This window comes from Rathayibacter sp. AY1B8 (assembly GCF_002932775.1).
Lineage (GTDB): Bacteria > Actinomycetota > Actinomycetes > Actinomycetales > Microbacteriaceae > Rathayibacter.
Genome location: NZ_PSWJ01000009.1, coordinates 1 through 112591, shown reverse-complemented (window position 1 = coordinate 112591; position 112591 = coordinate 1). Strand labels below are relative to the sequence as shown.

Here is a 112591-nt window from a genome sequence, read left to right as displayed (position 1 = left end):
GCGTGGTGTTCATCGGCAACCAGTCCGGTGCGCTGGGCTCGCTCGATCTCGGGGTGCTGATGCGCAAGCGCGGGGCGGTGCACGCCACGACCCTCCGCGCCCGGCCCCTGGAGGAGCGGCGCGCGATCGTCGCGCGGGTGCGCGCAGAGGTCTGGCCGCTGGTCGCCGCCGGGACGGTGCGACCGGTGGTGGACGAGGTGGTCCCGCTCGCCGAGGCCGAGCGGGCGCACGACGTGATGCGCTCCTCCGGCCACATCGGCAAGCTGCTGCTCACCCTGTGACGCCCCGCACCGGAGGAGGCCCCCGCCGCCCGCGGTGAGCGGGAGCGGGGCCTCCTCCGGTGATGCCCTCCGGCGGGGCGTCAGACCGCGGAGCGCAGGAGTCCGAGCGAGCGGTTGATGCCGTCGACGTCGACCGCGGCCGGATCGAACGAGGCTCCGGCGGCGAGGCCGAGAGCCTCGAGCGCCTCCGCGTGGTCGGCCGAGGACGGGTCCGTCGCCGCCCGCACCGTGTCGGCCCAGGCCGCGGGGCCTCCCGGCATGTCGAGCGGAGCCGCGCCGCGCGCGCCCGTGCAGCGCGGCAGAGCCGACGACAGCGGCGCGATCGACTCCAGACGGATGACGTGGCGCCACTCGTCCTCGAGGTCGTAGACGTAGAAGAGCTCGTCCTGCTCCTGCTCGAGCACCTCGGCGAGCGCGATGCCCGCCTCGTCCACGAGGTCGGCGCCGAACTCCTCCGCGTCGGACGGCGAGCCGATCGGAGCCTGCTCCTCGTCGGGCACGCCGACGCTGAAGTAGTGCGGCTGCGCGTCGGTCCAGCCCAGCGAGAGCTGGAGCGCGAGGTGCAGATCGCGCAGCGACGACTCGGAGGAGAGCTCGAGGCGCCGCCAGACGACGGGCTTGGTCCCGAGCAGGGCGACGTGGAGCGCGTAGGCCGTCGCCGTGTCCTGGGTCGCCTCGTCGAGGATCTCGAGGCGGGTGGCCTCGCGCTCTCCGAGGAGGACGACCGTCGCGCGGACGACGGAGGCGAGGACGGGCGCCAGGCCCTCCGGCACCGCGTAGCCGAACTCGGGCGAGTGCAGCAGCAGCCCGAGCTCGGCGGTGTCGTCGAGCATCCGCTCGGCCGTGCCGACCATGCGCTCGCGCTCGTCGAGGGCCTCGTCGAGCGAGACTCCGGAGTCGGCTGCCAGCTCGTCGACCAGCTCGCCGACGACCAGGCCCGGGTGGATCTCGGCCTGGCAGGCTACCGCGATGCGGACCAGTACGGCATCGGTGGTGGTGACCGCGCGCTCCTCCGGGGAGAAGGCGCCGTCCTCGGTGTCGGCGGCCGCCAGCGCGGTCTGGGCGCTGAGGATCCACTGCTCGAGGAAGCGGGCGACGTAGGCGATGCGCTCGGCGGCGGCCTCGTGGGCATCGGAGCTGCGCCAGAGCACGGCGGCCTCGCCGAGACCTGCGGCGGATCCCTCCTGCTCGAGCACAGCGGAGCCGACCAGCGCGTCCCACCAGGCCGAGACCGGGATGCGGACGGAGTCGTCGCTCGGGGTGGATCCCGCGGAGGAGATGCCCGCCTCGACCGCGATCTCGCGGGCGGCGCGCTCTGTGAGGGTCGCGCCGTCGTCGGCGGCGAGGTGCTCGACCACGACGTCGGCGGCGTGCACGAGAGCGGTGGCGCGCACGGCGGAGAGCTGCTCCTCGGCCGGGACCTCGTCGAGCTCGGCGAGGTCGTCGAGCACGGCCTCCACGAAGGAGCCGGCGAGGTCGAGGACCTCGTCGAGGACGGCCTGGCACTCGTCCAGCTCCTCGTCGGTGCCGGTCCAGAGGTCCTCGTCGGTGAGGAAGTCGAGGAAGTGCTCGACGACCTCGGCGACGGTGAAGAGGGTGTCGTCGAGGTCGGCCTCGCTCTCCTCCCCCGACAGGTCGGCCTCGATCTGGTCGAAGACGGCCTCGAGCAGCTCGGCGTCGGGCTGGGCGAAGGAGCCGCGCGGGCGCAGGTCGCGGGTCATCGCGAAGAGGTCGGTCAGCACCTCGACGGCCTCGTCGGCCTCGAGGTGCTCGTGCTGCATTCCCACCTCGGCGAGGTGCGAGCGGTACCAGCTGCGGAACCGCACCATCAGCGCGGTCTCGGCCGTGCGGCCGCCGCCCTGACCGCCGGACCCGCCCTGACCGCCTCCGGATCGTCCCTGGTTGCGCTTCTTGCCCATGATTCCTCCGCGACCGCTCCACTCACGACGAAGCGCTCCAGCCTACCCAGTGCGGGCGCGCGGCGGCACGCGCGGTCGCCCCCTGTTCACCCTGTGCGCACCGGGTCCGCTCCCTCTGATGCGGCCGATCGCCCGAGTCCTGGGATCAGCGCGCTGTGGGAGTCCTCGCCGCCCGGGCCCCTGCCACACGGGTCGCGATGATGAGAAATCTCGCAGCGATCGGGCGGCGAGGCTTGCGCTCGGACCCTCCGCTTCGGTGGAGTGTCCGGATGACCGACACGACGGACACCGCCGAGACCGCTCCCGGGAAGGCGTCGCTCAAGCGGGTGATCACCGGGCCGCTGCTGTTCGCCTTCATCGTGGGCGACACGCTCGGCGCCGGCATCTACACCCTGGTCGGCACGATGGCCGAGGACGTGGGCGGCGTGATCTGGCTGCCGCTGCTGATCGCGCTGGTCGTCGCCCTGCTCACCGCGGGCACGTACGCCGAGCTGATCACCAAGTACCCGCACGCCGGAGGGGCGGCGCGCTACGTGGACCGCGCGTTCGGGAAGCCGTACCTCTCGTTCCTGATCGGCTTCCTGATGATGGCCTCCGGCATCACGACGGCCGCCTCCCTGGCGAACGCGTTCGCGGGCGACTACCTCGGGGCTCTGCTGGACGTGCCGCCGATCCCCACCGCGATCGTCTTCATCGCGATCCTCACCCTGGTGAACCTGCGCGGGGTGAAGGAGTCGCTGACGGCGAACCTGGTCGCCTCGGTGATCGAGGTGAGCGGACTGGTCATCGTCATCGTCTGCGCCGCGGTCTTCTTCGGCTCCGGCGACGGCGACGCCTCCCGCGTGCTCGAGTTCAACCCCGACGTCGCTCCGCTGCAGGGGGCGTTCGCCGCCTCGATCGTCGCCTTCTTCTCGTTCCTCGGATTCGAGGCCGCGGCGAACATGGCCGAGGAGGTGCGGAACCCCTCGAAGGTCTACCCGCGGGCCCTCTTCGGTGCGCTGATCACCGCCGCCGTGGTCTATCTCCTGATCGCGCTCGGCGCCGTGATCGTGCTGCCGAACGACGAGCTCGCGGCCTCCAGCGGCCCCCTGCTGGACGTGGTCGCGGCGAGCGGAGTGGCGGTGCCGCCGTGGCTGTTCGGCCTGATCGCGCTGGTCGCCATCGCGAACGGCGCTCTGCTGTTCATGGTGATGGCGTCGCGGGTCGGCTTCGGGCTCGCCACCTCCGGGCTGCTGCCGAGCGCTTTCGGGAAGGTGCTGCCGGGCCGCCGCACGCCGTGGGTGTCGATCGTGGTCGTCGGCGGAGTGACGATGCTGCTCAGCCTGATCGGCGACGTCGGCACGCTCGCCGAGACGACGGTGCTGCTGCTCCTGCTGGTGTTCATCGCGGCGAACGTGTCGGTGCTGGTGCTGAAGAAGGACCGCGTCGACCACGCCCACTACTCCGTGCCGCGGGTGGTGCCGGTGCTCGCGACCATCGCGAGCGTGGTGCTGCTGACGCAGCAGACGGGCGTGGTCTGGCTGGCGACAGCGGGCTACGTGGTCGTGGGGACGCTGCTGTTCCTCGCCACCCGCCTGGGGAAGCGGAAGCACGCGGAGCGGACCCCGGACTGATCCGGGCCGGCGGCGATCCGTCGCGAGCGGCCCGTCCGCGGATCCCCTGCGGGCCGTCCGCGGCGGATCGATCGCGGGGGGCGGTGAGGAGTGGGATCGTGAGGCTATGACCGTCACGCTCGAGCCGATGCCCGCCGCCGCTCTCGCCGCCTGGATGCGGGTCCAGCGCTCGGCGTACATCGAGGACCGGATGCGCGCGGGCGACGACGAGGCGGCCGCGACGCGCAACGCCGACGCCTCGTACGAGAAGTACTTCCCGGGCGGCTCCCCCGCCGCCGGGCACGACGTGCTCCTCGTCTCCGAGGACGGCCGCGCGGTCGGGTCGCTCTGGCTCGGCCCGCACCCGAGCGGACTCGAGGCGTCGGGTACGTCTGGGACGTGCAGATCGACGCCGCCGAGCGCGGCAGCGGCCTCGGCCGGGCGGCGATGCTGCTCGCGGAGTCGCACGTCCGCTCCCGCGGCGGCTCCGCCCTCGCGCTGAACGTGTTCGGCTTCAACACCGCCGCGCGGGCGCTGTACGAGTCGCTCGGCTACGAGACGACCTCCCTGCAGATGCGCAAGCCGCTGGCCTGAGCGGGGGCTGCTCGACTCCGGGAAGGGGCACGACCCGGTCGCGCAGAACGCCGCACGCCGTGCTCGAGGGCGGACGCCGACGGGCGCCCACCGACGAGCACGGCGGCGGTGGTGGAACCGCCGGAAATCAGCGGGACCCTGCGGTCAGCTCGTGGAGGCGACGGCGGTCGGGTCGCCGGCGCCGGACGGACGCGGGGTGTCACCCGGTCCGGTCGCCACCGACGCGCCGGTCGGAACGACGGTGCCGCCGGTCGCCATCCCCCGGCCGAAGGCCTGGCCCTGGAGGATCGCGCCGAGGTCGACGCCGGTCGCCGACCTGACGCTGTCGAACGTCGCGGCGAGACCCGCCGCCTGCTCGCGCGCGATGTGGGTGCCGGCCGTGTCGCCGCCGATCAGCGTCACCGAGCCGACGTTCTGGTAGCCCTTCGCGAACTCGGCCATGAGCGAGGGCAGCTGCCCGATGAGCTCGCGACCCAGGATCGCCTCCTGGTTCTCGCGGAGCGCCTCCGCCTCGGCCGCGATGGCCGCCGCGCTCGCCTCGCCCTTCGCGCGGATGGCCTCCGCCTCGGCGGTCGCGTTCGCGCGCAGCGCCTCGGCCTCTGCGCCCGCCTTGGCCCGCAGTGCGTGGGCCTCGGCCTCGGCGCGGGCGCTCACGGCGGCGGCCTCGGCGGCGGCGGACGCCTGGCGCGCCTCCGCCTGGCGCTGGACGGCGTACGCCTCGGCGTCCGAGACCTGCTGCGCGACCTGGCGGTCCGTCTCGGCCTTCTTCTCGCGTCCGTAGGCGTCGGCGTCGGCCTCGGTCTGACGGCGGTACTTCTCGGCGTCCGCGACGCGCTTGACGTCGGCGTCGAGCTCGGCCTGCCGGTTCTCGGCGCGCTGCACGAGGACGGCCTGCTCGCGCTCGGCGCGGGCCAGGTTCTCGGCCTGCTCGGCCTCGGCGTTGGCGCGGCCGACCTCGGACTTGGCGGCGGCGGTGTTCTTGTCGTAGGCGGTCTGCTCGATCAGGTTCGCCTCGTCCGTGGCGAGCTGGCGGGCCTTGACCTCGCGGGCGGCGTTGATCCGCGCGACGTCGGCCTCGCGGCGGACACGCTCGATCTCCTGCGCTCCGAGCGCCTCGATGTAGCCGTTGCGGTCGGTGACGCCCTGGATCGCGAAGGAGTCGAGGACGAGGCCCTGGGCGAGCAGGTCGCCCTTGATGCCCTCGGCGATCTCGTCTCCCAGCTTCTGCCGGTCCTGCATGACCTCCTCGACGCTGAGCTTGGCGACGACGCCGCGGAGGGCGCCCTCGAGCTGCTCGGTCGTGAAGACGTCGATGGACTGGTCCTGCGACGCGAAGCGCTCGGCGGCGGCGCGGACCTGGTCGGCCGTGGACCCGATCTTGACCAGGGCGACGCCCGCGAGGTGGATGGTCACGCCGTTCTTGGTCTGCGCGACCGGCTCCATCTTGATCTGGCGGGAGCGCAGCGAGATGCGGTCTGACCGCTGGGTCAGCTTGTTCACGAACGCGCCGCCGCCGGTGATGACGGTCATGTTCGAGGTGAGGCCGTCCTCGCCCTTCTGCTTCTTCCCGACGATCACGATCGCCTCGTCGGCCTGCGGCACCTGGTACCAGGCGCGGAAGAGGAAGAAGCCGATGAGGGCGATCAGCAGGAGTGCGCCGACGGCGACTCCGGCGAGGACGATCCAGAGGAGATCCGGTTCCATGGGCGGGCGACCTTTCGTCCGACCCGCGCGACGCGGGTACCTGAGAGACGTACAGGTTCCATCGTGTCACAGCGCCTCGGACGGCCGCGTCGGCCGGAGGGGGGATACTGCGGTCGCCGCCGAGAGCGGTTCGCGGGAGGCGGGCCCGGAGGAGGACGCCACGAACGAGGGCGTCGCGCGGAGTGCCGCGGAGGAGATCAGTGCTGGGGTACCTGGACTCGAACCAAGAACAACTGAACCAGAATCAGCCGTGTTGCCAATTACACCATACCCCAATGGTCATCCGGAGGTGATCCCGGGACCAGGCGGCGACCGGATCGGGACCCGAGCGCCGAGAGACGACAGTACCCTACGCGGGCATCCCGCTCAAATCGAGCCGCGGACGACGCTGCCCTCGGACTCCGGGGCGGCCTCGCCGAGGCGGGCGCGGACGAGGTCGCGGTTGATCGCGGAGGCGACCTGGGCGCCCGATCCGGCGGCGACGATCAGCTGCTGCGGGCCGGGAGGGGTGACCTCGCCGGCGGCGTAGAGGCCGGGGACGGACGTGCGGCCACCGGCGTCGACGCGGAGGAAGCCGTCGGCGTCGCGGTCGGGGCCGGCCGCGTCCAGGTAGTCCAGCGCGGGCGTCCAGACGGGGCGGACGAACGCGCCGGTGCGCGGCACGACGTCGCCGTCGACGAGGCGGACGCCGGTCATCTCGGCGCGCTCCCCGGCGAGGTCGGCGACCGGGCGCCGGTCGACCCGGATGCCGATGGAGGCGAGCAGCGACTCGTCGGCGTCGCTCACCGTCCCGACGCCGTTGGTGAAGACGATCAGGTCGGTCGACCACTGCGAGAGGAGCATGGCCCGCTCCGCGAGGTCGTCGGTCTCGCCGATCAGGGCGAGCGCCTCCCCCGCCTTCTCGTAGCCGTCGCACTCCATGCAGCTGTGCACGGCGGTGCCGTAGTAGGCGCGCAGGCTCGGGAGCGCGGGCGGCGTCTCGAGGAGCCCCGCGGCGACCACGACGGCGGTGGCGACGACCGAGCGGTCCGCGCTGCCGCGCACGCCGCGCGCGCCGACCACGAATTCGCCGCCGGAGCGCTCGACCGACGTGACGAGGGCGTTGTGCACCTCGGCGGCCTCGTAGCGCTCGAACTCCTCGCGGCCGAGGCGGCGCAGCTCGAGCGGCGAGATGCCGTCGCGGGTGAGGAACCCGTGCGAGTGCAGGGTCGCAGCGTTCCGCGGGCGGTTGCTGTCGAGCAGCAGCACGCTGCGGCGCGCCCGGACGAGGTTGAGCGCGGTCGAGAGCCCGGCGGGGCCCCCGCCGATCACGACGACGTCGTAGCGTCCGCCGACCGTCTCCGCCACGGTCAGGCCTGCCGGGAGGTGCCGAGGTGAGCGCCCAGGCGGTCGAGGCGGGCGATCGACTCCTGCTTGCCGAGGATCTCCATCGACTCGAACAGCGGCGGCGAGACGCGGCGTCCGGAGACCGCCGTGCGCAGCGGCCCGTAGGCGATGCGGGGCTTGAGGCCGAGACCCTCGATCAGCGCGGAGGCGAGCGCCTCCTGGATCGAGGCCGTCAGCCACTCGGACGCGGGGACGAGCTCGAGGGCGCCGATCGAGGCGGCGAGCACCTCGCCGGCGTTCGCGGGCAGGCCCTTCAGCGCGTCCTCGTCGTACTCGAGCGCGTCGGACGCGGTGAAGAGGAACCCGAGCATGCCGGGGGCCTCCCCGAGCAGGCCGATCCGCTCCTGCACGAGGGGTGCGGCGGCGTCGAGCACGGCGCGCTGCTCGGCGGTCGGCTCGCCCGCGAGCACTCCGGCCGCCACGAGGTACGGGATCGTCCGCTCGGTGAAGTCGTCGACGGCCAGGAGGCGGATGTGATCGCCGTTGATCGACTCGGCCTTCTTGAGGTCGAAGCGGGCCGGATTGGGGTTCACGTCGGCGACGTCGAAGGCGGCGACCATCTCGTCGATCGAGAAGACGTCGCGGTCGTGCGTGAGCGACCAGCCGAGCAGGGCGAGGTAGTTGACCAGGCCCTCCGGGATGAAGCCGCGGTCGCGGTGGTGGAAGAGGTTCGAGGACGGATCGCGCTTGGAGAGCTTCTTGCTGCCGTCGCCCATCACATACGGGAGGTGCCCGAAGCGCGGGACGAAGGTCGTCACCCCGATGTCGATCAGCGCGTGGTACAGCGCGATCTGCCGGGCGGTCGAGGGGAGGATGTCCTCGCCGCGCAGCACGTGGGTGATCTGCATGATCGCGTCGTCGACCGGGTTCACCAGCGTGTAGAGCGGCTGGCCGTTGGGGCGCACCACGACGAAGTCGCTGAAGGAGCCGGCGGGGAACGTGATCGGGCCGCGGACCAGGTCGTCGAAGGACAGGTCGGCGTCCGGCACGCGCAGGCGCAGCGCCGGGGCGCGGCCCTCGGCGCGGAAGGCGGCGCGCTCCTCCTCGGTGAGATCGCGGTCGTGGTTGTCGTACCCGTGCTGCTTCGCGCGGCCGGCCGCCTCGTTGCGCGCGTCGATCTCCTCGGCCGTGGAGTAGCTCTCGTAGAGGTGCCCCGAGGCCGTCAGGCGCGCGATCACGTCGAGGTAGACATCGGTGCGCTCGGACTGCCGGTACGGGCCGTGCGGGCCGCCGACTCCGACGCCCTCGTCCCAGTCGAGCTTCAGCCAGCGCAGCGCGTCGAGGATCTGCTCCACGCTCTCCTCGCTGTCGCGGGCGGCGTCCGTGTCCTCGATGCGGAAGACGAACGTGCCGCCGGTGTGGCGCGCGTACGCCCAGTTGAACAGGGCGGTGCGGATGAGGCCGACGTGCGGGGTCCCGGTCGGCGAGGGGCAGAAGCGGACGCGGACGTCGCTCCCGGTCGCGGTCGTGAACGGGTGCGCGTCCGGCGCGCTTTCCAGGGGCGGGGTGAGCTCAGACATACGAGGCCGATCCTACCGGCGGGAGCCGGTGCGGCGCCCGGGATCGCGGGGGCCGTGGCGCCTCCGCCCCGGGCACGGTGCGCGCCTCGCGGCGACTGCTTCTACCGGACAGCACTGCTCCGAGTCAACGGACTCCCCGAGCGAGCAGGAGCAGTGGTGCGCTGACCCCGGGCCTCTCGTCGAGAGGGCCCGAGCGCCGCACCGCAGGCCGCGCCGGGCCTCCGCGCGAGCGTGCCCGGAAGGAGCACTGATGAGCACGATCGATCTCGACCCCCGCACCGACCGCCCGAGCGCCCTCACCGAGGCGGCGCGGGAGGAGAAGGACGCCCGCACGCTCTCGCTCTTCCAGGCGGCTGTGAGCGCGGAGGCCGCCGAGGGCGCGCGCATCCGCGAGCGCATCGTGCTCGACCACCTGGGCCTGGCCGAGGCCATGGCCCGCCGGGTCTCCCGGAGCGGAGGCGACTGGGCGGATCTGCGCCAGGTCGCCTACGTGGGCCTCGTGAAGGCCGCCCGCCGCTTCACTCCCGAGCGCGGCGACAGCTTCGCCGCGTTCGCCGTCCCCACGATCACCGGCGAGCTCAAGCGCCACCTCCGCGACCTCGGCTGGATGATCCGGCCGCCGCGCGGCGTGCAGGAGCTGCACCGCCGCTCCGCCGTCGTCGCCGACGAGCTCGCGCAGGAGCTCGGCCGTCACCCCACCGACCAGGAGATCGCCCGCCGCCTCGGAGTGGACGCGGCGGAGGTGGCCGACGCGCGCCTCGCGGGGCATCCGCTCTCCCTCGACGAGACCGTGGGCGAGGGCGGCGTCGGCCTGGGCGACACCCTCGGCGGCGAGGACGACCGGCTGCTCGAGATCGACCGGCGGCACGGGCTCGCCGACGCCCTCGCCGAGCTCGAGGAGGGCCAGCGCGAGCTCCTGCGGATGCGCTTCGTCGAGGAGCGCACCCAGCAGCAGATCGCCGACGCCCTGGGGACGACGCAGATGCAGGTCTCGCGCCTGCAGCGGCGGATCCTCGCGCAGCTCGCCGACCGGCTCGGCGCCCCCTCGCGCAGCCATCAGCCGCGCGCTCCCCGGGCCCGCGTGGCCACGGTCACTCCGGTCCGACCGGCGACGCGGCTGAAGTCCGCCTGAGGTGGGCCTCGGCACGCGACGGGAGCGACGAGAGGGCGGCGAGGACGTCGTCGACCTGGACCGCGAGCAGCGCCGGGTCCGGCTCGGCGGAGAACACGTCGCCGCGGCGGAGGGAGGCGTCGGTCAGCACGACGTGCGGACCCGAGGCCGGAGGACCCCAGGCCTCGGGAGGTGCCGGACCGAAGATCACGACCGAGGGGACGCCGTACGCGGAGGCGAGGTGCGCGGCCCCGGTGTCGACGGTCACCACGACCTCGGCGGCCGCGACGACCGCGGCGAACCCGCTGAGCGCGAGCTCCCCCGCCAGCACCTCGCCCGTGCCGGCGAGCTCGGCGACGCGGCGGGCGCGGTCGGCCTCGTTCGCGCCCCCGGTGTAGACGACGCGGTGCCCCTCGGCGGTGAGGGAGCGGGCCACCGCGGCGAAGCGCTCCTCCGGCCACTCGCGCGAGCCGTAGAAGGCCCCGATGTGCACGACGGCGGCTCCGGGGGCCGAGGCGGGCTCCTCCGGGACGGCGATCGCGACGTCCTCGGGGTCGGCGTCGAGACCGATCGAGTTCACCAGGCGGGCCCAGCGGGCGCGCTCGAGCTCGCCGTCGATCCAGAGCGGCCGCGGGTCCTCCGGGCCCGCGCCCGGGTCCAGCGCCGGGACGCGGAACTCGAGCGTGCGCTCGGGCGCGATCTCGCGCAGCCGCAGCCGCGACTCCGGGCCGTTGCCGTGGAGGTTCACGCCGAGCTCGACCCGGCCGGCGGCCATCGGCAGCGGGTCGTCGAGTCCGCGGAGGGTGGGCACGAGCGCGTCCAGTCCCTCGACCAGGTCGACGATCGGCTCGAGCCAGGGCGTGGTCGCCATGATCAGCCGGTGGTCCGGGAAGCCGCGGCGCAGGGCCTTGAGCGCCGGGACGGCGACGAGCAGGTCGCCGAGCTTGAGGGCGCGCAGCGCGAGGATCTCCGGAGTCCCGTCCGGGGCGGTGAGAGCGCGCACGGCGCCTCCTTCCTGTCGGAGTCCCCGTACCCCGCTGCGCGCACCTCAGACGCGCCGCCCGCAGATGCGAGCGACGCGCCCGGAGGGACCGACTTCTCCGGAAGGGGGTTTACATCCCCGGTCGAGGGGTACGAGGAGAAGGTGAACGACTCCTCCTCCCGGAGCGCCGACGAGCGCGCGAGGGCCCCGCGCCTGCGGGGGATCCTCTTCGACCGCGATGCGACGCTCGTGGTCGACGTGCCCTACAACGGCGACCCGGCGCAGGTCTCCCCGATGCCCACCGCCCTCGCCGCGGTCGAGCGGGCGCGCGAGGCGGGGCTGGCCGTGGGCGTGGTCACCAACCAGTCCGGGATCGCCCGCGGGATCATCGACCGCGGCCAGGCCGACGCGGTGAACCGGCGCGTGGACGAGCTCTTCGGCGGCTTCGACGTGTGGATGCTCTGCCCCCACGGCCCGGAGGACGGCTGCTCCTGCCGGAAGCCCCGGCCCGGCATGGTGCTCGGCGCCGCCGAGCAGCTGGGACTGCCGGCACGGTCCCTCGCCGTGATCGGCGACATCGGGGCCGACGTCGGCGCCGCCGCCGCGGCCGGCGCCCGTGGAGTGCTGGTGCCGACTCCGATCACCCGCGCCGAGGAGGTGGACGCCGCTCCGCTGCACGCGGCGACGCTCCTCGAGGCGGTCGAGCTGCTGCTCGCGATGCAGCCCGACGAGGACGCCGAGTGAAGCGCCGCGTGCTCGTCGCCCGCCTGGACAGCGCGGGAGACGTCCTGCTGTGCGGACCCGCCGTCCGCGCGATCGCGGCCGACGCCGAGGTGCTGCTGCTGAGCGGTCCGCAGGGAGCGCCCGCGGCCGCGCTGCTGCCGGGTCCCTCCTCCGTCCGCACCTGGTGGTGCCCGTGGATCGGCGACGCCTCCCGCCCCGTCGACTCCGAGCTCGTCGACGAGCTGCGCGCGATCGTCGAGGAGTTCGCGCCGGACGAGGCCGTGATCCTCACCTCCTTCCACCAGTCGCCGCTTCCGCTGGCCCTGCTGCTCCGCCTCGCCGGTGTCGCCCGCATCACGGGCGCCTCGGTCGACTTCGCGGGCGCCCTGCTCGATGTGCGCCTCGTCCCGGGCGAGACCCTCGAGGAGGACCAGCCGGAGCCGGAGCGCGCGCTCGCGATCGCGGCGGCGGCCGGCTTCGCGCTGCCCGCCGGCGACGACGGACGGCTCCGCGTGCGCCGCGAGGGCGTGCTGCCCGCCGCTCTCGAGGGGATCGGCCCCTACGCGGTCGTGCACCCCGGGGCAGCCGTCCCCGCCCGCGCCTGGCCCGCGGCGAACGCGGCCCGCGCCGTCGAGCTGCTGGCGGACGCGGGCCTCGCCGTCGTCGTCACCGGCGGCCCGGGCGAGCGCTCCCTCACGGCCGAGGTCGCGGGCTCCCGCGGCATCGACCTCGGCGGGGCGACGGACTTCCCCGGCGCCGCCGAGGTGCTGGCCGGCGCCGACGTCGTGATCTGCGGCAACACCGGCCCCGCGCACCTCGCCGCCGCGGTCGGCACCCCCGTGGTCAGCCTCTTCGCGCCGGTCGTCCCGGCCGTGCGCTGGGCGCCCTACGGCGTCCCGGTCGCGCTGCTCGGCGACCAGGAGGCGCCCTGCGCCGGCTCGCGCGCCCGCGTGTGCCCCGTCCCCGGCCATCCCTGCCTCGCGGGGGTGAGCGCCGAGGAGGCGGTCGCCGCCGCCCTCCGACTCCGACCCACGACTTCCCCGAGAGAGGCCATCGCATGAGGATCCTGCTCTGGCACGTGCACGGCGGCTGGGCGGACGCCTTCGTCCGCGGCGCCCACACCTACCTGCTCCCCACGACTCCGGCCCGCGACGGCTGGGGCCTGGGCACCGGCGGCCGCGACTGGCCGAGCGCCGTCGAGATCGCGCCCGAGGAGCTGCACGACGCCGACGTCGACGCGGTCCTCCTCCAGAGGCCCGAGGAGCTCGCCGAGGCCGAGCGCCTGCTCGGGCGACGCCTCGGCCGCGACGTGCCCGCCGTCTACGTGGAGCACAACACCCCCCGCGGGGATGTGCCGGACAACCGCCACCCGCTCGCCGACCGCGACGACCTGCTGATCGTCCACGTCACCCACTTCAACGCCCTGATGTGGGACACCGGATCGACGCGGACGACGGTGATCGAGCACGGGATCCACGACCCGGGTCCCCTCTACACCGGCGAGCTGCCGCACTTCGGCGTGGTCGTCAACGAGCCCGTCCGCCGGGGCCGGGTCGCCGGGACCGACCTGCTCCCCCGCTTCGGCGCCGTCGCTCCGCTGGACGTCTTCGGGATGAAGACCGACCGGCTCGCCGAGCTGCCGGGCCTGGAGGACGTGACGGTCCTCGGCGACGTCCGCACGCAGGCGATGCACGCGGCCCTGGCCCGCCGCCGGGTCTACCTGCACCCGTTCCGCTGGACCTCCCTCGGCCTCGCGCTGCTGGAGGCGATGCATCTCGGGATGCCCGTCGTCGCGCTCGACGTGACGGAGGCGGGGCGCGCCGTCCCGCCCGAGGCCGGAGCGGTCTCGAACGACCTCGACGCCCTCGTCGCCTCGGCCCGGGCGCTCGTCGAGGACCCGGACCGCGCCGCCCGCGCCGGCGCCGTCGCCCGCGAGGCCGCGCTCGCGCGCTACGGCCTCGCCCGGTTCCACCGCGACTGGGACGAGGTCCTCGCCGACCTCCCGGGACGCCGGTCGCCGGAGCCCGCTCTGGAAGGGAGCACCCGATGAAGCAGCACCTCTCCTCCGCGCCCGCGCTCACGATCGCCATGGTCTCGGAGCACGCGAGCCCGCTGGCGACCCTCGGCGGCGTCGACGCCGGCGGCCAGAACGTCCACGTGGCGGCGCTCGCCGACGCCCTCGCGCGCCGCGGCCACCGCGTGGTCGTCTACACCCGCCGCGACGACCCCTCCCTGCCCCGGCGCGTGCCCTTCACCTCGGGAGTCGAGGTCGTGCACATCGACGCCGGGCCGCCGCGCCGGGTGTCCAAGGACGAGCTGCTGCCCTTCATGGGCGACTTCGCCGTCGACCTCGCCGAGGAGTGGCTGCAGGAGCGGCCGGACCTCGTGCACAGCCACTTCTGGATGTCCGGGGTCGCCGCGCTCGACGCCTCCGAGCGGGTGGAGCGAGCCACGGGTCGGCGCGTGCCCGTCCTCCACACCTTCCACGCGCTGGGCGTGGTCAAGCGCCGCCAGCAGGGCGCGCTCGACACCAGCCCCGAGGAGCGCGCCTGGCTCGAGCCCGGAGTGGGCCAGAAGGCCGACGGCGTCGTCGCCACCTGCTCGGACGAGGCCTTCGAGCTCAAGGGGCTCGGCGTGCCGACCTCGCGCATCTCGGTGGTGCCCTGCGGAGTCGACATCGACCGGTTCTCGGTCGAGGGCCCGGTCGCGCCCCGCAGCGAGCGCTCGCGGCTGATGACCATCGGACGCCTGGTGCCGCGCAAGGGCATGGGCATCGCGATCGAGGCGCTCGCGCACCTGGTCGCGGCCGGCCACGACGCCGAGCTCGTCGTGGTCGGGGGCTCCGGCTCCGGCGACGCGCTGACGGCGGACCCCGAGTACCAGCGGCTGCACGGCGTGGCCGAGAGCCTCGGCGTCGCGGACCGTGTCGACTTCGTCGGCCAGCTCTCGCAGACCGAGATGCCCGCGATGCTCCGCTCGGCCGACGTCGTGGTCTGCGCGCCCTGGTACGAGCCGTTCGGCATCACTCCGCTCGAGGCGATGGCCTGCGGCGTGCCGGTCGTCGCCTCCTCCGTGGGCGGCCTGATCGACACCGTGGTCGAGGACGTCACCGGGGTCCACGTGCCTCCGCGCGATCCGGTCGCCCTGGCCGCCGCCCTCGGCTCGCTGCTGGAGGACCCCGACCGCGCCCGCGCCTACGGGGCCGCCGGCCGCGAGCGCGTCGAGTCCCGCTACTCCTGGGACCGCGTCGCCGCCGACACCGAGCGCGCCTACGTCACGACCCTCGCCGGCCTCGGCGACGAGTCGCTCCTCACCGGCGCCACGAGCGCACCCTCATCCCCCACCACCCGGAAGGCGGCTCCGCGACGATGACCATCGACACCGCGACCATCGACACCGTTCTGGACACCCCGGCCGACGCCGCCCGGCGCCTCGTCGACGACCACGTGGCGCGCGCGCTCGACGCGGTCGCGCAGCTGGAGCGCCACTCCGACAGGATCGCCGCCTGGGGCGTCGAGCTCGCCGACCGCCTGCACTCCGGCGCGCGCCTGCTCGCCGCGGGCAACGGCGGCTCCGCGGCGGAGGCGCAGCACCTCACCGCCGAGCTCGTCGGCCGCTTCGACGGCGACCGCGTCCCCTTCTCCGCCATCTCGCTGCACGCCGAGACGTCGAGCCTGACCGCGATCGGCAACGACTACGGCTTCGACCACGTGTTCTCGCGCCAGGTCACCGCGCACGCCCGGGCGGGCGACGTCGTGGTCCTGCTCTCCACCAGCGGACGCAGCGCGAACCTCCTCCACGCCGCGGAGGCCGCCCGTGCGGCGGGCGCCCGGTCGTGGGCGCTGACCGGCGAGGGGCCGAACCCGCTCACCGAGCTCTGCGACGAGGCGATCGCCCTCGAGGGCCACGGCTCCAACGTGCAGGAGGCGCAGCTGGTGCTCGTGCACGCGCTCTGCCGGGCCTTCGAGCACCGGATCCGCGCGCGGACGGCGGCCGCCTCGTGAGCCGCCTGCGCCTCGTCGTCGTCGGCGACGTGATGCTCGACGTCGACCTCTCCGGACCCGCCGAGCGGCTCAGCCCGGACGCCCCCGTCCCCGTGGTCGACGTGTCGGCCCGCAGCGCCCGCGCCGGCGGTGCCGGGCTGGTCGCCCGGATGCTCGCCCGCGACGGGCACGAGGTGACGCTGGTGACCGCGCTCGCCGAGGACTCGGATCCGGACGTGGCGGAGCTGCGCGCCGAGCTGTCCGGCGTCCGCCTGGTCGCCGGGCCCTCGGGAGCGCCGACGCCGGTGAAGACCCGCGTCGCCGCCTCCGGCCAGGCCGTCGTGCGGATCGACCGCGGCTGCGAGACGCCGCCCGTCCCCGGCGTCACCGACGCGATGCTCGCCGCCCTCGCCGACGCCGACGCCGTGATCGTCGCCGACTACGGCCGCCGCCTGACCGAGGAGCCGTCGCTCCGCACGGCGCTCGACGCGCTCACCGTGCCGCTGGTGTGGGATCCGCACCCGCGGGGCTCGCAGCCGGTCGCCGCCACCTCCCTCGCCACCCCGAACCTGGCCGAGGCCACCGCCTTCTCGGGAGCCGTCGGCCGCGGAGTGACGCGCGCCGAGTCCGCCGCGACCACCCTCCTCGAGCGCTGGGGCTGCGGTGCGGTCACCGTGACGATGGGATCCTCCGGCGCCCTGCTGCGCTCCCGCGGCGCCGGCGTCCCGGTCGTCGCACCGGCCGTCGCCGTGCCGCCCACCGACCCGTGCGGCGCGGGCGACCGGTTCGCCGCCTCCGCCGCGGTCGCCCTCGCCGAGGGCGCGAGCACCTCGGAGGCGGTGCAGGCGGCGGTCGCCGCGGCCGGCGCCTACCTCCTCGCGGGAGGGGTCGCCTCACTGTCCGCTCCCGCCGACCCCGCACCCCTCCACGGCGGCGGGGTGGACGCCCTGCGCGTCGCCGAGTCCGTCCGCGCGGCAGGAGGAACGGTGGTCGCGACGGGCGGCTGCTTCGACCTGCTCCACGCCGGCCACGCCCGCACCCTCTCCGCAGCACGCGCTCTCGGCGACTGCCTGATCGTCTGCCTCAACTCGGACGACTCCGTCCGGCGCCTCAAGGGCGCGGCACGGCCGATAATCCCCGAGGACGACCGCGTCGACCTGCTGCTCGCGCTCGAGTGCGTCGACGCCGTGCTGGTCTTCGGCGAGGACACGCCGGACGAGGCGCTGCGCCGCATCCGCCCCGACGTCTGGGTGAAGGGCGGCGACTACTCCGCCGAGTCCCTCCCCGAGACGGCGACGGTGGCGGAGTGGGGCGGCCGGGTCCTGACCGTGCCGTACCACCCGGGCCGCTCGACCACCCATCTCGCCGCCGCGCTCGCGCGCGTCGGCTGACCCGCGGCCCACGAGGCCCGCAGACCACCCCCGGAAGGAAACCATGAGCACCACTCCCACCCCCATCGGCCGCGTCCTGATCACCGGAGGAGCCTCCGGGCTCGGTGCGGCCGTCGCCGCCGCGGTCGCCGCCGCCGGCGGCACCCCGATCGTGCTCGACCGCGACGTCTCGTCGGTGAAGGAGGGCGTCGCCGCCTACCAGGTCGACGTCGCGAAGACCCGCGAGGCCGAGAAGGCGGTCGTCGAGATCGCCCGCGAGCACGGCGGGCTCGACGCCGTCGTGACCGCGGCCGGCATCGACCGCTGCGGCCGCCTCGTGGACGTGGAGCCGGAGGAGTGGGAGCGCGTCATCTCCGTCAACCTCCTCGGCACCGCGGCCGTCGTCCGGGCGGCCCTGCCCTTCCTCACCGAGACCCACGGCCGCGTCGTCACCGTCGCCTCCTCGCTCGCGATCAAGGCCGTCTCGGACGCGACCGCGTACTGCGCCTCGAAGTTCGGCGTGCTCGGCTTCACCCGCGCGCTCGCGGCCGAGACCAAGGGCGAGATCGGCGTGACCACGCTGATCCCGTCGGGCATGAAGACGCGCTTCTTCGACGACCGCGACGAGCAGTACAAGCCGGGTCCGGACGCGCTGCTGAACGATCCGGAGAACGTGGCGAACGCCGTCATGTTCGTCCTCGGCCAGCCGCGCGGCTGCGAGGTCCGCGAGCTCGTCATCACGCACGAGGAGGAGCCGTCCTGGCCGTGATCCGCTGATCCGGGCGCGCCCCGGATCCCCCTCCGCGAGACGCCGCCTCGGTCCGCACGCCCCGGCGCGTCGCGTACCGAGGTGGCGTCTCGCGGTTCAGCGGGTGGAGGCGAGCACCCCGCGGACGTCCTCGAGCACCGCCTCGACGCGCACATCGCCGACGAACGTGACGTCGTGCTCGCAGCGCGGAGCGGTCCAGCCGACCTGCGTGGCGTCGCGCCCGCAGACCGGGCAGTGCGTGGTCCAGCTCAGCTGCACCCGATGGCGCTGCCGCCCGAGGGCCGCGGCGTTGATCGCGTTGCCCACCCAGAAGACCCCGACCGTCGGAGCGCCGACCGCGGCGGCGAGATGGCGTGGTCCGGAGTCGTTGCCGAGCACGAGGTCGGCGAGCGAGAGCAGCGGAGCGAGGTCCGGGAGGTCCACGACGCCCGCCCAGGAGACCGCTCCCGGCGCTCCGGCGACGATCTCGTCGGCGGCGGGCACGTCCGAGGCGTCGCCCACCACCAGCACGCGCGCGCCGTCCGCCAGCAGCTCCGTCGCCACGGCGGCGAAGGAGGCGGCGGGCCAGCGGCGGCGGGGATCGGTCGCGCCGGGGTGGATCAGCACCAGCGGGCCGCCCGCGGGCAGCGCGGCGGCGAGGCGGTCCCGCCGCTCCGGATCCACGGCGAGCGCCGGCTCGAGGCGGGTCGCGGGCGCTCCGGCCAGCCCGACGATCTCGAGCGCCCGCAGCATCTCGTGCTGGTAGTAGACGTAGGGGATCGTGCGCTCGAGCTCCGCGGCGTCGTCGGTGCGCGACCCGATCGTGTGGCGCGCGCCGAGGCGCTGGAGGAACGGGTTGGAGTAGCGCCCGCCGCCGTGCAGCTGCACGGCCAGGTCGAAGCGGCGCGCGCGCATCCGCTCGGTGAAGTCCTCGACGACCCGGGGGTCCTCCCCCTCTCCGTCGCGGACGCCCTGCGCCACCGGCAGGATCTCGACGTCGGCGATCGGCGACTCGACGCCCGTCAGCAGGACCCGGTGCGCGGGCGTCCCGAGCAGGGTGATCTCGGCTCCCGGGTAGGCGGCCGCGAGGGCGTCGACGGCGGGCAGCGCGAACAGCAGGTCGCCGAGTCCGCCGCCGCGCAGGACGGCGATCCTCTCGACTCCGGCGAAGGGCTCTCGGAGGGGGGCGATGGCGACCACGACGGGTTCCTCTCAGGTGCGGAGGGCGCGCGGGCGCCGCTCCGGGGACGGTGCACTCCTCCACTTCCCCGCCGGGGCCGATCCGAAACCGGATCGGGGGCGAGCCCGTCGCCGATCCGGGGGCGGATTCCGGAGGCAGCGTGTCTAGGCGCGCACCACCCGGGTACCGGACGGATGCGTCCGCCACTCCGCGGGCGCCCCCGACCGAGAGGTGACCGTGACCATCGACATCACGACCCCCGCCACGACCGCCGCCGACACCGTCCGCCGCGCGCGGACCGCGTTCCCCGCGTGGGCCGCCACCGCGCCCGCCGAGCGCGGCGCCCTGCTCCGTGCCGCCGCCCACCGCGTGGCCGAGCGCGAGCAGGAGCTCGCCGACCTCAACACGCAGGAGACGGGCAAGCCCGCCGGCGACGCGCTGGGCGGCGTCCGCGCCGGTGTCGACACGCTGCTCCAGTACGCCGAGCTCGGCCCGCTGCACCGCGGGAGGAGCCTGCGCGGAGGGGCCCTCAACGTCGATCTCGCCCTGCCGCACCCGCGCGGTGTCGTGCTCGCCCTCACTCCGTGGAACGACCCGGTCGCCGTCGCCGCGGGCCTCCTGGGCGCCGCGATCGTCTCCGGGGACGTCGTCGTGCACAAGCCGAGCGAGCGCAGCCCGGGCACGGGCGCCCTCTTCACGAGCATGCTCGCCGAGGCGCTGCCCGAGGGCGTGCTGACCCTGGTCGAGGGCGACGGGGCGGTCGGCGACGAGCTGGCGCGCACCGAGGGCGTCGACGTCCTCGCCCACGTCGGCTCGACCGCCACCGGCCGCGCGCTCGCCCGGGTCGCCGCCGTCACCGGCGCGCACGTGATCCTCGAGAACGGCGGCAACGACGCGCTCGTCGTCGACCGCGACGTCGACCCGGTCTGGGCCGCCGAGCAGGCCGCGCTGGGCGCCTTCGCCAACGCCGGCCAGATCTGCACCTCCGTCGAGCGGATCTACGTGCACCGCGACATCGCCGAGGCGTTCACGGCGGCGCTGGTCGCCGAGGCCGACCGCTGGAGCGCGGGCCCGCTCCCCCGCCTCGTCGACGCCCGCATGCGCGACGCCGTCCACGAGCACGTCACGGAGGCGCTCGGCAGCGGCGCGCGCGCCCTCACCGGCGGCACTCCCGGGGACGGCACCTTCTACCCCGCGACCGTCCTGGCCGACTGCACCGAGTCGATGCTGGTGATGACGGAGGAGACCTTCGGGCCCGTCGCGCCGATCCGCGTCGTCGACTCCTTCGACGAGGGCCTGGACCTGGCCGCCGCGAGCCCCTACGGTCTGGCCGCCTCGATCCTCACCGCCGACATGGAGCACGCCCATCGGGCCGCGGCGACGCTGCCGGTGGGCACCGTCAAGGTCAACGGCGTCTTCGGAGGAGCCCCGGGCGGCAGCGCCCAGCCCCGCGGAGCGTCCGGCTCCGGCTTCGGCTACGGCCCGGAGCTGCTCGACGAGATGACCACGACCACGGTCGTGCACTTCGGCCTGCCCGTTCTGCCGGGAGGCGCGCGATGAGCCTCGAGGGCTCGGCGCTCCAGCGGGCGAGCGCCCTCCTGGCGCACGTCCACGAGCGCCCGCCGGTCGTCGCCGTGATCGGGGACCTCATCCTCGACTCCTGGTGGCTCGGCGAGGCGGAGCGCGTCACGCGGGAGGCGCCCGCGCCGGTCCTGCGGCTCGAGGACGTCGTCGACGTCGCGGGCGGGGCCGCCAACACCGCCGCCAACCTGCGCGCGCTGGGCGCCGTCGTCCGCACGGTCGGCGTGGCCGGACGCGACTCCGAGGGCGACCGGCTCGTGCGCGCCCTCGAGCGGGCCGGCCTGGACACCTTCCGGGTCGTCCGCACCGGCGCTGCGACGACGATCAAGACCCGCGTGGTCGGCGGCGACAGCGTGATGCTGCGCGTCGACTCCGGCCCGCACCACCCGGCCGACGACGAGCTGGCCCTGCTCGCCGGTGCCGCCGCCGAGGCCGCCGCGGGCGCCGACGCCGTCCTGGTCTGCGACTACGGCTCGGGGATCCTCCGCGAGGCCGTCGAGCGCCTGCTCGCCGTCGGGCGCCCCGGCCTCCTCGTGATCGACGCGCACGAGCTCGCCGACTGGGCCTTCGCCCGGCCGGACCTCGTCACCCCGAACGCCAAGGAGGCGGAGCGGCTGCTCGGCGGCTCCCTCGGCCGCGGGACGGAGCGGGCCGCCGCCGTGCGCGACGCGGCGGACGACCTGCGCGCCCGCTCGGGCGCCCGGCACGTCGTGGTCACCCTCGACCGGGACGGCTCCACCGCCCTCGACGCCGACGGCACGGTCAGCCGCACCTTCGCTCAGCCTGCGGAGGAGAAGCAGGCGTCCGGCGCCGGCGACACCTTCGCCGCGACCGCCACCCTCGCCCTCGCCGCCGGCCGCTCCCTGGCCACCGCCGTCGATCTGGCGCAGGCCGCCGCCGACGTGGTCGTGCAGCGCCCCGGCACCTCCGTCTGCTCGGGCGACGACCTGCTCGCCTCCCTCGCCGCTCCCGGCGCCGTCGTGCTCGGCGAGGACGCCCTCGTCGAGGTCCTCGCGGAGCAGTCGCACCGCGGTCGCCGCGTGGTGTTCACCAACGGCTGCTTCGACGTCCTGCACCGCGGCCACACCGCCTACCTCCGCCAGGCCCGCGAGCTCGGCGACGTGCTCGTGGTCGCGGTGAACGACGACGACTCCGTCCGGCGGCTGAAGGGCGAGGGACGGCCGATCAACCCGGAGGGCGACCGCGCGGGCGTGATCGCCGAGCTGGGCTGCGTCGACTACGTGACGCTCTTCGGCGGAGACACCCCCATCCCGCTGCTCGAGCGCGTGCAGCCCGACGTCTACGTGAAGGGCGGGGACTACAACCCCGACATGCTCGCGGAGGCGGCCGTCGTCCGCTCCTACGGGGGCGTCGTCACCACGGTCGGCTACGTCTCGGAGCACTCCACGACCGAGATGGTCCAGCGCATCCGATCGACCGCGCCGTGACCAGCCGCCGGTGGTCCGGGCGCTGGGGGGTCCCGGAGGCTCCCCGGCAGACGCTGATCGACGTACTGGTGCCGACGGTCGGCCGCCGTGCCGAGCTCGCCGCCACGCTCGCCGGACTCGCCGCCCAGGACGACCCGCCCTTCCGCGTGATCGTGAGCGACCAGTCCGACAACGCGGTCGCCGAGAGCGACCCGACGATCCTCGCGATGCTGCGCGTGCTGGAGGCGCAGGGCCGGGCTCCGGTGGTGCGCCGGCACCTGCCCCGGCGCGGGCTCGCGGAGCAGAGGCACTACCTCCTCTCCCTCGCCACCGCCCCGGCCGTCCTCTTCCTCGACGACGACGTGTGGCTCGAGCCGGGCACGCTCTCGCGGCTGCACGAGGCCCTCGAGCGCCTCGACTGCGGCTTCGTCGGCTCCGCGGTGCAGGGCCTGTCCTACCTCGAGGACGTGCGCCCGCACGAGACCGAGTCGTTCGAGACCTGGGAGGAGCGCGTGGAGCCCGAGCGGGTGCGGCGCGGAACCCCGGAGTTCGAGCGCTGGCCGCTGCACAACGCGGCCAATCTCACGCACGTCGCCGCCCGCCTCGACGTCCCGGAGGGCGCCTGGCGCGCGTACCGGGTCGCCTGGCTGGGCGCGTGCGTCCTCTACCGCCGCGACGCCCTCCTGGCCGTCGGCGGCTTCGACTTCTGGGAGCAGCTGCCCCCGGAGCACAGCGGTGAGGACGTCGCCGCGCAGTGGCGCGTCATGGAGCGCTTCGGCGGCGCGGGCCTCGTGCCCAGCGGCGCCGTGCACCTCGAGACGCCCACGACGGTCACCGACCGGCGCGTCGACGCCTTCGACCGGCTCTTCGCCGAAGAGCACTCGTAACACTCAGCAAGGCGACGAAAGGACAGCACGATGGACGCACCCAACCCGATCCAGATCCAGAAGTACCTCTCGGGCATCGACTACCCCGCCTCGAAGGACACGATCGTCGAGACCGCGGAGAAGGAGGGCGCGGACGGCGACGTCCTCGAGGCCCTCCGTGCGATCCCGGACGGCGACTACGAGAAGCCCACCGACGTGAGCTCGGCCGTCTCGAAGGTCTGACCCCCTCCGCGGGACGCCGCTCCGGTGCACGGCACGCCGTGCCTGTCGTACCGGAGCGGCGTCCCGCGAGCGGCGATCGGCCGGCGCGGAGAGCCGGGGTCAGGCGGAGGCGTGCTCGCGCTCGCGCAGGACGCCGGACTCGAGCGCCTGGAACGACAGCACCTTGTAGCCCTCGGACTCGAAGAAGATCGTCGCCCGGTCGGCCTCCACGCTCATCACGGTGCCGGCGCCCCACTCGCGGTGCTCCACCGACTCGTCGACGCTCAGAGGGGCGTCCACGGGCGCCTCGACGGTCTCGCCGCTCGCCTCGTGCCGCTCGCAGCCGTCGCAGTTGCCGCACCACTCGGCCGACTCCACGCCGAAGTAGTCCAGCAGAACTCGGCGGCGGCACTGGCTGGTCTCCGCGTAGGCGCGCATCATCGACAGGCGCGACTCCGCGATCCGCTCGCGGGAGGCCAGAGCCTCCTTCACCGCGTGCACGGCCTCGTCGCCCGAGGCCTCGCGCGTGGCGCGCAGACCGGACCCGGTCTCCACCAGCCCCGCGTCCGCGAGATCGTTGACGATCCGGGCGACCGTGCGGGCCGGCTTCCCCAGCTCCTTCGCGAGAGCCGCGGAGTCGAGCCCCGGCTGCTCCGAGACGGCCGCCCAGATCACGCGCAGCGCGGCCTTGTCGACCGAGCGCTTGGCGAAGAAGCGGCGGAGACCCAGATCCTCGGCGCGGTAGTGCAGCGCGCCCGTGGCCGGCTCGCCGTCGCGGCCCGCGCGGCCGATCTCCTGGTAGTACGCGTCGAGCGACTCGGTGGTCGTCGCGTGCAGCACGAAGCGGACGTCGGCCCGGTCGATGCCCATCCCGAAGGCCGAGGTCGCGACGACGACGTCGAGCTCGCCGGCGCGCCACTGCTCGTGCACGACCTTGCGCTCGGACACCTTGAGTCCGGCGTGGTACGCCGCGACCCGGCGCCCCTCCGCCGCGATGTCGGCCGCGTAGGCCTCCGTCTCCTTGCGGGTGGCGACGTAGACCAGGCCCGGAGCCGTCCAGCTGCGGGCCTCCTCGACCACGGCGGCGCGCTTCTCGTTCTCGCTCTCGTGGCGGTGCACCACCAGCCGGATCTCCGGACGGTCGACGCCGTGCACCTGGATCTCGGGGTCGGTCATCCGGAGGCGCTCGATGATCTCGTCGCGCACCGGCCCGGAGGCGGTGGCGGTCATCGCGAGCACCGGCGGGTCGCCGAGCTCGCCGCGCACATCGGCCAGGCGGAGGTAGTCGGGGCGGAAGTCGTGGCCCCAGGAGGAGACGCAGTGCGCCTCGTCGACGACCAGGAGCGACACTCCCGCGGCCGCCAGGCGCGCCACGTTCTCGGGCTTGGCGAGCTGCTCGGGCGCCAGGAGCACGTAGAGCGGGCCGCCCTCGTCGATCCGGTCCCAGGCGCGGGCGACGGCCGCGGCGCCCTGGGAGGAGTTGATCGCGACGGCGGGCGGGGCCGCCGGAGCCGCCTCGATCGCGGCGAGCTGGTCGGCCTGCAGGGCGACGAGCGGGGAGACGACCAGGACGACGCCGCCGCGCTCGGCTCCGGCGATCTGGTAGACCGCGGACTTGCCGCCGCCCGTCGCCAGCACCAGCAGCGTGTCGCGCCCGGAGGCCGCCGACTCGATCGCCTCGCGCTGACCGGGGAGCAGCGACGACCAGCCGAAGTCCTCCCGGGCGATGCGGCTGACGGAGTCGGTGCGGGAGGAGTTCATAGCTCGACGCTACGACCAGACGGCCCCGGAGGCAGTCCGCTTGACAGCGCCGGGGAGCACGGTGAAGGCGCGTCGCCCGGCCTCGCGGCCCGCCTCTGCCGCCTCGTCCCCGCGCTGTCAACGTCCTGCGGAGGGGCCCGTCGCGTGCTGGGCTGGAGACCCGACGAGAGGAGCCGACATGGCCGACCAGAACGTGAACGAGGACCTTCCCGGATCCGGCGGCGACGCCGTCCCGAACACCGGCGGCGCGCAGACGGTGCTGCCCGGCGAGGACGCGGCCGACGCCTCCGCCGCGGGGGCCGCTCCCGGGGGCACCGCGATCGACCGCGGTGTCACGGACGCCGTGACCGACGGCGACAGCGGAGGGGACACCGTCTCCGGCGACGCCGACCTGCCGGACGAGACCGAGGGCGCGGTCGGCAGCGACCCGGCGAGCGCCGACTGACGTCCCGCTCGGACGCGTCCGGCCCGGCGGATCCGAGGATCCTTGCGGGCCGGAGGCGCTCGTCCCTCCGCGGAGGAGGGCCCGGGCTCAGCGCCGGACGACCACCGGGTTGAACAGCGTGCCGATGCCCTCGACGTCCACCGCGACGGTGTCCCCGTTCGCGATCGGCCCGACGCCGGCGGGCGTCCCGGTGAGGATCACGTCCCCGGGGAGCAGCGTGAAGATGCGCGAGACGTAGGCCACGATCTCGGGCACCCCGTGGATCATGTCGCCGGTGCTGCCCGACTGCTGCACGCGCCCGTTGACGCGCGTCTCGATCGCGCTCTCGTTCCAGACGAACTCGGTCTCGATGACCGGTCCGAGCGGGCAGAAGGTGTCGTAGCCCTTCGCCCGCGCCCACTGGCCGTCGGAGCGCTGGAGGTCGCGTGCGGTGACGTCGTTGGCGATCGTGTACCCGAAGACCACGTCCTCGTAGTCCTCCGCGCGGACGTTGCGGGCCACGGCGCCGATCACGATCGCCAGCTCGCCCTCGAACTCCACCTGCTGGCTGTCCTCGGGGAGGACGATCGCCTCGTCCGGGCCGATGACCGACGTGTTCGGCTTGAGGAACACCAGCGGCTCCGCCGGGGCGTCGCCGCCCATCTCGGCCGCGTGGTCGGCGTAGTTCTTCCCGATGCCGACGATCTTGGAGCGCGGGATCACCGGCGCGAGGAGCTTCGCCTCCGCGATCGGGATGCGCTCCCCCGTGGTGTCGAACCCGGCGAACATCGGGTCGCCGGCGAGCACGACCAGGTCGTCCTCGTCCACGATCCCGAAGTGGATCGCTCCCCCGTTGTCCCCGTCGCGCTGCGTGGCGAATCGTGCGATCTTCATGCGTCCAGCCTCGTCATCCATCCGTGCGTGTCCTCGCGGCGTCCGTACTGGATGCCGGTCAGCTCCTCGCGGAGCGACATCGTGAGCTCCCCGGCGGGCGCGCCCTCGCGGCCGACGGAGAAGCCCTCGCCCTTGAGCTCGGCGATCGGGGTGATCACGGCGGCGGTCCCGCAGGCGAACACCTCGACCACGTCGCCGGAGGCCACTCCGTCGCGCCACTCGTCGATGCTCACGCGGCGCCGCTCGACGCGGTGGCCGCGGTCCTCGGCGAGCTGCAGGACGCTGTCGCGCGTGATGCCCTCGAGGATCGAGTCCGATTCCGGGGTGACCAACGTGCCGTCCTTCTTCACCAGCACCACGTTCATGCCGCCGAGCTCCTCGATCCACTGCGACTCCTGCGAGTCGAGGAAGAGGACCTGCGCGCAGCCGTGGCTGTAGGCCTCCTGCTGCGGGAGGAGGGAGGAGGCGTAGTTGCCACCCGTCTTCGCCGCTCCCGTGCCGCCCTTGCCCGCCCGGGCGTAGGAGGTGGAGAGCCAGATCGACACGGGGGCGACCCCGCCCGAGAAGTAGGCGCCGGCTGGGCTGGCGATCACGTAGTAGCCGACGTCCTCGGCCGCGCGCACGCCGAGGAACGCCTCCTGCGCGAACATGAACGGGCGCAGGTAGAGGCTGGTCTCCGGCTCCGAGGGGACCCAGTCGCCGTCGACCGCGATCAGCTGCCGCAGCGACTCGACGAAGAGGTCCGTCGGGAGCTCCGGCAGCGCGAGGCGGCGGGCCGAGCGCTGCAGGCGGCGCGCGTTCGCCTCGGGGCGGAAGGTCCAGACGGAGCCGTCCTCGTGGCGGTAGGCCTTCATCCCCTCGAAGATCTCCTGCGCGTAGTGCAGGACGGCGGCGGCGGGGTCGAGCGCGAGCGGGCCGTAGGGCTCGACGCGGGCGCTGTGCCAGCCGTCCGTGCGGGTCCAGCGGAGGCCGACCATGTGGTCGGTGAAGTGCATGCCGAAGCCGGGGTTCGCGAGGATCCGGGCGCGCTCCTCGGCGGAGCGGGGCGCGGGGGCGGCGGTCACCTCGAAGGCGAGGTCGGCGGGGGCGGAGTCGGTGCTCATCGTGGTGGTGTCCTTCTGCGGGGGATCAGCGGAGGCGGGCGACGACGGAGTCGCCGATCGCGGCCGTGGAGCGCGGGGTGCCGTCGCGCGACTCGATGTCGGCGGTCACGGCCGCGGTGACGCGGGCGGCCTCGTCGCTCCGGCCGAGGTGGTCCAGCAGCATCGCCGCCGAGAGGATCGCGGCGGTCGGGTCGGCGAGCTGCCGTCCGGCGATGTCGGGCGCGGATCCGTGGACCGGCTCGAACATGCTGGGGAACGCGCCGTCGGGGTTGATGTTGCCCGAGGCCGCGAGTCCGATGCCGCCGCTGATCGCGCCGGCCAGATCGGTCAGGATGTCGCCGAAGAGGTTGTCGGTGACGATGACGTCGAACCTAGCAGGGTCGGTCACGAGGAAGATCGTGGCGGCGTCCACGTGGAGGTAGTCGACGGCCACGTCCTCGAAGGCGGCCCCCACCTCGTCGACGATCCGCTTCCAGAGGGAGCCGGAGAAGACGAGGACGTTCGTCTTGTGGACGAGCGTCAGCCGGGAGCGGCGCGTGCGGGCGAGCTCGAACGCGTGGCGGACGACGCGCTCGACGCCGTAGGCGGTGTTGACCGACACCTCGTTGGCGACCTCGTGCGGGGTGCCCTGCCGGATCGAGCCGCCGGTGCCGACGTAGGGCCCCTCCGTGCCCTCGCGGACGACCACGAAGTCGACCTCGCCGGGAGCCGCGAGCGGCGAGGCGACGCCCGCGTAGAGACGGGTGGGCCGCAGGTTGACGTAGTGGTCGAGCTCGAAGCGCAGCCGCAGGAGCAGCCCGCGCTCGATGTTCGCGTCCCGGAGGCGCGGGTCGCCCGGTGCTCCGCCGACGGCGCCCAGGAGGATCGCGTCGTGCCCCGCGATCGCCGCGAGGTCCTCGTCGGTGAGGACGTCGCCGGTCTCGAGGTAGCGGGCGGCGCCGAGCGAGAAGGTGGTCGTCTCGAGCACCAGGTCGGAGTCGGCGGTGACGGCGTCGAGGACCTTGACGGCCTCGGCGGTCACCTCGGGCCCGATCCCGTCTCCGGGGATGACGGCGAGCTTCACGGTGCGGGGCATGGCGGTCCTCAGGCGTACGGGGTCGGAGTCCCCCCAGCGTACTCGCGGCCCGCCCGCGCCGCGGTCCGGGGCACGCGCCCCCGTCGGGCTGGCGAGGGCCGCCCGGGAGGCGCTGCGCGTCCCGGGCGGCCTCCCTCGGGAGGAGAGCAGGAGCGTCAGCTCCGGCGGAGGCGCCAGGCGCCGACCGCGGCGGCGGCCAGCACGAGGACGACGCCGAGCCAGGCCGACCAGCCGACGCCCGAGTCGAACGCCGCGCTCGCCGACGCGACGAGGCTCGCGGCGGAGTCGGCGGGCAGCTCGCCGGCGACCGAGACGGCGCCGCCGAGGGTCTCCCCGGCCCGCTGCGCCTGCGCGGCGTCGAGGCCCTCGGGCAGCACGACTCCCCCGCGGTACACGGCGGTGAGGACCGTGCCGAGCGTCGCGGTGCCGAGGACCGCGCCGAGCTCGTAGGCGGTCTCGGAGACGGCGGAGGCCGCACCGGCCTTGTCGGCGGGCGCGTTGGCCAGGATCAGCTCGTTCGACACCGTCTCGGCCGCACCGATGCCCAGGCCGAGGAACGCGAAGGCGACGGCGACGGTGAGCGCGGACGCTCCTCCGGGCGCCCCGCTGCCGAGTGCCAGCAGGATGTACCCGACGGCCGAGACCAGCAGTCCGGCCGGGACGACGAGGCGCGGAGCGACGCGGCGCGCGATCGGCACCACGCCGAGCCCGGCCAGGATCATCACGGCGAGGCCCGGCACGAGCACGAGGCCCGCCTCCAGGGGCGAGAGCCCGACCACGAGCTGCAGGTGCTGCGAGAGGAAGAAGAGCCCGCCGACCAGCGCGGTGACGCTGAGGAGGTTGACCACGATCGCCGCACTGAACGAGCCGCGGCGGAAGAGCGAGAGATCGAGCATCGGCGAGGCCCGGCGCTGCTGGCGGCGGACGAACAGAACGCCCGAGACGACGCCCACGACGAGCGCCGCGACGCCGACCGCGTCGATCCCGTGCTCGGCGAAGGACTTCACCGCGTAGACGACCGGCGCCATGGTCGCCAGCGACAGCAGGATGCTGACCACGTCGACCGGGCCGGGCTGCGGGTCGCGCGACTCCGGCACCAGGATCGGCACCAGGACGACCAGCGGGAGCAGCACGGGCACCGCGAGCAGGAACACCGACCCCCAGGGGAAGTGCTCGAGCAGCACGCCGCCGACCAGCGGGCCGATGCCCGAGCCCACGGCGAAGCCGGTCGCCCAGATCGCGATCGCGAGGCGGCGCTGGTCGCGGTCGGGGAAGACGCTGCGCAGGAGCGAGAGCGTCGAGGGCATCAGCATCGCGCCGAAGAAGCCCAGTGCCGCGCGGGCGCCGATGAGCGCCGCGGCGGTGGGAGCGAACGCGGCCACGACCGAGACGGCGGCGAAGCCGACCGCGCCGACCAGCAGGAGGCGCCGCCGCCCGACCCTGTCGCCGAGGCTGCCCATCGCCACCAGCAGGCCCGCGAGCACCAGCGGGTAGGCGTCGACGATCCACAGCAGCTCGGTGCCGGAGGGCCCCAGATCCTCGGCGATCGAGGGGAGCGCGAAGTTCAGCACCGTGTTGTCGACCGAGACCAGCAGCACCGGGAGCATCAGCACCGCGAGCGCCACCCAGGCGCGTCGCCCGACCCGGTCGGCGCCGCCGGCGGTGTCGTGGGTGGAGACGGGAGCGGTGCGCGCGGACACGGGGACGACCTTTCAGAGGAGAACGGAGAGAGTATACCGTCCAGCCGGTACAGTCGCCACTGATCCGCCGTAGGATGGTCGCCGTGCCTCCTGCCCCCGCCCGCGACCGCGTCCTCGACGCGTTCGAGCAGCTCCTCATCGAGCAGGGCGAGCGCGCCGCGACCCTCGACGCCGTCGCCCGCGAGGCCGGAGTCTCCAAGGGCGGACTGCTCTACCACTTCCCCTCGAAGGACGCCCTCGTCGACGGGCTCCTGCAGCGCCTCGACGCGCGGCGGGAGGCGGACGTCGCGCAGAGCCTCGCTGCTCCCGAGGGCGTGGTCGCCTACCTGCTGCGCACCTCCTTCGCCGCCGACTCGGCCTTCGACCGCACGATCCTCGCCGTGTCGCGCATCGCGCAAGGGCACGACGAGCGCGCCAGCGGGGGCCTCGCGCGGATCCACGACAGCTGGAACGAGGTGGTCGCCGACGCCGTGGGCGACCCGCTCGTCGCCCGGGCGATCGTCCTGATGAGCGACGGGCTCTACTACAACTCCGCCCTGCTCCCCACGGGCTCGCAGTCGCGCGGCGAGGCCGAGGACGTCCTCGCGGTCGTCCAGCGCCTCCTCGGGAGCTGAGCCGCGCCGCCCCCGGCGTACCCGCTACAGCTCGACGACCCCGTCGATCAGGGTCACCGTCGCGCCGCCGATCCAGATCGCGCCGTCCGTGCTCTCGACGCGCACGCGCCCGGCTCGGCCCAACGCCGCCCCCTGAGCGGCCGTGTAGCGCTCGGGCAGCACGCCGCTGCCGATCAGCCACTGGGCGATCCCCGCGTTGAGGCTCCCCGTCACCGGGTCCTCGGACACACCGGCGTCGGGGATGAACGCCCGCACCTCGACCGCGCACTCGCCTCCCGCCGGATGCTCGCCCACGACGCCGACGGGGAGCCCGGCGAGGAGAGCCTGGTCCGGCCGCAGCGCGAGGACCTGCTCCGCCGACGCGAGCCGCACGGCCAGCCAGCCGGGACCGTTGTCGACCCACTCGTGGTCGAGGATCTCCGCGCGCGGGATCCGCAGAGCCGCAGCCACCCGCTCGAGCGTCGCCTCGTCGACCGGTCCGGTCCGCCGGCGGGGCGGGGCGGCGAAGGCGATGCCCTCCTCCGTCACCCTCAGCCGGACGAGACCCGCGGCGCACTCCTGCACGAGCTCCCCCGCCGCGCGGGCCGTCCCTCCGGCCGCGAGCCAGGCGTGCGCGCTCCCGAGGGTCGGGTGCCCGGCGAAGGGCAGCTCCCCGCCCGGCGTGAAGATCCGCAGCCGGTAGTCGGCCGCGGGGTCGCTCGGGCGGAGGAGGAAGGTCGTCTCGGAGAGGTTCGTCCAGCGCGCGAACTCCGCCATCGCGGCGTCGCCCACGCCGTCGCCGTCGACGACGACCGCCACCGGGTTGCCCCGGAACGGCGCGGCGCCGAAGACGTCGACCTGAGCGAACCGCCGCGTGCTCACTGCTCGGTGATGTCGATCTCCTGCATGAGGTCGGCGTCGATCGCGACGCGGACCTTCTCGAGCAGGCCGTCGGGGGCGGGGGAGTCGATGGTGATCACCGAGAGCGCCTTGCCGCCCGCCTCGGTGCGCGCGATCTGCATGCCCGCGATGTTGACCGCGGCGTCGCCGAACTCACGGCCGTAGACCGCGACGATCCCGGGGCGGTCGACGTAGCTCATGACGACGAGGTGCTTCGCGAGGGGGACCTCGACGTCGTAGCCGTTGATCGCCACGATCTTCTCGACCTGCTTGGTGCCGGTCAGCGTGCCCGAGACCGAGATCTGCGAGCCGTCCGAGAGCGCGCCGCGCAGCGTGATCACGTTGCGGTACTCGTCCGAGACCGGCTCCGTGATCAGGCGCACCTCGATGCCGCGCTGCTCCGCCAGCACCGGCGCGTTGACGTAGGACACCGTCTCCGAGACCACGTTGGTGAACACGCCCTTGAGAGCCGCCAGCTTGAGGACCTTCACGTCGTAGCCGGCGAGCTCGCCGCGCACCTCGACGTCGATGGAGGTGACCGGCGAGTCCGCGAGGCCCGAGAAGACCTGGCCGAGCTTCTCGACCAGCGGGATGCCGGGGCGCACGTACTCGTCGATCACGCCGCCGGCGACGTTCACGGCGTCCGGCACGAGCTCGCCCGAGAGCGCGAGGCGCACCGAGCGGGCGACCGAGACGCCGGCCTTCTCCTGCGCCTCGTCGGTCGAGGCCCCGAGGTGCGGAGTGACGACCACGTTCTCGAGGGCGAGCAGCGGCGATCCGGTCGGCGGCTCCTTCACGAACACGTCGAGTCCGGCGCCGGCGATGGTCTTCGCGACGAGCGCGCGGTGCAGCGCGTCCTCGTCGATGAGGCCGCCGCGGGCCACGTTCACGATGAACGCCGACGGCTTCATCAGCGCCAGCTGATCGTCCGAGATCATGCCCGTCGTCTCGGGGGTCCTCGGCATGTGGATCGTGATGAAGTCGCTCTCGGCCAGCAGCTCCTCCAGGGAGAGGAGCGTGACGCCGAGCTGCTGCGCGCGGGCACTGGTCACGTAGGGGTCGTAGGCGACGACGTTCACGCCGAAGGCCTGCAGGCGCGCGGTGATCAGCGCGCCGATGCGGCCGAGGCCGATGATGCCGACGGTCTTCTCGTAGAGCTCGACGCCCGTGTACTTCGAGCGCTTCCAGAGGCCCTGCGCGAGCGCGCTGTGGGCGGCGGGGATGTGGCGGGCGAGGCTCAGGATGTGGCCGACGGTGAGCTCGGCGGCCGAGATGATGTTCGAGGTCGGCGCGTTCACGACCATGACGCCCGCGGCGGTCGCGGCGGTGATGTCGACGTTGTCCAGGCCCACACCGGCGCGGGCGATCACCTGGAGCGAGGGGGCCGCGGCGATCGCCTCCGCGTCGACCTGCGTCGCGGAGCGCACCAGGATCGCGTGCGCCGTGGCGAGGGCCTCGAGCAGCGCCGGGCGGTCGGTGCCGTCCACGGAGCGGATCTCGAAGTCGGGACCGAGCGCGTCCACGGTGGCGGGCGAGAGTTCTTCGGCGATCAGGACGACCGGCTTTGTCACGAGAGGCGCTTCCTTCGGAGAGGGGACGGAGCGGGCACCGAGGCGGGGGCGTCGGCAGCCCCCCGTCACTGTAGCGGAGGGGTGCGCGCGCCCCGCGCCGTGTGACGCCGCCGGTCAGCTCAGCGAGACCAGGCTCTCGACGCCGAGGACGAGCTGCACGTCGAGCGAGAGCGCCGCCGAGAGGCAGAGGGCCGCCGCGAGCAGTCCGACGCGCGCCGGGAGCCCCCGGCGGCGGCCGAGCAGGACGGCGGCGACGAAGCAGGCGACCGGCAGCACCAGGCCGAGCAGGAGCACCGCCCAGCCCGTCGGATTCAGGTCGGTGCCGAGGGAGGCCGCGTAGCTGCGCAGGCCGATCAGGTTGCCGACCGCCTCCCAGACGTCCCAGGCGAAGAAGAGCGCGAACACCACGGCGACGAGGACGGAGGCGGCCAGGCGACGGCCGGGCCGGTCGCGCCGGCCGGTCCCGCCGAGGGTGGCCCGGGTCGAGTCGGTCATCAGGCCCCCTTGAGGAACGGCAGCGGAGCGAGGAGGACGAGTCCGGCGACCAGCCAGAGCACGCGGATGCGCACCCGGGCGTCGCGGGTGGCGAGGAGCACCACGGCGAACCACACCGGCGGCGCCAGGACCGCCAGCCAGAGCCCGAGCGAGTAGAGAGCGCCGCCGAGCGCATCGCCCGCGAAGCCGGCCGCGGCGACCGGCGACTGCCGCGTCGCCGTGATCGCCCAGGCGATGGCGTACAGGAGGTAGAGGCCGGCCGCGATGCCCGCGGCGATCAGCAGAGCGGACGAGGACGCGGCCTCGTCGTCGGGGTCCTCGTCCTCGGGGTCGTCGTCGTCCGAGCCGTCGTCCGCCGGGTCCGCCCCCGCGTCCGTGCGGGGCGTCCGGCGCACGCGCGCGGTCCCCGCGGCGAGCGTCGGGTCCGCGCCCTCGCCCGCCCACTCCAGGGCCTCGTCGTCGGCGTCGTCCTCCGGGCCGGCGTCCGGCCCGCGGTCCGCCGGCGGGGTCGCCGCGTCGTCGTCCTCCGGGGAGCGGCCCGGTCCACCATCGATCACCGCAACACCCTAGCCGCGCGCACCTCGCAGGAGGCTCGGAGCCCGCCGCCGCCTCCCCGACACCCGGCGGACACCCCGCGTCCTCCCCCGGGGGCGAGGCTGAGCGGATGGACGACCGCCGCCGCCGCTTCGTCGCCCTCGGCGACTCCTTCACGGAGGGGGTCGGCGACCCGCACCCGCGCCTGCCGAACGGGGTGCGCGGCTGGGCCGACCGCGTCGCCGAGCGCCTGGCGAAGGCCGAGCCGGGCTGGGAGTACGCGAACCTCGCCGTCCGCTCGAAGCGCCTCGCCCAGATCACCGAGGACCAGCTCGCGCCCGCCCTCGCGCTCCGCCCCACCCTGATCACGCTGTACGCCGGCGGCAACGACATCCTCGACCTCGGCACCGACACCGTCGATCTGATCACCCGCTACGAGGCGCTCGTCGACGCGCTCGCGACCACCGGCGCCTCCCTCGTGCTCTTCACCGGCGTCGACATCCCGGGACTGCCCGCTCCGCGGATGTTCCTGCGCCGCAACCACCTCTACAACAGCGCCGTCCGCCGGATCGCCCGCGAGCGGGGCGCGATCCTCGTCGACTACTGGGCGATGCGGGAGTTCCACTCCCCCGTGCTCTGGTCGCCCGACCGGATGCACCTCTCCAAGCGCGGGCACCGCGTCCTGGCCGGTCGCGTGCTCGACACGCTCGGCGTGCCGCACACGATCTCGACCGGGCCCTGGGACGCCCCCGAGCCGCTCCGCCTCCGCGCGCGGCTGCGCGAGCAGCGCCGCTGGGCCGCCGACTGGGTACTCCCCCTCGTCGGCCGCAAGCTGCGCCGGGTGACGCTCGGCGACCACCTCTCGCCCCGGTGGCCGGACCCCGTCCTCGTCCCGCCGAAGGGCGGTCTCCGCCGTCTCGTCCGCGAGCTCGAGCGGTAGTCGCCCCCCGGACGCGGAGGAGCCCCGGCCCGGCGAGGGGATCCCGGTGGACGGGTCCCTCGTCGGACCGGGGCTCCCCCGGTCGACGCGGTGCGACTAGCGCGCGACGCTGCCGTCGGTGTAGTCCTCGTCGGTCTGCTTCCAGGCGAAGAGCTTGCGCAGCTCGCGGCCGGTCTCCTCGATCGGGTGCTTCTCGCCCTTGGCGCGCAGCTCCTGGAACTCGGGTCCGCCCGCGTCCTGGTCGCCGATGAAGCGCTTCGCGAAGGCGCCGCTCTGGATGTCGCCGAGGACGGCCTTCATGTTCTCCTTCACGCGCGGGTCGATGACGCGCGGGCCGGAGACGTAGTCGCCGTACTCGGCGGTGTCGGAGACGCTCCAGCGCTGCTTGGCGATGCCGCCCTCCCACATGAGGTCGACGATGAGCTTGAGCTCGTGCAGCACCTCGAAGTAGGCGATCTCGGGCTGGTAGCCGGCCTCGACGAGGGTCTCGAAGCCGTACTGGACGAGCTGCGAGGTGCCGCCGCAGAGCACGGCCTGCTCGCCGAACAGGTCGGTCTCGGTCTCCTCGGTGAAGGTGGTCTTGATGACGCCGGCGCGGGTGCCGCCGATGGCCTTCGCGTAGGACTTCGCGGTCTCCCACGCGGTGCCGGTCGCGTCGTTCTCGACGGCGATGATGTCCGGGATGCCGCGGCCGGCGACGAACTCGCGGCGCACGGTGTGGCCGGGGGCCTTCGGCGCGATGAGGATGACGTCGACGCCCGCGGGCGCCTCGATGTAGCCGAAGCGGATGTTGAAGCCGTGCGCGAAGGCGAGGGTCTTGCCCTCGGTCAGCGCGGAGGCGATCTGCTCGCTGTAGATCGCGCGCTGGTGCTGGTCCGGCGCGAGGATCATGATCAGGTCGGCCCAGGCCGCGGCGTCGGCGACGCTCTTGACCTCGAAGCCGTCGTCCTCGGCCTTGGCGGTCGACTTCGACCCCTCCTTCAGCGCGATGACGACCTGGACGCCGGAGTCGCGGAGGTTCTGCGCGTGCGCGTGGCCCTGCGAGCCGTAGCCGACGATCGCGACCTTCTTGGACTGGATGATGGAGAGGTCGGCGTCGGCGTCGTAGATGAGCTCGGTCACGTGGTGAGTCCTTTTCTGTAGTGGAGAGTTCGCGGTCAGTTCTTGAAGACGCGCTCGGTGATCGACTTGGAGCCGCGCCCGATGGCGAGCAGGCCCGACTGCGCGATCTCCTTGATGCCGTAGGGCTCGATCACCCGCAGGAACGCGTTGGTCTTGCCGGTGTCGCCGGTGACCTCGATCACCAGGGCGTCCGTCGCGACGTCGACCACGCGGGCGCGGAAGAGCGTGACGGCCTCGAGCACCTGCGAGCGCGTGACGTTGTCGACGCGGACCTTGACGAGCAGGTGCTCGCGCTGGACCGACTGGTCGGTGTCGAGCTCGACGATCTTGATCACGTTGACGAGCTTGTTGAGCTGCTTCGTGACCTGCTCGAGCGGCAGGTCCTCGACGTCCACGGCGACCGTGATGCGCGAGAGCCCGGCCAGCTCGGTCGGACCGACCGCCAGCGACTCGATGTTGAAGCCGCGGCGGGCGAACAGCCCGGCGACACGGGTGAGCAGTCCCGGCTTGTCCTCGACGAGCAGGGAGAGAACGTGGTGCGTCATGCGGGTCTACTCCTCGTCGTCCCAGGTCGGGCTGTGGTCTCGGGCGTACTGGACGTAGCTGTTGGAGACGCCCTGCGGGACCATCGGCCAGACCATGGAGTCGCGGCTGACGACGAAGTCGATCACCACGGGCCGGTCGTTGGTGGCGATGGCGAGGCGGATGGCGTCGTCGATCTCCTCCGGCTTCGTGACGCGGATGCCGAGCGCGCCGTAGGCGTCGGCGAGCTTCACGAAGTCGGGCACCCGGACGGTGTCGTGACCCGTGTTGAGGTCGGTGTTGGAGTAGCGGCCCTCGTAGAACAGGGTCTGCCACTGGCGCACCATGCCGAGCGAGGAGTTGTTGATCACCGCGACCTTGATCGGGATGTCGTTGATCGTGCAGGTGGCGAGCTCCTGATTGGTCATCTGGAAGCAGCCGTCGCCGTCGATCGCCCACACAGTGCGCTCGGGCTCGCCGACCTTGGCGCCCATCGCCGCGGGCACGGAGTAGCCCATGGTGCCGGCGCCGCCGGAGTTCAGCCACGAGTTGGGGCGCTCGTACTTGATGAACTGCGCCGCCCACATCTGGTGCTGGCCGACGCCGGAGGCGAAGACGCCCTCGGGGCCGGTGATCTCGCCGATGCGCTTGATGACGTACTGCGGTGAGAGCAGGCCGTCGTTCGGCTCGGTGTAGCCGAGCGGGAACTCCGTCTGCAGGCCCTTGAGGTAGCTCCACCACTCGGAGGTGTCGGCGCGGCCGTCGGCGGAGGCCTTGGCGAACGCGTCGGTGAGGTCCGGGAGGACGTCCTTCAGGTCGCCCACGATCGGCACGTCGGCGGTGCGGATCTTGGAGATCTCGGCCGGGTCGATGTCGACGTGCACGACCTTGGCGTGGGGCGCGAAGAGCGCCGCCTTGCCGGTCACGCGGTCGTCGAAGCGCGAGCCCAGCGCGAGGATCAGGTCCGCCTCCTGCAGCGCGAGCACCGCGGGGACGGTGCCGTGCATGCCGGGCATGCCCAGGTGCTGCTCGTGCGAGTCCGGGAACGCTCCGCGCGCCATCAGCGTGGTCACCACGGGGGCGCCGCAGGCCTCGGCGAACGCCTTCAGCTCGGCGGCCGCGCGGGCGCGGATGATGCCGCCGCCCACGTAGAGCACCGGCTTCCGCGACTCGACCAGCAGCTGGGCCGCGGCCTGGATCTGCTTGCCGTGGGCCTTCGTGACCGGACGGTAGCCGGGCAGGTCGATCTTCGGCGGCCAGAGGAACGGCGCCTGGTCCTGCTGCGCGTCCTTCGTGATGTCGACCAGCACGGGGCCGGGGCGGCCGGTGGTGGCGATCAGCGCGGCGGAGGCGAGGGCCGAGGGGATGTCCTCGGGACGCGTCACGAGGATGGAGTGCTTCGTGATCGGCATCGTGATGCCGACGATGTCCGCCTCCTGGAACGCGTCGGTCCCCATGAGCGTCGAGAACACCTGGCCGGTGATCGCGAGCATCGGGACGGAGTCCATGTAGGCGTCCGCGATCGCGGTGACCAGGTTGGTCGCTCCGGGGCCCGAGGTCGCGATGCAGACGCCGAGCCTGCCGGTCGCCGAGGCGTAGCCCTCGGCGGCGTGGCCGGCGCCCTGCTCGTGGCGGACCAGGATGTGCCGGATCTTCGAGGAGTCCATCAGCGGGTCGTAGACCGGGAGGATCGCGCCGCCGGGCAGGCCGAAGACGTCCTCGATCCCGAGCATCTCGAGCGAGCGGACGACCGCCTGCGCTCCGGTGAGGACCTCGGCCGCGGGGGCGGCCCCGGGAGCGGAGGCGGGTCGGGGTGGCTGGGGCGTCGGTGCGGGCTGCACGGCGGACGGATCCGGAGTCATGCGGGTGTCGATTCCTTCAGGAGGTGGTGCGGCGGCGGGCAGAGCCGGAGGCGAGTGCCCGGGAACGCGAGTGCGCGGCCGGCCGGAGCGGGCCGGGTCACCCGGTGACGGCGCCCTCGGCTGCCGAGCGGACGAGCTTGGCGTACTTGGCGAGGACACCGCGGGTGTAGCGCGGAGGGAGAGGGGCCCAGCCTTCTCGGCGGGCGGCGAGCTCGGACTCGTCGACGAGTAGGTCGATCGAGCGAGCGGCGATGTCGACCCGAATCGGGTCTCCGTCGCGAACGAATGCGATGGGACCTGCGTCCACCGATTCGGGAGCTATGTGGCCGATGCACAGGCCGGTTGTGCCGCCTGAGAATCGTCCGTCCGTCAACAGTAGTACATCTTTTCCGAGCCCGGCCCCCTTGATGGCGGCGGTGATGGCGAGCATCTCGCGCATGCCGGGACCGCCCTTGGGGCCCTCGTAGCGGATGACCACCACGTCGCCCTTCTCGATCCGGCCCTCGGTCAGAGCGTCCATCGCGGCGCGCTCGCGCTCGAACACGCGGGCCGGACCCTCGAAGACGGAGGCGTCGAAGCCGGCGGTCTTGACGACCGCGCCCTCGGGGGCGAGCGAGCCCTTGAGGATGGTGAGCCCGCCGGTCGCGTGGATCGGGTTGTCGAGGGTGCGGATGACCTCGCCGTCCAGCGGTGCGATGTCCATCGCGGCGAGGTTCTCGGCGACCGTTCTCCCGGTGACCGTCAGGCAGTCGCCGTGGAGCAGCCCGGCGTCCAGGAGCGCCTTCATCACGGCCGGGACGCCGCCGTGGCGGTCGACGTCGTTCATGACGTACTTGCCGAAGGGCTTGAGGTCGCCGATGTGCGGGATCGTGTCGCCGATGCGGTTGAAGTCGTCGATCGTGAGGTCGACCTCGGCCTCGTTGGCGATCGCGAGCAGGTGCAGGATGACGTTGGTCGACCCGCCGAAGGCCATCGCCACCGCGATCGCGTTCTCGAACGCCTCCTTGGTGAGGATGTCGCGGGCCGTGGTGCCGTTGCGCAGCAGCTCGACGACGGCCTCGCCGGACTTGCGGGCGAAGTAGTCGCGGCGGCGGTCGGCGGCGGCGGGCGAGGCGGAGCCGGGCAGGCTCATGCCGAGCGCCTCGGCGACGCTGGCCATGGTGTTGGCGGTGTACATGCCGCCGCAGGAGCCCTCGCCCGGGGCGAAGGCGCACTCGATGCGCTTGGCGTCCTCCTCGGACATGATCCCGGCCTTGACGCCGCCGACGGCCTCGAAGGAGTCGATGATCGTGATGTCCTTCTCGGTGCCGTCCGAGAGCTTGACCCAGCCCGGGGCGATCGAGCCGGCGTAGACGAACACGGCGGCGAGGTCGAGGCGGGCCGCGGCCATCAGCATGCCGGGCAGCGACTTGTCGCAGCCGGCCAGCATGACGGTGCCGTCCAGGCGCTCGGCCATCATCACGGTCTCGACGGAGTCGGCGATGACCTCGCGGGAGACGAGCGAGAAGTGCATGCCCTCGTGGCCCATCGAGATGCCGTCCGAGACGGAGATGGTGCCGAACTGGAGCGGGTAGCCGCCGCCGGAGTGCACGCCCTCCTTCGCGGAGCGCGCGAGGCGCTCGAGCGAGAGGTTGCAGGGGGTGATCTCGTTCCACGAGGACGCGATGCCGATCTGGGGCTTCTCCCAGTCGTCATCGCCCATCCCGACCGCCCGCAGCATCCCGCGCGACGTCGTGGCCTCGATGCCGTCCGTGACGGTGCGCGAGCGGGGCTTCCAATCGATTTCCGGCATGCGATGAGGCTACCGCCTCGCGCGCGGTGCCCCTGCTCGCCGGGCGGACCCGGACCGGCCCGCGCACCCGTTCCTGCCCCGGCCTCCGGCAGCGGCACCGGATGCGGACGTCCCCGCGGATCTCCGACTCGTCGCGAACGGCCGCTCCCCGCGTCGGCGGACGGCCGTCCTCGGCGAGTCGGCGATCCGGGACCCGCTGGCGCTGACCGCCGGAAGGGGGCTGCTACTCCGCGCGCAGGTCGGCCAGCAGCCGGAGTGCGTGCGCGACCTGCTCGGGACCGCGGACCCGGTAGGAGGCCGCGGTGGTGCCCTCGCCGCTCTTGATGCCGACGTCGCCGGAGCCGAGGACCGCGAAGGCGTCCTCGTCCGTCACGTCGTCGCCCGCGTAGAGGACGGCGGTCGCCCCGGTGTAGCGGCGGAGGTGCTGCACGGCCTCGCCCTTGGTGGTCGAGCGGACCGAGAACTCCAGGACGTTCTTCCCCTCGCGGACGGTGACCCCCTGCACCTCGGCGCGCGCCTCGGAGAGGGCGACGACGTGGGCGACGCGGCTGTGGCGCTCGGTCGCGAGGCGGGTGTGCAGGGCGAAGCCGGCGGGCTTGTCCTCGATCCAGACGTTGTCGATCCCGCGGGCGATGCCCTTCAGGACGTCCTCGAGCACTCCCACCTTCTCGAGCTCGTTGTCGTCGAGCCGGACCGCGTCCTCCTCGGGGTCGAGGCGGATCTCGATGCCGTGGGAGCCGACCAGCAGCGCCTCGTCCGGCAGCTGCGAGACCTCCTCCAGGCTCCCGAGCGCCCGGCCGGAGACCAGCGCGACCCGGGTGCCGGGGAGGGCGAGGAGCCGCAGCACGGCCTCGCGCGCCTCGGGGAGCGCCCGCGCGCGGGCGGGGTCGTCGACCTCGGGCGCGAGGGTGCCGTCGAAGTCGAGGGCCACCAGGAGCCGTTCGGTCGCGGCGAGCTCCCGCAGCGCCGCCGCGAGCCGCTCGGGCACTCCTTCGCTCATCGCGCGCCGCCGTCGAGCGCGCGGTCGTCGGCGGCCTCCCGCTCGAGCTCGGCCGCCTGTCCGTGGGCCGCGTCGTCGCGGTGCTCGGCCTCCTGGCCGTGCGGCGCCTCCTGCCCGCGGGCGGCGGGCCGCAGGTCGAGCTGCTGGCCGGCCGCGTGCTCCGCGAGAGCGGAGAGGAACGACTCGGACCAGCGCGCCACGTCGTTCTCGAGCACGCGGCGACGGAGCGCGCGCATGCGCCGGGTGCGCTCGACGCGCGGCATCCGCACCGAGGCCTCCATCGCGTCCTTCAGCCCCGAGATGTCGTGCGGGTTCACCTGCACGGCCTGCTTGAGCTCGTCGGCCGCTCCGGCGAACTCGCTCAGCACGAGCACGCCGTCGTTGTCGAAGCGGGACGCGACGTACTCCTTCGCGACGAGGTTCATCCCGTCGCGCAGCGCCGTCACGAGCATGACGTCGGCGGCGAGGTAGAGCGCCACCATCTCCTCGCGCGGGTAGCCGTGATGGAGGTAGCTGATCGCCGGGTGCCCGAGCGTGCTGTAGTCGCCGTTGATCCGGCCGACCTGCAGCTCGATGTCGTCGCGCAGCTGCCGGTAGGTGTCCACGCGCTCGCGGCTCGGGCTCGCGACCTGCACCAGCACCGCGTCCTCGGAGGTGAGGCGGCCGTCCGCCAGGAGCTCGCCGAAGGCCTTCAGGCGGTGGCCGATCCCCTTGGTGTAGTCGAGCCGGTCGACGCCGAGCATGATCGTCGCGGGGTTGCCCAGCTCGGCGCGGATCTCGGCGGCGCGGGCCTGGATCTCGGGGGTGCGCGCCATCGCCTCGAACGACGCGGAGTCGATCGAGATCGGGAAGTGCCGGGCGACGACCGGGCGCACGCTCGCCCCGCGCCGCGAGCGGTTGACGCGGCGGGTGCCGCCGACGGCCTCCTCCTCGACCGGGACCTCGACGACCGTGCTGCGGGTGTCGTAGCCGAGCAGGCGCCGGACCGCGCGGAGGAAGCTGCCCGCGTCTCCCTGGCGCTGGAAGCCGATCACGTCGGCGCCGAGCAGGCCCTCGACGATCTGCCGGCGCCACGGGAGCTGCGCGAAGATCCCGTAGGGCGGGAACGGGATGTGGTTGAAGAAGCCGATCGTGACGTCGGGCCGGAGCTCCCGCAGCATCTTGGGCACGAGCTGGAGCTGGTAGTCCTGCACCCAGACCACGCCGTCCTCCTCCGTCACGGCCGCGGCCGCCTCGGCGAAGCGCTGGTTGACCCGCACGTAGGCGTCCCACCAGTCGCGGTGGTAGGTCGGGGGCGCGATCACGTCGTGGTACAGCGGCCAGAGCGTGTCGTTCGAGAAGCCCTCGTAGTAGTCCTCGAGCTCCTGCGCACTGAGGGCGACCGGGACGATCTGCACGCCGTTGTCGACGAACGGGGCGACCTCCTCGTCGGCCACGCCGGGCCAGCCGACCCAGGCGCCCTCGTTCGCACGCATCACGGGCTCGAGCGCGGTGACCAGCCCGCCGGGCGAGGTCTTCCAGGAGGCGGTGCCGTCCTCGGCCACGACGCGGTCCACGGGGAGGCGGTTCGAGACGACCACGAACGCGTTGCGCTCGGTCCCTCCCGAGGTCCCGGCGTCGGTCCTGTCAGCGGCGGAGGAGGCGGAGGCGGAGTGCGGAGGAATGGTGGTCCCTTTTCGTCGGTCGAGCCGTCGTCGTGCCCGTCGAGGCTATCAGCCGGCCCCGCTCGGGGGACGGGGGATCAGCCCTGCACGAGGGCGAGGGCGAGCGTCGCTCCGCCCACCGTCGGGACGACCGCGACGAGTCCGAGGAGCGCGTACTGGCGCCACGAGACGTGCACGCCCAGCGCGGTCAGCCTCTGGTGCCAGAGCAGGGTGGCGAGCGAGGCCCACGGGGTGATCAGCGGTCCGGCGTTCACGCCGATCAGCAGGGCGACCAGGCGGAGCGGATCCGCCGCGACGGGCTCGAGGGCGAGGTAGGCGGGCAGGTTGTCGACCAGGTTGGAGGCGACCGCGCCGGAGCCGGCGAGGCGCAGCAGGTCGAGCGTCCCGCTCCCCTCCCCCGCGACCACGGCGAGCGCCGCGCCCAGCCCGAGCTGGTGCGCCGCCTCCATCGCCACGAAGAGGCCCGACGCGAACACGACGAGCTGCCACGGCAGGAGGGCGGGCGTGAGCGCCGCGGGACGGCGCACCGCGAAGAGGACGATCAGCGCGACCGCGGCGACCGTCGCCGGGATCCACACCTCGAGGCCCGAGACGAGCGCCGGCAGGAGCAGCGCCACGACGATCCCCGCGCCGACCAGCAGCACCCGGTCCTCCACCGGCGTCCGCTCCCCCGGGGTGTAGCGCCCGGCCAGCTCGCGCCGGTAGCGGATCGCGAGGATCAGCACGGGCACGACGGCCGCGACGAGCGCGGGCACCGCGGTCAGCGCGGCGAAGGCGAAGGGGCCCTCGACCCCCAGACGCCGCTGCGCGAGCAGGTTGGTGAGGTTCGAGACGGGGAGGAGGAGGGAGGCGCAGTTCGCCAGCCAGACCGTGGCCATCGCGAACGGCAGGGGCGGGACGCGCACGTGCGCCGCGAGCAGGACCACGACCGGGGTCAGGAGCACGGCGGTCGTGTCGAGCGAGAGGAACACCGTGCTGACGACGGCCATCGCCACCACCAGCAGCCAGAGCACCGCGGTCCGCCCGCGGCCCCACTCGGCGGAGCGCTCGGCGACCACGGTGAAGACGCCGGCCTCGGAGGCCAGCTCGGCGACCACGGTCACCGCGACCACGAAGCCGAGGATCGGCGCCGTCCGCTCGACCAGCTCGCCCAGCGCGTCCATCGGGAGGACCCCCGTGACGACGGCCACCGCCCCGACGACGAGCAGCACCGCCCCGATCACAGCCGTGCGCATGTCGTTCCCGTTCTCCTCGGCGTGCCCCGGCTCGAGGATTCGGGTCCCGGCGGCGGTCCACCGTAGCGGGACAACCCCTCGGTCCTGTCAAGCGTTCCTCTGAGAGCTTTCGCACCCGCTAGCGTCGGGGTGAACACGGGAGGCACACTCATGCGCAAGTTCATCCTCAACTCCAGCGTCATCAGCGCGATCGTCGGCGGCTGGTCGATCCTGCAGACCACGCGCAAGGGCCCGCGCGACTGGCGCCTGGCCCTCCAGTGGGTCAGCTGGGCCATCTCGGTCACCGTCGCCCTGGGCTCCGTGTCCTACGACTCGAAGGAGATCGTCAAGGAGGAACGCGGCAGGAAGCGCGACCGCTAGGCCCTCCTGACGCGCCGCCTCCCCGCGGGACGGCGTGTCAGCCGGTCTCCCGACCCGGTGGCGGCGACACGGTTCCCAGTCGCTGCCGGCACGGGAAACGGGGTTCGTCATGAGGTTTCGTCTGAGGCGTCGCAAGGCGGCCCCCGAGGTCGTCGAGGCGGCCCCCGTCCTCACGCAGGACGAGCTCTTCGCCGTCGTCCACGAGCGGCTCGCGGCCTTCGTCGGATCCGAGGGCGCCTGGGTCGTCACGCGCCGCAGCCACGACGACCGCGACCCGATCTTCCACGGGATGCTCGCGCGCTCCCTCGCCCACGAGCTCTCCGCCGCCATCCAGGAGGAGCAGCTCCGCGCCGGCGCCGAGCGGACGTCGTCCCCGGTCACCGAGGCGATCCCCGTGATGCGCGCCTCCACTCCCCCGGTGGAGCCGGCCGCCCTCACCTGGGAGCCGAAGCCGATCGCCGTCTGGGCGGAGCCGGCCCCCGCCGACGTCGCCGTCGACACCCCCGTCGCGACCCGCTCCTGACCCGAGCGGTCGGCCGGCGGGCTCGCCCTCCGGCAGACCCGACGAGCGACGTCGCCCTTCCCGCTGATCGAGGAGGCGGCACCGCCGCCGTCCCGAGATCCCCCGTAGCCGACCCTCCCCCGGCCGCCCGTCAGAGCGTCGGCCAGCTCCCGGGTCCCTCGCTGCCCGCCGGGTACTCGTCGAGCGGCACCCGGTCCGCGTGCCACGCGTCGATCGCGGGCTGCACGATGCGCCAGCACTCCTCTGCGGCGTCCCCGCGGACCGAGAGCGACGGGTCGTCGTCGAGGATCCCCGAGATGACCTCGCCGTACGCCAGCAGCTCGCCCGCGCCGAAGGTCGCCTCCAGCGAGGCGCGCTCGAGCGTGTACGGGTCGCCGGGGCCGTTGATGTTCAGCTCGAGCGACATCTGGTCGGGCGCGAGGAACAGCCGCAGCACGGACGGCGCCTCGGTGCCCACGAAGCCGCGGGGCAGGTGCGGCACCGGCTTGAAGCGGATGACCACTTCGCGTCGCCGCTCCCCGAGCGCCTTGCCGGAGCGGAGGGTGAACGGCACGCCGGCCCAGCGCCAGGTGTCGATCTCGACGACCAGCTCGGCCAGCGTCTCGGTCCGGCGAGCGGGGTCCACCCCCTTCTCGTCCGCGTAGGCGGGCAGCTCGCGTCCGTCGATCGTCCCCGCTGTGTAGCGGGCGCGGCGCGAGCTCGCGGCGGGGTCGCCGCCGTGCAGGCGGGTGGCGCGCAGGACGATCGACTTCGCGTCCCGGAGGTCGGCCGCGTCGAGCGAGGACGGCGGCTCCATCGCGATCACCGCGAGGACCTGCAGCAGGTGGCTCTGGATCATGTCGGTCAGCGCGCCCGCGCCGTCGTAGTAGCTCGCCCGCCCCTCGAGGGCCAGCTGCTCGTCGTAGACGATCTCGACGCTCTCGATGTGCTCGGCCGACCACAGCGGCTCGAGGATCCGGTTCGCGAAGCGCAGGCCGAGCACGTTCATCACGGTCGCGCGGCCGAGGAAGTGGTCGACGCGGTGGATGCGGTCCTCGGGGACCAGCGCGGCGAGGCGCTGGTTGAGGGCGTGCGCGCTCGCCTCGTCGGTCCCGAACGGCTTCTCCAGCGCCAGCACGGTGCCCTCCGGCAGGTCGTGGGCGGCGAGCGCCTCGCAGGCCTTCGCCGCGATCGCCGGCGGGAGGGCGAAGTAGACCGCCACCGGACCGTCGCAGCTCGCGAGCAGTGCGGCGAGCGCCTCCGGATCGGTGACGTCGACCTGCTGGTAGCGCGTGCCGGAGGTGAGCGCGTCCACGCCCTCGCCCTGCGCCTCGACGGTGGCGAAGGAGGCGGTCAGCACCTCGTGCCAGTGCTCCTGGGTCCAGTCCTCGCGTCCCGCGCCGACGAGGTGGACCCGCCGGTCGGTCTCGCGGGTCAGCAGCTGGCCGACGGCGGGGAGGAGGAGCCGCGAGGACAGGTCCCCCGTCGCTCCGAGGATGAGCAGGGTCGAGACGGTCTGTGCCATGCGGCTCACCCTACGGCGGCGCTGAAGAGCCCCGCTCCGCCTTGACTGGGAGGCCACAGCCGCACCTGAGAGGATCGCCGCATGGTCTCCCCGATCGAGGACTACGCCGTCCTCTCCGACTGCCGCACGGCCGCTCTCGTCTCCCGCGACGGGGGGATCGACTGGCTGTGCCTGCCGCGCTTCGACTCCGCCTCCGTCTTCGGCGCCCTCCTCGGCGGCGACGACCAGGGGCGCTGGTCGCTCCGGCCGGTGGACGGGGAGGCGACGAGCGAGCGCCACTACCTCGGCGACACGCTCGCGCTGGTCACCCGGTGGACGACGCCCACCGGCGTCGTCGAGGTGGTCGACGTGATGCCGCTGCGCGACGAGCGCGCCGAGCTGGTGCGCCGGGTGCGCGGAGTGTCGGGGACCGTCCGGATGCGGCAGGAGCTGCGCATCCGCTTCGACTACGCCCGCACCATGCCGTGGGTGCGGCAGGAGGGGACGGACGAGGATCCCCTGCTCGTCGCCGTCGCCGGGCCCGACGCGGTCGTGGTGCGCGGAGTGCGGTTGAAGGCCGTCGACCACGCCCACGCGGCGGAGTTCGACGTCGACGCGGACGCGGTCGTCGACCTCTCGATGGCGTGGTTCCCCTCGCACCAGCGGGCGCCGAAGCGCCTCGACGTCGACCGCGCGCTGGAGCGCACGCTCTCCTGGTGGTCCGAGTGGGCGTCGGCGATCGACTACGACGGGCCGCACCGCGACGCCGTCGTCCGCTCGCTGCTGACCCTCCGCGCCCTGACCGACGACGAGACCGGCGGCATCGTCGCGGCGGCGACCACCTCGCTCCCGGAGCAGTTCGGCGGCGCCCGCAACTGGGACTACCGCTACGTCTGGCTCCGCGACGCCTCGCTCACCCTGCAGGCCCTGCTCGCGCACGGGTTCGAGCAGGAGGCGCAGAAGTGGCGGGCCTGGCTGCTCCGCGCGGTCGCGGGCGCGCCGGAGGACGTGCAGATCATGTACGGCCTCGCCGGCGAGCGCGACCTGCCCGAGCGGGAGATGCCGAGCCTGCCCGGCTACGACGGCGCCTCCCCCGTGCGGATCGGGAACGCCGCCGTCGACCAGTACCAGGCGGACGTGATCGGCGAGGTGATGGTCGCTCTGCACGAGGCCCGCGTGGCCGGAGTGGACGAGACGGAGTTCTCCTGGCCGCTCCAGCGCGCGCTCCTGGGCTTCGTCGAGACCAACTGGCAGCGGCCGGACAACGGCATCTGGGAGATCCGGGGCGAGCCGCGGCACTTCACGCACTCGCGGGTCATGATCTGGGCCGCGCTCGATCGGGGCGTCCGCGCCGTGCGCGAGAACGGCCTGCCCGGTCCGGTCGAGACCTGGGAGCGCCTCCGCGACGAGGTCCGCGCCGAGATCGAGGTCCAGGGCTTCGACGCCGAGCGCGGCCACTTCGTGCAGTCCTACGGCTCGCCCGAGGTCGACGCGTCGCTCCTCGTGCTGCCGATGGTCGGCTTCGTCCCCGCCGACGACCCGCGGATGCTGGGCACCGTCGCCGAGCTGGAGCGCGTGCTCCTGCAGGACGGCCTGCTGCACCGCTACCGGACCGAGTCCTCGGTCGACGGCCTCGCCGGCGGCGAGCACCCGTTCCTCGCCTGCTCCTTCTGGCTCGTCCGGCAGTACGCCGACTCCGGCCGGATCGACGACGCGCGGACCCTGATGGACCGGCTCGTCGGGCTCTGCAACGACGTGGGCCTCCTCTCGGAGGAGTACGACGTCGAGGGCCGCCGGCACGCGGGGAACACTCCCCAGGCCCTCTCCCACCTCGCCCTGGTGCAGGCGGCCGACGCGATCGCGGCAGCCCGATGAGGCGCCGCCGCGTCGTTCTCGCGAGCATCGGCGGAGTCCTCGGAGTCGCGGTCCTCGGCTTCCTCACCTGGAGCTCGATCGTCAGCGGCCCCGACGAGGACGCCCTCGCCCGCGTGCGCGCCGATCCGGCGATCGCGGTCGAGCGCACGGACGACGCGCTCGTGATGACGCCGACCTCGACCGGTGAGCTGGCCGGCACGGGCCTGGTCTTCATCCCCGGAGCGAAGGTCGACGCCTCCTCCTACGAGGCGACCCTGGCTCCGCTGGTCGAGGCCGGGGCGACCGTCGTGATCACGCGGCCGATCCTGCACCTGGCCTTCTTCGATCTCCGCTCGCTCGAGACCTTCACCAGCCAGGCCGAGGGCGTCGACCGCTGGCTCGTCGGCGGCCACTCCCTCGGCGGCGTGAAGGCCTGCCAGTGGGCCGAGGACCCGGCGGTGGCGGGCCTGGTGCTGCTCGGCAGCTACTGCGCGAACGACCTCTCGGGCTCCGGGCTCCCCGTCCTCAGTGTCAGCGGATCGGAGGACGGGCTCAGCACGCCGGAGAAGGTCGCCGACGCGAGCGTCCGGCTGCCCTCCTCCGCCGACCTCGTCGAGATCGACGGCGCCAACCACGCCGACTTCGGCTGGTACGGGCCGCAGGCGGGCGACGGCGAGGCGACCATCAGCCACGAGGAAGCGGACGCCCGCATCGCCGAGGCCCTCCTGGGCTTCAGCCGCGAGGTCGGCTGAGTCGCCCGCTCCCGCTTGACCTCGAGCGCACTCGAAGTCGTAGGTTGACGCCATGTCCACCGCCACCGCCGCCCCGGCCGAGCCGGAGGTGCTGTCGATCTCGCAGGTCGCCGCCGTCACCGGTCTCACCGTGCACACCCTGCGCTACTACGAGCGCGCCGGGCTCATGCTCGACCCGGTCGAGCGCGCCTCGTCGCAGCACCGCCGCTACAGGCCGGCCGACGTCGGCTGGGTCGACTTCCTCACCAAGCTCCGCGCGACCGGGATGCCTATCGCGAGGATCCGCGAGTACGCCCGGCTCCTGCGGATCGGGCCCGCCACGGAGCCGGAGCGCCTCGCGCTGCTCCGGACGCACCGCGAGGAGGTCGAGGCGCAGCTCGCCCGGACACACGCCAGCCTCGCCGCGATCGACATCAAGATCGCGGCGTACCAGGAGAGGACCACCCACTGATGAAGACGATCACCCTCGGATCCGACGTCGCCGCTCTCGAGGTCTCGCGCCTCGGTCTCGGCGCGATGGGCATGTCGGCGTTCTACACCGGCGCCGGCACCGACGACGCGGAGTCGATCCGCACCGTGCACCGCGCCCTCGAGCTCGGCGTCACGTTCCTCGACACCGCCGAGATCTACGGCCCGTACACCAACGAGGAGCTGCTCGGCCGCGCGCTGGCAGGCCGCCGCGACGAGGTGGTGCTGGCGAGCAAGTTCGGCATGATCCGCCACCGCGGCGACGGGGGCCGCGGACTCGACGGCTCCCCGGAGAACCTGCGGCTCGCCGTCGAGGGCTCGCTCGCGCGCCTCGGCACCGACCGCATCGACCTCTACTACCAGCACCGCATGGACCCGGGCGTCCCGGTCGAGGAGACCGCCGGGGCCTTCGCGGAGCTGATCCAGGAGGGCAAGCTCCGCGGCTACGGCCTCTCGGAGGCGGCGCCAGCGACGATCCGGCGCGCTCACGCCGTGCACCCGGTCACCGCTGTGCAGTCCGAGTACTCGCTCTGGACCCGCGACCCCGAGGCGGAGGTGCTGCCGGTCCTCCGCGAGCTCGGCATCGGCTTCGTCCCGTACTCGCCGCTGGGCCGCGGCTTCCTCACGGGCAGCATCCGCTCGGTCGCCGAGCTGGGCAGCGACGACTTCCGCCGCGACAACCCCCGCTTCGCCGACGGAGCGCTGGAGGCGAACCTCCGCATCGTGGAGGCCGTCGACCGTGTGGCGGCAGAGGCGGACGCGACCGCCGCGCAGGTGGCGCTCGCCTGGCTGCTCGCCCAGGGCGAGGACATCGCTCCGATCCCGGGCACCAAGCGCGTCTCGCGCATCGAGGAGAACGCGGCCGCGGACGCCCTCGTGCTGACCGCGGAGCAGCTCGACGTCCTCGGCGCGCTCGAGGCCCCCGTCGGCGACCGCTACGCCGACATGAGCTCCGTGAACCGCTGACCGCCCTGCGGGACGCCGCTCGCAGCGCGCACCCCGGGCGCGGCCGTGGGAGCGGCGTCCTCGCAGGAGTCAGTCCCGCGGCGGCAGCTCCCGCTTCGGGGTGTCCCGCTTCGGGGTGTCCCGCAGGTCGATGAGACCCGTGAACATCGCCCCCCGCTCGTTCGAGCGCTCGTCGCCCGAGAACAGGTTGTCCGGGGCGGAGGACCCGTGCCGACGCGGGGTCGCGGCGGGAGCGGGCTCCCGCTCCATCTCGACGCGCTGACGCGGGAGGGCGACGGGGTCGTTCTCGTGCAGCCACGAGACGAGCCGCTCGCGCACGTAGCAGCGCAGGTCGAAGAGCGTCGGCGCGTCCTTCGCGGTGACGAGCACCCGGATCCGGACGAAGCCGCCTGTCGCGTCGGTCACCTGCAGCACGCTGGTGCGCCGGTCCCAGAGGTCGGTCTCCTCGAGCATGCGGTGCAGCTCCTCGCGCATCTGCTCGGGGCTGACCCGCCAGTCCAGATCGAGCTCGACGGCGCCGAGCAGCTCGGACCCGGTGCGGGTCCAGTTCTGGAACGGCTGGGTCGTGAAGTAGTTCGTGGGCAGCACCAGGCGGCGGTCGTCCCAGAGGTGGACGACGACGTAGGTCAGCGTGATCTCCTCGATCCGCCCCCACTCGGTCTCGACGATCACCACGTCGTCCAGGCGGATGGCGTCGCTGAAGGCGAGCTGCATCCCGGCGAAGATGTTCGTGAGGCTCGACTGCGCGGCCAGGCCCGCCACGATCGAGAGCACGCCGGCCGAGGCCAGGAGGCTCGCACCGGCCGTGCGGGCCTCGGGGAAGGTCAGCAGCGAGGCGCCGATCGCGATGACCACGACGGCCGCCACGGCGACCCTCCGGATGATCGTCATCTGCGTGCGGAGGCGGCGTGCCCGGCGGTTGTCGGCAGTGTCGGTCCGGTAGCGCTCGGCGCCCAGATCCTCGAGGAACACGAACAGGGATCCGATCACCCACGCCGCCGCGCCGATCGTGGCGATCTGGAACACCCGCTGCACGAGACCCGGCCAGGGGTCGCCCGACACGGTGGCGGCGAGCGCGGCCCAGACCGCGATGGTCATCAGCAGCACGCGGAACGGGATGCGCAGACGCCGGATCAGCAGGCGCGCCCAGGTCTTGCGCTTGCCGACCGAGCGCAGCACGAGGGCGACGACGGCGGTCGCGACCACGGCGATCACGACCGCGATCACCACGGCGAGCGCGATCGAGCCGATCACGGGGAGGACGTCTTCGGGCACATCGGTCCTTTCTGGAGGGGAAACGGAAGCGAACGGAGATCCTGCCACGCGAACGGGCGTCGGTCCGCATTCTGCGCCGGACACCGTGCGGATGCTCAGGCGCCTGTTGGCGTCGGCGGACGGAGACGTCGACCTCGCCTGGAGCACCGTCGCCCGGACCTTCACGCAGACGGGCATCACCCTGAGCCTGACCGCCGCCGCAGACGACCAGGGCCGGGCCTCCGACGCGCTCGACGTCGGTATCGGCTCCACGAGCGCCGGCTTCCGCGGTGTCCTGCCGCTGCTCGACCCGTCAACCGCCGCACCCTCCAGCGAGTGAGCACGGGCCGGCGCTCCCCCCGCGGGCGCTCCGAGGAGGTCGGGAACGGACACGGACCGGGAACGTCGAAGCCCCGCACCTCACGAGGAGGTGCGGGGCTGGTGGTGCACCCCCTCGGACTTGAACCGAGAACCCACTGATTAAGAGTCAGTTGCTCTGCCGATTGAGCTAGAGGTGCGTTCCGGCCGGCTGATCGTGCGTGCCGAACCGAGGGATCACATTACCAGCGTCTCCCCCCGTCTCGTCAAATCGAGTGCGACGGAAAGCCCGCGGCAGCGATCGGAGGCTCCGCGGGACCCACCGGTATCGTGGTCGCGTGACCCCGCAGAGCAGTGACCAGAGCTTCGACGACGACCTCCGACTCGCCCTCCGCCTGGCGGACGCGGCCGATGCGATCTCGCGGGAGCGGTTCGGCGCGCTCGACCTCGTCGTGGACACGAAGCTCGACCGCACCCCGGTCACCGACGCCGACCGCGCCGTCGAGGAGGCGATCCGCGCGCTGCTCGCCGCCGAGCGTCCGGACGACGCGATCCTCGGCGAGGAGTTCGGCACCTCGGGCGAGGCCTCGCGGCAGTGGATCCTCGACCCGATCGACGGCACCGCCCACTTCCTCCGCGGCGTCCCGATCTGGGCGACCCTGATCGCGCTCGCGGTCGACGGCGTCCCCGTCGTCGGAGTCGTCTCCGCTCCCGCTCTCGGCACGCGCTGGTGGGCGGCCGAGGGCTCCGGCGCCTGGGCCGTCGAGCTGGAGGCCGGGGCCGAGCCGCGACCGCTGCGCGTCTCGGGGATCGACACGCTCGCCTCGGCGACCTTCAGCTACAACAGCATCCAGCAGTGGGAGGGCGCGGGCCGTCTCCCGCAGCTGCTCGAGCTCGCCGGCGCCGTCTGGCGCGACCGGGCGTACGGGGACGCGTGGCCCTACATGCTCGTCGCCGAGGGCCTCCTCGACGGTGCGGGCGAGTTCGACGTGAAGCCCTACGACCTGGCGGCCCTGGTGCCGATCGTGCAGGAGGCGGGCGGCCGCTTCACCTCCGCCGACGGGGAGGACGGGCCGTGGCACGGCAGCGCCGTCGCCACCAACGGCCTGCTGCACGACGAGGTGCTCGCGATCGTGGCGCCGCGATGAGGAGCCGGACGGCCGCGCTCGCCTCGGCGGCGCTCCTCCTGCTCCTCTCGGGCTGCTCCTCCGTCGTCGGGCCGGACGGCCCGGAGGCCGTGCGTGACGAGGGCGGCACGGTGGCGACCGCCGGCGTCACCGACGTGTTCTCGCTGCGGCGCGGCGACTGCCTGGCCGACCCGGGCGACGACCGCATCGCCGACGTGGACGTCGTCCCGTGCGCCGAGGAGCACGCACTGGAGGTCTTCCACACGTTCGCGCAGCCCGGAGACCGCTACTCCAGCCGCAACACGCTGCTCGCCCAGGCCGAGGCGGGCTGCGAGCCGGAGTTCGGCGCCGTGATGGGGATCGCCTACGGCGACTCCGCCCTCGAGTACCGCTCGCTCGTCCCCTCCGAGGTCGGCTGGCGCCATGGAGACCGCACGATCGTCTGCGCGGTCCTCGATCCGGCCGACGACTCCACCACCGGCAGCCTCTTCGGCTCCGCTCGCTGACCACGGCTCCGATCGACCCCCGTTCGGCTCATTGACACGCGCTCCGTCGGAGCGCAGGGTGAAGGGACGAACGGCAGGCGCGAGGGGGCGCGGAGACCGGCGGCTCAGGAGTCGACATGCAGGACCGGCACGACCAGGAACCCCCCGAGCGCTCGCGCACGGCCGAGCAGCACTGGGGACCGGCGGACAGCCTGTTCCCGAGGCTCCACCGGCAGAGTTCCCTGCTCGCCGCGGCGGAGGCGGTCGCGCAGGTCGACGGGCCCGGCCCGGGCGACGTCTGGTCGCGGCTCCTGCACGACTACGCCCACGCCTCCGACCGCGTCGTCTCGGTGGACGGCGACGACGAGGCCGCCACGCTCGGCTGGCTGAAGCCGCGCGGTGTGGTCTCGCTGCTGGTCACCGAGCGGTGCGACGACGACGACGCCGCCGAGCACCTGGTGGCCGCGCTCGCCGCGATGAACGCCGTGACCCTCTCCGTGCACGAGGCGCGAGCAGTACGCCTCCGTCCTCTGCTGGAGGTGCTGCACCGGCTCCTGCCCGACGCGTTCGCCGAGCTGCCGGTGGACCGCAGCGCCCACTACCCGGCCGGCACCGCCGTCGCCGTGCTGGCGCCGGGCGTGCTCTACCGGGACTGGGCCCCGCCGCAGGCTCTCGCCGGCCCGGCGCACGACGACGACGACCGGCTGGCGATGCTCACCCTCTACGGGCGGATCAGACAGCTCGACGTGCGCCCGTCGTGAGGGCGGCGGAGCGGAGCTCCCAGTGTGCGACGACGACCGGTGGTGGAGATGGGGGGAATCGAACCCCCGTCCATCGCTGTGATTCTGCGCCTTCTACGGGTGTAGCCGATGAGAGCGTTCTGCTCGGCCCCGACCGTTACCATCGGCGCATCGGTCGACGGGCCCAGCCCGAGTGCAAGTCCCGCGTCGCCCTCAGGCGTAACGACGCAGCAAGTCCTCTAGATGACGCCAGGATCCGGGGCGAGGACGCACCCACGGGCTGACGGACTATCTACTCTGGCTTAGGCAGCGAGAGCGAAGTCGGTGCGCTTCTGTTCGGCACCTGTGTTTTCCAGGGATCGTTGACGAGATGACCCTGGATCCTCGACCCGCTTCTCGCAGTTTCGCAGGCAATGTCGAAACCGATCATCCCCGCGAGCACTCGACGGCCCGGAGGCCGCTGGAGTGGGTCGTTCGTCGCACACTGTGGAGTTACGAGTTCTAGTCTACCTCAGCTCCGCGGGCGGTCACCCGGCGGCGGCGCAGATCGAGCAGACCCAGCACGAGCGCGAGCGCGATCAGCCCGAGGGTGACGAAGTAGCCGTTGCGGAAGGCGTCGTGGTACCGGTCCAGCCCCTCCGCCATCCCCTGCTCGCTCGCCAGGGTCGCGAAGAAGACGGCGGAGGCGCAGGCGGTGCCGACCGCGGTGCCCACGCGCTGGCCGAGCTGGCCCACGGAGCCCGCCACGCCGCCCTGCGCCGGCGGGATCTCGGCGAGGGTGAGCGTCTGGTTCGGCGACACGACGAAGCCGCCTCCGGCCCCGGCGACGAGCATCGCGGCACCCATGCCGTAGGCGGCGGTCTCGGCCGGGAGGAGCTCGGCGGCGAGCAGCACGAGCGTGAAGCCGATGACCACGAGCACGATGCCGAGCACCACCAGTGCGCGGCCGTAGCGCTGCACGAGCTTGCCGCCGTACCAGGCGGTCACCGCCGAGGTCAGCGCGAACGGGATGCTCACCATGCCGGCGAACACCGGCTCGAGGCCGAGCCCCTGCTGGAGGAAGAGCGTGGTGAGGAGGAAGGTCGCCGGGATCGCGGCGAAGTAGGAGGTCGCGACCAGGATGCCGTTGCGATAGGAGCTGGTCCGGAAGATGCGGAAGTCGATGACGGGCGTCCGCCCCGACGCGGCGTAGTGCGCCTCCCAGCGCACGAAGACGGCGGCGGCGGCCGCGGCGAGCACCAGCCAGAACCAGCGGTAGGGCGAGTCCGAGGAGGAGCCCGTGGTCAGCAGGAACGGCAGCATGAACGCGAAGATCGCGACCGCCAGCAGGAGCAGGCCGACCGGGTCGAGGGACCGGTCTCCCTCGGGCCGCGAGCGCTTCTTCGGGATGAGCTTCCAGGCGAAGACCAGCGCGGCGACGCCCAGCGGGATGTTCATCCAGAACAGCAGGCGCCAGCCGTCCTGCTCGCCGCCGATCGCGATCAGGAGGCCGCCGAGGGTCGGGCCGAAGGCGGTCGACAGGCCGATGGTCGCGCCGAAGACCCCGAAGGCCCGGGCCCGCTCGGCGCCGGTGAACATCTGCTGCACCAGCCCGAGGACCTGGGGCATCTGGATGCCCGCGGCGACGCCCTGCAGGAAGCGCGCGACGACGAGCAGCTCGATCGACGGCGCGAGCGCGCAGAGCAGGCTCGTCACCGTGAACGCGGTCAGCCCGATGAGGAACAGCAGGCGGCGCGAGCGGATGTCGCCCAGCCGACCGGCCGGCACGAGCGCCAGTCCGAAGGCGAGCGCGTAGCCCGCGACGATCAGCTGCAGCTGGCTCGCGTCCGCTCCGAGCGAGCGCTCGATCGACGGCAGGCCGACGTTGACCTTCGAGAGGTCGAGGATCGTGATGGCCGCGACTCCGACGCTCACCGCGAAGGCGCGCCACCGCGTCTTCTCGTCGGCGGCGCTCAGGGCGGCGGGGGCGCTGTTCTCGGCGGAGGTCACGCGCCCCAGTCTCCCAAAGCACGGGGCGCGAAGAAGAGGCTTGCGCGGCACCCGTCGGACATTGCCCGCCGGGGCCTACTCGCCGAGGCGGCGGCGGGTCGACATCGCACGGTCCGCCTCGCGGCGGTCCTGGCGCTCTCGGAGGACCTGGCGCTTGTCGTAGTCCTTCTTGCCCTTGGCCACGGCAAGCTCGACCTTGGCCTTGCCGTCGCTGAAGTACAGCGAGAGCGGGATCAGCGTGTACCCGCCCTCCTTCACCTTGTTGTGGATCTTGAGGATCTGCGCCTTGTGCAGCAGCAGCTTGCGCTTGCGGCGCGGCGGGTGGTTCGTCCAGGTGCCCTGGGCCCACTCGTTGATGTGGACGGCGTCGAGCCACGCCTCTCCCCCGTCGACGAACGCGTAGCCGTCGACCAGCGAGGCCCGGCCGGCCCGGAGGGACTTCACCTCGGTGCCGGTGAGCACGAGGCCCGCCTCGTAGGTGTCCTCGATGAGGTAGTCGTGGCGCGCCTTGCGGTTGGTCGCGACGACCTTCTGTCCCTGTTCTCTGGGCACGGCTGCTCCTCGGGTCGCGAGCGGATGAAGGGGGCGGGCATCGTCGGGGCGATGCACCGGTGGGCCGCCCCGAACGAGACAGCCCACCAGTATACGTCCGGTCCGGGATCAGACCCGCAGGTACCGCGCGATCGCGACGTTCGCCGAGACGGCGGCCAGGACGATGCCGACCACGATCAGGATCGGCACGACGATCAGAGCGTCGTCGAGTCCCACGAAGGAGGTCAACGGGATCCGGTACGCCAGGAACCCCTGCACGAAGACCTGCACGATGGCGACCACCGCGACTCCCGCGAGGATCGAGCCGACCAGCGCGGCGAAGACCCCCTCGAGGATGAACGGGGTCTGGATGAACCTGTTCGAGGCCCCCACGAGCCGCATGATGCCCAGCTCCCGTCTCCGCGAGAACGCCGAGAGGCGGATCGTGGTGGCGATGAGCAGCACGGCCGCGACGAGCATCAGGACGGCGATGCCGATCGCCGTGTAGCTCGCCGCGTTGAGGATCGAGAAGATCTGGTCGAGGTACTGCCGCTGGTCGGTGACGCTCTCGACTCCCGAGACGCTCGACAGGCTCTCCACGATGACGTCCGACTGGGTCGGGTCCTTCAGGTTGATCCAGAAGGTCTGGTTGAGCAGGTCGGGAGTGACGTACTCGGCGACCGGGTTGCCCGCGAACTGCTCCTGGAAGTTCGCGTAGGCCTGGTCGTGGTCCTCGAAGTAGGAGCGGTCGATGTACGGCGCGAGCGTGGCGCCCTCGAGCTGGCCCTGCACCGCGTCGATCTGCTCGGCGGTGGCGTCGGAGCCGCTGCAGTTCGAGCCGCCGGAGGTGGCGGTGCACATGTACACCGCGACCTGCGCCTTGTCGTACCAGAAGTTCTTCATCTGGCCGATCTGCATCTGGAGCAGGATCGCCGTGCCGACGAAGGTGAGGGAGATGAAGGTCACCAGGATCACCGAGACGACCATGGAGACGTTGCGCCGGAGGCCGCTGGCGACCTCCGACCAGATCAGTGCGAATCTCACTTGACGGGTCCTACGTTCTGCTGGTCGTCGCCGGTCTCGTCGCCCTCGCCAGCGTGGGCGCGGAGGCCGAGGCGCGCGGCGAGCGACTCCTCGGGCAGGGCGCCGGTGTCGGCGGGGAGGAAGATCGGACCGGTCTGGCTCTGCAGCTCGACGACGCGCGGGGCGGCGGCGGGCTCGGCGGCCGGCTCCGGCTCGCGCTCCGGCTCGACGGCGGCGGAGCGGCGGCCCTCGGGGACGCGGGGCTGGGCGGCGGTCTGCGAGAGGCGGGCCGGCTCGATCGGCGGAGCCGGGGCCTCCTGGCGCAGATCGATCTCGGGGACCTCGGCGGGCGCGAGCTCGCTGTCGATGATCGCCGGGGGCGCGGGCTGCTCGGCGACCGCGTGGTCGTCGGCCGCCACGACCACGACGCCGTCGTGGACGACGGTGATGCTCTCGGTCTGGCCGTAGCCGCCCTGGCTCTCGTCGCGGACGATGCTGCCGGCCGAGAGCTCGATGACGCGGCGCTTCATCTGGTCGACGATGCCGGCCTCGTGGGTCGCCATGATCACGGTCGTGCCGCCCGCGTTGATCCGCTCGAGCAGCGCCATGATGCCGGCGCTCGTGGTCGGGTCGAGGTTGCCCGTGGGCTCGTCGGCCAGCAGGACAGCCGGCTTGTTGACGACGGCGCGGGCGATCGCCACGCGCTGCTGCTCGCCGCCGGAGAGCTCGTGGGGCAGGCGCGACGCCTTGCCCGCGAGGCCCACCATCTTGAGCGTGTCCGGGACGGCCTCCTGGATGTAGCCCTTCGACTTGCCGATCACCTGGAGGCTGAACGCGACGTTGTCGAAGACGGACTTGTTCGGCAGCAGCCGGAAGTCCTGGAACACCACGCCCATGTTGCGGCGGAAGTACGGGACCTTGCGGCTCGAGATCTTGCCGAGGTTCTGCCCGAGCACGTGGATCGACCCGGAGGAGGGGCGCTCCTCCTTGAGGATCAGGCGGAGGCAGCTCGACTTGCCGGAGCCGGAGGCGCCGACGAGGAAGACGAACTCGCCCCGGAGGATCTCGAGATCGATGGCGTTGAGGGCGGGTCTCGTGCCGCCCCGATACTGCTTGGAGACGTTGTCGAAGCGAATCATGTCGGTACGAGGGTAAGCGACGATCCCGAAGAGTCCGCCGAGGGGGCGCGCGGCGCGTCGGTGGGGACGCGCCCGCGCCGCGCTAGGAGGACTTCCGCCAGCGGATCCCGGCGGCGATGAAGCCGTCCAGATCGCCGTCGAACACGTGCGAGGGGTTGCCGACCTCGTGGTCGGTGCGCAGGTCCTTCACCATCTGGTACGGAGCGAGGACGTAGCTGCGCATCTGGTCGCCCCAGCTCGCGGTGATGGTGCCGGCGAGCTCCTTCTTGGTGGCCGCCTCCTGCTCCTTCTGCAGCAGCAGGAGCCGCGACTGGAGCACGCGCATCGCCGCGGCGCGGTTCTGGATCTGGCTCTTCTCGTTCTGCATCGACACGACGGTGCCGGTGGGCAGGTGGGTGAGGCGCACCGCGGAGTCGGTGGTGTTCACCGACTGGCCGCCGGGGCCGGAGGAGCGGAAGACGTCCACGCGGATGTCGTTGTCCGGGATCTCGATCGCCCCGGCCTCCTCCATCAGCGGGATGACCTCGACCGCGGCGAAGGAGGTCTGGCGCTTGCCCGCGGCGCCGAAGGGGCTCATCCGCACGAGGCGGTGGGTGCCGGCCTCGACCGAGAGCGTGCCGAAGGCGTAGGGGGCGTCGATCTGGAAGGTGGCCGACTTGATGCCCGCCTCCTCCGCGTAGCTGGCGTCCATGACGGTCGCCGCGTACTTGTGCTTCTCGGCCCAGCGGAGGTACATGCGCATGAGCATCTCGGCGAAGTCGGAGGCGTCGACGCCGCCCGCTCCCGCGCGGATGGTGACCACGGCGGGGCGGTCGTCGTACTCGCCGTCGAGCAGGGTCTGCACCTCGAGCTCGCCCATGACCTTCTGGAGGGAGGAGAGCTCGGCGATCGCCTCCTGCTCGGACTCGGCGTCCTCGGCCTCGTTCGCCATCTCGACGAGCACCTCGAGGTCGTCCAGGCGCCGGTCGATCGCGGTGATCCGCGCGAGCTCGGACTGGCGGTGGCTGAGGGCGCTGGTCACCTTCTGCGCGTTGGCCGTGTCGTCCCACAGGTCGGGGGCGCCGGCCTGCTCGCTGAGCTCGGCGATCTTCGAGCGGAGACCGTCCACGTCGATGACGGCGCGGATGTCGGCGAAGGTGGAGCGGAGAGCAGTGATCTGCTCGGTGAAGTCGTTGTCCAGCATGGTGCGTCCAGACTACCGGGGGCCGGGGGCCGCCCTCCGGCCCGGGCGTACCCTGGGGACGGTGACCAGCACCGCTCCGCGCCCCTTCCCCGTCGGGCCGCTGCTGCTGTCGACCTTCCTCCCCACCCTCCTCTTCTCCATCGGCGAGGGGGCGATCATCCCCCTCCTGCCGGCCGCGGCCGGCGACCTCGGTGCGACGCTGGCCCTGGCGGGCCTCGTGGCCGGGATGATCATGATCGGCGAGCTGGCGGGCGACATCCCCAGCGGCTGGATCGTCTCGCGGATCGGCGAGCGCGGCGCGATGCTCGGAGCCTCGGCCGCGTCGATCCTCGGGCTCGTGGTGTGCCTGCTCTCGACGTCGTGGGTCGGGCTGACTATCGGCGTCTTCGTGATCGGCCTCGCGACCGCGGTCTTCGCGCTGGCGCGCCATGCGTTCATGACATCGTTCGTCCCGATCACGCACCGCGCCCGCGCGCTCAGCGCCCTCGCCGGGGCGTTCCGCGCCGGCTGGCTGATCGGCCCGTTCCTGGCGGCCGGGGTGGTGCATCTCACAGGCTCCGTCGAGTCCGTCTTCTGGGTGCACATCGTCTGCTGCGTGGCGGCGGTCGTGGTCCTGCTGCTCGTGCCCGACCCCGCGACGGTGCTGCGGCGGGCTCAGGCCGCGGCCGACCGCGCCGCTCCGGAGGACGTGGTCGCCGCGGAGGCGTCGGCGACCGTCCCGGAGTCGCCGCAGTCGCTGCTCGGGACGCTGCGCGAGCACCGCGGGGTCCTCGCTCGGATGGGGACCGGCGCCGCCGTGATCGGGGCGCTGCGGGCGAGCCGGACGCTGATCCTCCCCCTCTGGGCGGTGAGCATCGGGCTCGCCGAGACCGACACCGCGATCATCATCGGCATCGCCGGCGCGCTCGACTTCGCCCTCTTCTACGCCGGCGGCCAGCTGATGGACCGCTTCGGCCGGGGCGCCACCGCGATCCCCTCGATGATCGGCCTCGGGCTCGGCCACCTCGCCCTCGCCGGCTCGGTGCTCGCCCTCGATCCGGTGCCCTGGTTCGTCGCCGTGGCCTGCGTGCTCGCGGCCGCGAACGGCATCGGCTCCGGGATCCTGATGACCATCGGCGCCGATCTCGCGCCCCCCGCCGATCCGGCCCCGTTCCTCGGCGCGTTCCGCTTCACCGGCGACGCGGGCAACGCCGCCGCCCCGATCGTCGTGTCGGCGCTCACCGCCCTGATCTCCCTCCCCTTCGCCGCCGTCGTGATGGGGGTGCTCGGTCTGGGCGGAGCGGGGGCGCTCGCCCGCTGGATCCCGCGGTACCTCCCCCGGGCGGCCTCCCGCGGCTGAGGCGCGGGACCCTCCTCCTACACTGGAGCCCGCACGCGGGAGTGGTGGAATGGCAGACACGCAGGATTTAGGTTCCTGTGCCGAGAGGCGTGAGGGTTCGAGTCCCTCCTTCCGCACGGGATCGGCCGGTACGCTGAGCGCGCTCGCGTGACCGCCGACCGGCCACCGGCCCCCGTCGACTGGAGATCCGTTGAATCACGCCGCCCTCGTCCCCTGGCTCGATCCGGAGACGATCCTGACCTCGTTCGGCCCCTGGGGCGTGCTCGTGGTCTGCCTCATCGTGTTCGCCGAGACCGGACTGCTGATCGGCTTCCTCTTCCCGGGCGACACGCTGCTGATCATCACGGGCCTGCTGGCGCACGAGAACGCGTCGAACGGCGGCCTCGGCGTCCCGATCTGGCTCATCTGCCTGGCCGTCGGGTTCTCGGCCTTCGTCGGCGGCGAGGTCGGCTACCTGATCGGGCACAAGGCCGGCCCGCGCATCTTCGAGCGCAAGGAGTCCGGCTTCTTCAGCATCGAGAACGTGAAGCGGACCAACGCGTTCTTCGAGCGCTTCGGCGGCCTCGCCGTGATCCTCGCGCGCTTCGTGCCGATCGTCCGCACCTTCGCGCCGATCGCGGCCGGCGTGGCCCACATGAACTACCGCAAGTACAGCCTCTACAACCTCATCGGCGCCCTGATCTGGGGCAGCGGGGTCACCCTGATCGGGTGGCTGCTCGCCTTCATCCCGCCGGTCGCCGACTTCGTCTCGCACTACATCGACGTGATCCTGATCGGCGCGGTCGTGCTCGCGCTGGTGCCGACGCTGTTCCACTTCTTCCAGCAGCAGCGCAAGGCGAAGCTCGCCGCCGACCCCGAGACCGACTCGACCGAGTCGGCCGCCTACGTGCTCGACGCCGACACCCTGGACGACAAGCACCCGAAGTCCTGACCTCCGCCTCCGCGAGACGCCACTCCGGCACGCGGCACGCCGACAGGCATGCACCGGAGTGACATCCCGCGGTGGGAACCCGCCGGGGTCAGAGCCGGGCGGACAGGGCGGCGAGCTCGGCGCGCAGCGCGGTGAAGGCGCGGGCGCGGTGGCTCCGGGCGTTCTTCTGCTCGGGAGCGAGCTCGGCCGCCGTGAGCGCCCCGGCCTCGGGGACGAACACCGGGTCGTAGCCGTGGCCGTTCGCACCGCGCGGGGCCGTCGCGATCGCGCCGTCCCAGCGGCCCTCGACCACCGTCTCCTGACCGCCGGGGAGCACGGAGTCCGGCACCACGAGGGCGATGGTGCAGCTGAAGTGCGCACCGCGGTGCTCCGCCTTCACGTCGTGCAGCTGGGCCAGGAGGAGCTCGAGGTTGGCCGTCGCGTCGTGCGCGCGTCCCGACCAGCGGGCCGAGAAGATGCCCGGCGCGCCGCCGAGGACGTCGACGCAGATCCCGGAGTCGTCCGCGAGCGCCACGAGGCCGGTGTGCGCCGCCGCCGCGCGCGCCTTGATCAGCGCGTTCTCGGCGAAGCTCACGCCGTCCTCGACCGGCTCGGGTCCGTCGTAGGCGCGGACGCCGACTCCGGGGAGCGCGCCGGCCAGCATGGCGCGGAACTCCTCCACCTTGCCCGCGTTGTGCGTGGCGAGGACGAGGTCCAGGCTCACGCTCCGGGCTCCGCGGCGAGCGCTTCGGCCTGGATGCGGGCGAGGTCGGAGGCACCGGCGACCGCGAGGTCGAGCAGGGCGTCGAGCTCACGGCGGTCGAACGGGGCCCCCTCGGCGGTGCCCTGCACCTCGACGAACAGGCCTCGTCCGGTGACGACGACGTTCATGTCGGTCTCGGCGCGCACGTCCTCGACGTAGGCCAGGTCGAGCATCGGCACGCCGTCGATGATGCCGACGGACACCGCCGAGAGGCTGTCGATCAGCGGCTGCGCCTTCTGCCCCACGTACTTCTTGCCGCGCGCCCACTCGATCGCGTCGGCCATCGCCACGTAGGCGCCGGTGATCGCCGCGGTGCGGGTGCCGCCGTCGGCCTGGAGGACGTCGCAGTCGATCACGAGGGTGTTCTCGCCGAGCGCCTTCGTGTCGACCACCGCGCGCAGGCTCCGGCCGATCAGCCGCGAGATCTCGTGCGTGCGCCCGCCGACCTTCCCCTTGACCGACTCGCGGTCCATGCGGGAGTTGGTGGAGCGGGGCAGCATCGCGTACTCGGCGGTGACCCAGCCCTTGCCCTTGCCCTGCAGCCAGCGCGGCACGCCGTTCGTGAAGGAGGCGGTGCAGAGCACCCTGGTGTTCCCGAACGAGACGAGCGCGGAGCCCTCCGCCTGGGTGCTCCAGCCGCGCTCGATCGTCACGGTGCGCAGCTCGTCGGGCGCCCGCCCGTCCTTGCGCGCGGCCTTCGATGCGGTGCTGTCGGTCACTCGGGTCTCCCTCGATCGTGCGGGAGCGCGGCCCTGTCGAGCTCGCGCAGGTTGATGGTGCCGGTCTCGACGAGGTCGACGCTCGAGACCTCCGGGCCGAGGAAGCGGCGGGCGAGGCGGACGAAGTCGCTCGAGCCCGTCTCCTCCCACCGGTAGGTCGGAGGAGCGGCGGAGGTGCGCTGCAGGCCGTGCGCCACGAGGGTCCGGTAGACGTCGAGCGCGGTCTCCTCGGCGCTCGAGACGAGGCGGACGTCCGGCCCCATCACGTACGCGATGGCACCGCGCAGCAGCGGGTAGTGGGTGCAGCCGAGGACGAGCGTGTCGACCCCCGCGGCCTTGAGCGGCGCGAGGTACTCCTCCGCCACCGCGAGCAGCTCGTCGCTCCAGGTGACTCCCGCCTCGACGAACTCGACGAAGCGCGGGCAGGCAGCGGTGAACAGCTGCAGGTCGGGCGCGGCGACGAAGGCGTCGTCGTAGGCGCGGGAGCGGATCGTCCCGACCGTGCCGATCACGCCGACGCGGCGGTTGCGGGTGTCGCGGACAGCGCTGCGGACGGCGGGCTGGATGACCTCGATCACCGGGATGCCGCGGCCGAGCGTGTAGCGCTCGCGGGCGTCGCGCATCATCGCGGCCGAGGCGGTGTTGCAGGCGATGACGAGCAGCTTGGCGCCCTGGTCGACCAGCGTGTCGAGGGTGTCGAGGGCGTAGGCGCGGACGTCGGCGAGCGGCTTGGGGCCGTAGGGCGAGTGCGCGGTGTCGCCGAGGTAGACGATCGACTCGTTCTGCAGCTGGTCGATCACGGAGCGGGCGACGGTGAGCCCGCCGACTCCGGAGTCGAAGATGCCCAGCGGTGCGTCCGTCACGGAGGAACAGCCTACCCGCGCCCTGCGGCCCGGTCCCGGCCGCACGCCGTTCCCGGGCTCGGCGGCGTGCGCAAGCCCCGGCACCCGCGCCTGGGCCGCGCGGGGGCGGCCGTGGAACACTGAGCGGATGGACTCCACGGCCTTCCTCACCGACCGGTACGAGCTCACGATGGTCGAGGGCGCCCTCGGCAGCGGCACCGCCGATCGCCGCTGCATGTTCGAGGTGTTCGCCCGGAGCCTCCCGCCCGGACGCCGCTACGGCGTGCTCGCGGGCACCGGCCGGCTCCTCGAGCTGATCTCGCGCTTCCGCTTCGGCGACGACGAGCTGTCCTGGCTCCGCGAGAACCGCGTCGTCGACTCCCGCACGCTGGACTGGCTCGCCGACTACCGCTTCCGGGGCGACGTCTGGGGCTACCGCGAGGGCGAGGTCTACCTCCCGGGCTCCCCCGTGCTCATCGTCGAGGCGCCCTTCGCCGACGGCGTGCTGCTGGAGACCCTGGTGCTCAGCGTCCTCAACCACGACAGCGCCGTGGCGAGCGCCGCCGCGCGGATGGTCTCGGCCGCCGACGGGCGACCGCTCGCCGAGATGGGCTCGCGCCGCGCCGGTGAGCGGTCCGCCGTAGCGGCGGCTCGGGCCGCCTACATCGCCGGATTCGGCGCCTCCTCGAACCTGGAGGCGGGCCGAAGCTTCGGCGTGCCCACGATGGGCACCTCCGCGCACTCCTTCACGCTCCTCCACGACTCGGAGGAGGAGGCCTTCCGCGCGCAGGTCGCCGCGCTCGGCCCCGGCACGACCCTCCTGGTGGACACCTACGACGTGACGGCCGCCGTCGACCTGGCGGTCCGCGTCGCCGGCACCGGCCTCGGCGCCGTGCGCATCGACTCCGGCGACCTCCCCCAGCAGGTGGCCGCCGTCCGGCAGCAGCTGGACGCGCTCGGCGCGACCGGCACGCGCATCACCGTCACCAACGACCTCGACGAGTACGGGATCGCCGCGCTCGCGGCCTCACCGGTCGACTCCTACGGCGTCGGCACCTCGGTGGCGACGGGCTCGGGCCACCCGACGGCGGGCATGGTCTACAAGCTGGTCGCGCACGAGGACGACGCGGGCGAGTGGGTCGCGGTGGCGAAGAAGTCGGTCTCGAAGGCGTCGATCGGCGGACGGAAGGCCGCCGGCCGTCTGCTCTCCGACGACGGGATCGCCGAGGCCGAGGTCGTGCACGTGGGCGCCGGCCCCGAGGGCGCCGTCGGCGAGGGCGAGCGGGCGCTGCTCGTCCCCCTGATCGAGGACGGGACGATCCGTCCCGAGCACCTCGGCATCGAGGGAGTGGCGGCCGCCCGCGCGCACCACGCGAACGCGGTCCTCGAGCTTCCGATCGACGCGCTCCGGCTCGGCCGCGGCGAGCCCGTCATCCCGACCCGCTACGAGTGAGCGGGGCGGGAGCTCACTTCATCTTCGCGTAGATCTCCTTGCAGGCCGGGCACACCGGGAACTTCTCCGGGTCGCGGCCCGGGAGCCACTTCTTGCCGCAGAGCGCGCGGACCGGCTTGCCGGTGATGGCGCTCTCGAGGATCTTGTCCTTCGGCACGTAGTGGGAGAAGCGCTCGTGGTCGCCCGGCTCGATGGACTCCTGGTTGAGGAGCTCCTCGAGCTCGCGGTCGAGCGTGGCGGTTCCTCCGCCTCCCTCGAGGGGGTCGGTGCTGCTGTTCTGGACGCGCGGAATCATGCGGACGATCCTACGCGCGGAGCCCGGGCCCGCGGCCGTGCGCTCCGGATCGGGCGGCGCTAGTAGCGGCTGGTGAACGCGACCAGCTCGGTCGCGCGACGCTCGAACAGCCGGCCGCCGAGGAGCACGCCGAGGGCGAAGACGACCACGGCGCTGCCGAAGCCGACGAGCACGGCGTCGCCCGCCGCCTCCGGGTCGACGAACAGGGCCCGGACGCCGAGCACCACGGCCGGAGCCGAGAGGAGCAGCCCCAGGCCGAACGCGAGGGACTGCGGACCGGCGCCGCTGGCTCCGGGGGCCTGGGGCTGCGTGAACGCGCTGTCGCCCGGGCGCGGAGCCGGATAGGCGAGCCGTGCCGAGACGGCGCTGGCGACGCCGGCGGGGACGAGCAGGAGGCAGGTGTTCACCGCGAGCACGACGGGCAGCGCATCGGGGAGCCCCGAGGTCGCGCTGCTGATCAGCGATCCGAGCACGACGACCGGCACGCCGAGCAGGAGGGTCGGGAAGGCGCGGCCGAGCCGGTCCGACCAGCCGCGGACGCCCGCGGCCACGTGGAGCCAGAACGCCGATCCGTCGTAGGCGACGTCGTTGTGGAGGAACCAGCCGAGGAACAGCGCGATCAGCGGGACCGGGAGCAGCGAGAGCAGCGAGAAGGGGACGCCGACGACCGCGAGCAGCAGCAGGGCTGCGACCGGCAGCACCGGCACGGCGACGAGCGACGCCTGGTAGCGCGGATCCCGGAGCCAGTAGGTGATGCTGCGCGCCGCGATCGCGCCGGTCCGGGTCGAGCCGAGGACGTCGAACCAGCCCAGCCGGAGGCCGCGCGGCGGCCGGTGCGTGCGCTCGGGCCGCTCCGTCAGCAGGCGGACGACGAGCCACCACAGCGCGCCCGCCGCGACGAGCGTCGCCAGGGCCAGCAGGAGCGGGCCGAGTGCGTCGCCGGTCCGGGCGGCCGGGGCGATCATCCACGCCGCACCGAACGGAGTGGCCCCCATCGCCGCACCCCAGCGCTCGAGCACCGGGGTGTCCCCCGTGTCGACCAGCGCGGCGGCACCGAGGGCGGCGGGACCGCCGAGCATCAGCACCAGGCCGAGGACGGCCAGCAGCTCGCGGGCGGTCCGGGAGGGGACGAGGGCGGCGGAGGCGGCGAGGCCGATCCGCGCGAACAGAGAGGCCGTCGCCACCGCGAGGAGCGGGCCGACCACGGCGAAGGCGCCTGCGCCCGGGACGAGCGGCGCGCTCGCGAGCCCGACCACCAGCAGGGCGAGCGTGGGGACCGAGACGAGGCCGGCCAGGGCGAGCGCCCCGGCGAGGCGGAGCGGCGGAAGGCCGAAGAGGCGGAACGCGCGCGGATCCATCGGGTCGAGCGGGCCGAGCAGGAAGGGCAGCACCAGGAAGCCGACGGAGACGAGGCCGCCGGCGGTCACGAGAGCGCCCGCCGCCGCGTCCGAGGAGCGCAGAGCGCCGATCGCCGCGATCAGCAGGGCCGTCACCGCGACGACCACGAGCACGCCCAGGACGGCGCCGGCCGAGCGCGCGGGCCCGGAGCGGAACGCGCCCAGGAGGACGTCGACCCTCAGCCGGAGAAGTCGTGCAGCCACTGCAGCCCCTCGGCGATCTGCTTGCCGCCCGCGAGCTCGAGGAAGCGCTCCTCCAGCGTCGCGGTGCCGGCGACCTCCGCGACCGTCCCGGAGGCGAGCACGCGCCCGCCGACGATCACGGCCACGTCGTCGCAGACGCGCTCGATGAAGTCGAGCCCGTGGCTGGAGAGGACGACGGTGCCGCCGCCCTCGACGAAGCGGCGCAGCACGGTGATCACGGCGGCCGAGGAGACCGGGTCCACCGACTCGAACGGCTCGTCGAGGACCAGCACGCGCGGAGCGTGGATCATCGCCGCCGCGAGGGCGACCTTCTTCGCCATCCCCGCGGAGTAGTCCGAGATCAGGCGCTCCAGCGCGTCGGAGAGGCCGAGCGCCTCGGCCAGCTCGACCGTGCGCTGCTTCGCCGTGGCGAGGTCGATGCCGCGCAGCGCGGCGGAGTAGGCGAGGAACTGGGCGCCGGTGAGCCGGTCGAACAGCCGGAGGCGGTCGGGCAGGACCCCGATCAGCGGCTTCGCGGCCGACGGGTCCTTCCAGACGTCGACGCCGTGCACGAGGACGCGGCCGGTGTCGGGTCGCAGGAGGCCCGTCATCATCGAGAGCGTGGTGGTCTTGCCCGCGCCGTTCGGGCCGATGATCCCGTAGAAGGTCCCCGCGCGGACGGCCAGGTCGATGCGGTCGACCGCCACCGTCCTCCCGAAGGTCCGGGTCAGCTGGTGCAGCTCGAAGACGACGGGCGAGGCGCCGTCCGGATCCGCGGCACCCTCAGCGGGCTCGGCGTTCGTCACGGACGTCATCCGGCTACGGTACCAACTCGCCCGCGGGCCCCCGGCGCCCGCGCCGACACCCGGCGACACGGCGAGAGGTCAACCACCCTGGCCCCGGGGGGCGTGAACTGTACACTAGGTCTCTACCCGAGGAGTCGATCAGATCGAGACGCAGCGGTTAATTCGAGGAGAACACACGATGATGCACACAGGTTCGACGAGCAGCAGCCCCGCCACCGTCGTCATCCTCGCCGCAGGGATGGGCAGCCGGCTCGGCCGCTCCCTTCCCAAGCCGCTCACGCCGCTCAGCGACGGGCGCACGATCATGCAGCAGCAGTTCGACAACATCCACCACGCCTTCGGCACGAAGGTCCCGGTGAGCATCGTCGTCGGCTACAAGCTCGAGCACATCATCGAGGCCTTCCCCTCGGCGACGTTCGTCTACAACGAGCAGTACGACCAGACCAACACCTCCAAGAGCCTCCTCCGCGCGCTGCAGGCGAGCGGGCAGGGCGGCGTGCTCTGGATGAACGGCGACGTCGTCTTCGACCCGCGCATCCTCGACCGGGCGGCCGCGCTGATCGCGAAGGACGTCTCCTTCGTCACCGTCAACACCTCGAAGGTGTCGGACGAGGAGGTCAAGTACACGACGAGCGCCGAGGGCTTCATCCAGGAGCTCTCCAAGACGGTGCGCGGCGGCCTCGGCGAGGCGGTCGGGATCAACTACGTGTCCGCCTCCGACAAGGCCGCGCTGGTGCGCCAGCTCGCCCGGGTCGACGCCCAGGACTACTTCGAGCGTGGCATAGAGTTGGCGATCGAGCAGGACCGCCTGCTCGTCGAGCCGATGGACATCTCCGACCTCTACGCCGTCGAGGTGGACTTCGCCGAGGACCTCGAGCGCGCGAACCTCTTCGTCTGACGCTCCCGGCTCCTCCCCCGGCTCGAGCGGAGCCGACGGGAGGAGTCGCGCAGTGAGCACGGCCGACACCCTCGCGACCGAGACGGCCCTGCGCCACCGGCGCTCCCGGGCCTGGCGCTACCGCCACTCCCTCTGGCTGCTCACCAGGCGCGACCTCACCGTCCGGTACGCCACGAGCGCGCTCGGCTACGTCTGGTCGGTGCTCGACCCGCTCGTCATGTCGGGCATCTACTTCTTCGTCTTCACCGTCGTCTTCCGGCGGACCGTCGGCGAGGACCCGTACATCGTCTTCCTGCTCGCGGGCCTGCTGCCGTGGATGTGGTTCAACCAGGCGACCTCCGACGCGACCCGCGCGTTCCTCCGCGAGGCGAAGCTGGTGCGGTCGACGTCGATCCCGCGGACCATCTGGGTCGGGCGGATCGTGCTCTCGAAGGGCATCGAGTTCGTGGCGAGCCTGCCGGTGCTGGTGCTCTTCGCCGTGATCGCCGGCGCGCACCTGACCTGGGCGGCGCTGCTGTTCCCCGTGGCGATCCTGCTGCAGGCGGTGCTCACGCTCGGCGTGGGTCTGCTGGTGGCCCCGCTCGTGGTGTTCTTCCGAGATCTGGAGCGGGCCGTGAAGCTCGTGCTCCGGTTCCTCTTCTACGCGTCGCCGATCATCTACTCCACGGCCAACCTGCCGGAGCAGATCCGGCCGCTCGCGGCGCTCAACCCGCTCAGCGGGATCTTCGCCCTCTACCGCTCCGCGTTCTTCGAGAGCGAGCTCGACGTCCCGCTCATCCTCGCCTCCGCGGGCCTCTCGGTGCTCGTGCTGGCGCTGGGCCTCGTCGTCTTCCGCCGCTCCGAGCGCGCGGTGCTGAAGGAGCTGTGATGGCCGACGCCCCGGTGGTCATCGAGTGCCGCGGCCTCGGGATCCGCTTCCGCCGCAACCGGCGGGGCCGCCGCTCCTTCAAGGACCTCTTCGCCGGCCGCTCCCGCCGCTCGCGGCCCGGCGAGTTCTGGGCGCTGCGCGGGCTCGACGTGCAGGTGCGGGCGGGCGAGGCGATCGGTGTCGTCGGCCGGAACGGTCAGGGGAAGTCGACGCTGCTCAAGCTCGTCGCCGGCGTGGTGCTGCCGGACGAGGGCGCGGTGGAGGTGCGCGGGGGCGTCGCTCCGCTCATCGAGATCACCGGCGGCTTCGTGGCCGACCTGAGCGTCCGCGAGAACGTCTACCTGACCGCGGGTCTCCACGGGATGTCCAAGCGCGAGGTCGACGCGCGCTTCGACTCGATCATCGAGTTCGCCGAGATCGGCGACTTCCTCGACACCCCCTACAAGCACCTCTCGAGCGGGATGAAGGTGCGCATCGCCTTCTCCGTCGTGTCGCGGCTCGAGGAGCCGATCATCCTGGTGGACGAGGTGCTCGCGGTCGGCGACAGGGCGTTCCGCGAGAAGTGCTACGCGCGGATCGAGGAGCTGCTCGCCTCCGGCCGCACCCTCTTCTTCGTCTCGCACAACGAGCGCGACCTCCGCCGCTTCTGCACGCGCGGCCTCTACCTGGACAAGGGCCGCCTGGTGCTGGACGCGCCGATCGAGGAGGTGCTCGCGCGTTACGCTGAGGACTACGCGCCGACACCGCGGAGCAGCACGGCGCCGGCCGAGGGCCCGCCCGTCCAGGGCACCGTCTCCGACGACTGACCCCTCCCGCACGCGGCGCCCGAGGACGCAGGAGTGCACGACATGGCCCAGAAGGACCGCAAGCGCGAGCGCGCCGTGGAGAGGGCCGGCGAGGTGGAGCAGGCCGACGGCTCCGAGAACGCGCAGCTGGCGAAGCTGCTCGACCGGCTCCTCGCGGTGCAGCGCCCGGCCGTGCTGGCGAACATCCGCCTGCTGCGGCGCCGGCGTCCCGGGGCGACTCCGGAGCAGATCATCACGTCTCTCGAGCGGCAGTACCTCTCGAGCGTGGCCGCGGGAGGCGCGGCGATCGGGGCGACCGCCGTCGTCCCCGGCATCGGCACGGCCGCCTCGGTGGCTCTCTCCGGCGCGGGAGCCGCAGGGTTCCTGGAGGCGAGCGCGCTCTTCGCGCAGTCGGTGACGGAGGTGCACGGGATCCCGCTCGAGGACCCGGACCGCGCGCGGGCCCTCGTGCTCACGCTGATGATGGGCTCCTCCGGCAGCGAGATGGTGCGCCAGGTGGCCGGGCAGGCCGTCGGCGGGGGCAGCGGCCTCAACCAGTACTGGGGCTCGGTGGTCACGAAGGGCCTGCCGTCCTTCCTCGTGGGCGAGCTGGCGGACCGCGCGAAGAAGTCCTTCGCCAAGCACTTCCTCGCCCAGCAGGGCGCGGGCCTGGTCGGCCGGGCGATGCCGTTCGGGATCGGAGCGGCACTGGGCGGCGTCGGCAACGCGATGCTCGGCCGCAAGGTGATCCACAGCGCGCGCGATGCGTTCGGGCCGGCACCGCAGGCGTTCGGCAACACCCTCGTGCTCGAGCCGACCCGCGCCGAGCGGAAGGCGCTGGCCGCCGCGCCGGCCGAGCCGCTGGCGCTGTTCGTCCGCGACTACGGCGGAACGGGCGAGCGGACGGCGCTCCTCCTCCACGGCCTCGGCTCCGACTCCCGGATCTGGTACGCCCTGGTCCCGACGCTGCACGAGCACGGCTACCGCGTGGTGGCCCCCGATCTCGCCGGTCACGGCGGCTCGCCGGCATCGCCCGTGTACTCGCCGGAGCGCTGGGCGTCGGACGTCCGCGCCTCGGTGCTGCAGACCCCCGACCTCGTCATCGGCCACGGCCTCGGCGCCGTCGTCGCCGCCCGGCTCGCCCCCGAGTACGGCGCCGACCGGCTCGTCCTGCTCGACCCCGCGTTCTCGGACGCCCGGGGACTGACGAGCGCGCTCCACCGCGGCGGCTCGGTCGCGCACGTCGAGAAGGGCGACGCCGACTCCCTCCGCCACCGCCACCCGATCTGGACGGACGAGCAGATCGAGCTCGACGTGTCGGCCCACGCGCTCTGGGAGCAGGACTCCGCCGGCGGGCTGACGGCACGGGGTGCGGCCGAGGCCCCCGAGACGTTCCCCGTGCCGACGCTCGCCGTGATGCCGGAGGACCCGCTGGGCCACGGCTCGCTGGGCGGCGTCCTCGCCGGCCGCGGCGTCGAGGTGCGGACCGTGCCGGGGGGCGGGGCCTCGATCCTCCGTGAGGACCGCGCGGCGCTGATCGCGGCGCTGGAGGACCGGATCTAGCTCAGGATCTGCTCCAGCTCAGGGCCTGCTCCGCGCGCGATGGTCCGGAGCCGTCGGAGGCGTTCGGTCAGCGTTCCCGAGGCCGGCGCCCGGGCCCGACGAGCGGCATCCCGAGCACGGTGCGGACGAGTCCGCCGCCGTCGCGGTCCTCGGCGATCACGCGGAAGCCGGTCTTCTCGGCGACGCGCCTCGAGGCGGCGTTGTCCGGGTGCACGAGCGCCACGAGTCGTCCCGCGAGGCGGTGGGCGAGCGCGAAGTCGCGGCAGGCCGCAGCCGCCTCGGTTGCGTAGCCGCGGCCGTGCAGACCGGCCCGCACGTGGTAGCCGACCTCGAGCTCGATCCCGCCGTCGACGCGCTGCCAGGTCAACCCGCAGTCGCCGACGAACTCGCCGTCGAGGGTCTCGACGATCCACAGCCCGAAGCCGTGCTCGCGGTAGTTGCGCCGGTTCCACTCGATCCAGGCGGCTGCCTGCTCGCGGTCCTTCGGCGCGGGGTAGTACCGCATCACGACCGGGTCGCCGAGCAGGTCCGCCATGTCGGGGAGGTCCTCGGCGGTCATCTCGCGGAAGCGCAGCCGGGCGGTGGCGGCGGGGATCATCGGGTCGGGCTGCTCGGCCTGCGACTGCGGAGACGGCGACCGGGACCGTCGTCGAGCGCTCGATCCATCCGGCCGCCGCCCCCGGCCCTACTTCTCCGCCTTGGCGGCGGCCTTCGCGGCCTGCTTGGTGGCGCGGACCTTCGTCAGCGACTCCGGAGAGACGATGTCGGCGACCGAGCGGAAGGCGCCCTCCTCTCCGTAGGCGCCCGCGGCCGAGCGCCAGCCCTCCCCCGAGAATCCGCGCTGCTTGCCGAGCAGGGCGAGGAAGATCCGCGCCTTCTGCTCGCCGAAGCCGGGCAGCGCCTTCAGACGCGCGAGGACCGTGCGGCCGTCGGGCTCGTCGCGCGTCCAGACCGCCGCGGCGTCGCCGTCCCAGTCGTCGACCAGAGCGCGGCAGAGGACCTGCACGCGCCCCGCCATGCTCGCCGGGTAGCGGTGGATCGCGGGCGGAGTCCGGCAGAGCTCCGAGAACGCGTCCTCGTCGAAGCCCGCGATCGACGCGGCGTCGAACGAGGCGCCCTCCGCCTCGAGGCGCTCCTCGATCTTGCGGGGCCCGGAGAAGGCCGTCTCCATCGCGACCTGCTGGTCGAGGAGCATCCCGATCAGCAGCGCCAGCGGGTCGCGGCTGAGCAGCGCGTCGGCGTAGGGATCGTCGGTGATGTGCAGGGCGGAGTCGCGGGTCATCCTCCAGGGATACCACGGACGGCCCCGGCGGCGAGCGCGCGGACGGTCCGGTCGACGAGGTCCAGCGCCGCAGCGAGCTCGAGGTCGCCGACATGGCCGTAGCCGAGGACCAGCGCCTCGGTCGCGGCCCGTCCCGACAGGGCGTACTCGTGCAGAGTGGCGACGAGCAGTCCCTCCCGGAGCAGCGCGGCCGCGACGGCGTGCGCGTCCAGAGGCGCGGGCAGGGAGAGGACGACGTGCAGACCCCCGTCGAGTCCGCTCGCGCGCCCCCACGGCACCGACTCCCCGAATGCGTGGACCAGCTCACGGCGGTGGGCGTAGCGCCGTCTCGAGCGCGTGAGATGCCTCCGGAACGCCCCGCTCGCCATGAACTGCGCGAGCGCCGCCTGCGTCGGACCCGAGGCGGAGGCGTCCTTCTCGTCGTCGAGGCCGGTCAGCGCCCCGCGGAGCCAGGACGCCCGCGGAACGGCCAGGTAGGCGATGCGGAGCCACGGCGAGACGGTCTTCGAGAACGACCCGACATGGGCGACTCCGCCGCCGGAGTCGAGCGAGGCGAGCGCGGGCAGCGGGGCGCCGACGTAGCGGAACTCGCTGTCGTAGTCGTCCTCCACCACGAGCAGGGGGCCGGCCGACGCGCGGCGCACCAGCTCCAGGCGCTCGGCGAGGGCGAGCCTGCCGCCGGTCGGGTACTGGTGCGACGGAGTGACGACGACCACGTCCGCGCCGGAGCTCGCGAGAGCGTCGAGGTCGATGCCGTCGCCGCGCACCGGGACGCCGACGACCTCGTGCCCGTCGGCGCGCAGGCGGCGCCGGACGGCCGGGTAGCCGGGGTCCTCGACGGCCACGCGCACCTCGCGTCCGAGCGAGGCCGAGGCGGCGCGGGCCAGGAGCGCGACGGCGCCCGCGGTGCCGCTGGTCACCACTACGTCCGACACCTGCACGTCGACGCCGCGGGACCGGCGCAGCTGCTCGGCGATCTGCTCCCGCAGGGCCGGGTCCCCGGAACCCCGAGGAGGCGCCGAGGGCGGCGAGGCGAGCGCCAGGCGCCAGGCGGCCCGCCACTCCGGGGTGTCGAGGGCGCGGGTGTCCGGCCTGCCGGGCCGCAGGTCCGCCGCGGCGGGCGGGACGACGGTCTCCCCGGACTCCGGCCGCGGCTCCTCCGGCGCCGGCGCCAGCAGTCCGTCGGAGGCGACCGTCACCGCCGCGCGCGGGTGGGCGACGAGGTAGCCCTCCCCCACCAGCTGATCCACCGCGGCGACGACGGAGCCCCGCGAGACGCCGAGCCGCTCGGCGAGCACGCGGCTCGACGGGATCGGATCGCCCGCCCGGTAGCGCCCGTCCAGCACCGCCTGGCGCAGCGCCTCGGCGAGCCCGGCGCGGACCGAGCCGCGCGGCGACGGCCCGAGGAGGAGCGGGATCTCCAGATCGCCCGACGCCATCGACCGCTCCGCTCTGGACCACTCCGATCGCGGCCCAGTGGCATCCTGGCAGATCCAGTCGGCGCGGGACGATTCCGACATGGACAGCCGCCCCGTCACCGACCGCACCCGCGTCTCCCGTCTCCGCGACCGCCAGCGCACCGATCCCGCCGAGCTGCACGCCCTGCTCGACGAGGCGCTCGTCGCCCACGTCGCCGTCGTGCGGGACGGCGCCGCGATCGTGCTGCCGATCCTCTTCGCCCGCGACGGCGACTCCCTCCTGCTGCACGGGTCGAGCGGCGGAGGACTGCTGCGGGAGGCGGCGCGGCACTCGCTCCTCACCGCTTCCGTCACGCTGGTCGACGGACTGGTCGTCGCCCGCTCCACCTTCGACAGCTCGATGAACTACCGCTCGGCGATGGTGATCGGCCGGGCCGAGGTGCTGGAGGGCGAGGAGAAGGCGCGGGCCCTCGATCTGCTGGTGGCACGCCTCCTGCCGGGGCGCGACGAGGAGGTGCGAGCGAGCACCGCCCGCGAGATCGCGGCCACGCTGGTGCTGCGCCTCCCCCTGGCCGAGGCGAGCCTGAAGGTGCGCGCGCACGGAGCGGGCGACGAGCCGGAGGCCGGGGTCTGGGCGGGCGTCGTGCCCCTGGTCACCCGCACGCTCGCGCCGGTGCCGGCGGAGGAGGGCGTCGCGGTCCCGGAGTCGGTCCGCCGCTTCAGCGCCGCGGTCGACGGCGCGGTGCCGCCCTGCCGCTGAGCGGACCGGCCGTCGCGGTGCGGTCCGCTACTTGGCGTCCTGACGGGGGAAGACGACCTTCTGCACGACGATGATCACCGAGGCCGCGACCGGGATCGCGACCAGGGCGCCGAGCACGCCCGCGATGGTGCCGCCCGCCACCGCCGCGATCACGACGACCGCACCGGGGACCGAGACGGCCTTGTTCATGATGCGGGGGCTGAGGAGGTACGCCTCGACCTGCATGTAGACGAGGTAGTAGATCGCGGCGACCAGCGCGGTCAGCGGCGAGGCCAGGAGGCAGGCGAGCGAGATGATCACGGCGCCCGAGAGCGTGCCGACCAGCGGGATCAGGGAGCCGAGGAACGCGACGCAGGCCAGCAGCGCCGGCACCGGGGCGCCGATCGAGAGCAGCAGGATGAACGTGAGCACGCCGTTCACGCCGGCGAGTGAGACCTGGCCGACCACGTAGCGGCCCACGGCGCCGGTGATCTCGTCGCCGACCTCGTGCGCCTTCGCGCGGTGCGAGGCGGGGGCGAAGCGGTAGGCGACGGCCTTCATCGAGCGCAGCGACGCGAGGAAGTACAGCGTCAGGATCAGCACGATGACGGCGCCGGTCACGCCGCTGGCGATCCCGGTCCCGACCGCGATCAGTCCGCCGCCGAGCGAGAGCAGGTTGTTGGGGTTGCCGATGAAGCTCTGGACGCTCTCGATCAGCTCGTCGATGTCGATCACGCCGCGCAGCTGCTGCTCGAGGTCGAGCACCCACTGCTGCGAGGCGATGTCGGTGACGATCTGCGGGGCGCTCGTGACGAAGATCGTCAGCTGCTCGACCAGGATCGGGATGATGTAGACCAGCAGGCCGGCGAAGATCAGCACCACCGCGGCGAATACCGCTGTGATCGCGAGCGGCCTCGGCAGGCGCTTGCTCTCGAGCCAGGAGACCAGCGGATCGAGGCCGAGCGCGAAGAACAGCGCCACGAAGATGTAGGTCAGCACCGTGCCCAGCTGCACGACGAGGCCGCCCAGGACGAGCGCCACCAGCACGCCGAGCGCGCCGAACAGGCCGATGCGGAAGGAGCGGATCGTGAAGACCGGCTTCTCCGGGTCGGCGGAGACCACGATGTCCGGCTCGACCGCGGGCTGGGCGGGTGCCGACCGGCGCCGGCGGGAGCGGGCGAAGGCGCGCGGGGTCATCATGGGACGAGCGTAGCGGGGCGCCGGGAGGCCGCCCGGCGACCGGCCCACCCTTGACGCGGCCGTTCGAGCGGTGCTCCCGCCCGCTCAGCCCTCCGGATCGTGGTCGTCGACCGCGCCGTCGCCCCGGTGCAGAGCGGCGTGCCGCTCCCACTCGGTGAGCAGGTGCTCGATCGCCTCGTGGAAGCGCCGCGTGGCCGCTCCGGGCGACGTGTCGCCGAAGTAGCGGTGCACCCAGCGCTCCAGCCGCTCGACCGACTCCGGATCGTGCTCGGCGCTGTCGATCCGCGCGATGATCGCGGAGGCGTCCTCGGCGTGCAGCCACTCCGCGTCGCCGAGGTAGCCGCTCTCGTCGACCTCGGCCTCGGCGCTGACGGGCCGGGTGACCAGCAGCGGGCGCCCCGTGGCCAGCCGGTCGTAGACCATCGCCGACACGTCGAGGATCGCGAGGTCGGCGGCGGCGAGCTGCCAGCCGAGCTCGGCACCGGTGTCGTGCACGTGACCGGCGCGCGGATCGGCCGCGTTGGCGGCGGCGATCATCGCGACGATCGCCCGGTCGGCCGCGGCGTAGTCGGAGTCGACCGCGCCGCTGCGGGGATGCGGGCGGTAGACGAGCCGGAACCGCGGGTCGGCCAGGAGCCCGCGCACGAGGGCCGTGCCGTGGCTCCGGATCGAGCCGTAGCCCGCGGCGGGGCGGTCGCCCTCCCAGGTCGGCGCGTAGAGCACCACGCGGCGCTCGTCGGGCGTGAACGGCACGGCGCCGGCGAAGTGGTCCGCCTGAGGACGGCCGATGGCGAGGGCGCGCCTGTCGAAGTCGTAGTCCCAGAGCACGCGGCGCAGCCGGGCCAGGGCGGCGTCCCCGGCGATCATGCTGTAGTCGTACGCCTTGAACTGGTTCGTCGTCATGTACATCTTGTCGCTCTCGCCGTGATTGACGAAGACGTGCCAGCGGCGCCCGTAGCGCATCATCTGGAAGTTGCGGGCGTTCTGGTTGACGTAGAGCACGATCCGCAGCGGCTGGCTCGCGATGGTGCTCTCGAGGTCGGCGACGGAGCGGACGTAGGCGACGGGGACCGGGCTCTCGCGCAGCAGCACCTCCGCGGCGCCGGCGTTGCGGCTGAGGAGCACGACCGGATGCGTCTCCGCCAGCTCGGCCAGCGGCCGGTACCACTGCCGCAGCTGGTACAGGTTGATGTCGCCGTCGGCGAAGTAGACGCCGATCTCGAACCGGCCCTCGGGCAGCGGCCCGCGCTCCGCGAGCAGCCGGGTCACCGCGTGGCGGGCCCGGCGGGCCGCGAGAAGCTCGCCGCCCACCTTGCGCGCGAGTCGCGCGTCGGTGCGGAGGCGGGCGAGGAGGGCGCGGGGAGCGGGAGTCATCCGCCCCAGGGTACCGGCGACGGCCCCCGCGCCGGGGGCCTCGCGCGGTCCGATCAGGCCGGGGTCACCCTCAGCCAGACGAACTGCAGCGGCGCGAGACGGAAGCCCTCGCGCAGGTCGACCGCGATCTCGGTGACCAGGTCGACCGCCTCCGCGGCGAACCCGCCGAACCGCTCGGCCGCGACCTCCTGGACCTCGTCCGACACGTTCGCGAGCACGAGCACCGACTCCCCGTCGCCGGGGCGCTGGTAGCCGAGCACGTGGTCGTTGACCGGGTCGAAGACGCTCAGCTCGGTGCCCGCGAACATCGGCACGGCCTTGCGCACGGCGATGAGGTGCAGCAGCCCGCCGAAGACCTCGCTCGCGGCCGTCCCCGGGACCTCGCGCTCGTCGTAGCGCTCCGCGGGGCGGCGGGGCCGGTTCACCCAGCGCGAGTCGCCGGCCGTCGTCGGGTCGTCGAGGTAGCCGTGGTCGTTGAGCTGGCCGACCTCGTCGCCGAGGTAGAGCAGCGGCAGCCCGCCGGTGCTCAGGGCGATCGAGTGCGCGAGCAGCACGCGGTCGATCCCGTAGGCGTCGCCCGCCTCCACTCCGGCGAGGGACGCGGTGGTGCCCGAGACGCGGCGGTCGCCGGTGCGCGGGTTCTCCTGGAACGGCACTCCGCGGGCGAAGGTGCCGTCGAACCGGTCCGTGTAGAAGTCGTTGAGGAAGCGGCGGTGGCCGGCCGCGTCGATCCCGAGCTCGGCGGCGTCCTCGTCGGCGAAGGTCCAGCCGATGTCGTCGTGCCCGCGCACGTAGTTGACCCAGGCCGTGCCCTCGGGGAGGGCGTGCCGGCGCTCGAGGGCCTGCGAGAGGAGACGGACGTCGCGGGTGGCGAGCGCCTCCCAGGTGAGCGCCATCTGCAGCGGGTTGTACGAGAGCTGGCATTCCTCGACGTCGATGTACTCGATCACCTCGTCGGGGTGCACGATCGCCTCGGACTTGAACAGCAGCGCCGGAGCGGCCAGGCGGCAGACCTCGTTGAACGCGCGCAGCAGCAGGTGCGCCTGCGGCTGCGACTCGCAGGTGGTGCCGAGCTCCTTCCAGATGAACGCGACCGCGTCCATCCTCAGTGCGTCGACGCCCTGATTGGCGAGGAAGAGCATCTCTCCCGCCATCGCCCGGAACACCTCGGGGTTGGAGTAGTTGAGGTCCCACTGGTAGCGGTGGAACGTGGCCCAGACCCAGCGCCCGTCCTCCAGCTGAACGAAGGAGCCGGGATGGTCGTCCGGGAAGATCTCGCGCGTCGTGCGCTCGAAGGCGTCGGGCTGCTCCCGGTCCGGGTAGATCCAGTAGTAGTCCTCGAAGCGCTGCTCGCCGGCGAGCGCGCGCTGCGCCCACTCGTGCTCGTTCGAGGTGTGGTTGAAGACGAAGTCGACCACGAGTGCGATGCCCTGCTCACGCAGCTCGGAGGCCAGCCCGCGGAGCTGCTCCATGTCGCCGAGGTCCGGCCGCACGCGCCGGTAGCTCGAGACCGCGTAGCCCCCGTCCGACTCGCCCTCGGGCGCATCGAAGAGCGGCATCAGGTGCAGGTAGTTCAGGCCGATCTCGCGGAGGTACGGGATCTCGGCGCGCAGCCCCTCGAGGTCGCCCGCGTAGCGGTCGACGTAGCAGACCCCGCCCAGAGCCTTGTTCGAGAGGAACCAGGTCGGGTGCTGCTCGCGGGCGCGGTCGAGCGCGCGGAGCTCCTCGGGCCGCTCCTCCCAGGAGGCGGCGGCGAGCTCGACGATCGCGACCAGCTGGTCCTCGAGGTCGTCGCGGCCGGCGTAGACCGTGGCGAGCAGATCGACCAGGCGCGGGAGGTGCTCGTCGAGGCGGCCGGAGAACTCGTCGTCGACGGCGCCGAGGCGCTCGCGGACCGCCGTCAGGAGATCCGGTCCGGCAGGGGTCACCTCCGCCTCGGCGCGCTCGGGCGGGGAGAGCTGGGTCGAATCGAACACCGTCGTCCTTTCGGGGGCCCCGGCGGGGGCGGATTCCCCGATGCTAGACGATCGGCGGACGCCCGGCGAACGCCATCCGGAGCACCGTGCGGGCCGAGAGGACGCGCCGGCCGCCCGGATCCGAGCGCCATCCCTCCCGCCAGCCGGCGAACCAGGCGCGCAGGGCGGCCGGGTCGCGCCGCCAGCGGAGGCACTGGATCGCGGTCCAGGACCCCACGTAGACGAGCGCCAGAGGTGCGGCGAGATTGCGGCGGGCGAGCCAGACGCGGTTGCGCGCGTTCAGCCGGTAGTAGTCGGCGTGACGGGTCGGCTGGATGACCGGGTGCTGGGCGACGAGCTCTCCCGCGTACCAGGCGGTGCGACCCGTGTCCCAGACCCGCCAGGCCAGCTCGATGCCCTCGTGGGCGTAGAAGAACGGAGCCGCCCAGCCGCCCGTCCGGGCGAACACGTCGCGCCGCAGCACGACCGCTCCCTCCCAGACCGAGAAGACGGGGCCGGAGCGGCGGGGGTCGCCCTTGAGGATCCGCGGGATCCAGCGCCTTGGGCTCGGCGTGCCGTCCGTGCTGTCGACGCGGGGCTGCACCAGGCCGATGCGGCGGTTCGAGGCGAGCAGCGCGATCGCGTCGACGAGGAAGCGGGGAGACGGGATCCGGGCGTCGTCGTCGAGGAAGAAGAGGTACTCCCCCGCGACGGCGTCGACTCCGGCGTTCCGGCCCGCGGGGATGCCGAGGTTCTCGGGCAGCGCCAGGGCGCGCACTCCCTCGGGCAGGCCGTCGGGCTCCCAGCCGTTGCCGACGCAGACGACGTCCAGCTCGACGCCCTCCTGCGCGAGGACGCCGGCCAGCCCCGCGGCGAGGTCGTCGGGCCGGGTCCCCTGCGTCAGGACGACGACGCCGACCCGCGGCTCAGGAGCGGACACGCTTGGACGCCATGATCGCGACGAAGTGGCCGACCAGGGCGAGGAGGGCGAGCGGCAGCAGCGCCCCGACGAGGACCCGGTCGGCCGTGCCCGCTCCGACGACGAGGCCCACGAGGGCGGTCGCGAAGGCCAGCATCGTCAGCTCGACGGAGTGGTAGAGGCGGTGGAAGGGCAGGAAGCGGGCCGCGCGGCGAAGCCCCGCCAGCCCGGACGAGGACGGCACCGCCTCGCCCTTCGTGTCGGCCAGCTTCGTGAGACCGGCGTTCGCGCGCGCCACGTGCACCATGTCGTTGAGCGCCTTGTTGAGGACGATCACCAGGGCCAGGGCGAAGCCGATCGTGGTCCAGAGGAAGTCCGCCGGCGCCTCGAACGGGACGCCCGCCGCTCGCAGCCCGAGCGCGATCGGGATCAGCGCCTCGGTCGTGTAGTGCCCGACCTTGTCGAGGAATACGCCCGCCGGCGAGGACGTGCGGCGCCAGCGCGCGACCTCGCCGTCGCAGCAGTCCACCAGCATCTGCAGCTGGCCGAGGAGCAGCGCCAGCGCCGCTCCGGCGATCCCCGGGATCAGGAGGGCTGCCGCCGCGCTCCAGCCGACCAGGATCATCAGCCCGGTGACGCCGTTCGCCGAGATGGAGGTCTTCAGCAGCAGCCAGGTCAGGTAGGGCGAGAAGCGGCGCAGGTAGAGCGACGCCGTCCAGTGCTCGGCGTTGCGGCGCCCGCGCACCTCCGGGGGCTGCGCGACGGCGCGCAGCTCGGCGATGGAGCGGGGTCTCGTCGTCGTGGTCATGCGCCCCTCGGCGAGTCGGACCGCGGCTGGTGGCGGTGGGCGGAGATGTTGCTGGTCAGCCCGGCGAAGCCGAGCACGAAGCCGGTCCCCCAGGCCACGTGGACCGCCGGGATGACCACGGCGAACCACAGCATCGCACGCGCGCCGTCCGGCCGCGCGACCACGAGAGTGGCCGCCGCCACCAGGAGGAGGTAGGCGGCGGGCACCGCGAACCCGAGCAGGAGCCAGGGCGCGGCTCCGGCGAGCACCTGGACGACTCCCGCCAGCCCGACGAGCAGCCCGATCGCGAGCATCGCGACGAGCACGGGCGGAGCGAAGTAGCGCAGCGACCGCGAGGCCGGGAACATCCGGGTGAGCTCGCCCCGCCACATCCCGGTCGAGAGGAACTGCCGGAGCAGCGCGCGCATCGAGGGCCGCGGCCGGTAGGTGACGGTGAGGCGCGGAGTGAACCAGACGACCTCGCCGCGCTCGCGCAGCCGCCGGTTCAGCTCCCAGTCCTGCCCGCGCTTGAAGCGCTCGTCGAACAGGCCGGCGCGCTCGAGGGCGGAGCGGCGGAAGACGCCGAGGTACACCGTGTCGGCCGGGCCCTCCTCGCCTCCCACGTGGTGGGGCGTGCCGCCCAGCCCGATGCGGGAGCCGTAGGCCCGGGCGACCGCGCGCTGGAACGGGGTGAGGCCCTCCGCCGCCATCACTCCGCCGACGTTCGCCGCTCCGGAGCGCTGCAGCGCCTCGACCGCCGTGCGCGCGTACTCGGGCGGCAGGACGGAGTGCGCGTCGACCCGGACGACGACCGGGTGGCGCGAGGCGCGGATCGCGGCGTTGAGGCCCGCAGGAGTGGAGCCGACCTCGTTCGGCACGACGCGGATCCGCGGGTCGGCCGCGCTCAGCTCGGCGACGAGCTGCTCCGTGCCGTCGATGCTCGGGGCGACGGCGAGGACGACGTCGAAGGGGCCGGTGTAGTCCTGGTGCAGCAGCGAGTCGACCGCGGCGCGCACGTGGGCGACCTCGTTGAGGACGGGCATGACGTAGGAGACGCCGGGCAGGTCGGAGAGGTCGTCTTCCGGGATCTCGTGCTGCATGGGTCCAGTTCGTGCGGGAGGAGCGCGGGCGCAGGGATCCACCACCCTACCAGCGGGGAGCGCCGCGCCCCGGGCCGGGCCCGGACGCGGAACAGCCCCCCGGGGACGGATCCTCGAGGGGCTGTGCGCGGCGGCGGAGGGTCAGCCCCCCCGGGGACGGATCCTCGAGGGGCTGTGCGCGGTGGCGGAGGGTCAGCCGGCGGCCATCTGGCCGAGCGTCGCCTTCGCCTGGTAGCTCTGGCCGTTGCGGACGTAGGTCAGCTCGACCGCGGCGTTCGCGGCCTGCGCGCGGACCTGCGCGGTGAGGTCGGACGCGCTCGTGATCGGAGTGCTGTCGATCGCGGTGATGATGTCGCCCTTGGCGAGACCGGCCGCCTGCGCGGCACCGCCTCCGGAGACCTCCTCGATGCGGGCGCCGAGGACGTCCGCGGTCGAGTCGGAGACGCTCGCGCCGAGCAGGCCGTGCGAGGCGGAGCCGTTCGCGATGATCTCCTTCGCGATGCGCTCGGCGATCGCGCTCGGGATCGCGAATCCGACTCCGATGTTGCCGGACTGGCCGCTCGAGGAGGACTGGCCTGCGCTCGCGATCGCGACGTTCACGCCGATCAGCTCGCCGTCGCTGTCGAGCAGCGCGCCGCCGGAGTTGCCCGGGTTGATCGCCGCGTCGGTCTGGATGACGGGCAGCGAGATGGTGCTCTTCGCCTGGGTCGGCGCCTGCTGGCCCGGGATGTCGAAGTTGAACGGACTCTCGGTGCCGCCGCTCGAGCTGTCGCCCGAGTCGTCCGGAGCCGCCGAGGAGGCGACCTGGATGCTGCGGTTGAGCGCGCTGACGATGCCGTCGGTCACCGTGCCGGAGAGGCCGAGCGGGGCGCCGATGGCGACCGCCGTGTCGCCGACGTTGATCTTGGTGGAGTCCGCGAACGTCATCGGGCTGAGGTCGGTCGCGCCGGTCAGCTTGATGACGGCGAGGTCGAGGGTCGGGTCGGTGCCGACGACGGTCGCGTCGAAGATCCGGCCGTCGCTGGTCGTGACCGAGACGGCGCCGTTCGCGATCTCGCCGTCGAGGGTGACCACGTGGGTGTTGGTCAGGACGTAGCCGTCCTTCGAGAGCACGATGCCGGAGCCGGTGCCGGCGGACGAGCTGCCGCTCACCGCGATGGTGACGACGCTCGGAGTGGCCTTGGCGGCGACCGCGGTGGCGGTCGTCGCGTCCTCGGCGTTGTTGACCGTGATCGTCTGCGAGCCGCCGGCGGAGACCACGCGGGTCCCGCCGCCGTTGGTGGCGGACCAGAGGCCGAACACGCCGGCTCCCGCGACTCCGCCCACGACCGCGCCGATGGCGAGCGCCGCGACGACGCCCACTCCGGCTCGGCGCTTCGTGGCGGTGGGGGCGGGGGTGTACTCGGCGCCCGGGCCGAAGGGGCTCGAGGAGGGCGGCTCCTCGGAGCCGTGCAGGGTGTTCGCGGCGGGCGGCGCGTACTGCCCGTAGCGGGCGGGCTGGGAGACGGGCTGCGCCTTGTTGCCGGCCGTCGCGTTCGGCGTGTACGGCGGCTGGGGGGCCGAGGAGGAGGGGTAGGGGACGGTCGGGTTCTCGCTCTCGCGGTGCGCTCCGCCCCGGTGGATCGGCTCGGTGGGCCCGGTGGTCGAGGACGACGCTCCGGAGCTCTCGCCGGGGGTGCGCTCGGTCGCCTCTCGGGCGCCGGACTCCGTCGGCGTGGTGGGTTCCTCCGGCTGACGAGGACCCTCGTGACTCTCGGTCATGGGTGCTGCTCCTTCCAAGCGGGGATAGCTTGGCGATCGTACCTGGGGGTTTCTTATGACGGGCCTGCGAGCGGGAAATGAAACCGGCCGGACTGCTCGAGCGGGCACACTGGGCACGTGAGCATTCCCGGATCCTGGTCGCGCGCCGCGGCGGGCGCCGGCCTCCTCGGCCCCTGTGGCGAGGTCGCCGCCACCGTCTTCAGCGAGATGAGCGCGCTCGCCCTGCGCACCGGAGCGGTGAACCTCGGCCAGGGCTTCCCGGACGAGGACGGCCCGCGCGAGATCCTCGACGCCGCGCGCGACGCCATCGCGTCCGGGCTCAACCAGTACCCGCCGGGTCCCGGCTTCCCCGTCCTGCGCGAGGCGATCGCCGCGCACCGGCTGCGCTTCTCCGGGATCTCCCTCGACCCCGACGGCGAGGTCCTCGTCACCACGGGCGCCACCGAGGCCCTGGCCGCGGCTCTGCTGGCCCTGCTCGAGCCGGGCGACGAGGTCGTCACCTTCACGCCCCACTACGACGCCTACGGAGCCCTGATCGCCCTCGCCGGAGGGGTGCATCGCACCGTGCTCCTGCGCGGCCCCTCCTTCGCGGTCGACCACGACGAGCTGACCGCCGCAGTGAGCGACCGCACGCGCGTCATCCTGGTGAACGACCCGCACAACCCGACCGGTGCCGTCCTCCCGGCCGAGACCCGCGAGCTGATCGTGCGGCTCGCCGAGCGGCACGACGCCGTGATCCTGACGGACGAGGTCTACGAGCACCTGCGCTTCGACACCCCGCACGTCCCGCTGGCCTCCCTTTCCGGAGCCTTCGAGCGGACGCTCTCCGTCTCCTCGGCGGGCAAGACCTTCAGCACCACGGGCTGGAAGATCGGCTGGGTCACGGGCCCGCGCGAGCTGATCACGGCCGTCCTCGCCGTGAAGCAGTTCCTCACCTACGTCAGCGGCTCGCCGTTCCAGGGGGCCGTCGCCCTCGGGCTCGGGCTCCCGGACGCCTTCTTCACCGGCGCGGCGCAGACTCTTGCGGCCAAGAAGGACCTGCTGTCGGCGGGCCTGGCTGCTGCGGGCTTCGGCGTCGCGCCCTCCTCGGGCGGCTACTTCGTCGTCGCGGACGCGGCACCGCTCGGCTACGACGACGGGGTCGAGCTCTGCCGGGCGCTCCCGGATCTCGCGGGAGTGGTGGCGGTGCCCGTGTCGGCGTTCTGCCGCCCCGAGGACGCCGCTCCCTACCGCTCGCTCGTCCGCTTCGCCTTCTGCAAGCGGTTCGAGGTGCTGGAGACCGCGGTCGCGGGCCTCGCCCGCATGACGCGCTGAGGAGCCGGCCTCAGCGGATTCGGTCGGATGCCCGGCGCCGTCGGGCCGGGGGCGGCGGTCAGAGCGGCAGCACCCGGAAGCGCCGCAGCGCCAGAGCGGGGTTCTTCGCGCGCGCCGCGTCGATCCGCTCGCGCGAGACCCAGGCGACGGCGACATCCTCGACTTCGCCGAGGGTGACGGTCTCGACGCCCATCGGATCGACGATCATGCTCGTGCCGACCCCGATCGGCGGGGTCTGGTCGGCTGCGACGAGGTACACCGTGTTCTCGAGCGCGCGGGCGGTGACCAGCGTCCGCCAGTGCGCCTCCTTGAGCGGGCCGCGCACCCACTCGGCCGGTGCCGCGATGACGTCGACCCCGGCGTCGACCAGCCAGCGGCTGACCTCCGGGAAGCGCAGGTCGTAGCAGGTCTGCAGCCCGACGACGAGGCCGCCGACCTCGAACGTCTCGGGTGCGGCGATCTCCCCCGCGGCGACCCACTCCGACTCGGTCTGGCCGAAGGCGTCGTACAGGTGCAGCTTGCGGTAGCGGGCCACGAGCGCGCCCTCGGGGTCGAGCGCGACGAGCGTGTTCGCGATGCGGCGCCCGTCCATCTCCTCGACCATGCCCGCCACGAGGTGGATCCGGAGCTCGCGCGCGAGGGCCGCGAGAGCCGTGACGAACGGGCCGTCGAGCGCCTCGCCCGCCGCGACCAGCTCGGGCCCGAGCGGATCGGTGAAGGCGGAGCTGTACTCCGGCAGCACCACCATGCTCGCGCCGCGCTCGGCGGCGATCCGGGCCAGGCGCCCGATCGTCGCGATGTTCGCCTCCCGGTCCGTCGAGGGGGCGAACTGCGCCACGGCCATGCCGACGGCGCCGGTCATCAGCTCGGCGGGTAGAGGAAGAGGGCGACCTGGGAGGCCGGGATGGTGCGCTTGTGGTACGCGTGGTCGTTGCCCCAGTTGTACTCCTCGAGCGAGACCGTGCCGTCGGAGTTGACGGCCTGCACGTACGCGACGTGGTTGCCGGTGAACCAGGCGACCGCGCCGGGGACGGGCGTGCTGCTGGTCACCCAGCCGTGGGAGGCCCACTGGCCGGCCCACGCGTAGGCGCTGCCCCCGCCCGGGGTCATGTTGCCCCAGGTCCACTTGAAGGGTGCGCTCGTCGAGCCCTGGTCGCGGTTGATCCGCCAGGCGACGAAGTCGACGCACTCGCGGTAGTAGTACCGCAGCGGCGAGAGGCCGCCGCCCTGGTCGTCGGTGAGCTGGTCGCGCCAGGGGTAGTCGTCGCCCTCCTCGCGGGGCGTGACCGAGGTGCTGGTGCCGCCGCTGCCCGCGGCGGCGCCGTCCGCGCCGGTCGTGCCGGCCGCGGCCTGCGCCTCCTGGGCGAGGCGGGCGGTCTCGGCGTCGCGGGCGGCCTGCTCGGCGGCGGCGAGCGCGCGCGCCTGGGCGGCCGCCTCGTCGAGCTGGGCCTGGGTCGGTGCGGTGAAGGAGTCGCGGATGACCTGCTCCTGGACCGCGGTCGCCGCGACGGTGAGCTTCTGGTTGCCGAGCGCCTGCACGCGGGCGGCGGCCTCGACGGCGGCCTGCGAATCGGGTGCCGGGTCGAAGGAGTAGGCGGGGAGCGCGGAGACCGCCACGAGGCCCGCGATGGCGGCGAGGGCGACCGTGCTGACGGTCGCGCGGAAGACACGGCCCCGGCGGCGCCGCACGGGGCGGACGGGCGTGAGGACCGGAGTGGCGACGCGTGCCGCGGGCAGCGCGTGCGGCGCCTGCCGCAGGCTCCGCCGGGTCGGGCGGCCGCCGAGCCCCTCGTTCGAGCCGTCGTCTCCGCGTTCGTCCCTCACAGCAGCACCCCTCGCATCGGGGTCGAGCCTAACGTGCGGGCCGGTCCGGCACACGCGTCGGCGCGGAGCGTCGGGAGGCCGGTCCGCGGATGCGGGTCGCGCGAGACCGGCTCGCGGTCGGCGGCGCCGCGGGCGGATCCGACGGTGACGCGGACGGGCGACCGGAGTAGCGTCCGGAGCGGAGCGGGCGCGACGGTGCGGCCGCGGGACGGAGGACGGCGATGATCCGGAGCGAGAGGGCCTTCAGCGGCTTCAGCGTGGACGACGTGGAGGCGGCGCGGGCCTTCTACGGCGGAGTGCTCGGGCTCGAGGTCGAGCTGAACGCGATGGGGATCCTCGACATCCGGCTGCCGGGTGGAGGCCGCGCGATCGCGTACCCGAAGCCGGACCACGAGCCGGCGTCGTTCACGATCCTGAACTTCTCGGTGGAGGACGTCGACGCGGCGGTCGCCGAGCTGCACGCGGCAGGCGTCACCACGGCGATCTACGACGACCCGTCGCTGCCGACCGATGCGGACGGAGTGATGCGCGGCCACGGGCCGACTATCTGCTGGTTCCGCGATCCGGCGGGCAACGTGCTGAGCGTGATCGAGGGCGACTGAGGTCTCGGCCCGCGCACTGTCAGCCGCGGGAAGCACGTCCGCGACCCGTGTTAACGACGAAAGCCGGCCCTTCTCCGGACCGGCTTTCGCTTTCTTGTTGCGGGGGCAGGATTTGAACCTACGACCTCTGGGTTATGAGCCCAGCGAGCTACCGAACTGCTCCACCCCGCGGCACAAGAAGAGACATTACACGCGTTCCGGCGCCGATGCAAATCGACGCGGCGGTGGGAGCGGGCTCCGGTCTCAGGCGGGCTTGGCGGCGCGCAGCACGACGCTCTCGTCCACGCTCAGCCCGACCGCCGTCAGGGCGGCTGCGAGCTCGGACGAGGTGCGCGACCAGGTGCGGACGTCGGCGCCGACGGGAGCGGACGACGACGGGGCGACGAGCACCGCTCCGCCGGGGGCGACGAACCACTCCACCAGCCGCGCCCACTCCTCCAGGTCGGGGAGCCACGAGACGACGCCGGCGCTGCAGAGCACGACGTCGAACGAGTCGGGCTCCGGCAGCATGTGCCGCAGCTCGTAGAGGTTCGCGCAGACGAAGCGGGCGGAGCCGGCGAGGTCCCTGTCCGCGGCGGCGGCGCGTGCTCGGCGCACCGCGGACATCGAGAAGTCGACGCCCACCACGCGGGCGCCGCGCTCGGCGAGCTCGAGCGCGTCGAGCCCGTCGCCCGAGCCGAGCTGGAGGATCCTCGGCCCGGGGCCGAGGAGCGCCGCGGTGACGAGCTCCGGGTGGAGCGCACCCTCGCCGGTGCGCTCCTCCCAGTACGTGCGGTTCAGCTCGAGCCACTCCCCCGAGCGGAGGTGCTCGCCGCGGTCGACCTGCACCATGCGGGCTACTGGCCGCCCTCGGCCTGCAGCGCCCGCGAGAGCGCCTCGGTCAGCTGCTCGTCCGCCGCCGCGAAGGCGGTGAGGTCGCCCGCCTTGAGGGCGTTCTCGCGAGCCGTGAGTGCGTCCCGCGCGTCGTTCAGCGCCTGCTGCAGCGCCGTCTGGTCGCCCGTGGCCGGCGTGGAGCCGGTGCCGCCGGTCGTGCCGCCCGCGTCGCCTCCGGTGTCGCCGCCCGAGGTGCCGGTGCCGGCGTCCGGAGTCGTCGGCGTGCCGGTGTCGCCCGCGTCGGCTCCCGAGTCGCCGCCGAAGAGGCTGTCGAGGGCCGCGTCGAGGGTGTCCTCGAAGGCGATGTCGTCACCGAACGCGACCAGCACCTTCTGCAGGAGCGGGAAGCTCGTGTCTCCGTTGGAGCGCACGTAGATCGGCTGGACGTAGAGCAGGCCGCCGCCGACCGGCAGCGTGAGCAGGTTGCCCCTCGTGACGGTGGTGTCGCCGCGGGAGAGGATGTTCAGCTCGTTCGCGACCGTCGGGTCGGTGGTGAACGCGTTCTGCACCTGGCCGGGGCCGGGCACCGTGTCGTCCTTCGGCAGCTCGAGCAGGCGGAGCGTGCCGTAGCCGTCGGCCACGGAGCCCGCCGTCGAGCCGGCGTCGGAGTCGGCCACGAGGTAGCCGGTCAGCACGTTGCGGCTGGCCTGCGCGCCCTGGACGCTCGCCGGGATGTACGTCGAGTAGAGCGAGTACGACGGCACGTCCTGATCCGGCGTCTGCAGCGTCAGGTAGTACGGAGGCTGCAGGCTGGTGCCGGTCGCGGCGGCCGTGGTCGCGGCTCCGCTCGTCGGGTCGTTCGGCGTCGCCCAGGCGTCCTCGCGGGAGTAGAAGGAGCCCGCGTCGGTGACGTGGTAAGTGCCGAGGACCGCGCGCTGGACCTTGAAGAGGTCCTCCGGGTACCGGACGTGGCTGAGCAGCTCGCCCGACATGTCGCTCACGGGCTTCACCGTGGTCGGGAAGATCTTCTGCCAGGTCTGCAGGATCGGGTCCTCGGTGTCCCACGCGTAGAGCGTGACGCTGCCGTCGTACGCGTCGACGGTCGCCTTCACCGAGTTGCGGATGTAGTTGACGTCGTCGGTCGGGAACTGCTGCTGCGTGTTCGTGTCGGCGATCGCCTGCGAGAGGCTCTGCACCTCCGAGTACGGGTAGTCGGCCGAGGTGGTGTACCCGTCGACGACCCACTTCACGCGGCCGTCGACGACGGTCGGGTAGGCGTCGGAGTCGAGCTTGAGGTACGGCGCGACCTTCTGGACGCGCTGCACGGGATCGCGGTCGTAGAGGATCTGCGAGTCGTCGTTCACGCCGTCCGAGAGGAAGATCTGCTCGGACTGGAACTTGATCGCGTAGACGAGCTTCTTGAAGACGTTGTCGAGAGCGGGGCCGCCCTCGCCGTCGAAGGTCGTGTAGGTCTGCTGCGCGCCGTCGGTGCCCGAGGGGTAGTCGAGCTCGATGTCGCGCGAGTCGTTGCCGCCCACGATCGAGTACGGCGGGGAGTTCTCGCCGAAGTAGATCCGCGGCTCGTAGTCGCCGAGGTCGCCCGTCGTCGGGACGCCGGACTCGATGAACACCGGCTCGCCGTCGGCCGATCGCTGGTTGCCGTACGCGGCGACCAGGCCGTAGCCGTGGGTGTAGACCAGCGTCTGGTTGTACCAGGTCTGGTTGGTGCCGAGGCCGTTGAGGTTCAGCTCGCGGACGCCGACCACGGCGTCCTGCGTCGATCCGTCGATGGAGTAGCGGTCGACGTCGAGCGCGTTCTGCGTGTCGCCGAACTTGTAGTACTGGCGGAACTGCTGCAGCTGCGAGAACGCGTCGGTGACGACGGCGGGGTCGAGGATGCGGATGTTCGCGGTGGTCTCGGCGTCCGAGCGCAGGGCGCCCGGCTCCGCGTCCGTGGTCGCGTCGTAGGGGATGACGTCGACGTCGCTGACGCCGTAGGCCTGGCGCGTCATGTCGATGTTGTTCTGGATGAAGGGCTGCTCGAGCGTGCGCTCGTTGGGCTCGACCTGGAACTTCTGCACGATCCAGGGGTAGAGGGAGCCGACGAGCAGGCTCGACACGATCAGCAGCGCGGTGCCGATGACCGGGAAGCGCCAGCGGCCGATGAAGGCGGTGACGACGAAGAGGATCGCGACCAGCGCCGCGATGCCGGCCAGGATCTGCAGGCCCGGGATCGTCGCGTTGACGGTGGAGTAGGTGGCGCCGGTGATGCGGGGCCCCTGCTGCGCGAGCGTCGCGTACTGGTCGAGCCAGAGGCTGACCGCCTGCACGGCGAGGTAGAGGGCGGCGATGACCGCCAGCTGGATGCGCGAGGCCTTCGAGATGCGGATCTCGCGGCCGTTCACCCGGATCGCTCCGTAGAGGTAGCCGGTGGCGAGGGTCGCGAACGCCGAGATCAGCAGGACCGCCGACGCGAAGCCGACGATGCTCTGGTAGAAGGGCAGCTCGAAGAGGTAGAACGACGTGTCGAGGCCGAACTGCGGATCCGTGGTGCCCGAGGGCGTGCGGTTCCAGAAGGTGAGGCTCGTCTGCCAGCGGGTGGCGGAGGAGACGCCGGCGAAGAGGCCGAGCACCGCGGGGATCCCGAAGGTGGCCAGGCGCCGCAGCGGCTCCACGACCTGCTGGTAGCGGTCGATCTGCGAGTTGAGCTTCGCGTAGACCGGCCGGAGGCGGTACGCCAGCATCAGGCTGATGAACACCGGCACCGCCATGGCGACGAAGCCGATGACGAAGAGACCGCCCGCCGCCGCCCACTGCGTCGTGAGCACGGAGAGGAAGCCGAGCTGGTCGTACCAGAGGATGTCGGTGTACAGACCGGCGAAGACGAAGAACGCCACCACCAGGACGGCCACCACTACGACAGTGACGGCGAGGACGCTCCGTCTCTTCCGCGGCGGGGTTTCGGTTGCTGTGGAACTCACGTGAGGGCCTCTTGCTGTCGAGATGTGAGGGGAGGCCACCCATGCTATGCGACGGCTGTCCGGCTCACCTGGGCGTCGACCCGGGGTCGGCGGGTGGGATCAGTCGAGGGGAGAGGCGGTGCTGCAGTCCGGCAGCCCGGAGGTGTCGCCCGCGGCGATGCCCTTCAGGGCGGCGAGGGCGTCGTCGAGGGTCGAGACCGCGAGCACGTGGAGCCCGTCGGGGACGTGGCCGACGACCTCGTTGCAGTTGGTCGCGGGGGCGAGGAAGTACTCGGCTCCGGCGCCCTCCGCCCCGTAGAGCTTCTGGCGGATCCCGCCGATGGCGCCGACCTCGCCGGCCGCGTCGATCGTGCCGGTCCCGGCGACGCTCCGCCCGCCGTTGAGCTCGCCCTCGGTGAGCTTGTCGATGATCCCGAGGGCGAACATCATGCCCGCGCTCGGCCCGCCCACGTCGTCCAGCTGGATGTCGACCTCGAACGGGAAGTCGAAGGCCGCTCCGGGGAGGACGCCGATGACGGCGGCGCCGTTCGAGTCGCGCGGCGTGACCTCCACCTCCTGCCGGACGCCCTCGCGCTCGATGCTGACCTGCACCGGGGAGCCGGTGCCGAGGGTCTGCAGGGTCGCGCGCAGGGCGGTCGCGTCGGCGACGGGGGTGCCCGCGACCGCGAGGATCTCGTCCCCCGCCTCCAGGACGCCCTCGGCCGGGGAGCCCTCGGGCACCTGCACGACCGAGACGCGCTGCTCGACGGGGTAGCCGAGCTCGGTGAGCGCGGCGGCGATCGCCTCCTGCTGGGAGTCGGTCATCTCGGCCTGGTTCGCCTCGTCGCGCTCCTCGACCGTGGAGGAGGGAGGGAAGATCGCGTCGACCGGGACGACCGCCTTGGTCCTGTCGAACCAGGCGCTCGCGACCTCGACCCAGGTGGGCAGGCTCTGCGGGTTGCCGACGACCGACACGGTGAGCATGTCGAGCGTGCCGGCCGTGGGATAGGTGGTGCGGTCCGGGATCGAGATGAGGGGCATGTCCTTGCTGCTGCCCAGGGTGTCGAACACGGGGCCGGGCTGCTCGATCACGTAGGGGGCGGGCGCGACGCCCAGACCGACCACGACGGCGACACCCGAGAGGAGGACGACCGGTCCGACCCACGGGCGGCGCGGGGAGGAGGAGGGGCGCGGGTCGTCGGAGAACAGCGACACGGGGGCCTTTCTGGCAACGGGTGGAGCGGCTCCGCCGGGATGTTCGCGGCGGGCGGAAGCGGGCTGGGCCCGAGCGGTGCTCTGCACGCCGAGGCCCCGGGCGCTCGGGCTAACGTAGCTTGCACGACTGGGAGTCGCGCCGGAACCGGCGCCCTGTGCAGGGCCGCGGAGGCGGTGCGGCGACCGGATTCACGTGAGCGACGGAGGGCTGATCCCGATGGCCGATGGCGACAGTGCGGACCGAGCGGGCGGCGGCTCCGAGGACGAGTTCCGGGAGATGCTGCGGCAGTTCCTCTCGGGGAACGGCCCGGTCGACCCCTCGCAGCTCGCCGGAGCGGCAGGCCTGCCGAACGACCCGGTGGCCCTGCAGAACCTGCTCTCGCAGCTGCAGAGCGCGATGCAGCAGAACGGCGACGGCGGCGTCAACTGGACGCTCTCGCTCGAGCAGGCGAAGCAGCTCGCGCGCGCCGAGTCCGCGCCGGTGTCCGACTCCGTGCGGGCTCCGATCGACGCGGCCTTCGGCGTCGCCGCGCTCTGGCTCGACGAGGTCGCGTACGTCTCCGAGCTGAGCCGCACGCCGCGCTCGATCAGCCGCCTCGAGTGGATCTCCCTGACGATGCCGGTCTGGACCCAGCTCGCCGAGCCGGTGGCGCTGAGCATCTCGGACGCGCTGACCCGCGTGCTCCGCGAGCAGGCCCCGGAGGAGATGCAGGCGATGATCGCCGGTGCCGAGGGCATGATGCGCGGGATCGGCGGCACCCTGTTCGCCCTGCAGCTGGGCCAGGTCGTCGGGCAGCTCGCCGCCGAGGTCGTCTCGGGCGGCGACATCGGCATCCCGCTGCTGGAGGAGAACGACGCGGCGATCCTGCCGCAGAACGTCGCCGCGTTCGGCGAGGGCCTCGACATCCCGCTGGACCAGGTGCAGCTGTACCTGGCGGTCCGCGAGCTCGCGCACGCCCGCCTCTTCCGGCACGGCAAGTGGCTCCGTCTCGCCCTCATCTCGCAGATCACCGACTTCGCGCGCGGGATCAGCATCGACACCACCCGCCTCGAGGAGCTGGCCGAGGGCTTCGACCCGTCGAACCCCGAGGAGCTCCGCGACGCGATGACCTCCGGCGCGCTCATCCCGCCGAAGACGGAGGAGCAGCTCGCCGCGCACGGCCGCCTCGAGACCGTCCTCGCCCTCATCGAGGGATGGGTCGACGTCGTCACCGCGGCGGCGACCACCCGCCTGCCCAGCGCCGGGGCGATCGCCGAGACGGTCCGCCGCCGCCGCGCCTCCGGCGGCCCGGCCGAATCCGCCTTCGCGACCCTCGTCGGCCTGGAGCTGCGCCCGCGCCGCCTCCGCGAGGCCGCCGCGATGTGGCAGGCCGTGACCGACGCCGTCGGGCCCGAGGCCCGCGACTCCCTCTGGTCGCACCCCGACCTGCTCCCCGGCTCAGAGGACCTGGACGACCCGAGCGCGCTCGTCGCCCGGCTCACGGCCGAGGCCCGCGGCGAGACCCCGGAGCCCGACGAGATGGACCGCGCGCTGGAGGACCTGCTGAACGGCACGATGCCGCGCGAGGGCGACGGCGCCTCCGGAGACGCTCCGGACACGACCGACGACGCCGGCTCGCCGGACGACGACGACCGCGGCTCCTCCCCCACGGGCGACCGCCCCGTCTGACCCCCCGTCCGGCGCCCGCCTGTGGACAACTCGCGCGGCGCCGGGCCGGTCTCGGCCATGATCGCCGGATGGTGCTCCGGCTCGATCCCCGACTCCCCCTGCTCTGGCGCTCCGCGACCGCGGTGCAGCTCGGCCTCGACCGGCCGCACGCGGTCCTGGACGGCGTCGGCTACCCGGAGGAGCTGCTGCTCGACGCCCTCCGCGTGGGCACCAGCGCCGGCACCGTCCGCCTGATCGCGGCGCGCGCCGGAGCGAGCGAGGCGCGGGTCGACGAGGTGCTCGAGGCGCTCCGGCCGGTCCTGCTGCGCAGCGTCGAGCCCGGCGGCCCTCCCCCGGCACCGCGGGTCGTCGTCGAGGGGACGGGCGCGGCACCGGACGCACTGCGCACGCTGCTCCGGAGCGAGGGCTGCTCGCTGGTCGCCGACGACGGGACGCCGGACCTCGCCGTGCTGATCGCCGACTTCGCGGTCGCCCCCGCCCGCGCCGCGCACTGGCTCGCGGCCGATGTGCCGCACCTGGCGGTGGTGTTCGGCGACGAATCGGTGCGCCTCGGACCCCTTGTCGAGCCGGGTTCCGGACCGTGCCTGCACTGCGCCGAGCGGGACCGGATGGACCTCGACCCGGATCGCGCGCGCCTCGTGATCCAGGTGCTCGGCCGCACGGCCCCCACCCGCACGCCGCTCGCGAGCGCCGCGATCGCCGTGGCGGCCGCCGACGCCGTGCTGCGGCGGCTGCTCGCGGGCTGGCGAGGATTGCGCGCGGCCGAGCGGGTCTACAGCGACGCCTCCGGAGCGTTCACCGTGCGGGAGCGGGAGCCGCACCCCGAGTGCGCGTGCCGAGCTCTTCGAGGAAGCGCGACGGCTCCCTCCGCGTGACGCGGCCGACCGTCGAGCGCGCCCATGACAGGCGCAGGCGCCGGCGGGCCCGGGTGATGCCGACGTAGAGGAGGCGCCGCTCCTCGTCGATCGCCTCGAGGCCGGCGGCGTACGAGATCGGCAGCAGGCCCTCGGCGAGCCCCATCAGGTGCACCGACTCCCACTCGAGGCCCTTCGCCGAGTGCAGCGTGGCGAGGGTGACCGCGCCGCGGTCCGGCTCGTGGTGCACCTGCTGGCGTGCGATCAGGTCGTCGGTGAACTGGCGGAAGGTCCATCCGGCAGGGGCCTCGTCGACGAGGCGGGCCAGCGTGTCCAGCGACTCCCACCGGTCGCGCACCGCACCGGGCGCCGACGGGGGCTCGGCGCTCCAGCCGAGCGAGCGGAGGACGTCGCTCACCGACTTGAACAGCGGCTCGCCGCTGATCGACACGGACGCCGCGCGCAGCTGCATCACGGCCTGCTTCACCTCGGGGAGGTCGAAGAAGCGCTTGCCGCCGCGCATGTGCGCGCTCACTCCCCGCTCGTGCAGGGCGTGCTCGATGACCGCCGACTGGCTGTTCGTGCGGAAGAGGACCGCGATGTCGGAGGGGCGCACCCCTGCCTCGATGTCGGCCGCGACCCGCGCCGCGATCCCGCGCGCCTCCGCGATGTCGTCCGGGTAGGCGTCGATCGCGGGCTCCGGCGCCTCGGCGGCGGCGACGGCGTGGAGCGAGAGGGCGCCGGGCCTGCCCCGCATGAGGCGGTTCGCCGTCTGGACGATCGGCACGGCCGAGCGGTAGTTCTCCTCCAGACGCACCACGGTGGCGGCCGGCCAGCGGGACGGGAAGTCGAGGAGGTAGTCGGCCCGCGCACCCGCGAAGGAGTAGATGGTCTGGCTGGCGTCGCCGACGACGCAGAGGTCGCTCCGGTCGCCGAGCCAGAGCTCCAGGAGCCGCTGCTGCAGCGGCGAGACGTCCTGGTACTCGTCGACGACGAAGAAGCGGTACTGCTCGCGCACCTGCATCGCCATCGCGGGCTCGGACTCGAGCATCCCGGCGGTCACGAGCAGGACGTCCTCGAAGTCGATCTGGCGGCGCTGGTCCTTCAGCCCCTCGTACTCGTCCACGAGCGCGACCGTCTGCTCCAGGGTGAGCCGTCCGGGCAGGGGGCGCGTGCGGGCGGCGACGGCGTACTGCTCGAGGGAGAGGGCGGACACCTTCCGCCACTCGATCTCGGCCGAGAGGTCGCGGAGCGTCGCCGTGTCGAGCTTCAGGCGGAGCCGCTCGGCCGCGTGCCCGAGCAGGCGGGCCTTGCCGTCGAGCAGCTGGGGCATCGTGCCCCCCACCAGCTGCGGCCAGAAGTAGCCGAGCTGCGAGAGGGCGGCGGCGTGGAAGGTGCGGGCCTGGACGCCGCCGGCGCCGAGCACCCGCAGGCGCGAGCGCAGCTCGGCCGCGGCGCGGCTGGTGAAGGTCAGTGCCATGACGCGACCGGGCGTGTAGACGCCGGTCGCCACTCCGTGCGCGATGCGGTGCGTGATCGTCCGGGTCTTGCCCGTGCCCGCTCCCGCGAGGACGCACACCGGCCCCAGCAGCGCCTCCGCCGCCTCGCGCTGCCCCTCGTCGAGTCCGTCGAGCAGGGTCACGCGATCGGGCCGTTCTCCAGCTCGCCTCCGTACCAGTCCTCGATCATCGCGCGGGCGATCGACGAGCGGCCGGGCAGCAGCACGGACTCGAGCGAGTCGTGCAGCTGCTGCCGGGTGAACCAGCGCAGCTCGACGATCTCCTCGCCGTCCGGGAGCAGATCCTCCGGGGACTGGTCCTCGGCGAGGCGGGCGGTGAAGCCGACCATGAGGGAGGCGGGGAAGGGCCAGGGCTGCGAGCCGAGGTACTGCGGGTCGACGACGCGCATGCCCGACTCCTCGCCGATCTCGCGGATCACGGCGGCCTCGAGCGACTCGCCCGGCTCGACGAAGCCGGCGAGCAGGGAGAAGCGGCCGGTGCCCCACATCGCGTTCGAGCCGAGGAGGAGGCGGTCGTCCGCGTCGAGGACGCAGACGATGATCGCCGGATCCGTGCGCGGGAAGACCTGGCTGCCGTCGGTGGGCGAGCGGCGGACCCAGCCGCCCTGCTCGACGACGGTCGGGTCGCCGTTGCGGGGCGAGTAGCCGTGCGAGGCGTGCCAGTTCGCGATGGCGAGCGCCTCGGTGAACAGGCCCGCGTCGCGGTCGCTCAGGCGCTCGGCGATCGGGCGCAGGCCGCTCCACCGCTCCTCGTCGGGCTCGAGCTCGGCGGCGGCCGCGTCGGTGAGGACGGTCGCGATGACGGGAGTTCCGACCGGCTCGCCGGGGGCCTCGGCGAGCGTGCGGCCGAGGTAGATCCGGAGGGTGCCGGCGGTCACGTCCTCGGGGCGGCGCAGGAGGAGGCGGTCGGCCTCGACCAGAGTCCGGTCGTGGTGCAGGACGAGCACGCGGGTGGCGGGATCGGCGAGCAGCTCGTCGAAGAGCGCGGGCCGCGAGCGTCCGACGCCGTCGCGGTCGGCCGCCTGTCGCGAGAGCGGGAGGCGATCGGCGAAGGGCAGTGACATCCGGGGCTCATTTCGTGACGGGGGCCGCGAGGACCGCTGTCGCGGGCCTTCGACGGCATCGGCGGGACAGCGCGTGGCGGCGGGCCGGCCGGGCACGAGCCGCCTACCCTGGAAACCATGGCCAGATCCCATCTCACTCTAGCCGCGCTGGCCACCTCGGCCGTCGAGGGCCTCGACGTCCGCTCCGCGCGCCCCTTCACGTCCTCGACGCACGGCGACTTCGACTCCGCCCTGCTGACGACGCGCGAGGGCGCCCGCCTCGTCGTGCGCGTTCCCACGTCCGCGCTCGCGGAGCAGGAGCAGCTCGGCGACCTCGTCGCGCTCCGAGCGCTGACCGCCGGCATCCGCAGCCGCCTGCCCTTCGATCTGCAGGAGAGCGTCGGGCAGACGCCGTTCGACGGCACCCGCGCGGTCGTCTACGAGTACCTCGAGGGAGATCGCGTCCTCATCGACGACGTGGCCGCGCAGAGCGGGCTCGCGGACTCGATCGGCCGGGCCGTCGGGGCGATCCACTCGCTCCCGGTGTCGTTCGTCCAGGAGGCGGGCCTGCCGATCGCGACCGCGCGCGACAGCGTGAACGAGACGGTCGCGGTGATCGAGCGCGCGGCCGACACCGGCCACGTCCCGGCGGCGCTCGTCGCGCGCTGGGAGTCGGCCTCCTCCGACGAGGCGCTCTGGCAGTTCGACCCGACCGTGGTGAACGGCTCGATGACCGCCGACTCCTTCCTCCGCTCGGGCGACGTCGTCGCGGCCGTGCTCGGCTGGGCGGCGCTGCGGGTCGGTGACCCGGCGCGTGACCTGCACTGGCTGCTGAGCGCCCCGGGCTCCGAGACGGCGCTCTCCGCCTACTCCCGGATGCGCGCGGGAGCAGTGGACCGCACGATCCGCCAGCGCGCCCAGCTCTACGCCGAGCTCGAACTCGCCCGCTGGCTGCTGCACGGCACCGAGACCGACGACTCCGCCATCGTGGACGACGCGGTCGCCATGCTCGACACGCTGGTCGACAGCGTGCTGGGCGACCTCTCCGCGCCCCTCTCGACCGACACCGGCCCGGTGCTGGAGGTCTCGGAGGTCGAGGAGCTGCTCAACCGCACGCCGGGAGCCCGCACGGGCTCCTCCGCTCACGGCCGCGGGCTCGCTCCCGTCGCCGAGGAGAGCGACTCCGCGAGCTCGCGCTCGGAGTAGAACCGCTCGGGCCGCAGCACGAGGTCGTCGGCGACGAAGTAGAACACGGCGTCGACGCTCTCGAGCGGCACCCCCCGCCAGCGCGAGTAGGCGAGCCGGTACAGCGCGAGCTGGAACTGCTTGAGCTCGAGGTCGGCGGCGTCCTTCGGCGCCCGCCCGGTCTTCCAGTCGACGATCTGCACGCCGTCCTCCGTCGGGTACACCGCGTCGAGCTTGCAGACGACGACGTGGCCGGCGAGCTGGAGGTGGATCTCGATCTCGACCGCCTCCGGGCGCCGGTCGGCCCACTCCGAGCGCTCGAACGTGGCGATCAGGGCGTCGAGCCGCTCCTGCTCGACGGACGCGGGGCCGGTGTCGTCGAGCTCGTCGGGGAAGGTGTCGACCGCCTCCGCCCCGCCCTGGACGCCGAAGCGGTTCTCGACCCAGGAGTGGAAGGTCGTGCCGAGCCGGGTCTGCCGGTAGGGGCGCTCCGGCATCGGCCGGCGCAGCTGCGCGGCGACCTCGTCCGGAGTGCTGACGATGTCCTTGAACCGGGAGGCGGGGATGCGGGTGGGCAGCGGCGTGCGCTCGCCCCCGGCCAGCCGCACCGCCCGCTCGGCGAGCAGCAGGCGGATGTCGTCGCCGCGCGCTCCGAGCAGAGCGGGCTCGGCGCTGCGGACCCGGGCGGCGGCGGCGCGGACCCGGTCGCCGCGGGAGCCGAGCGGATCGTGGGGCCAGCGGAACGTGCGCGGGGCCCGCTCGAGCGGGTTCTCCTCGTTCGCGGGCTCGGTCGGCAGCGCCGGAATCGTGCCGGCCTCCTCGAGGTCGCGGAGGAAGACGCCCGGTCCGCGGGGCTTGGCCTGGCCGGCCCACCACGAGCCGCTGAGCAGGAGGTGGTGACGCGCCCGCGTGACGGCCACGTAGGCGAGACGCCGCTCCTCCGCCTCGTTGCGCTCGCGGAGGGTGTCGCCGAACGCTCCGATCGCGTCGACGACCTCCTTCTGCGTGCTGCAGCCGCGCCAGGCGAGATCGGGGAGCTCGGCGGCGTCGCCGCGGAACGCGTAGGGCATCGCGCCCAGTCTGACCCACCCGCGGAAGCCCTCGACCGGCGTGCCGGGGAGCTCGCCGTCGACCATCCGCGGGACGGCGACGAGGTCCCACTCCAGACCCTTGGAGCCGTGGATCGTCAGCAGCTGCACCGTCCCCGGTTCCGGGTCCTCCGGTCGCGGGGCCAGGCCGTCGCGCTTGTCCGCGAGGACGAGCCAGCGGAGGAATCCGCGGAGAGAGGAGCCGGTGCCGGCGCCGCGGTCGTCCGTCTGCAGGTACCCGGCCACCGCCTCCCGGAAGGCCTCGAGGTTGGCGCGGCCGTCCCCGCGCGACTCGTTCGCCTCGACCTCGATGTCCAGGCCCAGCTCCTGCTCGACCAGGGTGACGAAGTCGAGGAGGTCGAGCCCGGCCCGGGCGCGCAGCCGGCCGAACAGGGTGCCCGCCTCGTGCAGGCGCCGCAGGCCCTCGGCGCTGAACCCGCCGAGCGCGGAGTGGTCGATCCGCCCGTCGTCGCCGGGGCGGCGCGCCGCGATGAAGTCGAGGGCCTCGACGATCGAGCCGCCCTCGCCCTCGGTGACGGACGCGCGCATCCGCTCGCGCACCTCCTCCGGGATCAGCCGGTGCGCGTGGTCGCGCGCCGCGAGCCACGAGGCGAGGTCGCGCAGCGCCTTGAGGTCGCGGACGCCCAGACGCCAGCGGGCGCCGGCCAGGAGGCGGACGAGCTCGCTGCCGGCGGCCGGGTCCTCGACGACGGTGAGCGCGGCGACGAGGTCGGCGATCTCGGGCTGCCGCAGCAGGCCCCCGATGCCGAGGATGTGGTACCGGACGCCGTGCTTCGCCAGCGCGGCGGCGAAGCGGTCCATGTGCGCGCGCACCCGGAAGAGCACCGCGGCCGACGGCGGCTCGGCGTTCTCGCGCAGCCGCCCGGCGAACCAGGCGGCGACGTCGTCCGCCTCCTCCTCGATCGTCTCGGGGAAGGTGAGCTCGACCGGGTGCTCGGAGGCCTGAGGACCCGCGCTCAGCGTGTCGACCGCGACCGCGCTCCCCGCCGACAGCGGCTCCACGATCGCGTTCGCGGCGGTCAGCACACGGCGGCCGTTGCGCCAACTCGTGCTGAGGGAGAAGCGGCCCGCTCCCCCGAAATCGGTGCCGAAGCGGCCGAGCCCCTCGGCGCTCGCACCGCGCCAGCCGTAGATCGACTGGTGCGGGTCGCCCACGGCCATCACTCCCTGCCCGGCGAAGAGCCGCGAGAGGAGGCGGGTCTGCAGCACGGAGGTGTCCTGGTACTCGTCGAGGAGCACCACCCGGTACCTCGCGCGGTGCTCGTCCACGATCCGCGGCACCCTGTCGACGATCCGCAGCGCGAGGGCCACCTGGTCCGAGAACTCGACGAAGCCGCGCTCGGCCTTCGCCTCCTGGAACCGCTCGGCGAGCGCCGTCAGCACCGGCAGCGCGCCCACGGCCTGCAGCGCCTTCTCGAGCTCGCGGTAGAGCCCCGAGCCGCTGCCTCCGCGCGGCAGCTCGCCCAGGCGGAGGAAGTCCTCGGCGAACGCGGCGACCGCGGCCGGATCGGCGAGGTTGTCGGCGAGGTCGTGCGCGAGCGAGACGACGAGGTCGGTCAGCCGGTCGATGCCCGCCTCCACCTCGAGGATGCGCGGATCGGCCGTGTCGGCCACGACTCCCCGCGCGAGATGCCAGGCGGAGGCCTCGGAGAGCACGGTCGCATCCCCCTCGCGGCCGATCAGGGCTGCGTTGTCGCGGAAGATCGTGTTCGCGAAGGCGTTGTAGGTCGAGACGGTGGCGGCCTCGAACGGGTCGGGCGCCGATTGCCCGGGCGCGAGCGGGAGCAGGCCCGCCGCGCCGAGCTGGTCGATCCTCCGCCCGATGCGCTCGCCGAGCTCGGCCGCCGCCTTGCGGGTGAAGGTGAGGCCGAGCACCTCCGACGGCGCCGCGTGGCCGTTCGCGAGGAGCCAGAGGACGCGGTTCGCCATCGTCTCGGTCTTGCCGCTGCCGGCACCGGCGACCACCAGGGCAGGCTCGAGCGGCGCCTCGATGACGGCGCGCTGCTCGGCGGTGGGCGGGCGCAGGTCGAGGCGCTCGGCGATGGTCAGGGCGTCGATCACGGCAGCTCCTCCTCGAGTACGGCGGAGGGGTCGGGGTCGGCGGGGCCGGAAGGATCGGCCGGCGCATCGGGACCCGGCTCCTCGGAGTCCTCCAGGTCCGCTGTCTCGTCGACCTCGTCGATCGCCAGGAGTCCGTCCCCCGGGACCTCGGGCACCGCGTGGATGCGGTACCGCAGGGCGTCGCCGGGGGAGAACGGGGTCGCGTCGAGCAGGCCCGAGAAGCCCGCCGCCGCCATGCCCAGGGCCGCGGCGCGGACGCGATCGCGCAGCCGCTCCAGCTCCTCCTCGCCGAAGCGCTCCTGGACCACCTCGCGGTACGGCTTCCCGCGCACGCCCGTCGCCACGAAGAGCAGCTTCGCGCCTCCCCCGTCGGCCGGGTCGGCCGCCTCGATCGCCCCTTCGGCGACGGCGAGCTGATAGCTGCCCAGCTGCGCGTGCTCGGCGATGTCGTCCTTGCGGGGAGTGCTGCGGCCCGTCTTGAGATCGACGATCGTGACGGAGCCGTCGGCCGCGCGCTCGACGCGGTCGATCGAGCCGCGCACCCGGGCGGGCGGGACGTCGAGCTCGAACTGCTGCTCGCGGCCGAGCACCACGCCTCCCCCGCGCTCGAAGTCGGCGAGGTAGCCCGCGAGGCCGTCGATCAGCCGCCGTGTGACGCGCTTCTGCCGCTCCCCCAGCCAGGGCGACTCGAAGACCAGCTCGGGCCACCGCGACTCGAGAGCCGCCCACAGCTCCTGCGGATCGGGCCGCTCGGCGTTCTCGAGGACCCAGTGCACGAGGGTGCCGACCCCCATCGCCGTGCTCGTCGTGGAGCCGGAGACGGCGTCGACGAACCAGTCCAGAGGAGACCGCTCGAAGGCCTCGAGCCGGCTCGGCGAGACGGAGACGGGCCGCTCGGGGTCGCCGACGTCGAAGAGCGGCTCCGTGGTCGAGGGCTCGAGCACCCCGGACCAGGAGGAGGGGTCGGCGCCGGGGACCTCCGCGAGCGCCAGGGCGCTGAGCCCTCGGATGGCGGCGGGAGCCTCGGTCGAGTCCGGTGTGGTGGCGGTCCGGCGCAGCGCCGCCACCGCCCCGCGCAGCGTGAGCGGCACCGCGGAGGCCGGATCGAGCCGCGGCGCGTCCGGCGGGGTGAGCCGGAAGAAGAGGGAGGGCGTCTCGTCCTCGCCCGCGACGGCGCTGAGCACCAGCTGCCGCCGAGCGCGCGAGGCGGCCAGTACGAACATCCGGAGCTCGTCGTCGAGAGTGGCCTTGCGGGCGTCGAGCGGCAGTCCGCCCTCGCCGCGGGCGTGCCGCAGCAGGCCGTCCGGATCGAGCAGCGAGCCGCGCTGGCGGAGGTTGGGCCAGACGCCGTCCTGCAGCCGCGCCACCACCACGACGTCGAACTCCAGGCCGACGACCGAGGAGGGCGTGCCGATGAGGACCGCGTCCTCGACGGAGCGCGGAGCGAGAGTGTCCTCGGGCACCTCCGCCTCGAGGATCTCGGTGACGAAGCCGACCGCGGAGTGCCCGGTCGCCCGCTCCACGAACCGGCGCGCGGCGCTGAAGAGGGCGACCACGCCGTCGAGGTTGCGGTTGGCCTCGGCGGCGGTCAGGCCGGTGCCGAGGGCGAGCTCGCGCCAGGAGGACGCGACGCGGCTGGACTCCCACGCCGACCACAGGAGCTCCTCGATCGAGCCCCCCTCCTCGTGCAGGCGGCGGACCCGGTCGATCGTCACGGCCAGCCGCTCGGCCTGCCGGGCGGGAGCGGAGTCGATGGTCGCGAATCGGCCGGGCGCGGCGAGGGCCTCGACCAGCAGCGGGTCGCTCGCGCGGATGCCGCCGCCGGCCAGCTCCTCCGCCCGGAGCGCGAGCCGGAGCCTGCGCAGCCCCAGCCGGTCGACCCCGCCGAAAGGGCCGAGCAGCAGCTCCGCCGCGAGCTCCGCATCGAGGGGCCGCTCGCCGATCGCGACGCCGACCAGCACGAGCAGCGCCCGGGCCGCGTGATCGTCGCGCAGCGCCCGTCCGGCGAGCACGGAGCGGGTCGGCACCTCCGCCACCGCGAGCGCCTTCACCAGCGGCTGGACCGCGGCTCCGGAGCGGACGACGACCGCCATCCGCCGCCACGCCACTCCGTCGCGCAGCCGCCGCTCGCGCAGCAGCCGCGCCACCGTCGCCGCCTCGCGCGCCGCCGTCGGGGCGTGCAGCACCAGGACGGGCGCCGGGCCCGCCTCGGGGGCCGGAGCCGCGACCGCCGCCCGCTGCCGGCCGGCCGCCGCGGTGCCGATCCGCTCGGTGGCCGCCGACACGACCGCCCGCAGCGCGGCCGAGTGGCGGTGCACCCGAGCGAGCACCAGCGTCTCGACGTCGGACGCGCCGATGCTCGCGGCGAACCGGCCGAGCGTGTCGGAGGCCGCGCCGCGGTAGGCACTGGTCGCCACGTCCGGGTCGCCCAGCGCGATCACGGTCACCCCGCGCTCCGTCAGCGCCCGCAGCAGCACGAGCGTCGACTCGCTCGCCTCCTGGAGGTCGTCGACGACGACGAGGCGCAGCGCGTCGATCCGCTCGCCGCCCTCGCCGGCGCGGATCGCCTCGGCCGCATAGGCCGCGAACTCCGCCGCGTCCAGGCGGGTCCCCGCCTGGGGCGCCATCCACTCGACCACCTCGCGCAGCTCGTCGAGCACGTCGGCCGCCGCGCTCCACTCGCCGCGCTCGGCGTCGACCCCGAGGGCGCGGATCGCGTCCGAGTCGAGCCCGTGCTCGGTCGCCCGCATCCCGAACTCGCGGAGCTCGGTCCGGAAGGTCCGGAGCCGCAGCACCTCGGGGCTGAACTCCTCCGGCCACCGCGGGCCGGTCCCCTCCTCGAGGTGGCCCTCGACGAGCTCCGAGAGGAGGGCGTCCTGCTCGCCGCCGGTCAGGAGGGTCGGCCGCTCGAGGCCGCGCTCCTTGGCGGAGGAGGTGACCGCCTCGAACGCGAGCGAGGTCGCGGTCCGGGCGAGCGGGCCCCGGGTCGGCACTCCCAGCCGCAGGGCGAGCACGTCGCGCAGGGCGGTGGCGGCGGTGCGGCTGGCCGCGAGCACCACGACCGACTCGGGCGGGTACCCCCGCTCGAGGACGCGCTCGGCGACCAGCTCGACGACCGTCGTGGTCTTGCCCGTCCCCGGCGCCCCGAGCACGGCGGCGCTGCGGCCCTCGGGCAGCGCGAGCACCGCGCGCTGGGAGTCGTCCAGCACGACCGCGGGCTCGCCCGGGAGCGCCTCGCCGACGGAGGCTGCGGTGGAGGGAGCGGGGGTCGCGGGAGCGGTCACACGACCACGGTAGCCACCGGGTCCGACACTCCCGCCCGTCCCCGCCGGGGAGCCCCGGCCGCCCGCTCCGCTCACCGCGAAACCGGCGCGGTCGTCCGAGCACGGTCCCGTATCCTGACACCCTCGTCCCCTCCCGAAAGGCACTGCTGGTGGAAATCCGTATTGGAATGGTCAACACCCCGCGCGAGCTCAACTTCGAGTCGTCGATGTCCGTGACCGAGGTCGAGAAGACGGTGACCACCGCTCTCGAGGCCGGCACCGCCGTCCTCCGCCTCCGCGACGAGAAGGGCAAGATCTACATCGTCCCGACCGCCACCATCGCCTTCGTCGAGGTCGGCTCCGAGGAGTCGCGCCGCGTCGGCTTCGTCGCCTAGAGCGTCCCGGGCGGACACGTCGTGGAGCTCCTCTTCATCACCCTGTTCGGGGTCCTGATCGGTCTCGCCGCGCGCTACGGGCTGCCGCACCGGCACCTGCACGGCTCCGTGCTGGTCCCGGCGATCGGCGGCCTCGTCGCCGCAGTCGTCTGGGTCGCACTGACCTGGGCGGGCCTGCCGTGGGACGGCGGCCTGATCTGGGTCCTGTCCCTCGTCGCGACCGCCGTGGTCGTCGTCCCGGTCGGCCTCTCGCTCGGGCGCAGCCGCGCCCGCCGCGACGAGGCCTCCCTGCAGGCGATGCTCTCGGGACGCGTCGCCCCCTGATCCGAGCCGGAGGCGCGGGAGTCCTCGGACTTCCGCGCCTCCGTCGTTCCGGATTCCGGGGCAGTGCGACGCCGGGAACCGTCAGGCCGTGAGCCCCAGCGCGTCCATCCGGCGCGTGTGCGAGGCGATGAGCTCGGTGAACACCGGCTCGATCCGCGACTCGTCGGAGTCGTGGTTGCCCGACCCCATCAGCGCGGAGCGCGCCACGAGGAGGGTGTCGCCCACCAGGCGGCGGCCCCAGACGGCCAGGCGCGAGCCCAGGCGCTCGTCCGCGGCGATCTCGCGGCGGAGGATCGCGATCACGCCGTCGACGCCCGTGTCCGCGCCGAGCGTCTGCGCGATGCGCGGCCCCACGTCGGTGGGCAGCCCGCCGGTGAGGCGGATGAAGAAGTCGTCGAGCAGGCCCGCCGTGATGTACGCCGAGAGCAGCGTCTCGTGGAGGTCCGCACCGCGGGTGAGCCGCTCGAAGGTGTCGATCGCGGGGCGGAACGGAGTCATGGCCTCGCCGGGCTCCACGTCGCGGCGGCGCAGCTCGGCGACGACCGCGTGGTGCTTCGCGAGCGCCGTGCCGGCGGCGGAGGAGATGGCCTCCTTGTCCGCGAGGTCGTCGGTCTCGGCGACGGCGCGCGCCAGCACCTCGAACACCGCGAGCTGGAGGTAGGCGACCTGGCCGAGGTAGGGCAGCACCTCGGGGGTGAGGTCGGCGAGGTCGACGCGGTCGCGCTTCTGGCTCGACTCCCCGCGGGGCGTCAGGCGGGGCACCTCGAGCAGGGGACGTCGACGTCGGAACCAGGCAGCCATTTCCTCAGCATAGGGCGCCGGAGGAGCGGGGTTCCGGGGCCGGCGGGGCCGGGAGCAGTAGACTCGCCGGGATGTCACCGGCGCTGGATCGGTGACCCTGCGCCCGGAGTCGTACAGGGGCGTAGACCGTTCGACACGACAGGCGCTTCACTCCGTGACTTTCTCCGATCTGAACATCGACGACGACATCGTCGCCGCACTCGCCGCCAAGGGCATCCTCGAGCCGTTCCCCATCCAGGAGCAGACGATCCCCCTGGCCCTGCAGAAGCAGGACATCATCGGCCAGGCCAAGACCGGCACCGGCAAGACCTTCGGCTTCGGCCTCCCCCTCATCCAGGCCCTCGGCACCGACCCGGAGCCGGGCGTCAAGGCGCTCATCGTCGTCCCGACCCGCGAGCTCGCCGTGCAGGTCACCGAGGACATCGAGCTGGCCGCCTCCAACCGGCCGACCAAGATCGTCTCGATCTACGGCGGCAAGGCCTACGAGGGCCAGATCGAGCAGCTGAAGGCCGGCGCGCAGATCGTCGTCGGCACCCCCGGCCGCCTCCTCGACCTCGCCGGGCAGCGCCTGCTCTCGCTCGCCAACGTGCAGGTGATGGTCCTCGACGAGGCCGACAAGATGCTCGACCTGGGCTTCCTCTCGGACATCGAGAAGCTGTTCGCGCAGACGCCGCCCACCCGCCACACCATGCTCTTCTCGGCGACGATGCCGGGCGCGATCGTCGCGCTCGCGCGCCGCTTCATGAACAAGCCCATCCACATCCGCGCGACCGACCCCGACGAGGGCATCACGCAGGCGAACATCAAGCACATCGTCTACCGGGCGCACTCGCTCGACAAGGACGAGGTCATCGCGCGCATCCTGCAGTCCGAGGGCCGCGGCAAGACCGTCATCTTCACCCGCACGAAGCGCGCCGCGGCCCGCATCGTCGAGGAGCTCAACGACCGCGGCTTCAACGCGGCGGCCGTGCACGGAGACCTCAACCAGGAGCAGCGCGAGCGCGCGATGGCGGCGTTCAAGGCCGGCAAGAAGGACATCCTGATCGCCACCGACGTCGCCGCGCGCGGCATCGACGTGAACGACGTCACCCACGTGATCAACCACACGATCCCGGACGACGACCAGACCTACCTGCACCGCGTCGGCCGCACCGGGCGCGCGGGCAAGACCGGCATCGCGGTGACCTTCGTCGACTGGGAGGACCTGCACAAGTGGGCCCTCATCAACCGGGCGCTGGAGTTCGGCCAGCCCGACCCGGTCGAGACCTACTCGTCGTCGCCGCACCTCTACACCGACCTCGACATCCCCGCGGGGACCAAGGGACGGCTGAAGCCGACCCCGATCCCCGCCGAGGCGAAGGCCGACGCGCGCCCGGACCGGGGCGAGCGCTCCGACCGCGGCGAGCGCTCCGAGCGGGGCGACCGGCCGCCGCGTCGCCGCACCCGCTCCGACTCCGCCGACTCGACCGCTCCGCAGCAGACCGGCCCCGCTCCCTCGAGCGAGAGCAAGGAGCACCACGACGGCAACAGCGAGCCGCGCCGCCGCACCCGGTCGCGCCGCCGCTCGCCGCGCCCCGACGCGCAGGCCTGAGCCTCCGCGCCCCGAGCCCGTCCCCCCGCGATCCGTCGCGGGAGGGCGGGCTCTCGGCGTCTCAGCGGCTCTCCCGCGACTCAGCGGTGTCCCCACGCGACTCAGCGGCTCTCCGCCCCTCAGCGGTCACGGTGATCCGGCGGCTCTCCGCGACTCAGCGGGCGGAGGAGCGGATCGCGTCGACGGTCGCGCGCGCGGTCGTGTTCTCGCCCAGGCGGTTGGGCTTGCCCGTGCCGTGGTAGTCGCTCGAGCCCGTGGTGACGAGCGAGTACTGCTCGGCGAGCTCGCGCAGGCGGCGCTTGCCGTCGGCCGTGTTCTCGCGGTGCTCGACCTCGAGGCCGAACAGGCCGGCGTCGACGAGCTGCGGGAGGATCGACTCGACCGCGATCCCGCGGGCGCTCGCGGCCGGGTGCGCGATGACCGGGACCCCGCCCGCCGCGCGGACCAGGCGCACGGCGTCGACCGGGTCGGGCGCGTAGTGCGGGCGGTAGTAGCCGCCGCGCCAGTCGAGGATCCCCGCGAAGGCCGCGGAGCGGTCGGTGGCCAGGCCGCGGGCGACGAGCGCGTCGGCGATGTGCGGACGCCCGATGGTCGTGCCCGGGCTGGTCTGGGCGAGGACGTCGTCCCAGGTGAGGTCGTAGTCGGCCGCGATCGCGGTGACGATCGCCTCCGCGCGGTGCGTGCGGGCCGAGCGGATGCGCGCGGTCTCGGCCACGAGCCCCGGATCCGCCGGATCGACGAGGTACGCGAGGACGTGGACGCTGGCCCAGCCGACGCGGGAGGAGAGCTCCATGCCGGGCAGCAGGTCGATGCCCGCCTCCTCGGCCACGGCGAGCGCCTCGGCCCAGCCGCCGGTCGTGTCGTGGTCGGTGAGCGCCACTCCGGCGAGCCCGGCCGCGGCCGCGGCCCGCACCAGGACGGCCGGAGCCTCGGTGCCGTCGGAGACGACGGAGTGGGTGTGGAGGTCGTAACGGCCCCCGTCGACATGCATGCGCTCATCGTAGACGCGCCGCCTGCGAGCCCTCCGATGCCCTAGTAGCCTGGGCGGCGATGGGGACGAGACTGGTGAAGACCGCGGTGGCGGTGATCGTGGCGATCGCTCTGCTGGTGGTCGCGGCGCCCGGCTTCTTCGGGATCGCCCGGGAGGCCCCCTTCGCCCAGCTGGTGCCGTTCCGGCTCGCGACGGGCGCGGCGGCCGTCGGGCTCGCCGCTGTCCTGGTCGTGATCGCGGTCCTCGTCGCTCCGGTCAGGCGCCTCGCGCTGGCCCTCGCGGCGCTCGGCGTCGTCTTCGCGCTCGTGCTCGCGGGAGTGCAGGGAGGGCGGGGCTACGACTCCGCCGCTCCGCGCGCCCACCGCCTCGCCGACGTGCGCCTCGCGACCTGGAACGTGCTGCACGACGGCGTGCCCGTCGACACGATCGTCTCGCTCGCCCGGGAGAGCGCGGTCGACGGCATCGCCCTCCTCGAGGTCTCGCAGACGCACGCGCAGGACGTCGTGAACGCGCTCAGCGCCCAGGGGATGTCGATGACCCTCCACTACGCCGGGTCGGGCGCCGACGACGGGGCGGCCCTGCTGCTCTCCCCCTCGCTCGGCGGCTACAGCGTCGACACCGCCGCGGTCGTCACCGGATCGACACCGTCCCTCGTCGCACGCCCCGACACTCCCGAGCGCCCCGTCCTCGCCGCGGTGCACACCATGGCGCCGATCCCCTCGCGCCTCGCGGAGTGGCGAAGCGATCTGCTCTCGGTCTCCGCGCTCTGCTCCGCGGAGGAGGACGTCGTGGTCCTCGGCGATCTGAACTCCACGGTCGACCACTGGACCGGGCTGCCGGGCTCGGCCGCGCTGGGCGGCTGCCGCGACGCGGGGACCGTCGCGGGCGGCGCCGCCCTGGGCACCTGGCCGTCCTCGGTCCCGCCCGCGCTCGGCGCCCCGATCGACCACGTCCTCTTCTCCGGACGCTGGGAGGTCTCGGGCTACCAGGTCGTCGACGACCGCGACGACGCCGGGAGCGACCACCGGCCGCTGGTCGTCCAGCTCTCGGTCCGCGGGATGGTGAAGGACGCGTCCTGACGCTCCTCCCCGGCGCCGACTCCCCGTCCTCCTCCCCCGCCCGGCCCGTGGC

101 protein-coding genes, 4 tRNA genes and 1 other RNA gene (1 of these 106 cut by a window edge) are annotated in these 112591 nt (G+C 73.5%); 46 read left to right on the top strand and 60 right to left on the bottom strand.

Annotated features, from left to right (window positions below):
• On the top strand, nucleotides 1–281 hold the 3' end of the coding sequence (locus C5C63_RS08040; protein WP_104325828.1) for an NAD(P)H-quinone oxidoreductase. Its footprint begins 697 nt before the window's first position; only the last 281 of its 978 coding nucleotides appear in the window; its start codon lies beyond the left edge, outside the window; it ends in the stop codon at nucleotides 279–281.
• An 80-nt stretch (nucleotides 282–361) separates the two neighbouring features.
• Here C5C63_RS08040 and C5C63_RS08035 read toward each other — a convergent pair whose 3' ends face one another.
• Entirely contained in the window at nucleotides 362–2200 is a 1839-nt protein-coding gene (locus tag C5C63_RS08035) for a plasmid pRiA4b ORF-3 family protein (protein WP_104325827.1), read from the bottom strand.
• A 269-nt stretch (nucleotides 2201–2469) separates the two neighbouring features.
• Between C5C63_RS08035 and C5C63_RS08030 the strand changes: the two genes are divergently transcribed.
• On the top strand, nucleotides 2470–3813 hold the full coding sequence (locus C5C63_RS08030; RefSeq protein ID WP_104226270.1) for an APC family permease: 1344 nt from the start codon (nucleotides 2470–2472) through the stop codon (nucleotides 3811–3813).
• Between the two features lie 150 nt (nucleotides 3814–3963).
• Entirely contained in the window at nucleotides 3964–4386 is a 423-nt protein-coding gene (locus tag C5C63_RS17515) for an N-acetyltransferase (protein WP_104292031.1), read from the top strand.
• A 144-nt stretch (nucleotides 4387–4530) separates the two neighbouring features.
• Here the strand turns inward: C5C63_RS17515 and C5C63_RS08020 are convergent, their stop codons facing one another.
• The 4 genes from C5C63_RS08020 to gltX form a co-directional block, all read right to left on the bottom strand.
• On the bottom strand, nucleotides 4531–6090 hold the full coding sequence (locus tag C5C63_RS08020; RefSeq protein WP_104325826.1) for an SPFH domain-containing protein: 1560 nt from the start codon (nucleotides 6088–6090) through the stop codon (nucleotides 4531–4533).
• Between the two features lie 203 nt (nucleotides 6091–6293).
• Nucleotides 6294–6365: transfer RNA gene (locus C5C63_RS08015), tRNA-Gln, on the bottom strand.
• Nucleotides 6366–6456: 91 nt separating this feature from the next.
• Nucleotides 6457–7437 (bottom strand): NAD(P)/FAD-dependent oxidoreductase, encoded by a 981-nt coding sequence (locus C5C63_RS08010; protein WP_104276156.1) that lies wholly within the window; start codon nucleotides 7435–7437, stop codon nucleotides 6457–6459.
• Nucleotides 7438–7439: 2 nt separating this feature from the next.
• On the bottom strand, nucleotides 7440–8996 hold the full coding sequence (gltX, locus tag C5C63_RS08005) for a glutamate--tRNA ligase (protein WP_104233235.1): 1557 nt from the start codon (nucleotides 8994–8996) through the stop codon (nucleotides 7440–7442).
• 250 nt (nucleotides 8997–9246) lie between these two features.
• Between gltX and C5C63_RS08000 the strand changes: the two genes are divergently transcribed.
• Nucleotides 9247–10128: a sigma-70 family RNA polymerase sigma factor gene (locus C5C63_RS08000; RefSeq protein WP_104325825.1), complete on the top strand. Its 882-nt coding sequence runs from the start codon at nucleotides 9247–9249 to the stop codon at nucleotides 10126–10128.
• Here C5C63_RS08000 and C5C63_RS07995 read toward each other — a convergent pair.
• Entirely contained in the window at nucleotides 10088–11110 is a 1023-nt protein-coding gene (locus C5C63_RS07995) for a glycosyltransferase family 9 protein (protein ID WP_104325824.1), read from the bottom strand. The two genes, C5C63_RS08000 and C5C63_RS07995, sit on opposite strands and share 41 nt — an antisense overlap.
• A 141-nt stretch (nucleotides 11111–11251) precedes the next feature.
• Between C5C63_RS07995 and C5C63_RS17005 the strand changes: the two genes are divergently transcribed.
• Genes C5C63_RS17005 through C5C63_RS07965 form a run of 7 tightly spaced genes read left to right on the top strand, consistent with a single transcriptional unit; the run spans nucleotide 11252 to nucleotide 17934 of the window.
• Entirely contained in the window at nucleotides 11252–11833 is a 582-nt protein-coding gene (locus C5C63_RS17005) for an HAD-IIIA family hydrolase (protein WP_181110577.1), read from the top strand.
• Entirely contained in the window at nucleotides 11830–12873 is a 1044-nt protein-coding gene (locus C5C63_RS07990) for a glycosyltransferase family 9 protein (RefSeq protein WP_219815283.1), read from the top strand. The genes C5C63_RS17005 and C5C63_RS07990 overlap by 4 nt, the downstream gene beginning before the upstream one ends.
• On the top strand, nucleotides 12870–13862 hold the full coding sequence (locus C5C63_RS07985; protein ID WP_104233231.1) for a glycosyltransferase: 993 nt from the start codon (nucleotides 12870–12872) through the stop codon (nucleotides 13860–13862). Before C5C63_RS07990 ends, C5C63_RS07985 begins: the two co-directional genes overlap by 4 nt.
• Nucleotides 13859–15184: a glycosyltransferase gene (locus C5C63_RS07980; protein ID WP_104292026.1), complete on the top strand. Its 1326-nt coding sequence runs from the start codon at nucleotides 13859–13861 to the stop codon at nucleotides 15182–15184. Before C5C63_RS07985 ends, C5C63_RS07980 begins: the two co-directional genes overlap by 4 nt.
• A complete protein-coding gene (locus tag C5C63_RS07975) occupies nucleotides 15181–15816 on the top strand; it encodes an SIS domain-containing protein (RefSeq protein WP_104223523.1) in 636 nt (211 codons plus the stop codon). Before C5C63_RS07980 ends, C5C63_RS07975 begins: the two co-directional genes overlap by 4 nt.
• A gap of 5 nt (nucleotides 15817–15821) precedes the next feature.
• Entirely contained in the window at nucleotides 15822–17186 is a 1365-nt protein-coding gene (locus C5C63_RS07970) for a PfkB family carbohydrate kinase (protein WP_104239116.1), read from the top strand.
• Between the two features lie 43 nt (nucleotides 17187–17229).
• Nucleotides 17230–17934 (top strand): SDR family oxidoreductase, encoded by a 705-nt coding sequence (locus C5C63_RS07965; RefSeq protein WP_104233229.1) that lies wholly within the window; start codon nucleotides 17230–17232, stop codon nucleotides 17932–17934.
• Nucleotides 17935–18030: 96 nt separating this feature from the next.
• Here C5C63_RS07965 and C5C63_RS07960 read toward each other — a convergent pair whose 3' ends face one another.
• Nucleotides 18031–19113, bottom strand: a complete 1083-nt coding sequence (locus C5C63_RS07960; protein ID WP_104233228.1) for a glycosyltransferase family 9 protein — start codon at nucleotides 19111–19113, stop codon at nucleotides 18031–18033.
• Between the two features lie 217 nt (nucleotides 19114–19330).
• On the opposite strand from C5C63_RS07960, the gene C5C63_RS07955 reads away from it, so the two are divergent.
• From C5C63_RS07955 to C5C63_RS07940, 4 genes are read left to right on the top strand one after another with little or no spacing between them, the layout of a single operon-like run.
• Complete coding sequence (locus tag C5C63_RS07955) at nucleotides 19331–20653, top strand: aldehyde dehydrogenase (RefSeq protein ID WP_258065411.1); 1323 nt, start codon at nucleotides 19331–19333, stop codon at nucleotides 20651–20653.
• Nucleotides 20650–22122: a D-glycero-beta-D-manno-heptose 1-phosphate adenylyltransferase gene (gene rfaE2, locus C5C63_RS07950; RefSeq protein WP_104325822.1), complete on the top strand. Its 1473-nt coding sequence runs from the start codon at nucleotides 20650–20652 to the stop codon at nucleotides 22120–22122. Before C5C63_RS07955 ends, rfaE2 begins: the two co-directional genes overlap by 4 nt.
• Nucleotides 22119–22988 (top strand): glycosyltransferase family A protein, encoded by an 870-nt coding sequence (locus tag C5C63_RS07945; RefSeq protein ID WP_219815282.1) that lies wholly within the window; start codon nucleotides 22119–22121, stop codon nucleotides 22986–22988. The genes rfaE2 and C5C63_RS07945 overlap by 4 nt, the downstream gene beginning before the upstream one ends.
• Nucleotides 22989–23018: 30 nt before the next feature.
• Nucleotides 23019–23210, top strand: coding sequence for a DUF2795 domain-containing protein (locus C5C63_RS07940; RefSeq protein WP_104223528.1), 192 nt, complete (start codon nucleotides 23019–23021; stop codon nucleotides 23208–23210).
• Nucleotides 23211–23309: 99 nt separating this feature from the next.
• On the opposite strand, the gene C5C63_RS07935 is transcribed toward C5C63_RS07940, so the two are convergent.
• Nucleotides 23310–24950: a RecQ family ATP-dependent DNA helicase gene (locus C5C63_RS07935; RefSeq protein ID WP_104226255.1), complete on the bottom strand. Its 1641-nt coding sequence runs from the start codon at nucleotides 24948–24950 to the stop codon at nucleotides 23310–23312.
• Between the two features lie 178 nt (nucleotides 24951–25128).
• On the opposite strand from C5C63_RS07935, the gene C5C63_RS07930 reads away from it, so the two are divergent.
• Complete coding sequence (locus C5C63_RS07930; RefSeq protein WP_104226254.1) at nucleotides 25129–25395, top strand: hypothetical protein; 267 nt, start codon at nucleotides 25129–25131, stop codon at nucleotides 25393–25395.
• 87 nt (nucleotides 25396–25482) lie between these two features.
• On the opposite strand, the gene C5C63_RS07925 is transcribed toward C5C63_RS07930, so the two are convergent.
• The 4 genes from C5C63_RS07925 to C5C63_RS07910 all read right to left on the bottom strand — a co-directional run bounded on the left by C5C63_RS07925 (nucleotide 25483) and on the right by C5C63_RS07910 (nucleotide 30146).
• The gene (locus tag C5C63_RS07925) at nucleotides 25483–26268 is read right to left on the bottom strand and encodes a fumarylacetoacetate hydrolase family protein (protein WP_104226253.1); all 786 of its coding nucleotides are present in this window, start codon (nucleotides 26266–26268) and stop codon (nucleotides 25483–25485) included.
• Nucleotides 26265–27371, bottom strand: coding sequence for a branched-chain amino acid aminotransferase (locus C5C63_RS07920; protein WP_104226252.1), 1107 nt, complete (start codon nucleotides 27369–27371; stop codon nucleotides 26265–26267). Before C5C63_RS07920 ends, C5C63_RS07925 begins: the two co-directional genes overlap by 4 nt.
• A 25-nt stretch (nucleotides 27372–27396) precedes the next feature.
• Nucleotides 27397–28446 carry a 3-isopropylmalate dehydrogenase gene (locus C5C63_RS07915; RefSeq protein ID WP_104257252.1) on the bottom strand — a complete coding sequence of 350 codons (1050 nt, stop codon included), beginning with the start codon at nucleotides 28444–28446 and terminating at the stop codon, nucleotides 27397–27399.
• 155 nt (nucleotides 28447–28601) lie between these two features.
• Nucleotides 28602–30146, bottom strand: a complete 1545-nt coding sequence (locus tag C5C63_RS07910) for an MFS transporter (protein ID WP_258065410.1) — start codon at nucleotides 30144–30146, stop codon at nucleotides 28602–28604.
• A gap of 74 nt (nucleotides 30147–30220) precedes the next feature.
• Between C5C63_RS07910 and C5C63_RS07905 the strand changes: the two genes are divergently transcribed.
• Nucleotides 30221–30760, top strand: a complete 540-nt coding sequence (locus C5C63_RS07905; protein ID WP_208543367.1) for a TetR/AcrR family transcriptional regulator — start codon at nucleotides 30221–30223, stop codon at nucleotides 30758–30760.
• A 24-nt stretch (nucleotides 30761–30784) separates the two neighbouring features.
• Here the strand turns inward: C5C63_RS07905 and C5C63_RS07900 are convergent, their stop codons facing one another.
• From C5C63_RS07900 to C5C63_RS07885, 4 genes are all read right to left on the bottom strand, one after another.
• Nucleotides 30785–31621, bottom strand: coding sequence for a PhzF family phenazine biosynthesis protein (locus C5C63_RS07900; protein WP_104268716.1), 837 nt, complete (start codon nucleotides 31619–31621; stop codon nucleotides 30785–30787).
• Complete coding sequence (gene serA, locus C5C63_RS07895; protein WP_104223535.1) at nucleotides 31618–33210, bottom strand: phosphoglycerate dehydrogenase; 1593 nt, start codon at nucleotides 33208–33210, stop codon at nucleotides 31618–31620. Before serA ends, C5C63_RS07900 begins: the two co-directional genes overlap by 4 nt.
• A 114-nt stretch (nucleotides 33211–33324) precedes the next feature.
• Nucleotides 33325–33705, bottom strand: a complete 381-nt coding sequence (locus tag C5C63_RS07890; protein WP_104233218.1) for a hypothetical protein — start codon at nucleotides 33703–33705, stop codon at nucleotides 33325–33327.
• Nucleotides 33705–34262 carry a hypothetical protein gene (locus C5C63_RS07885; RefSeq protein ID WP_104325821.1) on the bottom strand — a complete coding sequence of 186 codons (558 nt, stop codon included), beginning with the start codon at nucleotides 34260–34262 and terminating at the stop codon, nucleotides 33705–33707. Before C5C63_RS07885 ends, C5C63_RS07890 begins: the two co-directional genes overlap by 1 nt.
• Before the next feature lie 107 nt (nucleotides 34263–34369).
• Here C5C63_RS07885 and C5C63_RS07880 point away from each other — a divergent pair, with 107 nt between their 5' ends.
• Entirely contained in the window at nucleotides 34370–35179 is an 810-nt protein-coding gene (locus C5C63_RS07880) for an SGNH/GDSL hydrolase family protein (protein ID WP_104223538.1), read from the top strand.
• 96 nt (nucleotides 35180–35275) lie between these two features.
• On the opposite strand, the gene ilvC is transcribed toward C5C63_RS07880, so the two are convergent.
• The 7 genes from ilvC to C5C63_RS07845 form a co-directional block, all read right to left on the bottom strand.
• Nucleotides 35276–36301 (bottom strand): ketol-acid reductoisomerase, encoded by a 1026-nt coding sequence (gene ilvC, locus C5C63_RS07875; RefSeq protein ID WP_104223539.1) that lies wholly within the window; start codon nucleotides 36299–36301, stop codon nucleotides 35276–35278.
• Nucleotides 36302–36336: 35 nt separating this feature from the next.
• Nucleotides 36337–36846, bottom strand: a complete 510-nt coding sequence (ilvN, locus tag C5C63_RS07870) for an acetolactate synthase small subunit (RefSeq protein WP_104223540.1) — start codon at nucleotides 36844–36846, stop codon at nucleotides 36337–36339.
• A gap of 6 nt (nucleotides 36847–36852) precedes the next feature.
• Nucleotides 36853–38685, bottom strand: coding sequence for an acetolactate synthase large subunit (locus C5C63_RS07865; protein WP_104268713.1), 1833 nt, complete (start codon nucleotides 38683–38685; stop codon nucleotides 36853–36855).
• Between the two features lie 97 nt (nucleotides 38686–38782).
• Entirely contained in the window at nucleotides 38783–40477 is a 1695-nt protein-coding gene (gene ilvD, locus C5C63_RS07860) for a dihydroxy-acid dehydratase (protein WP_104233215.1), read from the bottom strand.
• A 223-nt stretch (nucleotides 40478–40700) separates the two neighbouring features.
• Nucleotides 40701–41477: a trehalose-phosphatase gene (otsB, locus tag C5C63_RS07855; protein WP_104325820.1), complete on the bottom strand. Its 777-nt coding sequence runs from the start codon at nucleotides 41475–41477 to the stop codon at nucleotides 40701–40703.
• The gene (locus C5C63_RS07850) at nucleotides 41474–43057 is read right to left on the bottom strand and encodes a trehalose-6-phosphate synthase (RefSeq protein WP_104315099.1); all 1584 of its coding nucleotides are present in this window, start codon (nucleotides 43055–43057) and stop codon (nucleotides 41474–41476) included. Before C5C63_RS07850 ends, otsB begins: the two co-directional genes overlap by 4 nt.
• A 161-nt stretch (nucleotides 43058–43218) precedes the next feature.
• A complete protein-coding gene (locus C5C63_RS07845) occupies nucleotides 43219–44376 on the bottom strand; it encodes an SLC13 family permease (RefSeq protein ID WP_104233214.1) in 1158 nt (385 codons plus the stop codon).
• 150 nt (nucleotides 44377–44526) lie between these two features.
• Here C5C63_RS07845 and C5C63_RS07840 point away from each other — a divergent pair, with 150 nt between their 5' ends.
• Nucleotides 44527–44736: a hypothetical protein gene (locus tag C5C63_RS07840; RefSeq protein WP_104226242.1), complete on the top strand. Its 210-nt coding sequence runs from the start codon at nucleotides 44527–44529 to the stop codon at nucleotides 44734–44736.
• Nucleotides 44737–44845: 109 nt separating this feature from the next.
• On the top strand, nucleotides 44846–45259 hold the full coding sequence (locus C5C63_RS07835; RefSeq protein WP_104233213.1) for a hypothetical protein: 414 nt from the start codon (nucleotides 44846–44848) through the stop codon (nucleotides 45257–45259).
• 130 nt (nucleotides 45260–45389) lie between these two features.
• On the opposite strand, the gene C5C63_RS07830 is transcribed toward C5C63_RS07835, so the two are convergent.
• The gene (locus C5C63_RS07830; RefSeq protein WP_181110576.1) at nucleotides 45390–46763 is read right to left on the bottom strand and encodes a glucose-6-phosphate dehydrogenase; all 1374 of its coding nucleotides are present in this window, start codon (nucleotides 46761–46763) and stop codon (nucleotides 45390–45392) included.
• A gap of 81 nt (nucleotides 46764–46844) precedes the next feature.
• Here C5C63_RS07830 and C5C63_RS07825 point away from each other — a divergent pair, with 81 nt between their 5' ends.
• The 4 genes from C5C63_RS07825 to C5C63_RS07810 are packed head-to-tail and all read left to right on the top strand — an operon-like array spanning nucleotide 46845 to nucleotide 50782.
• Nucleotides 46845–48617, top strand: coding sequence for a glycoside hydrolase family 15 protein (locus C5C63_RS07825; protein WP_104325818.1), 1773 nt, complete (start codon nucleotides 46845–46847; stop codon nucleotides 48615–48617).
• On the top strand, nucleotides 48614–49348 hold the full coding sequence (locus tag C5C63_RS07820) for an alpha/beta hydrolase (protein WP_104223550.1): 735 nt from the start codon (nucleotides 48614–48616) through the stop codon (nucleotides 49346–49348). Before C5C63_RS07825 ends, C5C63_RS07820 begins: the two co-directional genes overlap by 4 nt.
• A gap of 52 nt (nucleotides 49349–49400) precedes the next feature.
• Nucleotides 49401–49799 carry a MerR family transcriptional regulator gene (locus tag C5C63_RS07815; RefSeq protein ID WP_104223551.1) on the top strand — a complete coding sequence of 133 codons (399 nt, stop codon included), beginning with the start codon at nucleotides 49401–49403 and terminating at the stop codon, nucleotides 49797–49799.
• Nucleotides 49799–50782, top strand: a complete 984-nt coding sequence (locus tag C5C63_RS07810) for an aldo/keto reductase (protein ID WP_104226238.1) — start codon at nucleotides 49799–49801, stop codon at nucleotides 50780–50782. The genes C5C63_RS07815 and C5C63_RS07810 overlap by 1 nt, the downstream gene beginning before the upstream one ends.
• Before the next feature lie 69 nt (nucleotides 50783–50851).
• Here C5C63_RS07810 and C5C63_RS07805 read toward each other — a convergent pair whose 3' ends face one another.
• Nucleotides 50852–52057 carry a mechanosensitive ion channel family protein gene (locus C5C63_RS07805; protein WP_258065409.1) on the bottom strand — a complete coding sequence of 402 codons (1206 nt, stop codon included), beginning with the start codon at nucleotides 52055–52057 and terminating at the stop codon, nucleotides 50852–50854.
• A 91-nt stretch (nucleotides 52058–52148) separates the two neighbouring features.
• Between C5C63_RS07805 and C5C63_RS17000 the strand changes: the two genes are divergently transcribed.
• The gene (locus tag C5C63_RS17000) at nucleotides 52149–52376 is read left to right on the top strand and encodes a hypothetical protein (protein ID WP_181110580.1); all 228 of its coding nucleotides are present in this window, start codon (nucleotides 52149–52151) and stop codon (nucleotides 52374–52376) included.
• Between the two features lie 102 nt (nucleotides 52377–52478).
• Here C5C63_RS17000 and C5C63_RS07795 read toward each other — a convergent pair.
• Nucleotides 52479–52554: transfer RNA gene (locus tag C5C63_RS07795), tRNA-Lys, on the bottom strand.
• A 138-nt stretch (nucleotides 52555–52692) separates the two neighbouring features.
• Here C5C63_RS07795 and C5C63_RS07790 point away from each other — a divergent pair.
• The 3 genes from C5C63_RS07790 (at nucleotide 52693) to C5C63_RS07780 (ending at nucleotide 54727) form a co-directional block, all read left to right on the top strand.
• Complete coding sequence (locus C5C63_RS07790; protein ID WP_104223554.1) at nucleotides 52693–53502, top strand: inositol monophosphatase family protein; 810 nt, start codon at nucleotides 52693–52695, stop codon at nucleotides 53500–53502.
• The gene (locus C5C63_RS07785; RefSeq protein WP_104223555.1) at nucleotides 53499–53987 is read left to right on the top strand and encodes a septum formation family protein; all 489 of its coding nucleotides are present in this window, start codon (nucleotides 53499–53501) and stop codon (nucleotides 53985–53987) included. Before C5C63_RS07790 ends, C5C63_RS07785 begins: the two co-directional genes overlap by 4 nt.
• Before the next feature lie 116 nt (nucleotides 53988–54103).
• Entirely contained in the window at nucleotides 54104–54727 is a 624-nt protein-coding gene (locus C5C63_RS07780; RefSeq protein ID WP_104325815.1) for a hypothetical protein, read from the top strand.
• A gap of 40 nt (nucleotides 54728–54767) precedes the next feature.
• On the opposite strand, the gene ssrA is transcribed toward C5C63_RS07780, so the two are convergent.
• From ssrA to prfB, 6 genes are all read right to left on the bottom strand, one after another.
• Nucleotides 54768–55140, bottom strand: a transfer-messenger RNA (tmRNA) gene (gene ssrA, locus C5C63_RS07775).
• 67 nt (nucleotides 55141–55207) lie between these two features.
• Nucleotides 55208–56695 carry an MFS transporter gene (locus C5C63_RS07770; RefSeq protein WP_104317457.1) on the bottom strand — a complete coding sequence of 496 codons (1488 nt, stop codon included), beginning with the start codon at nucleotides 56693–56695 and terminating at the stop codon, nucleotides 55208–55210.
• A 75-nt stretch (nucleotides 56696–56770) separates the two neighbouring features.
• Complete coding sequence (gene smpB, locus C5C63_RS07765) at nucleotides 56771–57247, bottom strand: SsrA-binding protein SmpB (RefSeq protein WP_104223558.1); 477 nt, start codon at nucleotides 57245–57247, stop codon at nucleotides 56771–56773.
• A 108-nt stretch (nucleotides 57248–57355) separates the two neighbouring features.
• A complete protein-coding gene (gene ftsX, locus C5C63_RS07760; protein ID WP_104223559.1) occupies nucleotides 57356–58270 on the bottom strand; it encodes a permease-like cell division protein FtsX in 915 nt (304 codons plus the stop codon).
• Nucleotides 58267–59388, bottom strand: a complete 1122-nt coding sequence (ftsE, locus tag C5C63_RS07755) for a cell division ATP-binding protein FtsE (protein WP_104274571.1) — start codon at nucleotides 59386–59388, stop codon at nucleotides 58267–58269. The genes ftsX and ftsE overlap by 4 nt, the downstream gene beginning before the upstream one ends.
• 82 nt (nucleotides 59389–59470) lie before the next feature.
• Nucleotides 59471–60571: a peptide chain release factor 2 gene (gene prfB, locus C5C63_RS07750; RefSeq protein WP_104226967.1), complete on the bottom strand. Its 1101-nt coding sequence runs from the start codon at nucleotides 60569–60571 to the stop codon at nucleotides 59471–59473.
• Nucleotides 60572–60632: 61 nt separating this feature from the next.
• On the opposite strand from prfB, the gene C5C63_RS07745 reads away from it, so the two are divergent.
• The 3 genes from C5C63_RS07745 to C5C63_RS07735 all read left to right on the top strand — a co-directional run bounded on the left by C5C63_RS07745 (nucleotide 60633) and on the right by C5C63_RS07735 (nucleotide 62841).
• Entirely contained in the window at nucleotides 60633–61910 is a 1278-nt protein-coding gene (locus C5C63_RS07745; RefSeq protein WP_258065408.1) for an MFS transporter, read from the top strand.
• A 35-nt stretch (nucleotides 61911–61945) separates the two neighbouring features.
• Nucleotides 61946–62026, top strand: a tRNA-Leu gene (locus tag C5C63_RS07740).
• Nucleotides 62027–62100: 74 nt separating this feature from the next.
• Nucleotides 62101–62841, top strand: coding sequence for a DedA family protein (locus C5C63_RS07735; protein WP_104238166.1), 741 nt, complete (start codon nucleotides 62101–62103; stop codon nucleotides 62839–62841).
• An 88-nt stretch (nucleotides 62842–62929) separates the two neighbouring features.
• Here C5C63_RS07735 and rdgB read toward each other — a convergent pair whose 3' ends face one another.
• The 3 genes from rdgB to murI are packed head-to-tail and all read right to left on the bottom strand — an operon-like array spanning nucleotide 62930 to nucleotide 65165.
• Nucleotides 62930–63544, bottom strand: a complete 615-nt coding sequence (gene rdgB, locus C5C63_RS07730; protein WP_104223564.1) for an RdgB/HAM1 family non-canonical purine NTP pyrophosphatase — start codon at nucleotides 63542–63544, stop codon at nucleotides 62930–62932.
• On the bottom strand, nucleotides 63541–64302 hold the full coding sequence (rph, locus tag C5C63_RS07725; protein ID WP_104233199.1) for a ribonuclease PH: 762 nt from the start codon (nucleotides 64300–64302) through the stop codon (nucleotides 63541–63543). The genes rdgB and rph overlap by 4 nt, the downstream gene beginning before the upstream one ends.
• Nucleotides 64299–65165, bottom strand: a complete 867-nt coding sequence (gene murI, locus C5C63_RS07720; RefSeq protein WP_104223566.1) for a glutamate racemase — start codon at nucleotides 65163–65165, stop codon at nucleotides 64299–64301. The genes rph and murI overlap by 4 nt, the downstream gene beginning before the upstream one ends.
• Before the next feature lie 127 nt (nucleotides 65166–65292).
• Between murI and C5C63_RS07715 the strand changes: the two genes are divergently transcribed.
• A complete protein-coding gene (locus C5C63_RS07715; protein WP_104262681.1) occupies nucleotides 65293–66597 on the top strand; it encodes a nicotinate phosphoribosyltransferase in 1305 nt (434 codons plus the stop codon).
• A 13-nt stretch (nucleotides 66598–66610) separates the two neighbouring features.
• Here C5C63_RS07715 and C5C63_RS07710 read toward each other — a convergent pair whose 3' ends face one another.
• The 3 genes from C5C63_RS07710 to C5C63_RS07700 are packed head-to-tail and all read right to left on the bottom strand — an operon-like array spanning nucleotide 66611 to nucleotide 69287.
• Nucleotides 66611–66892 (bottom strand): DUF3039 domain-containing protein, encoded by a 282-nt coding sequence (locus C5C63_RS07710; RefSeq protein ID WP_104223568.1) that lies wholly within the window; start codon nucleotides 66890–66892, stop codon nucleotides 66611–66613.
• Nucleotides 66893–66951: 59 nt separating this feature from the next.
• Nucleotides 66952–68493, bottom strand: a complete 1542-nt coding sequence (locus tag C5C63_RS07705) for an ABC transporter permease (protein ID WP_104325813.1) — start codon at nucleotides 68491–68493, stop codon at nucleotides 66952–66954.
• On the bottom strand, nucleotides 68469–69287 hold the full coding sequence (locus C5C63_RS07700) for an ABC transporter ATP-binding protein (protein ID WP_104223570.1): 819 nt from the start codon (nucleotides 69285–69287) through the stop codon (nucleotides 68469–68471). The genes C5C63_RS07705 and C5C63_RS07700 overlap by 25 nt, the downstream gene beginning before the upstream one ends.
• A gap of 172 nt (nucleotides 69288–69459) precedes the next feature.
• Between C5C63_RS07700 and C5C63_RS07695 the strand changes: the two genes are divergently transcribed.
• Genes C5C63_RS07695 through C5C63_RS07680 form a run of 4 tightly spaced genes read left to right on the top strand, consistent with a single transcriptional unit; the run spans nucleotide 69460 to nucleotide 73392 of the window.
• Nucleotides 69460–70176: an NTP transferase domain-containing protein gene (locus C5C63_RS07695; protein WP_104226983.1), complete on the top strand. Its 717-nt coding sequence runs from the start codon at nucleotides 69460–69462 to the stop codon at nucleotides 70174–70176.
• A gap of 52 nt (nucleotides 70177–70228) precedes the next feature.
• Nucleotides 70229–71044: an ABC transporter permease gene (locus C5C63_RS07690; RefSeq protein ID WP_374954094.1), complete on the top strand. Its 816-nt coding sequence runs from the start codon at nucleotides 70229–70231 to the stop codon at nucleotides 71042–71044.
• Nucleotides 71044–71850: an ABC transporter ATP-binding protein gene (locus tag C5C63_RS07685; protein WP_104223571.1), complete on the top strand. Its 807-nt coding sequence runs from the start codon at nucleotides 71044–71046 to the stop codon at nucleotides 71848–71850. The genes C5C63_RS07690 and C5C63_RS07685 overlap by 1 nt, the downstream gene beginning before the upstream one ends.
• A 42-nt stretch (nucleotides 71851–71892) precedes the next feature.
• Complete coding sequence (locus C5C63_RS07680; RefSeq protein WP_104317461.1) at nucleotides 71893–73392, top strand: alpha/beta hydrolase; 1500 nt, start codon at nucleotides 71893–71895, stop codon at nucleotides 73390–73392.
• Between the two features lie 67 nt (nucleotides 73393–73459).
• On the opposite strand, the gene C5C63_RS07675 is transcribed toward C5C63_RS07680, so the two are convergent.
• From C5C63_RS07675 to C5C63_RS07665, 3 genes are all read right to left on the bottom strand, one after another.
• On the bottom strand, nucleotides 73460–73990 hold the full coding sequence (locus C5C63_RS07675) for a GNAT family N-acetyltransferase (protein ID WP_104325812.1): 531 nt from the start codon (nucleotides 73988–73990) through the stop codon (nucleotides 73460–73462).
• Nucleotides 73991–74077: 87 nt separating this feature from the next.
• The gene (locus C5C63_RS07670; RefSeq protein ID WP_104325811.1) at nucleotides 74078–74674 is read right to left on the bottom strand and encodes an HhH-GPD-type base excision DNA repair protein; all 597 of its coding nucleotides are present in this window, start codon (nucleotides 74672–74674) and stop codon (nucleotides 74078–74080) included.
• Nucleotides 74671–76113, bottom strand: a complete 1443-nt coding sequence (locus C5C63_RS07665; RefSeq protein ID WP_181068006.1) for a PLP-dependent aminotransferase family protein — start codon at nucleotides 76111–76113, stop codon at nucleotides 74671–74673. The genes C5C63_RS07670 and C5C63_RS07665 overlap by 4 nt, the downstream gene beginning before the upstream one ends.
• 79 nt (nucleotides 76114–76192) lie before the next feature.
• On the opposite strand from C5C63_RS07665, the gene C5C63_RS07660 reads away from it, so the two are divergent.
• A complete protein-coding gene (locus C5C63_RS07660; protein ID WP_104325809.1) occupies nucleotides 76193–76852 on the top strand; it encodes a pyridoxamine 5'-phosphate oxidase family protein in 660 nt (219 codons plus the stop codon).
• Nucleotides 76853–76879: 27 nt separating this feature from the next.
• Here the strand turns inward: C5C63_RS07660 and C5C63_RS07655 are convergent, their stop codons facing one another.
• The 7 genes from C5C63_RS07655 to C5C63_RS07625 form a co-directional block, all read right to left on the bottom strand.
• Complete coding sequence (locus C5C63_RS07655) at nucleotides 76880–78031, bottom strand: AI-2E family transporter (RefSeq protein WP_258063449.1); 1152 nt, start codon at nucleotides 78029–78031, stop codon at nucleotides 76880–76882.
• An 84-nt stretch (nucleotides 78032–78115) separates the two neighbouring features.
• On the bottom strand, nucleotides 78116–79405 hold the full coding sequence (locus tag C5C63_RS07650) for a hypothetical protein (RefSeq protein WP_258059840.1): 1290 nt from the start codon (nucleotides 79403–79405) through the stop codon (nucleotides 78116–78118).
• A 53-nt stretch (nucleotides 79406–79458) separates the two neighbouring features.
• Nucleotides 79459–81309, bottom strand: coding sequence for an amylosucrase (locus C5C63_RS07645; protein ID WP_104328584.1), 1851 nt, complete (start codon nucleotides 81307–81309; stop codon nucleotides 79459–79461).
• A gap of 115 nt (nucleotides 81310–81424) precedes the next feature.
• Nucleotides 81425–82300 (bottom strand): glycosyltransferase family 2 protein, encoded by an 876-nt coding sequence (locus C5C63_RS07640; protein ID WP_104226957.1) that lies wholly within the window; start codon nucleotides 82298–82300, stop codon nucleotides 81425–81427.
• Nucleotides 82287–83087 carry a CDP-alcohol phosphatidyltransferase family protein gene (locus C5C63_RS07635; RefSeq protein WP_104223579.1) on the bottom strand — a complete coding sequence of 267 codons (801 nt, stop codon included), beginning with the start codon at nucleotides 83085–83087 and terminating at the stop codon, nucleotides 82287–82289. The genes C5C63_RS07640 and C5C63_RS07635 overlap by 14 nt, the downstream gene beginning before the upstream one ends.
• The gene (locus tag C5C63_RS07630) at nucleotides 83084–84166 is read right to left on the bottom strand and encodes a glycosyltransferase family 2 protein (RefSeq protein ID WP_181067779.1); all 1083 of its coding nucleotides are present in this window, start codon (nucleotides 84164–84166) and stop codon (nucleotides 83084–83086) included. The genes C5C63_RS07635 and C5C63_RS07630 overlap by 4 nt, the downstream gene beginning before the upstream one ends.
• 192 nt (nucleotides 84167–84358) lie before the next feature.
• On the bottom strand, nucleotides 84359–85927 hold the full coding sequence (locus C5C63_RS07625) for a S1C family serine protease (protein WP_104325808.1): 1569 nt from the start codon (nucleotides 85925–85927) through the stop codon (nucleotides 84359–84361).
• 117 nt (nucleotides 85928–86044) lie between these two features.
• Here C5C63_RS07625 and C5C63_RS07620 point away from each other — a divergent pair, with 117 nt between their 5' ends.
• On the top strand, nucleotides 86045–87241 hold the full coding sequence (locus C5C63_RS07620) for an aminotransferase class I/II-fold pyridoxal phosphate-dependent enzyme (protein WP_104325807.1): 1197 nt from the start codon (nucleotides 86045–86047) through the stop codon (nucleotides 87239–87241).
• A 58-nt stretch (nucleotides 87242–87299) separates the two neighbouring features.
• Here C5C63_RS07620 and C5C63_RS07615 read toward each other — a convergent pair whose 3' ends face one another.
• Both C5C63_RS07615 and C5C63_RS07610 read right to left on the bottom strand, forming a co-directional pair.
• Complete coding sequence (locus tag C5C63_RS07615; protein ID WP_104292002.1) at nucleotides 87300–88103, bottom strand: carbon-nitrogen hydrolase family protein; 804 nt, start codon at nucleotides 88101–88103, stop codon at nucleotides 87300–87302.
• A complete protein-coding gene (locus C5C63_RS07610; protein WP_104250123.1) occupies nucleotides 88103–89065 on the bottom strand; it encodes a CHAP domain-containing protein in 963 nt (320 codons plus the stop codon). Before C5C63_RS07610 ends, C5C63_RS07615 begins: the two co-directional genes overlap by 1 nt.
• 221 nt (nucleotides 89066–89286) lie before the next feature.
• Here C5C63_RS07610 and C5C63_RS07605 point away from each other — a divergent pair, with 221 nt between their 5' ends.
• Nucleotides 89287–89667: a VOC family protein gene (locus tag C5C63_RS07605; protein WP_104226951.1), complete on the top strand. Its 381-nt coding sequence runs from the start codon at nucleotides 89287–89289 to the stop codon at nucleotides 89665–89667.
• A gap of 97 nt (nucleotides 89668–89764) precedes the next feature.
• Here the strand turns inward: C5C63_RS07605 and C5C63_RS07600 are convergent.
• The 4 genes from C5C63_RS07600 to C5C63_RS07585 all read right to left on the bottom strand — a co-directional run bounded on the left by C5C63_RS07600 (nucleotide 89765) and on the right by C5C63_RS07585 (nucleotide 94655).
• Nucleotides 89765–89838, bottom strand: a tRNA-Met gene (locus C5C63_RS07600).
• Nucleotides 89839–89910: 72 nt separating this feature from the next.
• Nucleotides 89911–90498, bottom strand: coding sequence for a bifunctional 2-polyprenyl-6-hydroxyphenol methylase/3-demethylubiquinol 3-O-methyltransferase UbiG (locus C5C63_RS07595; protein ID WP_104325806.1), 588 nt, complete (start codon nucleotides 90496–90498; stop codon nucleotides 89911–89913).
• A 5-nt stretch (nucleotides 90499–90503) separates the two neighbouring features.
• A complete protein-coding gene (locus C5C63_RS07590) occupies nucleotides 90504–93461 on the bottom strand; it encodes a UPF0182 family protein (protein WP_181027225.1) in 2958 nt (985 codons plus the stop codon).
• Nucleotides 93462–93560: 99 nt separating this feature from the next.
• Nucleotides 93561–94655 (bottom strand): PDZ domain-containing protein, encoded by a 1095-nt coding sequence (locus tag C5C63_RS07585; protein ID WP_104325805.1) that lies wholly within the window; start codon nucleotides 94653–94655, stop codon nucleotides 93561–93563.
• A gap of 217 nt (nucleotides 94656–94872) precedes the next feature.
• Between C5C63_RS07585 and C5C63_RS07580 the strand changes: the two genes are divergently transcribed.
• Nucleotides 94873–96324: a zinc-dependent metalloprotease gene (locus C5C63_RS07580; RefSeq protein ID WP_104238192.1), complete on the top strand. Its 1452-nt coding sequence runs from the start codon at nucleotides 94873–94875 to the stop codon at nucleotides 96322–96324.
• Nucleotides 96325–96392: 68 nt separating this feature from the next.
• A complete protein-coding gene (locus C5C63_RS07575) occupies nucleotides 96393–97199 on the top strand; it encodes a hypothetical protein (protein WP_104325804.1) in 807 nt (268 codons plus the stop codon).
• Here C5C63_RS07575 and C5C63_RS07570 read toward each other — a convergent pair.
• Both C5C63_RS07570 and nudC read right to left on the bottom strand, forming a co-directional pair.
• Complete coding sequence (locus tag C5C63_RS07570; protein WP_104224836.1) at nucleotides 97120–98820, bottom strand: ATP-dependent helicase; 1701 nt, start codon at nucleotides 98818–98820, stop codon at nucleotides 97120–97122. The genes C5C63_RS07575 and C5C63_RS07570 overlap by 80 nt on opposite strands.
• Nucleotides 98817–99761, bottom strand: coding sequence for an NAD(+) diphosphatase (nudC, locus tag C5C63_RS07565; protein WP_104233180.1), 945 nt, complete (start codon nucleotides 99759–99761; stop codon nucleotides 98817–98819). The genes C5C63_RS07570 and nudC overlap by 4 nt, the downstream gene beginning before the upstream one ends.
• Nucleotides 99762–99878: 117 nt before the next feature.
• Here nudC and C5C63_RS07560 point away from each other — a divergent pair, with 117 nt between their 5' ends.
• Nucleotides 99879–100946, top strand: a complete 1068-nt coding sequence (locus tag C5C63_RS07560) for a phosphotransferase (RefSeq protein WP_104224838.1) — start codon at nucleotides 99879–99881, stop codon at nucleotides 100944–100946.
• Here the strand turns inward: C5C63_RS07560 and C5C63_RS07555 are convergent.
• Together C5C63_RS07555 and C5C63_RS07550 are read right to left on the bottom strand one after the other, a co-directional pair.
• A complete protein-coding gene (locus C5C63_RS07555; protein ID WP_104325803.1) occupies nucleotides 100883–104095 on the bottom strand; it encodes an ATP-dependent DNA helicase in 3213 nt (1070 codons plus the stop codon). The two genes, C5C63_RS07560 and C5C63_RS07555, sit on opposite strands and share 64 nt — an antisense overlap.
• Nucleotides 104092–107379 (bottom strand): ATP-dependent DNA helicase, encoded by a 3288-nt coding sequence (locus tag C5C63_RS07550; protein ID WP_104325802.1) that lies wholly within the window; start codon nucleotides 107377–107379, stop codon nucleotides 104092–104094. The genes C5C63_RS07555 and C5C63_RS07550 overlap by 4 nt, the downstream gene beginning before the upstream one ends.
• A gap of 149 nt (nucleotides 107380–107528) precedes the next feature.
• Between C5C63_RS07550 and C5C63_RS07545 the strand changes: the two genes are divergently transcribed.
• Both C5C63_RS07545 and C5C63_RS07540 read left to right on the top strand, forming a co-directional pair.
• On the top strand, nucleotides 107529–107753 hold the full coding sequence (locus C5C63_RS07545) for a DUF3107 domain-containing protein (protein WP_104224841.1): 225 nt from the start codon (nucleotides 107529–107531) through the stop codon (nucleotides 107751–107753).
• Between the two features lie 21 nt (nucleotides 107754–107774).
• Nucleotides 107775–108077 carry a hypothetical protein gene (locus tag C5C63_RS07540; RefSeq protein ID WP_104226942.1) on the top strand — a complete coding sequence of 101 codons (303 nt, stop codon included), beginning with the start codon at nucleotides 107775–107777 and terminating at the stop codon, nucleotides 108075–108077.
• An 81-nt stretch (nucleotides 108078–108158) separates the two neighbouring features.
• On the opposite strand, the gene C5C63_RS07535 is transcribed toward C5C63_RS07540, so the two are convergent.
• Nucleotides 108159–108878 (bottom strand): ferritin-like fold-containing protein, encoded by a 720-nt coding sequence (locus C5C63_RS07535; protein ID WP_104224843.1) that lies wholly within the window; start codon nucleotides 108876–108878, stop codon nucleotides 108159–108161.
• Between the two features lie 154 nt (nucleotides 108879–109032).
• On the opposite strand from C5C63_RS07535, the gene C5C63_RS07530 reads away from it, so the two are divergent.
• Nucleotides 109033–110469, top strand: coding sequence for a DEAD/DEAH box helicase (locus C5C63_RS07530; protein ID WP_104224844.1), 1437 nt, complete (start codon nucleotides 109033–109035; stop codon nucleotides 110467–110469).
• A gap of 154 nt (nucleotides 110470–110623) precedes the next feature.
• Here C5C63_RS07530 and C5C63_RS07525 read toward each other — a convergent pair whose 3' ends face one another.
• Nucleotides 110624–111460, bottom strand: coding sequence for a PHP domain-containing protein (locus C5C63_RS07525; RefSeq protein ID WP_104325801.1), 837 nt, complete (start codon nucleotides 111458–111460; stop codon nucleotides 110624–110626).
• 59 nt (nucleotides 111461–111519) lie between these two features.
• On the opposite strand from C5C63_RS07525, the gene C5C63_RS07520 reads away from it, so the two are divergent.
• On the top strand, nucleotides 111520–112539 hold the full coding sequence (locus tag C5C63_RS07520) for an endonuclease/exonuclease/phosphatase family protein (protein WP_146086368.1): 1020 nt from the start codon (nucleotides 111520–111522) through the stop codon (nucleotides 112537–112539).
• Nucleotides 112540–112591: the final 52 nt, after the last annotated feature.

Excerpts from the sequence above, each read along its gene's own strand:
- C5C63_RS08000 (WP_104325825.1), top strand. The coding sequence starts at position 9,247 with ATGAGCACGATCGATCTCGACCCCCGCACCGACCGCCCGAGCGCCCTC.
- C5C63_RS07845 (WP_104233214.1), bottom strand. The coding sequence starts at position 44,376 with ATGCGCACGGCTGTGATCGGGGCGGTGCTGCTCGTCGTCGGGGCGGTG.
- C5C63_RS07710 (WP_104223568.1), bottom strand. The coding sequence starts at position 66,892 with ATGATTCCGCGCGTCCAGAACAGCAGCACCGACCCCCTCGAGGGAGGC.
- otsB (WP_104325820.1), bottom strand. The coding sequence starts at position 41,477 with ATGAGCGAAGGAGTGCCCGAGCGGCTCGCGGCGGCGCTGCGGGAGCTC.
- C5C63_RS07780 (WP_104325815.1), top strand. The coding sequence starts at position 54,104 with ATGCAGGACCGGCACGACCAGGAACCCCCCGAGCGCTCGCGCACGGCC.
- ilvD (WP_104233215.1), bottom strand. The coding sequence starts at position 40,477 with ATGCCGGAAATCGATTGGAAGCCCCGCTCGCGCACCGTCACGGACGGC.
- C5C63_RS07965 (WP_104233229.1), top strand. The coding sequence starts at position 17,230 with ATGAGCACCACTCCCACCCCCATCGGCCGCGTCCTGATCACCGGAGGA.
- C5C63_RS07595 (WP_104325806.1), bottom strand. The coding sequence starts at position 90,498 with ATGGTGCAGGTCGACCGCGGCGAGCACCTCCGCTCGGGGGAGTGGCTC.
- C5C63_RS07815 (WP_104223551.1), top strand. The coding sequence starts at position 49,401 with ATGTCCACCGCCACCGCCGCCCCGGCCGAGCCGGAGGTGCTGTCGATC.
- C5C63_RS07685 (WP_104223571.1), top strand. The coding sequence starts at position 71,044 with ATGGCCGACGCCCCGGTGGTCATCGAGTGCCGCGGCCTCGGGATCCGC.
- C5C63_RS07930 (WP_104226254.1), top strand. The coding sequence starts at position 25,129 with ATGGCCGACCAGAACGTGAACGAGGACCTTCCCGGATCCGGCGGCGAC.
- C5C63_RS07785 (WP_104223555.1), top strand. The coding sequence starts at position 53,499 with ATGAGGAGCCGGACGGCCGCGCTCGCCTCGGCGGCGCTCCTCCTGCTC.
- C5C63_RS07660 (WP_104325809.1), top strand. The coding sequence starts at position 76,193 with ATGGACAGCCGCCCCGTCACCGACCGCACCCGCGTCTCCCGTCTCCGC.
- C5C63_RS07985 (WP_104233231.1), top strand. The coding sequence starts at position 12,870 with ATGAGGATCCTGCTCTGGCACGTGCACGGCGGCTGGGCGGACGCCTTC.
- C5C63_RS07980 (WP_104292026.1), top strand. The coding sequence starts at position 13,859 with ATGAAGCAGCACCTCTCCTCCGCGCCCGCGCTCACGATCGCCATGGTC.
- rfaE2 (WP_104325822.1), top strand. The coding sequence starts at position 20,650 with ATGAGCCTCGAGGGCTCGGCGCTCCAGCGGGCGAGCGCCCTCCTGGCG.
- C5C63_RS07665 (WP_181068006.1), bottom strand. The coding sequence starts at position 76,113 with ATGGCGTCGGGCGATCTGGAGATCCCGCTCCTCCTCGGGCCGTCGCCG.
- C5C63_RS07535 (WP_104224843.1), bottom strand. The coding sequence starts at position 108,878 with ATGGCTGCCTGGTTCCGACGTCGACGTCCCCTGCTCGAGGTGCCCCGC.
- C5C63_RS07920 (WP_104226252.1), bottom strand. The coding sequence starts at position 27,371 with ATGAGCACCGACTCCGCCCCCGCCGACCTCGCCTTCGAGGTGACCGCC.
- C5C63_RS07890 (WP_104233218.1), bottom strand. The coding sequence starts at position 33,705 with ATGACCGACTCGACCCGGGCCACCCTCGGCGGGACCGGCCGGCGCGAC.
- C5C63_RS07975 (WP_104223523.1), top strand. The coding sequence starts at position 15,181 with ATGACCATCGACACCGCGACCATCGACACCGTTCTGGACACCCCGGCC.
- C5C63_RS07635 (WP_104223579.1), bottom strand. The coding sequence starts at position 83,087 with ATGACCACGACGACGAGACCCCGCTCCATCGCCGAGCTGCGCGCCGTC.
- C5C63_RS07525 (WP_104325801.1), bottom strand. The coding sequence starts at position 111,460 with ATGCATGTCGACGGGGGCCGTTACGACCTCCACACCCACTCCGTCGTC.
- C5C63_RS07575 (WP_104325804.1), top strand. The coding sequence starts at position 96,393 with ATGGTGCTCCGGCTCGATCCCCGACTCCCCCTGCTCTGGCGCTCCGCG.
- C5C63_RS07520 (WP_146086368.1), top strand. The coding sequence starts at position 111,520 with ATGGGGACGAGACTGGTGAAGACCGCGGTGGCGGTGATCGTGGCGATC.
- C5C63_RS07825 (WP_104325818.1), top strand. The coding sequence starts at position 46,845 with ATGGTCTCCCCGATCGAGGACTACGCCGTCCTCTCCGACTGCCGCACG.
- ftsE (WP_104274571.1), bottom strand. The coding sequence starts at position 59,388 with ATGATTCGCTTCGACAACGTCTCCAAGCAGTATCGGGGCGGCACGAGA.
- C5C63_RS07580 (WP_104238192.1), top strand. The coding sequence starts at position 94,873 with ATGGCCGATGGCGACAGTGCGGACCGAGCGGGCGGCGGCTCCGAGGAC.
- C5C63_RS07835 (WP_104233213.1), top strand. The coding sequence starts at position 44,846 with ATGAGGTTTCGTCTGAGGCGTCGCAAGGCGGCCCCCGAGGTCGTCGAG.
- C5C63_RS07615 (WP_104292002.1), bottom strand. The coding sequence starts at position 88,103 with ATGACCGGCGCCGTCGGCATGGCCGTGGCGCAGTTCGCCCCCTCGACG.
- C5C63_RS07560 (WP_104224838.1), top strand. The coding sequence starts at position 99,879 with ATGGCCAGATCCCATCTCACTCTAGCCGCGCTGGCCACCTCGGCCGTC.
- C5C63_RS07915 (WP_104257252.1), bottom strand. The coding sequence starts at position 28,446 with ATGCCCCGCACCGTGAAGCTCGCCGTCATCCCCGGAGACGGGATCGGG.
- nudC (WP_104233180.1), bottom strand. The coding sequence starts at position 99,761 with ATGTCACTGCCCTTCGCCGATCGCCTCCCGCTCTCGCGACAGGCGGCC.
- C5C63_RS07940 (WP_104223528.1), top strand. The coding sequence starts at position 23,019 with ATGGACGCACCCAACCCGATCCAGATCCAGAAGTACCTCTCGGGCATC.
- C5C63_RS07810 (WP_104226238.1), top strand. The coding sequence starts at position 49,799 with ATGAAGACGATCACCCTCGGATCCGACGTCGCCGCTCTCGAGGTCTCG.
- C5C63_RS07840 (WP_104226242.1), top strand. The coding sequence starts at position 44,527 with ATGCGCAAGTTCATCCTCAACTCCAGCGTCATCAGCGCGATCGTCGGC.
- C5C63_RS07830 (WP_181110576.1), bottom strand. The coding sequence starts at position 46,763 with ATGGCACAGACCGTCTCGACCCTGCTCATCCTCGGAGCGACGGGGGAC.
- C5C63_RS07695 (WP_104226983.1), top strand. The coding sequence starts at position 69,460 with ATGCACACAGGTTCGACGAGCAGCAGCCCCGCCACCGTCGTCATCCTC.
- C5C63_RS08035 (WP_104325827.1), bottom strand. The coding sequence starts at position 2,200 with ATGGGCAAGAAGCGCAACCAGGGACGATCCGGAGGCGGTCAGGGCGGG.
- C5C63_RS07680 (WP_104317461.1), top strand. The coding sequence starts at position 71,893 with ATGGCCCAGAAGGACCGCAAGCGCGAGCGCGCCGTGGAGAGGGCCGGC.
- C5C63_RS07880 (WP_104223538.1), top strand. The coding sequence starts at position 34,370 with ATGGACGACCGCCGCCGCCGCTTCGTCGCCCTCGGCGACTCCTTCACG.
- C5C63_RS07715 (WP_104262681.1), top strand. The coding sequence starts at position 65,293 with ATGGACTCCACGGCCTTCCTCACCGACCGGTACGAGCTCACGATGGTC.
- C5C63_RS07905 (WP_208543367.1), top strand. The coding sequence starts at position 30,221 with ATGGTCGCCGTGCCTCCTGCCCCCGCCCGCGACCGCGTCCTCGACGCG.
- C5C63_RS08020 (WP_104325826.1), bottom strand. The coding sequence starts at position 6,090 with ATGGAACCGGATCTCCTCTGGATCGTCCTCGCCGGAGTCGCCGTCGGC.
- ilvN (WP_104223540.1), bottom strand. The coding sequence starts at position 36,846 with ATGACGCACCACGTTCTCTCCCTGCTCGTCGAGGACAAGCCGGGACTG.
- C5C63_RS07650 (WP_258059840.1), bottom strand. The coding sequence starts at position 79,405 with ATGACTCCCGCTCCCCGCGCCCTCCTCGCCCGCCTCCGCACCGACGCG.
- C5C63_RS07625 (WP_104325808.1), bottom strand. The coding sequence starts at position 85,927 with ATGACCGAGAGTCACGAGGGTCCTCGTCAGCCGGAGGAACCCACCACG.
- C5C63_RS07605 (WP_104226951.1), top strand. The coding sequence starts at position 89,287 with ATGATCCGGAGCGAGAGGGCCTTCAGCGGCTTCAGCGTGGACGACGTG.
- C5C63_RS07655 (WP_258063449.1), bottom strand. The coding sequence starts at position 78,031 with ATGATGACCCCGCGCGCCTTCGCCCGCTCCCGCCGGCGCCGGTCGGCA.
- C5C63_RS17000 (WP_181110580.1), top strand. The coding sequence starts at position 52,149 with ATGCTCAGGCGCCTGTTGGCGTCGGCGGACGGAGACGTCGACCTCGCC.
- C5C63_RS08030 (WP_104226270.1), top strand. The coding sequence starts at position 2,470 with ATGACCGACACGACGGACACCGCCGAGACCGCTCCCGGGAAGGCGTCG.
- prfB (WP_104226967.1), bottom strand. The coding sequence starts at position 60,571 with ATGCTGGACAACGACTTCACCGAGCAGATCACTGCTCTCCGCTCCACC.
- C5C63_RS07935 (WP_104226255.1), bottom strand. The coding sequence starts at position 24,950 with ATGAACTCCTCCCGCACCGACTCCGTCAGCCGCATCGCCCGGGAGGAC.
- C5C63_RS07820 (WP_104223550.1), top strand. The coding sequence starts at position 48,614 with ATGAGGCGCCGCCGCGTCGTTCTCGCGAGCATCGGCGGAGTCCTCGGA.
- C5C63_RS07865 (WP_104268713.1), bottom strand. The coding sequence starts at position 38,685 with ATGACTCCGGATCCGTCCGCCGTGCAGCCCGCACCGACGCCCCAGCCA.
- C5C63_RS07675 (WP_104325812.1), bottom strand. The coding sequence starts at position 73,990 with ATGATCCCCGCCGCCACCGCCCGGCTGCGCTTCCGCGAGATGACCGCC.
- C5C63_RS07670 (WP_104325811.1), bottom strand. The coding sequence starts at position 74,674 with ATGACCCGCGACTCCGCCCTGCACATCACCGACGATCCCTACGCCGAC.
- gltX (WP_104233235.1), bottom strand. The coding sequence starts at position 8,996 with ATGTCTGAGCTCACCCCGCCCCTGGAAAGCGCGCCGGACGCGCACCCG.
- C5C63_RS07630 (WP_181067779.1), bottom strand. The coding sequence starts at position 84,166 with ATGCAGCACGAGATCCCGGAAGACGACCTCTCCGACCTGCCCGGCGTC.
- C5C63_RS07700 (WP_104223570.1), bottom strand. The coding sequence starts at position 69,287 with ATGACGTCCGTGACGAACGCCGAGCCCGCTGAGGGTGCCGCGGATCCG.
- C5C63_RS07925 (WP_104226253.1), bottom strand. The coding sequence starts at position 26,268 with ATGAAGATCGCACGATTCGCCACGCAGCGCGACGGGGACAACGGGGGA.